Source organism: Cellulosimicrobium sp. ES-005 (genome assembly GCF_040448685.1).
In the GTDB taxonomy this organism is placed as follows: Bacteria; Actinomycetota; Actinomycetes; order Actinomycetales; family Cellulomonadaceae; genus Cellulosimicrobium; species Cellulosimicrobium cellulans_G.
This window is the reverse complement of sequence record NZ_CP159290.1, coordinates 2,457,376-2,570,510: the sequence shown is the minus strand read 5'-3', so window position 1 is coordinate 2,570,510 and position 113,135 is coordinate 2,457,376. Positions and strand designations below refer to the sequence as shown.

At 75.5% G+C, this 113,135-nt stretch carries 100 protein-coding genes and 1 pseudogene (2 of these 101 only partly in view); 60 read left to right on the top strand and 41 right to left on the bottom strand.

What is annotated here, in order from left to right:
* The 8 genes from ABRQ22_RS11280 to ABRQ22_RS11245 all read right to left on the bottom strand — a co-directional run.
* On the bottom strand, nucleotides 1–1,030 hold the 5' portion of the coding sequence (locus tag ABRQ22_RS11280) for an LLM class flavin-dependent oxidoreductase (RefSeq protein WP_253054698.1). It extends 71 nt beyond the left edge of the window; 1,030 of the gene's 1,101 nt are visible here — the first part of the coding sequence; its start codon is at nucleotides 1,028–1,030; its stop codon lies off the left edge, out of view.
* A 224-nt stretch (nucleotides 1,031–1,254) separates the two neighbouring features.
* Nucleotides 1,255–1,557, bottom strand: coding sequence for a hypothetical protein (locus tag ABRQ22_RS11275; RefSeq protein ID WP_204538222.1), 303 nt, complete (start codon nucleotides 1,555–1,557; stop codon nucleotides 1,255–1,257).
* Between the two features lie 165 nt (nucleotides 1,558–1,722).
* Nucleotides 1,723–3,369 carry a phosphatase PAP2 family protein gene (locus tag ABRQ22_RS11270; protein WP_353706791.1) on the bottom strand — a complete coding sequence of 549 codons (1,647 nt, stop codon included), beginning with the start codon at nucleotides 3,367–3,369 and terminating at the stop codon, nucleotides 1,723–1,725.
* A 139-nt stretch (nucleotides 3,370–3,508) separates the two neighbouring features.
* Nucleotides 3,509–4,009, bottom strand: a complete 501-nt coding sequence (locus ABRQ22_RS11265; RefSeq protein ID WP_253054694.1) for a hypothetical protein — start codon at nucleotides 4,007–4,009, stop codon at nucleotides 3,509–3,511.
* A 124-nt stretch (nucleotides 4,010–4,133) separates the two neighbouring features.
* Nucleotides 4,134–5,006, bottom strand: coding sequence for a metal ABC transporter permease (locus ABRQ22_RS11260; protein WP_353706790.1), 873 nt, complete (start codon nucleotides 5,004–5,006; stop codon nucleotides 4,134–4,136).
* Entirely contained in the window at nucleotides 5,003–5,767 is a 765-nt protein-coding gene (locus tag ABRQ22_RS11255) for a metal ABC transporter ATP-binding protein (protein WP_353706789.1), read from the bottom strand. Before ABRQ22_RS11255 ends, ABRQ22_RS11260 begins: the two co-directional genes overlap by 4 nt.
* Nucleotides 5,764–6,732, bottom strand: coding sequence for a metal ABC transporter substrate-binding protein (locus ABRQ22_RS11250; RefSeq protein ID WP_353706788.1), 969 nt, complete (start codon nucleotides 6,730–6,732; stop codon nucleotides 5,764–5,766). Before ABRQ22_RS11250 ends, ABRQ22_RS11255 begins: the two co-directional genes overlap by 4 nt.
* Before the next feature lie 136 nt (nucleotides 6,733–6,868).
* A complete protein-coding gene (locus tag ABRQ22_RS11245) occupies nucleotides 6,869–7,669 on the bottom strand; it encodes an IclR family transcriptional regulator (protein WP_353706787.1) in 801 nt (266 codons plus the stop codon).
* Between ABRQ22_RS11245 and ABRQ22_RS11240 the strand changes: the two are divergent.
* Nucleotides 7,668–8,054 (top strand): annotated as a pseudogene (locus tag ABRQ22_RS11240) (helix-turn-helix transcriptional regulator); the annotation flags it as partial. The gene ABRQ22_RS11245 and the pseudogene ABRQ22_RS11240 sit on opposite strands and share 2 nt — an antisense overlap.
* 229 nt (nucleotides 8,055–8,283) lie before the next feature.
* Nucleotides 8,284–8,694: a VOC family protein gene (locus ABRQ22_RS11235; protein WP_253054684.1), complete on the top strand. Its 411-nt coding sequence runs from the start codon at nucleotides 8,284–8,286 to the stop codon at nucleotides 8,692–8,694.
* A 6-nt stretch (nucleotides 8,695–8,700) separates the two neighbouring features.
* On the opposite strand, the gene ABRQ22_RS11230 is transcribed toward ABRQ22_RS11235, so the two are convergent.
* Complete coding sequence (locus ABRQ22_RS11230) at nucleotides 8,701–9,621, bottom strand: LysR family transcriptional regulator (RefSeq protein ID WP_353706786.1); 921 nt, start codon at nucleotides 9,619–9,621, stop codon at nucleotides 8,701–8,703.
* Nucleotides 9,622–9,753: 132 nt separating this feature from the next.
* Here ABRQ22_RS11230 and ABRQ22_RS11225 point away from each other — a divergent pair, with 132 nt between their 5' ends.
* From ABRQ22_RS11225 to hutI, 6 genes are all read left to right on the top strand, one after another.
* Complete coding sequence (locus ABRQ22_RS11225) at nucleotides 9,754–10,044, top strand: hypothetical protein (protein ID WP_205205596.1); 291 nt, start codon at nucleotides 9,754–9,756, stop codon at nucleotides 10,042–10,044.
* A gap of 120 nt (nucleotides 10,045–10,164) precedes the next feature.
* Nucleotides 10,165–10,638 (top strand): nitroreductase family deazaflavin-dependent oxidoreductase, encoded by a 474-nt coding sequence (locus tag ABRQ22_RS11220; protein ID WP_253054680.1) that lies wholly within the window; start codon nucleotides 10,165–10,167, stop codon nucleotides 10,636–10,638.
* Between the two features lie 206 nt (nucleotides 10,639–10,844).
* Nucleotides 10,845–13,229, top strand: a complete 2,385-nt coding sequence (locus tag ABRQ22_RS11215) for an excinuclease ABC subunit UvrA (RefSeq protein ID WP_353706785.1) — start codon at nucleotides 10,845–10,847, stop codon at nucleotides 13,227–13,229.
* 166 nt (nucleotides 13,230–13,395) lie between these two features.
* A complete protein-coding gene (hutH, locus tag ABRQ22_RS11210) occupies nucleotides 13,396–15,096 on the top strand; it encodes a histidine ammonia-lyase (RefSeq protein WP_353706784.1) in 1,701 nt (566 codons plus the stop codon).
* Nucleotides 15,097–15,132: 36 nt separating this feature from the next.
* Nucleotides 15,133–16,809: a urocanate hydratase gene (hutU, locus tag ABRQ22_RS11205; RefSeq protein ID WP_353706783.1), complete on the top strand. Its 1,677-nt coding sequence runs from the start codon at nucleotides 15,133–15,135 to the stop codon at nucleotides 16,807–16,809.
* Nucleotides 16,809–18,185, top strand: a complete 1,377-nt coding sequence (gene hutI / locus ABRQ22_RS11200) for an imidazolonepropionase (RefSeq protein ID WP_353706782.1) — start codon at nucleotides 16,809–16,811, stop codon at nucleotides 18,183–18,185. The genes hutU and hutI overlap by 1 nt, the downstream gene beginning before the upstream one ends.
* A gap of 33 nt (nucleotides 18,186–18,218) precedes the next feature.
* Here hutI and ABRQ22_RS11195 read toward each other — a convergent pair whose 3' ends face one another.
* The 3 genes from ABRQ22_RS11195 to ABRQ22_RS11185 are packed head-to-tail and all read right to left on the bottom strand — an operon-like array spanning nucleotide 18,219 to nucleotide 20,369.
* Entirely contained in the window at nucleotides 18,219–19,265 is a 1,047-nt protein-coding gene (locus ABRQ22_RS11195; RefSeq protein WP_253054670.1) for an arginase family protein, read from the bottom strand.
* 40 nt (nucleotides 19,266–19,305) lie between these two features.
* Nucleotides 19,306–19,683, bottom strand: a complete 378-nt coding sequence (locus ABRQ22_RS11190) for a DUF1304 family protein (protein ID WP_353706781.1) — start codon at nucleotides 19,681–19,683, stop codon at nucleotides 19,306–19,308.
* Nucleotides 19,680–20,369, bottom strand: coding sequence for a maleylpyruvate isomerase family mycothiol-dependent enzyme (locus tag ABRQ22_RS11185; protein WP_253054668.1), 690 nt, complete (start codon nucleotides 20,367–20,369; stop codon nucleotides 19,680–19,682). Before ABRQ22_RS11185 ends, ABRQ22_RS11190 begins: the two co-directional genes overlap by 4 nt.
* Before the next feature lie 92 nt (nucleotides 20,370–20,461).
* Here ABRQ22_RS11185 and ABRQ22_RS11180 point away from each other — a divergent pair, with 92 nt between their 5' ends.
* Nucleotides 20,462–20,902, top strand: coding sequence for a MarR family transcriptional regulator (locus ABRQ22_RS11180; RefSeq protein ID WP_353706780.1), 441 nt, complete (start codon nucleotides 20,462–20,464; stop codon nucleotides 20,900–20,902).
* 7 nt (nucleotides 20,903–20,909) lie between these two features.
* On the opposite strand, the gene ABRQ22_RS11175 is transcribed toward ABRQ22_RS11180, so the two are convergent.
* Nucleotides 20,910–21,809, bottom strand: coding sequence for a universal stress protein (locus ABRQ22_RS11175; RefSeq protein WP_253054661.1), 900 nt, complete (start codon nucleotides 21,807–21,809; stop codon nucleotides 20,910–20,912).
* A 213-nt stretch (nucleotides 21,810–22,022) separates the two neighbouring features.
* Between ABRQ22_RS11175 and ABRQ22_RS11170 the strand changes: the two genes are divergently transcribed.
* Nucleotides 22,023–22,751 (top strand): response regulator transcription factor, encoded by a 729-nt coding sequence (locus tag ABRQ22_RS11170; RefSeq protein WP_353706779.1) that lies wholly within the window; start codon nucleotides 22,023–22,025, stop codon nucleotides 22,749–22,751.
* Nucleotides 22,752–22,893: 142 nt separating this feature from the next.
* Nucleotides 22,894–23,367, top strand: coding sequence for a pyridoxamine 5'-phosphate oxidase family protein (locus ABRQ22_RS11165; RefSeq protein ID WP_253054657.1), 474 nt, complete (start codon nucleotides 22,894–22,896; stop codon nucleotides 23,365–23,367).
* A gap of 59 nt (nucleotides 23,368–23,426) precedes the next feature.
* Here ABRQ22_RS11165 and ABRQ22_RS11160 read toward each other — a convergent pair whose 3' ends face one another.
* Entirely contained in the window at nucleotides 23,427–24,614 is a 1,188-nt protein-coding gene (locus ABRQ22_RS11160) for a GAF domain-containing protein (protein WP_353706778.1), read from the bottom strand.
* Nucleotides 24,615–24,812: 198 nt separating this feature from the next.
* On the opposite strand from ABRQ22_RS11160, the gene ABRQ22_RS11155 reads away from it, so the two are divergent.
* Nucleotides 24,813–25,595: a hypothetical protein gene (locus ABRQ22_RS11155; protein ID WP_353706777.1), complete on the top strand. Its 783-nt coding sequence runs from the start codon at nucleotides 24,813–24,815 to the stop codon at nucleotides 25,593–25,595.
* A gap of 230 nt (nucleotides 25,596–25,825) precedes the next feature.
* Here ABRQ22_RS11155 and ABRQ22_RS11150 read toward each other — a convergent pair whose 3' ends face one another.
* On the bottom strand, nucleotides 25,826–26,398 hold the full coding sequence (locus tag ABRQ22_RS11150; protein ID WP_253054651.1) for a hypothetical protein: 573 nt from the start codon (nucleotides 26,396–26,398) through the stop codon (nucleotides 25,826–25,828).
* 150 nt (nucleotides 26,399–26,548) lie between these two features.
* The gene (locus ABRQ22_RS11145; protein ID WP_353706776.1) at nucleotides 26,549–27,067 is read right to left on the bottom strand and encodes a hypothetical protein; all 519 of its coding nucleotides are present in this window, start codon (nucleotides 27,065–27,067) and stop codon (nucleotides 26,549–26,551) included.
* 197 nt (nucleotides 27,068–27,264) lie between these two features.
* Between ABRQ22_RS11145 and ABRQ22_RS11140 the strand changes: the two genes are divergently transcribed.
* The 8 genes from ABRQ22_RS11140 (at nucleotide 27,265) to ABRQ22_RS11105 (ending at nucleotide 38,648) form a co-directional block, all read left to right on the top strand.
* Nucleotides 27,265–29,253: a D-alanyl-D-alanine carboxypeptidase family protein gene (locus tag ABRQ22_RS11140; RefSeq protein WP_353706775.1), complete on the top strand. Its 1,989-nt coding sequence runs from the start codon at nucleotides 27,265–27,267 to the stop codon at nucleotides 29,251–29,253.
* A 253-nt stretch (nucleotides 29,254–29,506) separates the two neighbouring features.
* Entirely contained in the window at nucleotides 29,507–31,246 is a 1,740-nt protein-coding gene (locus tag ABRQ22_RS11135; RefSeq protein WP_353706774.1) for an ABC-F family ATP-binding cassette domain-containing protein, read from the top strand.
* Nucleotides 31,247–31,339: 93 nt separating this feature from the next.
* Nucleotides 31,340–31,873 (top strand): DUF2087 domain-containing protein, encoded by a 534-nt coding sequence (locus tag ABRQ22_RS11130; protein ID WP_353706773.1) that lies wholly within the window; start codon nucleotides 31,340–31,342, stop codon nucleotides 31,871–31,873.
* Nucleotides 31,874–31,933: 60 nt separating this feature from the next.
* Nucleotides 31,934–32,464: a YbaK/EbsC family protein gene (locus tag ABRQ22_RS11125; RefSeq protein ID WP_353706772.1), complete on the top strand. Its 531-nt coding sequence runs from the start codon at nucleotides 31,934–31,936 to the stop codon at nucleotides 32,462–32,464.
* Between the two features lie 272 nt (nucleotides 32,465–32,736).
* Entirely contained in the window at nucleotides 32,737–33,111 is a 375-nt protein-coding gene (locus ABRQ22_RS11120) for an STAS domain-containing protein (RefSeq protein WP_353706771.1), read from the top strand.
* 63 nt (nucleotides 33,112–33,174) lie between these two features.
* Complete coding sequence (locus ABRQ22_RS11115) at nucleotides 33,175–34,482, top strand: exonuclease SbcCD subunit D (RefSeq protein WP_353706770.1); 1,308 nt, start codon at nucleotides 33,175–33,177, stop codon at nucleotides 34,480–34,482.
* Nucleotides 34,482–37,757 (top strand): AAA family ATPase, encoded by a 3,276-nt coding sequence (locus ABRQ22_RS11110; RefSeq protein ID WP_353706769.1) that lies wholly within the window; start codon nucleotides 34,482–34,484, stop codon nucleotides 37,755–37,757. The genes ABRQ22_RS11115 and ABRQ22_RS11110 overlap by 1 nt, the downstream gene beginning before the upstream one ends.
* 219 nt (nucleotides 37,758–37,976) lie before the next feature.
* The gene (locus ABRQ22_RS11105) at nucleotides 37,977–38,648 is read left to right on the top strand and encodes a methyltransferase domain-containing protein (RefSeq protein ID WP_353706768.1); all 672 of its coding nucleotides are present in this window, start codon (nucleotides 37,977–37,979) and stop codon (nucleotides 38,646–38,648) included.
* On the opposite strand, the gene ABRQ22_RS11100 is transcribed toward ABRQ22_RS11105, so the two are convergent.
* Entirely contained in the window at nucleotides 38,602–39,495 is an 894-nt protein-coding gene (locus tag ABRQ22_RS11100) for a helix-turn-helix domain-containing protein (protein WP_253054630.1), read from the bottom strand. The two genes, ABRQ22_RS11105 and ABRQ22_RS11100, sit on opposite strands and share 47 nt — an antisense overlap.
* An 87-nt stretch (nucleotides 39,496–39,582) precedes the next feature.
* On the opposite strand from ABRQ22_RS11100, the gene ABRQ22_RS11095 reads away from it, so the two are divergent.
* Both ABRQ22_RS11095 and ABRQ22_RS11090 read left to right on the top strand, forming a co-directional pair.
* Nucleotides 39,583–40,011 (top strand): VOC family protein, encoded by a 429-nt coding sequence (locus ABRQ22_RS11095; RefSeq protein WP_253054628.1) that lies wholly within the window; start codon nucleotides 39,583–39,585, stop codon nucleotides 40,009–40,011.
* A 210-nt stretch (nucleotides 40,012–40,221) separates the two neighbouring features.
* Nucleotides 40,222–40,386, top strand: a complete 165-nt coding sequence (locus ABRQ22_RS11090) for a hypothetical protein (protein ID WP_253054626.1) — start codon at nucleotides 40,222–40,224, stop codon at nucleotides 40,384–40,386.
* Between the two features lie 176 nt (nucleotides 40,387–40,562).
* Here ABRQ22_RS11090 and ABRQ22_RS11085 read toward each other — a convergent pair whose 3' ends face one another.
* The 3 genes from ABRQ22_RS11085 to ABRQ22_RS11075 form a co-directional block, all read right to left on the bottom strand.
* Nucleotides 40,563–41,384, bottom strand: coding sequence for a uracil-DNA glycosylase (locus ABRQ22_RS11085; protein WP_353706767.1), 822 nt, complete (start codon nucleotides 41,382–41,384; stop codon nucleotides 40,563–40,565).
* Between the two features lie 113 nt (nucleotides 41,385–41,497).
* Nucleotides 41,498–42,973 carry a multidrug effflux MFS transporter gene (locus ABRQ22_RS11080; protein WP_253054622.1) on the bottom strand — a complete coding sequence of 492 codons (1,476 nt, stop codon included), beginning with the start codon at nucleotides 42,971–42,973 and terminating at the stop codon, nucleotides 41,498–41,500.
* A 78-nt stretch (nucleotides 42,974–43,051) separates the two neighbouring features.
* Nucleotides 43,052–45,724 (bottom strand): tetratricopeptide repeat protein, encoded by a 2,673-nt coding sequence (locus ABRQ22_RS11075; protein ID WP_253054620.1) that lies wholly within the window; start codon nucleotides 45,722–45,724, stop codon nucleotides 43,052–43,054.
* Nucleotides 45,725–45,939: 215 nt separating this feature from the next.
* Here ABRQ22_RS11075 and ABRQ22_RS11070 point away from each other — a divergent pair, with 215 nt between their 5' ends.
* Nucleotides 45,940–46,713: a DUF1266 domain-containing protein gene (locus ABRQ22_RS11070; RefSeq protein ID WP_353706766.1), complete on the top strand. Its 774-nt coding sequence runs from the start codon at nucleotides 45,940–45,942 to the stop codon at nucleotides 46,711–46,713.
* Between the two features lie 116 nt (nucleotides 46,714–46,829).
* A complete protein-coding gene (locus tag ABRQ22_RS11065; RefSeq protein ID WP_253054616.1) occupies nucleotides 46,830–46,970 on the top strand; it encodes a hypothetical protein in 141 nt (46 codons plus the stop codon).
* A gap of 103 nt (nucleotides 46,971–47,073) precedes the next feature.
* Here ABRQ22_RS11065 and ABRQ22_RS11060 read toward each other — a convergent pair whose 3' ends face one another.
* Nucleotides 47,074–47,859 carry an LLM class F420-dependent oxidoreductase gene (locus ABRQ22_RS11060; protein WP_353706765.1) on the bottom strand — a complete coding sequence of 262 codons (786 nt, stop codon included), beginning with the start codon at nucleotides 47,857–47,859 and terminating at the stop codon, nucleotides 47,074–47,076.
* Nucleotides 47,860–47,977: 118 nt separating this feature from the next.
* Here ABRQ22_RS11060 and ABRQ22_RS11055 point away from each other — a divergent pair, with 118 nt between their 5' ends.
* Genes ABRQ22_RS11055 through ABRQ22_RS11045 form a run of 3 tightly spaced genes read left to right on the top strand, consistent with a single transcriptional unit; the run spans nucleotide 47,978 to nucleotide 50,550 of the window.
* Nucleotides 47,978–48,667, top strand: coding sequence for a DUF2993 domain-containing protein (locus tag ABRQ22_RS11055; protein WP_353706764.1), 690 nt, complete (start codon nucleotides 47,978–47,980; stop codon nucleotides 48,665–48,667).
* A 28-nt stretch (nucleotides 48,668–48,695) separates the two neighbouring features.
* Nucleotides 48,696–49,865 (top strand): crosslink repair DNA glycosylase YcaQ family protein, encoded by a 1,170-nt coding sequence (locus tag ABRQ22_RS11050; protein WP_353706763.1) that lies wholly within the window; start codon nucleotides 48,696–48,698, stop codon nucleotides 49,863–49,865.
* Nucleotides 49,866–49,914: 49 nt separating this feature from the next.
* On the top strand, nucleotides 49,915–50,550 hold the full coding sequence (locus tag ABRQ22_RS11045) for a hypothetical protein (protein ID WP_353706762.1): 636 nt from the start codon (nucleotides 49,915–49,917) through the stop codon (nucleotides 50,548–50,550).
* 10 nt (nucleotides 50,551–50,560) lie between these two features.
* On the opposite strand, the gene ABRQ22_RS11040 is transcribed toward ABRQ22_RS11045, so the two are convergent.
* On the bottom strand, nucleotides 50,561–51,445 hold the full coding sequence (locus ABRQ22_RS11040; RefSeq protein ID WP_353706761.1) for a type II CAAX endopeptidase family protein: 885 nt from the start codon (nucleotides 51,443–51,445) through the stop codon (nucleotides 50,561–50,563).
* 190 nt (nucleotides 51,446–51,635) lie between these two features.
* Here ABRQ22_RS11040 and ABRQ22_RS11035 point away from each other — a divergent pair, with 190 nt between their 5' ends.
* Nucleotides 51,636–52,931, top strand: a complete 1,296-nt coding sequence (locus tag ABRQ22_RS11035; RefSeq protein WP_353706760.1) for an FAD-binding protein — start codon at nucleotides 51,636–51,638, stop codon at nucleotides 52,929–52,931.
* 334 nt (nucleotides 52,932–53,265) lie between these two features.
* Nucleotides 53,266–54,210, top strand: coding sequence for an ABC transporter substrate-binding protein (locus ABRQ22_RS11030; RefSeq protein ID WP_353706759.1), 945 nt, complete (start codon nucleotides 53,266–53,268; stop codon nucleotides 54,208–54,210).
* Between the two features lie 96 nt (nucleotides 54,211–54,306).
* Here ABRQ22_RS11030 and ABRQ22_RS11025 read toward each other — a convergent pair whose 3' ends face one another.
* The 4 genes from ABRQ22_RS11025 to ABRQ22_RS11010 are packed head-to-tail and all read right to left on the bottom strand — an operon-like array spanning nucleotide 54,307 to nucleotide 58,720.
* Nucleotides 54,307–55,572: a sugar ABC transporter substrate-binding protein gene (locus ABRQ22_RS11025; RefSeq protein ID WP_353706758.1), complete on the bottom strand. Its 1,266-nt coding sequence runs from the start codon at nucleotides 55,570–55,572 to the stop codon at nucleotides 54,307–54,309.
* 43 nt (nucleotides 55,573–55,615) lie between these two features.
* Nucleotides 55,616–56,512, bottom strand: a complete 897-nt coding sequence (locus ABRQ22_RS11020) for a carbohydrate ABC transporter permease (RefSeq protein WP_353706757.1) — start codon at nucleotides 56,510–56,512, stop codon at nucleotides 55,616–55,618.
* A complete protein-coding gene (locus tag ABRQ22_RS11015) occupies nucleotides 56,505–57,488 on the bottom strand; it encodes a sugar ABC transporter permease (protein ID WP_353706756.1) in 984 nt (327 codons plus the stop codon). Before ABRQ22_RS11015 ends, ABRQ22_RS11020 begins: the two co-directional genes overlap by 8 nt.
* Nucleotides 57,488–58,720 carry an ROK family protein gene (locus tag ABRQ22_RS11010; protein ID WP_353706755.1) on the bottom strand — a complete coding sequence of 411 codons (1,233 nt, stop codon included), beginning with the start codon at nucleotides 58,718–58,720 and terminating at the stop codon, nucleotides 57,488–57,490. Before ABRQ22_RS11010 ends, ABRQ22_RS11015 begins: the two co-directional genes overlap by 1 nt.
* A 224-nt stretch (nucleotides 58,721–58,944) precedes the next feature.
* Here ABRQ22_RS11010 and ispG point away from each other — a divergent pair, with 224 nt between their 5' ends.
* Together ispG and ABRQ22_RS11000 are read left to right on the top strand one after the other, a co-directional pair.
* On the top strand, nucleotides 58,945–60,084 hold the full coding sequence (gene ispG, locus ABRQ22_RS11005; RefSeq protein WP_237843615.1) for a flavodoxin-dependent (E)-4-hydroxy-3-methylbut-2-enyl-diphosphate synthase: 1,140 nt from the start codon (nucleotides 58,945–58,947) through the stop codon (nucleotides 60,082–60,084).
* Between the two features lie 7 nt (nucleotides 60,085–60,091).
* Nucleotides 60,092–61,054, top strand: a complete 963-nt coding sequence (locus ABRQ22_RS11000) for a GNAT family N-acetyltransferase (protein WP_308202276.1) — start codon at nucleotides 60,092–60,094, stop codon at nucleotides 61,052–61,054.
* An 18-nt stretch (nucleotides 61,055–61,072) separates the two neighbouring features.
* Here ABRQ22_RS11000 and ABRQ22_RS10995 read toward each other — a convergent pair whose 3' ends face one another.
* Nucleotides 61,073–61,996: a DNA-formamidopyrimidine glycosylase family protein gene (locus ABRQ22_RS10995; RefSeq protein ID WP_253051290.1), complete on the bottom strand. Its 924-nt coding sequence runs from the start codon at nucleotides 61,994–61,996 to the stop codon at nucleotides 61,073–61,075.
* A gap of 33 nt (nucleotides 61,997–62,029) precedes the next feature.
* Here ABRQ22_RS10995 and ABRQ22_RS10990 point away from each other — a divergent pair, with 33 nt between their 5' ends.
* Nucleotides 62,030–63,898 carry a proline--tRNA ligase gene (locus ABRQ22_RS10990; RefSeq protein WP_353706754.1) on the top strand — a complete coding sequence of 623 codons (1,869 nt, stop codon included), beginning with the start codon at nucleotides 62,030–62,032 and terminating at the stop codon, nucleotides 63,896–63,898.
* Between the two features lie 161 nt (nucleotides 63,899–64,059).
* Here the strand turns inward: ABRQ22_RS10990 and ABRQ22_RS10985 are convergent, their stop codons facing one another.
* A complete protein-coding gene (locus ABRQ22_RS10985) occupies nucleotides 64,060–65,175 on the bottom strand; it encodes a DUF4439 domain-containing protein (protein ID WP_353706753.1) in 1,116 nt (371 codons plus the stop codon).
* 150 nt (nucleotides 65,176–65,325) lie between these two features.
* Between ABRQ22_RS10985 and rimP the strand changes: the two genes are divergently transcribed.
* The 5 genes from rimP (at nucleotide 65,326) to rbfA (ending at nucleotide 71,022) form a co-directional block, all read left to right on the top strand.
* Nucleotides 65,326–65,955, top strand: coding sequence for a ribosome maturation factor RimP (rimP, locus tag ABRQ22_RS10980; RefSeq protein WP_253051293.1), 630 nt, complete (start codon nucleotides 65,326–65,328; stop codon nucleotides 65,953–65,955).
* 2 nt (nucleotides 65,956–65,957) lie between these two features.
* On the top strand, nucleotides 65,958–67,019 hold the full coding sequence (gene nusA / locus ABRQ22_RS10975) for a transcription termination factor NusA (RefSeq protein WP_253051294.1): 1,062 nt from the start codon (nucleotides 65,958–65,960) through the stop codon (nucleotides 67,017–67,019).
* Nucleotides 67,020–67,043: 24 nt separating this feature from the next.
* Nucleotides 67,044–67,424: a YlxR family protein gene (locus ABRQ22_RS10970; protein WP_353706752.1), complete on the top strand. Its 381-nt coding sequence runs from the start codon at nucleotides 67,044–67,046 to the stop codon at nucleotides 67,422–67,424.
* Between the two features lie 157 nt (nucleotides 67,425–67,581).
* Nucleotides 67,582–70,443 (top strand): translation initiation factor IF-2, encoded by a 2,862-nt coding sequence (infB, locus tag ABRQ22_RS10965; RefSeq protein WP_253051296.1) that lies wholly within the window; start codon nucleotides 67,582–67,584, stop codon nucleotides 70,441–70,443.
* 138 nt (nucleotides 70,444–70,581) lie between these two features.
* Nucleotides 70,582–71,022: a 30S ribosome-binding factor RbfA gene (gene rbfA, locus ABRQ22_RS10960; protein WP_253051297.1), complete on the top strand. Its 441-nt coding sequence runs from the start codon at nucleotides 70,582–70,584 to the stop codon at nucleotides 71,020–71,022.
* 106 nt (nucleotides 71,023–71,128) lie between these two features.
* Here rbfA and ABRQ22_RS10955 read toward each other — a convergent pair whose 3' ends face one another.
* Nucleotides 71,129–72,601 (bottom strand): DHA2 family efflux MFS transporter permease subunit, encoded by a 1,473-nt coding sequence (locus ABRQ22_RS10955; RefSeq protein ID WP_353706751.1) that lies wholly within the window; start codon nucleotides 72,599–72,601, stop codon nucleotides 71,129–71,131.
* 75 nt (nucleotides 72,602–72,676) lie between these two features.
* Here ABRQ22_RS10955 and ABRQ22_RS10950 point away from each other — a divergent pair, with 75 nt between their 5' ends.
* From ABRQ22_RS10950 to ABRQ22_RS10930, 5 genes are all read left to right on the top strand, one after another.
* On the top strand, nucleotides 72,677–73,267 hold the full coding sequence (locus ABRQ22_RS10950; RefSeq protein ID WP_253051299.1) for a TetR/AcrR family transcriptional regulator: 591 nt from the start codon (nucleotides 72,677–72,679) through the stop codon (nucleotides 73,265–73,267).
* A complete protein-coding gene (truB, locus tag ABRQ22_RS10945; protein WP_353706750.1) occupies nucleotides 73,264–74,244 on the top strand; it encodes a tRNA pseudouridine(55) synthase TruB in 981 nt (326 codons plus the stop codon). Before ABRQ22_RS10950 ends, truB begins: the two co-directional genes overlap by 4 nt.
* A 106-nt stretch (nucleotides 74,245–74,350) precedes the next feature.
* A complete protein-coding gene (locus ABRQ22_RS10940; RefSeq protein WP_353706749.1) occupies nucleotides 74,351–75,385 on the top strand; it encodes a bifunctional riboflavin kinase/FAD synthetase in 1,035 nt (344 codons plus the stop codon).
* 5 nt (nucleotides 75,386–75,390) lie between these two features.
* A complete protein-coding gene (locus ABRQ22_RS10935; RefSeq protein WP_253051302.1) occupies nucleotides 75,391–76,092 on the top strand; it encodes an ABC transporter ATP-binding protein in 702 nt (233 codons plus the stop codon).
* A 2-nt stretch (nucleotides 76,093–76,094) separates the two neighbouring features.
* A complete protein-coding gene (locus ABRQ22_RS10930) occupies nucleotides 76,095–77,690 on the top strand; it encodes a DUF6297 family protein (protein ID WP_253051303.1) in 1,596 nt (531 codons plus the stop codon).
* A gap of 25 nt (nucleotides 77,691–77,715) precedes the next feature.
* Here ABRQ22_RS10930 and ABRQ22_RS10925 read toward each other — a convergent pair whose 3' ends face one another.
* Nucleotides 77,716–78,468: an ATP-binding cassette domain-containing protein gene (locus ABRQ22_RS10925; protein ID WP_353706748.1), complete on the bottom strand. Its 753-nt coding sequence runs from the start codon at nucleotides 78,466–78,468 to the stop codon at nucleotides 77,716–77,718.
* Nucleotides 78,469–78,523: 55 nt separating this feature from the next.
* On the bottom strand, nucleotides 78,524–79,633 hold the full coding sequence (locus ABRQ22_RS10920) for an ABC transporter permease (protein ID WP_253051305.1): 1,110 nt from the start codon (nucleotides 79,631–79,633) through the stop codon (nucleotides 78,524–78,526).
* A 210-nt stretch (nucleotides 79,634–79,843) separates the two neighbouring features.
* On the opposite strand from ABRQ22_RS10920, the gene ABRQ22_RS10915 reads away from it, so the two are divergent.
* The 8 genes from ABRQ22_RS10915 to ABRQ22_RS10880 all read left to right on the top strand — a co-directional run bounded on the left by ABRQ22_RS10915 (nucleotide 79,844) and on the right by ABRQ22_RS10880 (nucleotide 89,847).
* Nucleotides 79,844–81,190 carry a sensor histidine kinase gene (locus ABRQ22_RS10915; RefSeq protein ID WP_353706747.1) on the top strand — a complete coding sequence of 449 codons (1,347 nt, stop codon included), beginning with the start codon at nucleotides 79,844–79,846 and terminating at the stop codon, nucleotides 81,188–81,190.
* The gene (locus ABRQ22_RS10910; RefSeq protein WP_353706746.1) at nucleotides 81,187–81,828 is read left to right on the top strand and encodes a response regulator transcription factor; all 642 of its coding nucleotides are present in this window, start codon (nucleotides 81,187–81,189) and stop codon (nucleotides 81,826–81,828) included. Before ABRQ22_RS10915 ends, ABRQ22_RS10910 begins: the two co-directional genes overlap by 4 nt.
* Before the next feature lie 239 nt (nucleotides 81,829–82,067).
* Complete coding sequence (locus ABRQ22_RS10905; protein WP_353706745.1) at nucleotides 82,068–84,011, top strand: heme peroxidase family protein; 1,944 nt, start codon at nucleotides 82,068–82,070, stop codon at nucleotides 84,009–84,011.
* Nucleotides 84,012–84,192: 181 nt separating this feature from the next.
* The gene (gene rpsO, locus ABRQ22_RS10900; RefSeq protein ID WP_021479897.1) at nucleotides 84,193–84,462 is read left to right on the top strand and encodes a 30S ribosomal protein S15; all 270 of its coding nucleotides are present in this window, start codon (nucleotides 84,193–84,195) and stop codon (nucleotides 84,460–84,462) included.
* 314 nt (nucleotides 84,463–84,776) lie between these two features.
* Nucleotides 84,777–87,002, top strand: coding sequence for a polyribonucleotide nucleotidyltransferase (locus ABRQ22_RS10895; RefSeq protein ID WP_253051309.1), 2,226 nt, complete (start codon nucleotides 84,777–84,779; stop codon nucleotides 87,000–87,002).
* Nucleotide 87,003: 1 nt separating this feature from the next.
* A complete protein-coding gene (locus ABRQ22_RS10890; RefSeq protein ID WP_353706744.1) occupies nucleotides 87,004–88,335 on the top strand; it encodes a pitrilysin family protein in 1,332 nt (443 codons plus the stop codon).
* A gap of 217 nt (nucleotides 88,336–88,552) precedes the next feature.
* Nucleotides 88,553–89,308 carry a 4-hydroxy-tetrahydrodipicolinate reductase gene (gene dapB / locus ABRQ22_RS10885; RefSeq protein ID WP_290445096.1) on the top strand — a complete coding sequence of 252 codons (756 nt, stop codon included), beginning with the start codon at nucleotides 88,553–88,555 and terminating at the stop codon, nucleotides 89,306–89,308.
* Between the two features lie 104 nt (nucleotides 89,309–89,412).
* Entirely contained in the window at nucleotides 89,413–89,847 is a 435-nt protein-coding gene (locus ABRQ22_RS10880) for a hypothetical protein (RefSeq protein WP_253051468.1), read from the top strand.
* Between the two features lie 41 nt (nucleotides 89,848–89,888).
* On the opposite strand, the gene ABRQ22_RS10875 is transcribed toward ABRQ22_RS10880, so the two are convergent.
* From ABRQ22_RS10875 to ABRQ22_RS10850, 6 genes are all read right to left on the bottom strand, one after another.
* Complete coding sequence (locus ABRQ22_RS10875) at nucleotides 89,889–90,347, bottom strand: hypothetical protein (RefSeq protein ID WP_253051311.1); 459 nt, start codon at nucleotides 90,345–90,347, stop codon at nucleotides 89,889–89,891.
* An 80-nt stretch (nucleotides 90,348–90,427) separates the two neighbouring features.
* Nucleotides 90,428–90,937, bottom strand: a complete 510-nt coding sequence (locus tag ABRQ22_RS10870; RefSeq protein WP_253051312.1) for a GNAT family N-acetyltransferase — start codon at nucleotides 90,935–90,937, stop codon at nucleotides 90,428–90,430.
* A 42-nt stretch (nucleotides 90,938–90,979) separates the two neighbouring features.
* The gene (locus ABRQ22_RS10865; protein ID WP_253051313.1) at nucleotides 90,980–91,300 is read right to left on the bottom strand and encodes an AzlD domain-containing protein; all 321 of its coding nucleotides are present in this window, start codon (nucleotides 91,298–91,300) and stop codon (nucleotides 90,980–90,982) included.
* A complete protein-coding gene (locus ABRQ22_RS10860) occupies nucleotides 91,297–92,112 on the bottom strand; it encodes an AzlC family ABC transporter permease (RefSeq protein WP_253051314.1) in 816 nt (271 codons plus the stop codon). Before ABRQ22_RS10860 ends, ABRQ22_RS10865 begins: the two co-directional genes overlap by 4 nt.
* Nucleotides 92,109–92,768 carry a TIGR00645 family protein gene (locus tag ABRQ22_RS10855; RefSeq protein WP_253051315.1) on the bottom strand — a complete coding sequence of 220 codons (660 nt, stop codon included), beginning with the start codon at nucleotides 92,766–92,768 and terminating at the stop codon, nucleotides 92,109–92,111. The genes ABRQ22_RS10860 and ABRQ22_RS10855 overlap by 4 nt, the downstream gene beginning before the upstream one ends.
* Nucleotides 92,769–92,898: 130 nt before the next feature.
* Nucleotides 92,899–94,383 carry an NAD-dependent succinate-semialdehyde dehydrogenase gene (locus ABRQ22_RS10850; protein WP_353706743.1) on the bottom strand — a complete coding sequence of 495 codons (1,485 nt, stop codon included), beginning with the start codon at nucleotides 94,381–94,383 and terminating at the stop codon, nucleotides 92,899–92,901.
* Nucleotides 94,384–94,497: 114 nt separating this feature from the next.
* Here ABRQ22_RS10850 and dapA point away from each other — a divergent pair, with 114 nt between their 5' ends.
* Nucleotides 94,498–95,424, top strand: coding sequence for a 4-hydroxy-tetrahydrodipicolinate synthase (gene dapA, locus ABRQ22_RS10845; protein ID WP_253051317.1), 927 nt, complete (start codon nucleotides 94,498–94,500; stop codon nucleotides 95,422–95,424).
* Nucleotides 95,425–95,474: 50 nt separating this feature from the next.
* A complete protein-coding gene (locus ABRQ22_RS10840; RefSeq protein ID WP_047234710.1) occupies nucleotides 95,475–97,160 on the top strand; it encodes a ribonuclease J in 1,686 nt (561 codons plus the stop codon).
* A gap of 92 nt (nucleotides 97,161–97,252) precedes the next feature.
* On the opposite strand, the gene ABRQ22_RS10835 is transcribed toward ABRQ22_RS10840, so the two are convergent.
* The gene (locus ABRQ22_RS10835; protein WP_353706742.1) at nucleotides 97,253–97,840 is read right to left on the bottom strand and encodes a TetR/AcrR family transcriptional regulator; all 588 of its coding nucleotides are present in this window, start codon (nucleotides 97,838–97,840) and stop codon (nucleotides 97,253–97,255) included.
* Between the two features lie 117 nt (nucleotides 97,841–97,957).
* Between ABRQ22_RS10835 and ABRQ22_RS10830 the strand changes: the two genes are divergently transcribed.
* Nucleotides 97,958–98,368 carry a hypothetical protein gene (locus tag ABRQ22_RS10830; RefSeq protein WP_353706741.1) on the top strand — a complete coding sequence of 137 codons (411 nt, stop codon included), beginning with the start codon at nucleotides 97,958–97,960 and terminating at the stop codon, nucleotides 98,366–98,368.
* A gap of 79 nt (nucleotides 98,369–98,447) precedes the next feature.
* Nucleotides 98,448–98,813 (top strand): Imm51 family immunity protein, encoded by a 366-nt coding sequence (locus ABRQ22_RS10825; RefSeq protein ID WP_353706740.1) that lies wholly within the window; start codon nucleotides 98,448–98,450, stop codon nucleotides 98,811–98,813.
* Between the two features lie 43 nt (nucleotides 98,814–98,856).
* On the opposite strand, the gene ABRQ22_RS10820 is transcribed toward ABRQ22_RS10825, so the two are convergent.
* Nucleotides 98,857–99,795 (bottom strand): MBL fold metallo-hydrolase, encoded by a 939-nt coding sequence (locus ABRQ22_RS10820; RefSeq protein ID WP_353706739.1) that lies wholly within the window; start codon nucleotides 99,793–99,795, stop codon nucleotides 98,857–98,859.
* Nucleotides 99,796–99,933: 138 nt separating this feature from the next.
* Here ABRQ22_RS10820 and ABRQ22_RS10815 point away from each other — a divergent pair, with 138 nt between their 5' ends.
* From ABRQ22_RS10815 to ABRQ22_RS10800, 4 genes are all read left to right on the top strand, one after another.
* On the top strand, nucleotides 99,934–102,768 hold the full coding sequence (locus ABRQ22_RS10815) for a DNA translocase FtsK (protein ID WP_253051322.1): 2,835 nt from the start codon (nucleotides 99,934–99,936) through the stop codon (nucleotides 102,766–102,768).
* A gap of 95 nt (nucleotides 102,769–102,863) precedes the next feature.
* Nucleotides 102,864–103,493 carry a CDP-diacylglycerol--glycerol-3-phosphate 3-phosphatidyltransferase gene (gene pgsA, locus ABRQ22_RS10810; RefSeq protein ID WP_253051323.1) on the top strand — a complete coding sequence of 210 codons (630 nt, stop codon included), beginning with the start codon at nucleotides 102,864–102,866 and terminating at the stop codon, nucleotides 103,491–103,493.
* A complete protein-coding gene (locus ABRQ22_RS10805) occupies nucleotides 103,490–104,041 on the top strand; it encodes a CinA family protein (RefSeq protein WP_253051324.1) in 552 nt (183 codons plus the stop codon). Before pgsA ends, ABRQ22_RS10805 begins: the two co-directional genes overlap by 4 nt.
* A 361-nt stretch (nucleotides 104,042–104,402) precedes the next feature.
* On the top strand, nucleotides 104,403–104,744 hold the full coding sequence (locus ABRQ22_RS10800; RefSeq protein ID WP_024840578.1) for a helix-turn-helix transcriptional regulator: 342 nt from the start codon (nucleotides 104,403–104,405) through the stop codon (nucleotides 104,742–104,744).
* Between the two features lie 52 nt (nucleotides 104,745–104,796).
* Here the strand turns inward: ABRQ22_RS10800 and ABRQ22_RS10795 are convergent, their stop codons facing one another.
* Nucleotides 104,797–105,636: a DNA-formamidopyrimidine glycosylase family protein gene (locus ABRQ22_RS10795; RefSeq protein WP_353706738.1), complete on the bottom strand. Its 840-nt coding sequence runs from the start codon at nucleotides 105,634–105,636 to the stop codon at nucleotides 104,797–104,799.
* A 68-nt stretch (nucleotides 105,637–105,704) separates the two neighbouring features.
* Nucleotides 105,705–110,771, bottom strand: a complete 5,067-nt coding sequence (locus tag ABRQ22_RS10790) for a DEAD/DEAH box helicase (protein ID WP_353706737.1) — start codon at nucleotides 110,769–110,771, stop codon at nucleotides 105,705–105,707.
* Between the two features lie 195 nt (nucleotides 110,772–110,966).
* Here ABRQ22_RS10790 and ABRQ22_RS10785 point away from each other — a divergent pair, with 195 nt between their 5' ends.
* Nucleotides 110,967–111,200, top strand: coding sequence for a DUF3046 domain-containing protein (locus tag ABRQ22_RS10785; protein WP_087471778.1), 234 nt, complete (start codon nucleotides 110,967–110,969; stop codon nucleotides 111,198–111,200).
* A 73-nt stretch (nucleotides 111,201–111,273) separates the two neighbouring features.
* On the top strand, nucleotides 111,274–113,135 hold the 5' portion of the coding sequence (locus ABRQ22_RS10780; protein WP_353706736.1) for a phage holin family protein. Its footprint extends 310 nt past the window's final position; the window shows 1,862 of its 2,172 coding nt (coding positions 1–1,862); the start codon lies at nucleotides 111,274–111,276; its stop codon lies off the right edge, out of view.

The following is a 113,135-nucleotide window of genomic DNA, read 5'->3' as shown; positions in this document are numbered from 1 at the left end:
TCGTCGCGTGCGGCAGCGTGCCGGTCGAGTACTTGAGGTCGAACCGGCCCGCGCCCAGGAGGCGGACGGTGCGGGCGATCTTGCGCGCGACCGTCTCGGGCGAGCCGACGTAGAGCGAGCCGTCGCGCACGTCGTGGGCGAAGCGTCCGCGGTGGTAGGCGGGCCAGCCGCGCTCGCGGCCGATCCGGTTGTTCATCGCCGCGAAGTGCTCGTAGACCTCCTCCTGCGCCTGCTCGTCGGTGTCGGCGACGTGGCCGGGCGAGTGCACGCCGACCGGCAGCACCGGGTTGCCGAGCTCCTCGACGGCGCGGTGGTAGAGGTCCACGTACGGGCGGAACCGCTCGGGCTCGCCACCGATGATCGCGAGCATGAGGCCCAGGCCGTGCCGTGCGGTCCGCACGACCGACTCGGGCGACCCGCCCACGCCGACCCAGGTCCGCAGCCGGCCGCTCTCCGTCTTGGGCCAGACCTCCTGGTCGGCGAGCCCGGCGCGCGTCGTGCCCGACCACGTGACGGGGCCCTCGTCGAGCAGGTGGACGAACAGGTCGAGCTTCTCCTCGAACAGCACCTCGTAGTCCGCGAGGTCGTAGCCGAACAGCGGGAACGACTCGATGAACGACCCGCGCCCCAGGATCACCTCCGCGCGTCCGCCGGAGAGCGCGTCGAGCGTCGAGAAGCGCTCGAAGACGCGCACCGGGTCGTCGGAGCTGAGCACGGTCACCGCGGACCCGAGCCGGATCCGCGAGGTCCGGGTCGCGATGCCGGCGAGCACGACCTCCGGTGCGCTGATCGCGAAGTCCGCGCGGTGGTGCTCGCCCACGCCGAAGAAGTCGACCCCGACCTCGTCCGCGAGGACCGCCTCCTCGACGACGTCGCGGATCGTGCGCGCCCCGCTGAGCAGCGCGCCGTCGGGACCGGCGGTCACGTCGCCGAACGTGTCGAGGCCGAGCTCGACCGTCGTGGGGTCCGACGGCGGTCCGGCGGTGGTGCTCTCGGGTCCGGTGGGGGTCGGGGGAGTCGTGTCGGTCATCGTCTGCTCCTGCGGTCGGTCGACCGTCGGCGGACCGGTGCTCTCACCGGCGGCGCGGTCGTGCGCCGTCTCAACGGTGCCCGGCCGTGGGATCTTCCGCGACCGGGCAGCGTGCCGGGTGGACGGGCCCGGAGCAGTCCGTGGGCGCGCGGATCACGACGACGGCCGCCGCCCCGGGTGGGACGACGGCCGTCGGACGGTGCGCCGGCAGCGGCGCGGCGACGTCAGTACGTCGAGGTCACGGCGCCGTTCGCGACGAGCGCGGCGATCGCGACGATGTAGATGATCGTCCCGATGGCGCCGAGCACCGTGAAGATGATGCTGAGGATGAGGCCCCACTTGGCGAGCTGGTTGTCGAAGCCCGCCTCCTTGCTCTTCTTGCGCGCGATCGCGCTGACGACGATGCCCGCGATGGCGAAGACGAACGCGAGCACGAAGCCCACGATGCCGAGGGTCTTGCCCGGGTCCTCGATCGGGGCGGCGTAGCCGGCGGGGGCCTGGGGGGCGGCGGGGTACTGCTGGGCCATGGTTGTTCTGCTTTCTGGGTGGGCCGTCGAGGCCAGGTCCTGAGGATGCGCGGACGGGCCGTCCGCGGGTGCGGGGCTCATTGTGGGCCATGTCGTGTGTGTCTGAACAGGGGGAGTTCTCCCCGATGTCCGTGAAAGGCAGACAAATAGTACGGATCAGGCGCGCTACCCGGCGGTCGGGTCGCTCGGCGCGTAGAGGCGCACCGCGCCGGGCCGCATGGTGAGACGGACGGTCACCGGCTCGGCGTCCGCGACCGCGTCGAGCGCGAGCGTCTCGCCGTCGTGCGCGAGCACGACGGGCGGCGACCCGGCGGCCGTGGGCGAGGTCCCGTCGTCGGGCGCGGACCTGCCCGGGCCGACGACCGCGCCCCGGGCGGGGAACCGGAGCTCGAGCGCCGGGACGGTCGTCGCGTCGACCACGAGGTGCCGACGCACACCGGGCACCCGCCGCGCGAGGCGCGTCCCCGTGTCGCCCGCCGCGACCTCGAGGAACGTGCGCAGCCGGCTCGCGCGTCGCTCGGCGCGGGCGGTGCGGACGTCCAGCACCCCGTCGTCGAGCCGGCGCCGTTCGACCGGGGCGAGGCTCTGCGGGAAGTAGCGGTTGACCCCCGCGAAGAGCGACCAGTACTCGCCCTCGTGCCCGTCCACCTCCATCCGCACACGGTGGGCCCGCCGCAGGACCCGTGCCGCGGCCAGGACTGCCGCCGGCCACTTGCCCAGACGGTGCTCGTGCTTCTCGCGCTCCGTGACGAGCTCCGGGTAGACGCCCGCCGAGAAGGTGTTGAGCACGGTCCGTGGCGGTCCGTCCTGCCCGTCGACCTCGAGGTCCGCGACATCGATCGTCACGCCGGATCCTGTGCGGACGGCGGCCGCCGTCGCGCTCATCGAGGTGAGGTCGGCGGCCCGGGCGAAGTGGTTCAGCGTGCCCCCGGGGAAGACGGCGAGGGGGAGGTCGTGCGCGCGGGCCGCCGCCGCGGCCGTGGAGACGGTGCCGTCGCCGCCGCTGATGCCGAGCGCCCGGACGCCCCTGCCGGCGGCGTCGTCGAAGACGCGCCGGAGGTCGTCGCCCTCGCCGAGCACGTGCACCTCGGCGCGGGGCAGGCCCTCGCGCAGCGCCACGAGCGGGTCCTCCTTGAGCAGACGACCCGACCCCGCCGCCGGGTTCACGACGACGAACAGCCCCACCCCGTCGTCGAGCGCAGGGACGACGGCGGGCGGTCCCGCGGGCACGTCGGGGCCACGCTCGGCTCGGTCGGGGACGAGCGCCCGGCCGACGAGGGCGACCCCGGCTCCGAGCGCGGCGCCCGCGGCGACGTCGGAGAACCAGTGCGAGCCGGTGTGGAGGCGCGAGTACGTCACCGCGCCCGCGAGCGGCGCGAGGGCGAGGCCCAGCGTGGGCCACACGGTGGCGACGCCCGTGACGAACGCCGCCGCCGACGCCGAGTGGCCGGAGGGGAACGACGGCGACGTCGGCGGGTCGGCGAGCCGTCGCCACAGCGGCAGCGGCTCGAGCGAGGGTCGCTCGCCGCCGAACACGGTCTTGCCGACGACGTTGGCCAGGAGGCTCGAGACGAGCAGCGAGCCGTAGCCGCGCAGCGCCGCCTCGCGCCCGCGCCGGCCCGTCGCGGCGATGCCCAGGGCCGCCCCGGCCCACAGGACGCTGTGGTCGGCCGCGGCGGACAGCCGCGAGAGCGCGGCGTCGGCGCGGGGGCCGAGCGCGCGGCGGTTGGTCCAGTCGTTGACCGCGCGGTCGAGCCGGGCGACCCCGGGGAACGCCTCGTGCGGCTTGACGATCCCGGTGACGCGCGGCATCCCGCCATCGTAGGAAGCCGCGCGACGGACCGCGCGGCGGCGGTCGGCACCCCGAGATCGACCCCACCGTCACGTGATCGACCCACCGAGGGTCGATCTCGTCCGTGCGGGTCGATCTCGCGAGGGGACGGGAGGCGGGTCAGACCCCGGCGCGGCTCGTCTCGCCGCGGAGCACGTCGATGTGGGCCTGCAGCCGCTCGAGCGCGACGGCGACGCCCTCGCCCGCGTCGTGCGCGAGGTCCGTCACGTGGCGCAGCTGCGCAGACGCCGCGTCGAGGGCGACCTGCGCGTCGGCCAGCGCGACGGCGGCCCGGCCGTCCGCGGCCTCGTCGCCGTCGGTCGCGCGGTCGAGCGCGGAGCGGGCCTCGTCCGTCGCGGCCTGGACCGACTCGACGGCGTCGAGCACGTCGTTGCGGAGGACGGGGTGCAGGGCGGGGAGCTGGGCGTGGACCCGGTCGAGGTCGTCGCCGATGGTCTCGGTCTGCACCTGCGCGTCCGCGATGAGCTGCTGGACCTCCGCGGCGTTCGCCGAGGCGCACATCGGGAGCATCATGGCCAGCGCGAGCAGGCTCGCCGCGGCGAACCGGGCTGACGTGCGCGTGCGCTGCGGCGTCGTGGGCTCGCTCGTCCTCGCTGACATGGCACCTAGTCTCCCGGTCGAACCTGAGAAGAGCCAGGGAATCGTGGGCGAATTCATGGAGATTTCGCACACAGCGCACGTGGGCGACACGTCCGGAACGGCGCGGGGTGCGCCGAGCGCGAGGTCAGACCCGGACGAGGCGGCGGCGCCGGGCGGCGGCCGCTCGCGTCCCGATCAGTCCGTGGCGCGGGCTGAACAGGTAGGCGAGGGCGAACGCGACGCCCAGCGCGACGACGACCGTGCCACCCGAGGCCGTGTCGAGGTAGTAGCTCACGTAGATGCCGACGACCCCGCACACGGCCGCCACGAGCGGCGAGATCCACAGCATCCGCGAGAACCGGTCGGTGAGGAGGTAGGCCGTCGCGCCGGGCGTGATGAGCAGCGCGACCACGAGCACGACGCCGACCGCCTGGAGCGCGACGACGACGGTCAGCGCGAGCAGGCCGAGCAGCAGCGCGCCGAGCCGTCGCGGGGACAGCCCGATCGCGTGCGCGTGCGTGGGGTCGAACGCGTAGAGCGTGAGGTCGCGCCGCTTGAGCACGACGACCGCGAGCGTCACCGCGCCGAGCGCGAGCACCTGGAGCAGGTCCGCGCGCGACACCCCGAGCAGGTTGCCGAAGAGGATGTGGTTGAGGTCCGTCTGGCTCGGCGTCACGGAGATGAGGACGAGGCCGAGCGCGAACAGCGTCGTGAACACGACCCCGATCGCGGCGTCCTCCTTGACGCGGGACGTGTCGCGCACCGCGCCGATGAGCAGCACCGCGAGCAGCCCGAAGACGAGCGCGCCGAGCGCGAACGGCGCGCCCACCACGTAGGCGAGCACGACGCCGGGCAGCACGGCGTGCGAGACGGCGTCGCCCATGAGGGACCAGCCCACGAGCACGAGCCAGCACGACAGGACGCCGCACACGATCCCGGCGGTCACCGTGACGGCGAGCGCGGTGCGCAGGAACTCGAACGACAGGGGCTCCAGGAGGGTGGCGAGGAGGTCGGTCACGGGGCCACCTCCACGCCGAACGCGAGCGCGAGGTTCTCGGGCCGCAGGACCTCCGCGGGCGTCGAGTGCAGCAGGACCCGCTGCTGGAGCAGCACGGCCTCGTCCGCGAGCTCGGGCAGCGCGTGCAGGTCGTGGGTCGAGACGAGGACGGTCGCCCCGTCGGCCGCGAGCTCGCGCAGCAGCGTGGTGATGGTCGCCTCCGTGCGCTTGTCCACACCGGCGAACGGCTCGTCGAGCAGGAGGATCGTCGCGCCCTGCGCGAGCCCCCGGGCCACGAACGCGCGCTTGCGCTGCCCGCCCGAGAGCGCGCCGATCTGCCGGTCGGCCAGGTCGGTGAGCTCGACGCGCGCGAGCGCGTGCTCGACCGCCTCCCGGTCCGCGGGCCGCGTGCGCCGCGTGAAGCCCTGGTAGCCGTAGCGGCCCGTCATGACGACGTCGCGCACGCTCAGCGGGAACGCCCAGTCGACGTCCTCGCTCTGCGGCACGTACCCCACGGCCTGGGCGCGCCGGGCGCGGGCCGGGGGTGCGCCGTCGACCAGGACCGTGCCGCGGTCCGGGCGGACCATGCCCATGACCGCCTTGAACAACGTCGACTTGCCCGAGCCGTTCATGCCCACGAGCCCGCACACCGTCCCCGGCCCGTGCGCGGACCCCAGGGCGAGGGTCGCGCCGTCGAGCGCGAGGACGTCGTCGTAGTGGACGGTGAGGTCGCGCACGTCGATCGCGGGCGTGCCCGACGGCGTCTGCCCGCCCGCGGTCACGCGTCAACGCCCGCGGTGGTGCCGGTGAGGCCCGCGACGATGGTCTCGGTGTCGTGGCGCAGGAGGTCGAGATAGGTCGGCACGGGGCCGTCGGGCGCGGAGAGGGAGTCGACGTAGAGCGTCCCGCCGAAGGCCGCGCCGGACTCGCGCGCGACCTGCTGCATCGCGTCGTCGGAGACGGTGGACTCGCAGAACACGGCCGGGACGTCGTGCTGCTCGACGAACTCGATGGCGCCGACGACCGACTGCGGCGTCGCCTGCTGCTCGGCGTTGACCGCCCACAGGTACTTCTCCGCCAGCCCGGCGTCGCGCGCGAGGTAGGGGAACGCGCCCTCGCACGTGACGAGCGCGCGGTGGCCCTCGGGCAGCGTGTCGAGCGCGGTCGTGAGCTCGTCGTGCACGGCGGCGAGCTCGGCGGAGTAGGCCGCGGCGTTCGCCGCGTAGTCGTCGGCGTGGGCCGGGTCGAGCTCCGCGAACGCGTCGGCCATGTTCTGCACGTAGACCTGCGCGTTCACGGGCGACATCCAGGCGTGCGGGTTCTCCTTGCCCTGGTACTCCTCGGCGGTGTCGTCGCCCAGCGCGATGGGCTCGACGCCCTCGCTGACGACGACGTGCGGCACGTCCAGCCCGTCGACGAACCGCCCGAACCACGCCTCGAGCCCCATGCCGTTGTCGAGGATCAGGTCGGCGTCCGCGGCCTTGCGGACGTCGCCGGGCGTCGGCTCGTAGCCGTGGATCTCCGCGCCGACCTTCGTGATCGACTCGACGCGCAGGTGGTCGCCCGCCACGTTCTGCGCCATGTCCGCGAGCACGGTGAACGTCGTGAGCACGACGGGCCGGCCGTCGTCGGGCGGGGCCGACCCCGCGTCCGTGGCGCTCGAGCAGCCGCTCAGCGTCGCTGCGGCGAGGACCGCGACGGCTGCGGCAGCACGACCTGCGGACCTCCGCGTGAAAAAGTTCGGCATACCGAAAAATCTAGTCGGGACGTCGGCCGTGCGCAACGTCGTCGGCGTCCCCTCGCGAGGTAGAGCCCTGGTCCCGCGAGGTAGAGCCCTGGTTCAGCGAGAAGAAGACCAGAGCTCTAGCTCGGCAGACCGGGCTCTACCTCGGGGCGGTCGGGCCGGACGGGCGGGTCGAGGTGGCGCGGGCGCCGAGGCGGCGGCTGACCTCGGTGGCGGCGCGTCCGACGGCGGCGGCGAGCTCGGCACGGCGGGCGGGTGGGGCGTCGTCGGCCCAGAACGTGAGGGCGATGCCGGCGACGGGGAGGCCGGTGTGGTCCACCGCCGCGTGGGCGACGGACGCGAGGCCGGGGGTGACCTCGCCGTCCTCCTCGGCCCAGCCGCGCCGGCGGACGCCGCGCAGGACCTCGCGCAGCGCGCCGAGGGTCTGCGGCCCGACGCCGGTCCGGTCGGCGAACGCGGCGGCGCTGGGGAAGAGGGCGCGCACCTGGGCGGCGGGCAGCCCGGCGAGGACGGCGCGCCCGCTCGCGGTGAGGTGGGCGGGGAGACGGACGTCGACGTCGGTCACGAGCGTGGGGCGGCGCGGCGCGCGCTGCTCGACGAGGTAGAGCACCTCGCGCCCGTTGAGGACGGCGAGGTGGGCGCTCTCGCCCGTGGACTCGACGAGGCGCGCGACGACGGGCCGCGCGAGCCGGGCGAGCGGTGCCTGGCGCGCGTACGCGGAGCCGAGCGCGAGCGACGCCGTCCCGAGCCCGTACCGGTGCTCCTCGGGGAGGTGCGTCACGAACCCCTCGTCCACGAGGACGGACAGCAGGTGGTACACGGTCGACCGGGGGAGCCCGAGGCCCTGCGCGACGGCGGCCGCGGGCGACGGGCCGGCCTGCGCGGCGAGGTAGGTGAGCACGCGGACGGCCTGGCGCGCGGCGGGCACGTCGCTCGGCATGAGGACCACGGTAGGGCCGTGGCACGATCGAGGCGTGACGACCGTGCCCGACGACCAGCGCCTGCGCGACCTCGCGCGGCTGCGGCGCGTGCGGGACCGGATCGACCGCGAGTACGCGCAGCCGCTCGACGTCGCGGCGCTCGCGGCCGGTGTGCACGTCTCGGCCGGGCACCTGAGCCGCGAGTTCAAGGCCGCGTACGGGGAGTCGGTGTACGCGTACCTCATGACGCGACGCATCGAGCGGGCGAAGGCGCTGCTGCGCCGCGGCGACCTGAGCGTCACGGACGTGTGCTTCGCCGTCGGGTGCTCGTCGCTGGGGACCTTCAGCACGCGGTTCACGGAGCTCGTGGGCGTGCCGCCGAGCGTCTACCGGCGCCGCGCGGCGGAGGCCGACGCCGCGTCTCCCGCGCCCGTGGAGTCCCGGACGGCCGCGGCGGGCGCGTCGCGCGGGGCCGGCACCGCGACCGACGCCGTCGAGGCGCTGCCGGACGGGAGCGCCGCCGTCCCCGGCGCGGAGCGGCTCGACGGGATGCCGGCGTGCGTCGCGCGCCGCGTCACGCGACCGGTCAGGAATCGAGAAGCGCGGGCCGGGTGACGCGCCTAGCGTCGATCCCATGAACCTCACCATCAACTCCAGCTTCCTGCCCCAGACCGACCCCGACGCGTCGCTGGCCTTCTACCGCGACGTCCTCGGCTTCGAGATCCGCAACGACGTCGGCTACGAGGGGATGCGGTGGATCACCGTGGGCCCGGCCGACCAGCCGGACACCGCCATCGTGCTGCACCCGCCGGCCGCGACGCCGGGCCTCAGCGACGACGACAAGCGCGCGCTCCTGGAGATCGTCGCGAAGGGCGCCTACTTCGGGGTGAACCTCGCGACGACCGACGTCGACGAGACGTTCGCGCGCATCGAGGCCGCGGGGGCGGAGGTCGTGCAGGAGCCGATCGACCAGCCCTACGGCGTGCGCGACTGCGCGTTCCGGGACCCGGCGGGCAACGAGATCCGCATCCAGCAGCGCCGCTGAGGGTCGTCAGACCCGGCCGCTCGACCCCGCAGCCGCGAGGTCGAGCGAGAGCGCGAGCGGACCGAGCTCAGCCGCGACCTGGGAGAACTCCGCGACCAGCGGCGGGATCGGACCGGCGCGCCGGACGAGGCCCCAGCGCAGCACGGGCTGCTCGTCGAGCGGCACGTAGGCGACGTCGGAGCGCTCGAGGTAGCGGATGCCCTGGGCGCACGCGACCGCGACGCCGTCGCCGGACATGACCCGCCACAGCACCTCCTCGCGCGTCGGGGTGGTGCCGCCGCGGTCGGGCTCGCTGCGGGGGACGGGGCTGACGGCGTCCTCCCAGTAGTCGGGGACGGGCAGCCCGGAGGGCAGGACGTTCTCGTCGGCCAGCTCGGCGACGGACACCGACGAGCGCGTGGCGAGCGGGTGCGTCCGCCCGACGGCGAGCACGATCGGCTCGGTGAAGGTCACCGGGCCGACCGCGAGGTCCTTCTCCTCGACGGGGAGCCACAGGAGCGCGACGTCGACCTCGCCGTCGCGCAGGAGGCGGAAGGGCTCGTCGAGGCGGACCTCGCGCATGCGCAGGTCGACGTGCGGGTTGCGGGCGCGGAACAGCGCCGTGACGGGGGCGATCTCCTGCCACAGGGGTCCCATGACGCCGAACGTCAGGGTCTCGCGCGCGGCCCGAGCGGTGCTCGCGGCGGACTCGACGCCCTCGAGGATGCGGCGGTACCCGGCCTCGAGGTCGGCCCGGAGCTGTTCCCCGAGGGGCGTGAGCGCGACGCGCCGGCTGGTCCGCTCGAAGAGCGGGGCGCCGATGCGGCGCTCCTGCTTGGCGATCGCCTGGCTCACCCGGGGCGCGGACACGTGCAGGCGCTCCGCAGTGCGCCCGAAGTGCAGCTCCTCGGCGAGCGTCAGGAAGATCTCGATGTCGCGCAGCTCCACCCGACGATCGTCGCGTTCGTTAACCCCGGGCGCAACCACCGTTGCCGGATCGGCCGTTGTTCGCCCGCGCGTGCGGCCCGAGCCTGGAAGGGCGCGGCGAGAGGCGCCGGGCGGGACGGAGAGGAGACGACCATGGCCGTCGTCAGGACGCACCGGTACACGGTGGAGACGGGCCGGCTGGCCCAGATGCTCGAGCAGCGCAGCGCGCTCATCCAGGGGCTGCGGGCGGCGAACCCCGCGTTCACCGCCGCCACGCTCGTCCGGCTCGAGGACGGGACGTACCTCGACATCTGGCGCTGGGACTCGGCCGCCGCGATGCAGACCGCGGCCCAGGCCGCGCGCGACGTCCCGCTCGTCGGGGCGACGCTCGGCCTCACGACGGACCACGAGGCGCTCGACGGCGAGGTGCTCGACGAGCGGTGAGGACCGCCGTCGGCCCCGGGCCACCCCCCGGGGGCGACGCAGCACCGACGACGCAGCACCACGACGCACCACGGACCGGCCCGACGGGCGGGGCCGACCACGAGGACGAAGGAGACGACGATGAGCACCGAAGGACGCACGACGAACGGCGCGGGGCGCGCCCCGGGCACGCCGGGACGGTTCTCGCGCTGGATGCAGCGCCGCTCGAACGCGCGGCTCGTCCGCAAGGTCCGGGGCGGCAAGGCCACGTTCATGGGCATGGACGTCCTCGTGCTGCACACCGTGGGCCGCCGCAGCGGGGCGCCGCGCGAGACGCCGCTCATGTGGCTGCCGGACGAGGGCGACGCCGTCCTCGTGGTCGCCTCGGGAGGCGGCAGCCGCAACCCGGACTGGCACGCGAACCTCGTGGCCCACCCCGGCGACGTCGCGATCGAGCTGCCCGGCAGGGCGCCCGTCCCCGCGGTGCCGCACGAGCTCGCGGGCGCGGACCGGGAGCGGGCGTGGCGGCGCGTCGCGACGGAGCAGCCGCGCATCGCGCGGTACCAGAGCAAGGCCGAGCGGCAGTACCCGCTCGTGCGGCTCACGCCGCGATGAGCGGCGCCCGCGTGGCCGGTCCTGACAGGGACGGCCGCGCGCCCGGCACCGGACGGTCGCGCGGCGCGGCAGGACGCGCGCCGGACCGACCGGTTCTCGGGCAGACTTTCACGGGGCTGCCGAGGTCGGACGGTCGGCGCCGTCGACCGGCCGGTCGACCGGATCGGCGGTGGCCGCGCGACGAGGCTCGACGACGAGGAGACACGATGAGCACGGCAACGACGACGGGAACGCAGACCGCGGCTCCGCGGGGCGCGGACGGGCACGACGTCATCCGGGTCCAGGGGGCACGGTCGAACAACCTGCAGGACGTGAGCGTCGAGATCCCCAAGCGGCGCCTCACGGTGTTCACGGGAGTCTCGGGGTCCGGCAAGAGCTCGCTCGTGTTCGACACGGTCGCGGCCGAGTCGCAGCGCCTCATCAACGAGACGTACCCGGCGTTCCTGCAGGGCTTCATGCCGACGCTGGACCGTCCCGACGTCGACGTGCTCGAGGGCCTCACGACGGCGATCGTCGTCGACCAGGAGCGCCTCGGCGCGAACCCGCGCTCCACGGTCGGGACGGTGACCGACGCGAACGCGATCCTGCGGGTCCTGTTCAGCCGGTTCGGGGAGCCGCAGATCGGCCCGCCGCCCGCGTTCTCCTTCAACGTCCCCGCGCGCAAGGCGAGCGGCATCATGACGTCGGCCACGGGCGAGAAGACGATCGTGCGCAACGCGATCTACCACGGCGGCATGTGCCCGCGGTGCGAGGGGCGCGGCTCGGTCTCCGACCTCGACCTCACGGAGATCTTCGACGACTCCAAGTCGCTGCGCGACGGCGCGATCAAGGTCCCGGGATACACCGCCGACGGGTGGATGGTGCGCGGGTTCGCCGAGTCGGGGTTCTTCCCGGGAGACCGGCCCATCCGCGAGTTCACCGACCAGCAGATGCAGGACTTCCTCTACAAGGAGCCCACCAAGATCAAGGCGATGGGGATCAACGTCACCTACGAGGGCCTGATCCCCAAGATCCAGAAGTCGATGTTCTCCAAGGACGTCGACTCGCTCCAGCCGCACGTCCGGGCGTTCGTCGAGCGCGCGGCGACGTTCGCGCCGTGCCCCGACTGCGGCGGCACGCGCCTGTCGGAGTCGGCGCGCTCGTCGAAGATCCGCGGCGTGAACATCGCCGAGCTGTGCGCGATGCAGATCACCGACCTCGCGGCCTGGATCAGGGACCTCGACGACCCGAACATGGCCCCCGTCGTCGACGCGCTCGGCGACAACCTCGCGTCGTTCGTCGAGCTCGGGCTGGGCTACCTCAGCCTCGACCGCCCCTCAGGGACGCTGTCCGGGGGCGAGTCGCAGCGCATCAAGATGCTGCGCCACCTCGGGTCGTCGCTCACCGACGTCACCTACGTCTTCGACGAGCCGACCATCGGCCTGCACCCGCACGACATCGACCGCATGAACGGCCTCCTGCTGCAGCTGCGCGACAAGGGCAACACGGTCCTCGTCGTCGAGCACAAGCCCGAGACGATCGTCATCGCCGACCACGTCGTCGACCTCGGCCCGGGCGCGGGCACGGCCGGCGGGCACGTGACGTTCGAGGGCACGGTCGAGGGGCTGCGCGCGAGCGACACCGTGACCGGCCGCCACCTCGACGACCGGGCGACGCTCAAGGACGAGGTGCGCTCGCCGTCGGGCGCGCTGGAGATCCGTGGCGCGGACGCGCACAACCTGCAGGACGTGGACGTCGACATCCCGCTCGGGGTGCTCGTCGTCCTGACCGGGGTGGCCGGGTCGGGCAAGAGCTCGCTCGTCGAGGGGTCGGTGTCGCGGCGCGAGGGCGTCGTGACCATCGACCAGAGCGCGGTCAAGGGCTCGCGCCGCAGCAACCCCGCGACGTACACCGGGCTCCTGGAGCCGATCCGCAAGGCGTTCGCGAAGGCCAACGGCGTCAAGCCCGCCCTGTTCAGCGCGAACTCCGAGGGCGCGTGCCCCGAGTGCAAGGGCGCGGGCGTGATCTACACCGAGCTCGGCTTCATGGAGACCGTCTCGACCCCCTGCGAGGACTGCGGCGGGCGCCGCTTCCAGGCCGCGGTGCTCGACTACACGCTGGGCGGGCTCAACATCGCCGACGTGCTCGACCTCCCGGTCGCGAAGGCCCGCGAGTTCTTCTCGTCCGGCGAGGCCAAGGTCCCGGCGGCGAAGGCGATCCTCGAGCGGCTCGACGACGTCGGCCTCGGGTACGTGAGCCTCGGCCAGCCGCTCACGACGCTGTCCGGCGGCGAGCGTCAGCGCCTCAAGCTCGCGACGCACCTGGGCGACAAGGGCGGCGTCATCGTCCTCGACGAGCCGACGACGGGCCTGCACCTCGCCGACGTGCAGAACCTCCTCGGCCTGCTCGACCGGATCGTCGACTCGGGCAAGTCGGTCATCGTCATCGAGCACCACCAGGCGGTCATGGCGCACGCGGACTGGATCATCGACCTCGGCCCGGGCGCCGGCCACGACGGCGGCCGCGTCGTCTTCGAGGGCACCCCGGCCGCCCTCGTTGCGGCGAGGTCCACCCTCACGGCCGAGCACCTCGCGGCCTACGTCGGAGCCTGACCCGCCGAACACGACATGGGGGTCGTCATCCGCGCGATAACGACCCCCATGTCGTGCTCGACGGCGGGTGGGGGCGTGGTCGGCTCCTGGCGGTGAGTCTGGGATCCCAGACGGAACCTGTCGTGACGGGCCCGCGGGGCGCCGGGGCGCGGTGTGTGCTGGGGGCATGGCAGCGACGACGCACTCCCCGGCCGTCCCCGACCGCTCCGGCGCGGGCGCGCCCGGCTCCGTCGGGCCCGGCCCGACGGCGGCCCTCACGGCAGGCCCGACGGCGGGCCTCGCTCCCGACCCGGCCCGCGCCGCGCGCGTGGTCGTCGTGGGCGACGGCCCGCTGACGATCGACGACGTGGTCGACGTCGCGCGGCACGGCGCGCGCGTCCGGCTCGCGGACGCGGCGGTCGAGGCGATGGCGGCGAGCCGCGCCGTCGTGGAGGGGCTCGCGGACGACGACCGCCCGCACTACGGCGTGTCGACCGGGTTCGGTGCGCTCGCGCGGCGGCACATCCCCGTCGAGCGGCGCGCGCAGCTCCAGCTCAGCCTGGTGCGCTCCCACGCCGCAGGGTCGGGGCCGGAGGTCGAGCGCGAGGTCGTGCGGGCGCTGCAGCTCCTGCGGCTCGCGACCCTGGCGACCGGGCGGACCGGGGCGCGCCCCGTCGTCGCGCAGACGTATGCCGCGATGCTCGACGCCGGGATCACCCCGGTGGTGCGGGAGTTCGGCTCGCTCGGCTGCTCGGGCGACCTCGCACCGCTCGCGCACGTGGCGCTCGCCGCGCTCGGCGAGGGCGAGGTCCGGGACGCGACAGGGGCCCTCGTGCCCGCTGCCGACGCGCTCGCCGCGGCCGGGATCGCGCCGCTCGCGCTGCGCGAGAAGGAGGGCCTCGCGCTCATCAACGGCACGGACGGCATGCTCGGCATGCTCGCGCTCGCGCTGCACGACCTGCGGTCCCTGCTCACGACGGCCGACGTCGCGGCGGCGGCGAGCGTCGAGGCGCTGCTCGGCTCGGATGCCCCGTTCGCGGCCGACCTCGTGGCGATGCGACCGCACCCCGGCCAGGCGGCGTCGGCCGCGAACCTGCGCGCGCTGCTCGACGGTTCGCCCGTCGTGGCGAGCCACCGCACGCTCGACGCCGACGGCAGGCCCGAGTGCACCCGGGTGCAGGACGCGTACTCGCTGCGGTGCGCGCCCCAGGTGCACGGCGCCGCACGCGACACGCTCGACCACGCGGCCGCCGTCGCGCGCCGGGAGCTCGCGGCGGCGATCGACAACCCGGTCGTCACCGTGGACGGGCGCGTCGAGTCGAACGGGAACTTCCACGGCGCGCCGGTCGCGTACGTGCTCGACTTCCTCGCGATCGTCGCGGCCGACGTCGCGAGCATGAGCGAGCGCCGCACCGACCGGTTCCTCGACAAGGCCCGCAACGAGGGTCTGCCGCCGTTCCTCGCCGACGACCCGGGCGTCGACTCCGGCCTGATGATCGCGCAGTACACGGCGGCGGGGATCGTCTCGGAGCTCAAGCGGCTCGCGGTGCCGTCGAGCGTCGACTCGATCCCGTCGTCGGCCATGCAGGAGGACCACGTGTCCATGGGCTGGGCGGGGGCGCGCACGCTCCGCCGCGCCGTCGACGGGCTGGGCCGCGTCCTGGCGATCGAGCTGCTCACCGCGACGCGCGCGCTCGACCTCCGCTGCGGCGGCGGGTCGCTGCACCCCGCGCGGGGGACCGGTGCCGTGCGAGACCTCGTGCGGACCGTCGTCGACGGTCCCGGACCGGACCGTTACCTGTCGCCCGACATCGAGGCCGTGACGCGCCTCGTCACGAGCGGTGCCGTGGTCGTGGCGGCGAGCGCCGCCGTCGGGCACCTGGCCTGACCTCCCGCCCGCCCGACCCCGAAGGAGCGAGACGACATGACCCACGAGCCGACCCACCGACTCGGCACCCCCGTCCCCGTCCGCGCCCCGCGCGGCACGACCCTCACCGCGCGGTCGTGGCAGACCGAGGCGCCGCTGCGGATGCTCATGAACAACCTCGACCCCGAGGTCGGGGAGCGGCCCGACGACCTCGTCGTCTACGGCGGCACCGGCCGCGCGGCGCGCGACTGGCCGAGCTACCACGCGATCGTCCGCACGCTCACGACGCTCGCGGACGACGAGACGCTCCTCGTGCAGTCGGGCAAGCCGGTCGGGGTGCTGCGGACGCACGAGTGGGCGCCGCGCGTGCTGCTCGCGAACAGCAACCTCGTGGGGGACTGGGCGACGTGGCCCGAGTTCCGGCGGCTCGAGGCGATGGGCCTGACGATGTACGGGCAGATGACCGCGGGGTCGTGGATCTACATCGGCGCGCAGGGCATCCTCCAGGGCACGTACGAGACGCTCGCCGCGGTCGCCGCGAAGCGGTTCGGAGGGACCCTCGCCGGGACGCTCACGCTCACCGGCGGGTGCGGCGGCATGGGCGGCGCGCAGCCGCTCGCGGTGACGCTCAACGGCGGCGCGTGCCTCGTGGTCGACGTCGACCGGTCGCGCCTCGACCGGCGCGTGCGCGAGCGGTACCTCGACGTGGTCGCCGACGACCTCGACGCCGCGGTCCGGCTCGTCGAGGACGCGCGGCGCGAGCGTCGGGCGCTGTCGGTCGGGGTCGAGGGGAACAGCGCGACGGTCGTGCCGGAGCTGCTGCGGCGCGGGGTCGAGGTCGACGTCGTCACGGACCAGACGTCGGCGCACGACCCGCTCTCGTACCTCCCGCTCGGGGTGCCGGTCGAGGAGTGGGCGGACTACGCGGCGGCCAAGCCCGACGAGTTCACGGACCGCGCGCGCGAGTCCATGGCGCGGCACGTCGAGGGGATGGTCGGCTTTCTCGACGCGGGCGCCGAGGTGTTCGACTACGGCAACTCGATCCGCGACGAGGCGCGTCGCGGCGGGTACGACCGGGCGTTCGCCTTCCCGGGGTTCGTGCCGGCGTACATCCGGCCGCTGTTCGCGCAGGGCAAGGGCCCGTTCCGGTGGGCCGCGCTCTCGGGCGACCCGCGCGACATCGCCGCGACCGACGCCGCCGTGCTCGACCTGTTCGACGACGACCACCTCCACCGCTGGATCCGCGCCGCCCAGGAGCGGGTCGCGTTCCAGGGCCTGCCCGCGCGCATCTGCTGGCTGGGGCACGGCGAGCGCGACCGCGCGGGGCTGGCGTTCAACGACCTCGTCGCGTCGGGCGCGGTGCGCGCGCCCGTCGTCATCGGCCGCGACCACCTCGACGCCGGGTCCGTCGCGTCGCCGTACCGCGAGACCGAGGCCATGGCCGACGGCTCCGACGCGATCGCCGACTGGCCGCTGCTCAACGCGCTCACGGCCGCGTCGTCGGGCGCGACGTGGGTGTCGATCCACCACGGCGGCGGTGTCGGGATGGGTCGCTCGATCCACGCCGGCCAGGTGTCCGTCGCCGACGGCACGCCGCTCGCCGCGGCCAAGCTCGCACGCGTGCTGTCCAACGACCCGGGCCTCGGCGTGCTGCGCCACGTCGACGCGGGCTACGACGACGCGGTGGCCACGGCCGAGCGGAACGGCCTCCGCATCCCGACGCGGGAGTCCTGATGGGTCACCCCACGGTGCCGAACCCGGGATCGTTCCTCACGGACGGCCGATCCTGGGGAGAGACCCCGGGTTCGGCGTCGTCGGGGTGGACCGTCGGCCCCGCCTCGGCGGGCGGGTCGACGCTCCTCGTCGGGATCGGGGAGCTGACGACCAACGCGCCCGGCGGGTCGGGGACGCGCGCGGGCGACCCGACCGGGGTGGTGGCGGACGCCGTCGTGCTGCTCGACGGCGGCCGGGTCGCCTGGGCAGGTCCCGCCCGCGAGGCGCGGGACGCCGTCGGGCGCGCGCTGGGCGGCCGCGAGCCCGACGTCACCGTCGACGCGGGCGGGCGTGCCGTGCTCCCGGGGTTCGTCGACTCGCACACGCACCTCGTGTTCGCGGGCGACCGCGCCGCCGAGTTCGAGGCGCGCATGGCCGGGCGCCCGTACGAGGCGGGCGGCATCCGCTCCACCGTCGCGGCGACGCGCGCCGCGTCCGACGACGACCTGCGGGCAGGCCTCGCGCGGCACCTCGACGAGGCGGCCCGGCAGGGTACGACCACGGTCGAGGTGAAGAGCGGCTACGGCCTCACGGTCGCCGACGAGGAGCGGTCCGTGCGGCTCGCGCGCGAGGTCACGCCGGAGGTCACGTTCCTCGGGGCGCACGTCGTGCCGCCCGAGTACGCGGGTCGGGCCGACGCGTACGTCGACCTCGTGTGCGGCGACATGCTCGCCGCGTGCGCCCCGCACGCGCGGTGGGTCGACGTGTTCTGCGAGACCGGCGCGTTCACGGCCGAGCAGTCGCGCCGCGTTCTGGAGGCCGGGGCCGCGGCGGGCCTCGGCGTGCGCGTGCACGCGAGCCAGCTCGGGCCGGGGGAGGGGGTCCGCCTCGCCGTCGCGCTCGGCGCCGCCGCGGTGGACCACTGCACCTACCTCACCGACGACGACGTCGCGGCGCTCGCGGGCTCGTGGACCAGCGGCGGGACGCGGGCGGGCGGGCCGTCGGGAGCGGTCGCCGGGACCGTGGCGACCCTGCTCCCCGGCGTGGAGTTCTCGACGCGCCAGCCCTACCCCGACGCGCGACGCCTCCTCGACGCGGGCGCCGTCGTCGCGCTCGCGAGCGACTGCAACCCCGGGTCGAGCTACACGTCGTCCATGCCGCTGTGCGTCGCGCTCGCGGTCCGCGAGATGCGCATGACCGTCGCCGAGGCCGTCTGGTCCGCGACCGCGGGAGGCGCGCTCGCGCTGCGACGGGACGACGTCGGGCACCTCGCCCCCGGCGCCCGGGCCGACGTCGTGCTGCTCGACGCCCCGAGCCGCACCCACCTCGCCTACCGCCCCGGCGTCCCGCTGGTCGCCGCGGTCTGGCAGAACGGCGTCCGCCTCCCGCCGAGATAGAGCCTCCGGTCACGAGATAGAGCTCGCCGCGTTCTACGTCGCGACCGGACGCTCTACCTCGCGTCGGGCGAGGCCTGCGGCGAGCTCGAGGACGCAGAGGGCGGCGAGGCGGACGGTGCGGCCGTCGGCGGAGTCGGCGGTGGCGTCGACCTCGACGACGTCGGCGGAGCGGAGACGCTCGTCGACCGCCGCGGCGCGGACGAGGGCGCGCAGCTCCCACGCCGCGATGCCGCCCGGGACGCTCGCGGGGCAGCCGGGCGCGACGGCGCGGTCGCACACGTCGACGTCGACGTCGAGGTGCACCGGCCCGCCCGCGGCGCCGGCGACCTCCATGGCCGCACGCATGACGTCCTCGGGGCCGCGGCGGCGCAGCTCGTCGACGTGCACGACCGTGATCCCGAGGTCGGCCGCGCGGCGCGCGTACTCGGCCGAGTTGGCGAAGTCGGCGATCCCGACCTGCACGACCCGGCGCGGGTCGAGGCCGGCCTCGACCAGCCGCCGCACGGGCGACCCGTTCGACACGCCGTCGCGCAGGTCGTGGTGGGCGTCGAGCGTCACGAGGCCCGCGGTGGCGAGGTCGTCGCCCCAGGCGCCGAGCGCCGTCGCGACGGTCACGGAGTTGTCGCCGCCGAGCGCGACGAGCAGGCGCGCGCGCTCCAGGGCGGCGCCGACCGTCGCGCGCGTCCGCGCCTCGCCGTCCGCGCCGTCCGGCTCGTCGACGTCGCCGAGGTCCGCGAAGGCGAAGTCCGCGAGGTCGACGGGCACGGCGCGGCCCGACGTCGCTCCCCGCCCGGTCCCGGAGGACCTCGTCGCGTCCGACGCGCTCGCGACGGCGGGCCGCACGCGGGCGGAGGGCCCGCCGTCGGGCAGGGGGCGGTCGGCGACGAGGGCGGGGCTGAAGCGGCGCAGCGCGTCGCGGACGGCGGCGGGCGTCGCGTGCGCGCCGGTGGGGGAGAGCGACGTGCGCCAGGCCGGGACGCCGAGGATCGCGACGTCGACGTCGTCCTGGCCGAGCGGCGGCCAGCCGCCCGCCCGGGGCCAGGACGGGTCGTGGGACAAGGGCTGCGCGGCGCTGCTCACGCCTCGACCGTAGCAACGCGCGTCGCCGGCCGAGGGTCCGTCAGGACGAGAGGGTCGCGAGGAGCGTCGCGAGCCCCAGCCCGGACTGCCCCAGGGTCCCGGTCCACAGGCGGTGGTCGGAGATCCACAGCACGACCCCGCCGAGCGTCATGAAGCCCGCGGTGTACAGGACGAGGGTCCGGCCCTCGTCCACGAGACCGTTCGCCGCGAGCACGACGCCGAGCACCGTGCCGGCGCCGAGGAACATGTTGTAGAACGCGACGTTGAACGCCCACAGGGTGACCTCGCGCGGCGAGGACCGGGTGCGCAGCAGGAACTGCTGGGCCCAGGGGCGGTGGAAGAAGAAGGCCTCGACGACCCCGACGCCGACGTGCAGCACGCCGGCGGCGACGGCGAGGACCTGGGCGAGCGTGCTCATGGGAGCTCCTCCCGGTCGTGCGACCCGAACGAGCGGGCGAGGCGGCGTGCCCCGTCACCGTCCAGGTGGGCGAGGGCCGCGGGTCGCCCGGTGAGCAGCAGGAGCAGGGCCGTCATGGACCCGGTCACCTGCTGGCCCTCGCCGCGCTGCCAGGGCACGTCGGCGGCGACGAGGCGGAACCCGGCGAGCCGTCGTCGGGCGTGGAAGGGGAACGAGACGGCCCACACGCGCTCGGCTGCCTCGCGGGCGGCGACGGGCGGGGCGGGGACCTCGATGCCGAGCGCGACGGCGACGTCCTGGGTGTGGACGAGGGCGTCGACGAGCGCGACGTGCGGGTTCGTCCCCGGCGCGAGGCGGCGCGACCCGACGGCCGCACGCAGGGCGTCGAGGATCTCCTCGCGCGGGCGCGTCCCTGCCTCGCGCGTGAGGAGGTCCATCATCCCGTCGAAGCTCGTGCGGCCCCGGAGGAGCGCCCGGGCGAGACCGCGGGCGAGCGCCGCGCGCGAGGAGGTGGGGGCGAGGGTGAGGTGCGCGGCGACGTCGTGCACGCGCCACCCCGCGCACAGGCTGGGGCGCTCCCAGTCGGCAGGACCGAGCCCGCCGACGAGCTCCACGAAGGTGGTCCGCGCGGCCGTGACGGCCGCCCACACGCCGTCCTCCGTCATCCAGTAGTCAGGTGCACTCATCGGAGCGCCTCCAGAACTGATACGATGATCTGACTACTTTAGTCAGTCGCACTGACGATGGTCAACCCCCCCGACAACCCGACGGAGGCACCGTGAGCGAGCAGGACGAGCTCAACACCGGGCTGCTCCTGTTCATCCCGTACCGCGCGCTCGAGCTCCGGGTGTACACCGCGGTCCGCGAGGCGGGCTTCGACGACGCGACGCCTGCGCAGCTCCGGGTGTTCCAGCGGATCGGGCCGGACGGCACGCGCCTCACCGAGCTCGCGGAGGCGGCCGAGATCACCAAGCAGACGGCGGGGTTCCTCGTCGACCAGCTCGAGGCCGCCGGCTACGTGGAGCGGGTCCCCGACCCCGCCGACGGTCGGGCGCGCCTCGTGCGCGTCGCGCCGCGCGGGGAGGCGGCCTCGCGCGTCGCCGCGGCGGAGCTGGCCCGCGTCGAGGCGGAGTGGACCGCGCACCTCGGGGTGCGCGGCATGGCGTCGCTGCGGCGCCAGCTCGCGCGCCTGCGCGAGATCACCGACCCCTGGGCCTGACGGCGGGTCAGCCCTTGCTCGCGTGCACGACCGCGACCGGGTGCGTCGCGTGGTGCAGCACCTGCTGGCTCACGGAGCCGAGGACCATGCCGCGCAGGTCGCCGCGGCCGCGCGAGCCGACGACGGTCAGCGCGGCCCCCGCCGCGGCCTCCCGGATCGCGACGGACGGCTCGCGGTCCACGACGAACGTCTCGACGAGGACGTCGTCGTGGTCGGCGGTCCGCACGCGCGCGAGCGCGGCCTCGACGGTGCGCGACGCCTCGGCGCGCGCGTCGCGCTCGGCCGACGTGTAGAACGACGGGTTCTCCTCCCACAGCGGCCCCACGGGCAGCCGCCACGCGCACACCGCGACGACGCGCGACCGGGTGCGGGCGGCCTCGTCGAGCGCGAACCGCAGCGCGGCGTCGCCGTGCACGGACCCGTCGACGCCGACCACGACGTCCGTCGTCCGCTCGCTCCGCTCCACGACGGGCGGCACGACGACGACGGGCACGGGCGAGCGTGCGGCGAGCCGCGTCCCGACGGACCCGAAGAACATGGAGCCGACCGAGCCGAGGCCGCGCGACCCCACGACGACGAGGTCGGCGTCCTTGGCCTCGTCCAGGAGCGCCTCCGCGGGCGGGCCGGAGCGCAGCGTGGTGCGGACGGGGACCGTGGGGTCGACGTGCGCGGCGCGCTCCGCGGCGGCCGACAGGATGGGCCCGGCGATCTCGCCGAGCTCCTCGACGCTCGGGTAGTACGCGCCCCCGACGAACGGCGTCGCGACCACCGGCACGTAGGCGACGTGCAGCACGCGCAGCTGCGCGCCGCGGCGGGCCGCCTCGCGCACGGCCCAGTCCAGCGCCTTGCCGCTCGTCGCGCTGCCGTCCACCCCGACCAGCACGACCTGCTGCGTCGATCCGCTCACGGTTCCCACCTCGGTCCCTCGTCCCCTTCGCGGCGGGTCGTGCCCGCCGCCTGCACACCTCCTGGATACCCCCCGAGCCCGGGCGTGCGCACCCTGCGACCGCCCTCGCGCGCGAGGACCCACGGCTCGAGGTGGTGGGACGAAGGTCCCGCACCTGCGGCGTCACCCCCTCGCGCGCGCGAGAATCCGCCCCCGACGGGCTACGTTGAGGGCATGGGCTCTCCCCACCCGATCCGTGTGTTCCTGCTCGACGACCACGAGGTGGTCCGGCGCGGCGTCGCCGCGCTGCTCGAGGCGGCCGGCGACATCACCGTCGTCGGCGAGGCCGGCACCGCCGCCTCCGCGCTCGCGCGCATCAAGGCGACCCGGCCCGACGTCGCGATCCTCGACGTGCGCCTGCCCGACGGCTCCGGCGTCGAGGTGTGCCGCGAGGTGCGCTCCGAGCTGCCCGAGGTCGGCTGCCTCATGCTCACGTCGTTCGCCGACGACGAGGCGCTGTTCCAGGCCGTGCTCGCCGGGGCGTCGGGGTACGTGCTCAAGCAGATCCACGGCTCCGACCTCGTCGGCGCGGTCCGCACCGTCGCGGCGGGCGGGTCGCTGCTCGACCCGGCCAGCACGGCGCGCGTGCTCGAGCGCCTGCGCCACGCCGCGGACGAGACCCCCGACCGCCTCGAAGGGCTGTCCCAGCAGGAGCGCCAGATCGTCGCGCTCATCGGCGAGGGGCTGACGAACCGCGAGATCGGCAAGCGCCTCTACCTCGCGGAGAAGACGGTCAAGAACTACGTCTCGCACGTCCTCGCGACGCTCGGCCTGCAGCGGCGCACCCAGGTCGCGGTGCTCGCGACCGAGATGCGCCAGGAGGAGGCGTCGCGCCAGGGCACCCCGGGCGCGGGCGCGCCGGCAGGGGACCGGCGGCACGGTGGCCAGCCCTTCCGTCCCTGAGGGCGGCGCGGGGGCGCGCCCCGCGGGGCCCGAGGGCTCGCCGCCGGACGGTCCGGGGGCCGGCGGCGAGGGTCCGGGCGACCGCGCGGCGTCGGGACCTTCGGCACTCCCGGATCTGACACCGCGGCGCGACGATGTGGAGATGGACACAGTCGAGCGGACCGGGACAGGGGCACCGGTGGGGAGCGGGGGGCTCGCGACGGCCGAGCGCCCGCGCGCCTCGGCAGGGCTCGCGGAGCTCACGCCGGAGGAGAGCTACGCGCTCCTCGCGACCGTCCCCGTGGGCAGGATCGTCTACACCGACCACGCGCTGCCGGCGATCCAGCCGGTGAACTTCGTCCTCGACGGGCCGGACGTCGTGTTCCGCACCGCCGAGGGCTCCAAGCTCGCGGTCGCCGCGAGCCGCGCGGTCGTCGCGTTCGAGGTGGACCAGTTCGACGCGGAGGCCCGCTCCGGCTGGTCCGTCGTGCTCGTCGGCCGCACGTTCGAGGTCACCGAGCCGGTGGAGCGGGCGCGGCTGCTCGCCCTCCCGCTCGTGACGTTCGTGCCGGGCGTGCGCGACCGCGTCATCAAGGTCGTCCCGCGCATCGTCACCGGGCGGCGGATACTGCGCTGACCCTCTGCCGATCCTCGGCCGATTCTCGGCCGACCCGGACCGAGGCGCCCGGGGCCGCGTCAGGCGAGCGGCACCCACCACTCGAGCCGCGTCCCGCCGTCGGGCAGGGCGGTCGCGGTGCTCGACCCGCCCAGAGCCGCAGCGCGCGCCTGCATGTTGCGCAGACCCGAGCGACGCCCGCCGGGCTGGATGCCCACGCCGTCGTCCGTGACGGCCAGGCGCGCCTCGTGCGCGGTCACGGACAGGTGCACGACGACGTGACGCGCCTGCGCGTGCCGGGCCACGTTGGTCAGGGACTCGCCGAGCACGACGACGAGCTGGTCGGCGACCTCGGCGGGCAGGCTCGGACCGCCGTCGGTCACGCCCGCGCCGGACCCCTCGGCCGCGACCTCCACGCTGACCTCCGGCGCGAAGCCGAGCACCGTCGTCGCGGCCTCCGCCTGCGCGCGGAACCTGTCCTCGATCGACGGCGCGTCCGGGTCGGTCGCGGTGTGCAGGGCGAAGATGGTCGAACGGATCTGCCGGATCGTCTCGTCGAGGTCGGAGACGGTCTCCTCGATCCGCGTCCGCGCGTTCGGGTCGGCCACGAGCGGCTGCACGCTCATGAGGGTCATCGCGGACGCGAACAGGCGCTGGATCACGACGTCGTGCAGGTCGCGCGCGATGCGGTCGCGGTCCTCCAGCACGCCCACCTGCTTGGCCCGCCCGTAGAGACGCGCGTTCTCGATCGCGACGCCCGCCGCGGCGGCGAGCGCGATCACCGCCGCCTCGTCGTCCGCCGTGAACTCCTCCGTGAGCTCCTGGCCGTCCGCTCCTGGCGCCCGCTTGTCCGTGAGGTAGAGGTTGCCGAACACCGTCTCGCGCACCCGGACCGGGACGCCGAGGAACGTGTGCATCGGCGGGTGTCCCTCGGGGAAGCCCGCCGAGCGGACGTCGTCGGCGATCTCCGGGACGCGGATGGGCTCCGGGTGGTCGATGAGCTCGCCGAGCAGCCCCTCGCCGTGCGGCCAGTGGTCGATCGCGGCGACCTCGTCGTCCGAGAGGCCCAGCGGGATGAACTGCGCGAGGCGCTCGCGGCCCGAGGCGTCGAGCACGCCCAGGGCCCCGTACCGGGCGCCGGTCAGCTCCATGGCCGCCTCGACGATGCGCCGCAGCACCTGCGGGAGGTCGAGGTCGCTCGTCACGGCCACGACCGCGTCCAGCACACGTTGCCCGGCGGTGGCCGGCAGGTCCGTCGTTCCGCTCACCCGAGCCAGTCTCCCAGACGGGAGGCCCCGGGCAGCACCCCGCCCGACGTCGAGGTGTGACGTGGGCGACACCCCCGCGCTATCGTGCGTCCACATCTCGGGACGTCCGTCGCCGTCCTGCCGGTCGCCCACCGCGGCCTGCCCGGCGCGAGCCGACCGAGGCCGTCGACGCAGGGGGCCGAAGGGACGCGGTGCCGCATGCCGACCACCGACCAGAGCGCGACCCCCGCCACGGCGACCGCGCTCGCCGACCTGCGGGCCGCCGTCGGGCACCTGCACCCCGACGACCCCGCCGAGCTCGTCGCGATCGCCGACGACCTGCGCGCCCTCGGCAGTCCCGCCGCGGCCGTGCCGTTCTACGAGTCGGCCGTCGAGCACGGCGTCCCCGGGGCGGTCTACCGCCTGGCCGTCGCGCACCACGAGGCCGGCGACGCCGCCGAGGCGTTCCGCTGCTTCGAGCTCGCGGGGCTCGCGGGCGACGTGCTCGGTGCGTTCATGGCCGCGCAGGTCGCGACCGAGCGGGGGGACCTGCACGCCGCCCGGCGGTGGTACGAGCAGGCGCAGGAGGTCGAGGGCGCCTCCGTGCGGCTCGCGGAGGTGCTCGCCGAGCTGGGGGAGCAGGACGCCGCCGCCGACCTCCTCGTCGCGACGTCGGGCGAGAGCTGGGAGGCCGCCGTCGAGCTGACGCGCAGCGGCGCGCTCACGGGCGACGACGCCGTCGCCCTCCTGGAGGGTTGGGCCGCGGCGGGCGAGGCCCGCGTGGCGGCGGCGCTCGCGGACCTCTACGTCCGCGCGGGCCGGGCGCTCGACGCGGAGGTCCTGCTGGAGCAGGCGGCGCTCGCGGGCGAGCCGACCGCGCGCACGAGCCTCGGGGTCCTGCGGCTGCGGGCCGGCAGGGTCGCCGAGGCGATGACCCTGTGGAGCGAGGCCGCCGCCCAGGGCGACCCCCAGGCGGCGGAGCTGCTCGCGCGCTTCGGCTGACGCACGGGGACGGGCCGCGCAGGTACGGACAGAGAGGCGCCCGGCGGGCGACCCGCTCCGTCGAGCGTCGGTCGCCCTGCCGGGCGCGAGGGGCGGGACGTGCGGGTGGTCTCCCCACCGCCCGCACGTCCCTCTTCCCCCGGGAGCGACTCCCTGCAGCGACGGCCTCAGAATCGTCGCGCGGTATCGGTCGCCCCGTGGCCCGCCGCACACGGCGGGCGGTCGAACCGTCAGACCAGCCAGGTGTTGCGCTGGACGAACGGGATCTTCTTCCACGTCCTGCCGAGCCCGAGCACGCTGCCCGCCCCGAGGAGGGTGAGCGCGATGATCGTCAGCGACATCGTGATGTGGTCGTCGATGATCGGGTTGGTCACGAGCGGGAGCTCGGCCAGGTACATGAGCAGGAGCAGGAGCGTGCCGCTCACCGCGGCGATCCGCATCCCGATGCCCAGGATCAGGGCGAGCCCGATGCCGAGCAGGCCGACCATGAAGAGCACGTCGATGAACGCGTTCCCCGCGAGGCCGCTGAAGAAGCCCGAGAACGTGCCCTCGAGGTTCGACAGGAAGCCGGTCGTCGGGCTGTTCCCGTTGATCCACGACCGCTCGGCGGGGGTCGCGAACCCGAGCCCGAACGTCTTGTCCAGGAACGCCCAGAGGAAGTAGAAGCCGATCACGATCCGCAGGACGCCGAGGACGACCTGGGTGTGTCGCGGAGCGCGCTCCGCGAGGCTGAGGGTCTCCGGCTCGCTGCCTTCGACCGTGGGGAGCGGCGCGTTGGCGTTCCGCTCGATCGTCCCCTTCATCACTGTCCCCTCTCATCGACCCGGCCGGTGCGGTCGGGCTCCTGAGACCAAGCAAACCCCTGTGAAGGAAGGGTGGACGTCAGGCAAAGGTCGCCGCCCCCGGGGACCTAGGTCCCCGGGGTGCCGGGATCTCGCCGGCGCGACGTTCCCTCAGGAGCCCGTGGACCCGTCGAGGTCGGCGCGCAGCTCGTCGACGCGCGTGCGCAGGCTCTCGATCGCGTCGCGCACGGCGGCGTCGGCGCCGGAGAGGGAGTCCGCGACGGCGTCGAGCTCGGTGGACGCGTCCTCGAGCGCGGTCTCGGCGTCCGCGAGACGCTGCTCGGCCTCGGCGCGCGTGTCCTCCGTGGCCGTCGACACCTCGTCCGCCGCGGCACGGGCCTCGTCCGCGGCCTCCTGCGCCGCCGCGACCGCGTCCTCGGCGCGCGTGCGGGTCTCGCCGGAGAGCGAGCCGAGGTCGTCGGCGAGCGACCGGACGTCGTGGCCGATCGTCTCCGCCTGCGAGCGGGCGTCGTCGAGGAACTGCTGCACCTGGTCCCCGGTGAGGGTGAACTCCGGGACGCTCACCGAGCCGTCCTCCGCGCACCCGGCGAGCGCGAGGGCCGCCACGACGGCCGCGCCGAGCGCGCACGAGCGTGACGTTGACCTGCGGTGACGCGTCGGTGAACTCATGTCGGCATTCTCCCCCGCGAACATGAGACAGGGGTGAGAGCCTCGTGGAGGCGGTGTACGGTAGGCGGACGAGGGCACTGTGGCGTGCGGCACACCGACCGGTGGGCGCGCGCAGCCGTGACGTCGGGCGCGACGACGCGCTGAACCGGCGTGCGGGACGCAGGTCCGTGGCAGGGCACGAAGCACGGGAGTGAGCGGTGAGCACCACGGCGGAGCACGAGGGCGCGACGGACGACGTCCCCGAGGCCACTGAGCCTGCTGCGCCCGCACCCGCCCCGACGCCCACCTTCGTGCGGCGAGCCCGCACCGTCTCCCACGTCCTCATCTCCTCCGCGCTCGCGATCACGCTCGCCGCCGCGCTCGCCGGGAGCGTCGAGCCCCGACCGGGCGCCTCGTTCTTCACCGCGGAGGCCACGACCGCGACGCAGGTCTCGGCGCTGTCGAGCACCCTCGGGGCCGGCCTCGACGAGGACCAGCAGCTCGACGGCGCGATCGAGGTCCTCGCCACGGCGAACGCGCTCTCGGACGGGGAGGTCACCGCGCCCGTGGAGCAGGCGCGCGCGGAGCTCGGCATGCTCCTCGCCACGTACCTCGCCCAGCAGGACGCCGCGCGCCGCGTGCCGGTCCAGGTGGTCCCGGACGGCGGTCTGGACCTCGACGAGTCGCTCGACGACGCGGAGGTCCCCGACCTCCCGGAGCCGCTCGACCCGGGCGCGGGCCCCGACGACGCCGCGGTCCCCGGCTCGCCCCCTGGGCGCCCCGCGCAGAAGCCGGCGTCGGTCGACGCCGCGGGCGACGCGGACGTGGTGCGCACCTCCGCCACCCGCACCGCCTCGTCCCCGACCCCGACGAGCAGCCCCGACCCGAGCGCGTCGCCGAGCCCGAGCGGGTCGCCGAGCCCGTCGCCGTCGGGCGACGCGCCGACGGGGCCGGGCTCCACCGGCGGCGCGACGTCGCCCGGGGACCGGACGCTCCCCGAGGACGCCGTGCCGGCTCCCGACGGCGTCGCCCCGGGAGAGCTCGACGGCACCTCGGGCGACCCCGCCGACCCGTCGTCTGACAGCGGTGACGGCGAGCACGCCGAGGACGACGACCACGCCCACGGCGACGTGACGCTCGAGGACGTCGTCGTCTCGGCGACGCACCTCGCGGACCTGCTCGGCACCGACTTCTCTCCCGTCGGCGTCGTGCCGGCAGCCGGTGCGACGGCGCTCGCGGGCACGACGCTCGCGGAGCGGCTCGCGGAGGTCGTCGCTCGGTACGCCGGCTCGACGGCGCAGTACCAGAACGGGCGGATCCCGCCCGAGGCGCTGTGCGCCCTCGACTTCGCGCCCGGCAAGACGCTGCGCTGCGACGCCGCGGTGCAGCTCGAGGCCCTCGCGGCGGAGTTCCAGAAGGAGTTCGGGTACGCGCTGAAGATCACCGACGCGTACCGCCCCTACGACGAGCAGGTGCGGCTGAAGGCCATCAAGCCCTACCTCGCCGCGGTCCCCGGGACGTCCCAGCACGGCTGGGGCCTGGCGATCGACATCGGCGGCAACGTCCCGTCGGGCACGTCGCGCGAGTACGTCTGGCTGCGCATGCACGGCCCCGACTACGGCTGGGACAACCCCGCCTGGGCTCGGCCGAACGGGTCCAAGCCCGAGCCGTGGCACTTCGAGTTCTTCGCCGCGGGCAAGATGCCGACGCGCTACTCGCCCTCCGAGGGCACCACGCCGTCGACCCCGCAGAAGCCGTCGACCCCGACCCCGCCGCCCGCGCCGAAGCCGACGCCTCCGACGACGCCGACGCCGACGCCGACGAACCCGACCACACCCACGACGCCGCCCGACCCGACGACGCCGCCCGATCCGGAGCCCGCGAAGGTCACCGTGCCGACCGCGCTCGTCGGACGGACGCAGGCCGACGTCGTGGCAGCGCTCGAGAAGGTGGGGCTCAAGGCCAGCGTGACGACCCGGGAGGACGCCGCCGCGGCGGGCACCGTGATCGCGGTCGACCCGGGCTCCGGTGCCCAGGTCGCGCCGGGGAGCACGGTGACGATCGTCGTCTCGACCGGGCCCGCCGACCCGGAGCCCCCGGTGGATCCCGAGCCGACGCCGGATCCCACGGAGGAGCCGACCGCCGCGCCGACGTCGGCGCCGGCCGACGAGCCCACGGCAGGCGCCACGGAGACGACCGCACCCTGACGCGTGACCCGTCGGGTCCAGGAGGGCGGCGGGTTCGCCCCGCCCGCGCTGCGCACCGTCCGGTAATTCCCGTGCGCCGTGCGCGGCGACCGCGTAGCCTCGGCGACGATGTGATCCTCACCTGCCCCGACCGCTCCGTCCCGTCGAGCCCGTCGTCGTGGCCCCCGCTCCGTCCCGTCGAGCCCGTCGTCGTGGCCCCGCGCCGTCCCGGCGCGTGCGCGTGCCGCCCGGGCACCCTGGTAGGTGATCACCCATGGCCCGTTCCACCCCCGTCCTGCGTGCGTCCGACGTCCGCGTGTCGTTCGCAGGACGTCCCGTCCTGCGCGGCGTCGACCTCGCCGTCGACCCCGGCCACCGCACGGGTCTCGTCGGCGAGAACGGCGTCGGCAAGTCCACCCTGCTGCGCGTGCTCGCGGGCACGCTCGCGCCCGACGACGGGGCGGTGACCCGGCCCGACGACCTCGGGTTCCTGCACCAGGAGTTCCCGTACCCGCCGTCGACGACCGTGCGTGCGGTCGTCGACGACGCGCTGGCGCGCGTCCGCGCGATCGAGCGCGAGCTCGAGGAGGCGGCGCTCGCTCTCACGGGTCCCGACGGAGCGGGGCCCGTCGCGGGTGCCGACGCGGCGTACGCGCGCGCCCTCGACCGGGCCGAGCTCGCGGACGTGTGGGACGCCGACGCCCGGGCCGCCCGCACGCTCGCCGGCCTGGGGCTCGACGTCGACGGCGTCGCCGGCCGCGCCATCGGCTCGCTCTCGGGCGGGCAGCGGACGCGCCTCGGGCTCGCCGCCCTGCTGGTCCGTCAGCCGGGCGCGCTGCTGCTCGACGAGCCGACGAACCACCTCGACGACGACGCCACCGAGTTCCTCGCGGCGGCGCTGCGCGCGCTCCCGGGTGCCGTCGTGCTCGCGAGCCACGACCGGGTCTTCCTCGACGAGGTGTGCACGGAGATCCTCGACCTCGACCCGGTGGCCGAGCCGCTGCGCGGAGCCGCGAACGGGAGCCCGCGCCCCGGCGGCGGCGCGGCCACGCTCTACGGCGGCACGTACAGCGACTACCTGGAGGCCAAGCGCGTCGAGCGCGCGCGCTGGGAGCAGCGGTTCGAGGCCGAGCAGGCGGAGCTCGTCGAGCTGCGCCGGTCCGTCGCGGTCACCGCGCGCGACGTCTCGAAGAACCGCGAGCGCGGCAACCAGGCGAAGATCCTCTACGACTTCAAGGGGGAGCGCGTCCAGAGCCAGGTGTCGCGGCGCGTGCGCAACGCGCAGCAGCGCCTCGACGCCCTGGAGCGCGACCAGGTGCGCAAGCCCCCGGCGCCGTTGCGGTTCGCGCCGCCGGACGGCGGCGGCGCGGCGACCCCCGGCGGCGGCGACGTCGTCGCGTGGGCGCGGGGCGTCGTCGTGCACCGGCCGGCGGGCACGGGGGCGCCCGGCGAGCGCTCCGACCGGCTCGACATGACCGCGTCGGGCGTGCCCTCGATCGAGGTCGCGCGCGGCACGCGGCTGCTCGTCACGGGCGCCAACGGCGCGGGGAAGTCGACGTTGCTGCACGTCCTCGCGGGCGACCTCGTGCCTGACGCGGGCACGGTCGGGCGGGCGCGCGGGGTGCGCGTCGGCCTGCTGGAGCAGGACGTCCACCTGCACGACGACGACCGCACCCCGCGCGAGCTCCTCGCCCTCGCGCAGGGCTGGGACCCGGCCGACCGGGCGGGCGCGCGCGAGGCCGCCGTGGACGCGCACGGGCTGCTCGCGCCACGCGACCTCGGGCGTCCGCTCGCGGAGCTGTCGGTGGGCCAGCGGCGGCGCGTCGTGCTCGCGATGCTCGTCACGCAGGCGCCGGACGTGCTGCTCCTCGACGAGCCGACGAACCACGTGTCGCTCACGCTCGCGGGGGAGCTCGTGGAGGCCGTCGAGGAGTGGCCGGGCGCCGTCGTCGTCGCGTCGCACGACCGGTGGCTGCGGCAGCGCTGGACGGGCGACGTCGTGCACCTGGCGTGAGCCCTGCGCCGGTCAGCGCCGCACGCCTCTCGCGACCGGTGGGGCGCTGACAAGTCGCTGGCCCGGGCGCCGGAGGGTGCTTAGGGTCGGTGGGTGGACGTCGAGCAGACCGGTGCCGTGGCGCCGGACAACGCGTGGAAGCAGGTCGTCGCGTCGCTCGCGGACGCGGGGCGGCTGGAGGTGCTCGCGCGCGTCGTGACGGAGGGCCCCGCCGAGGCGGTGCTGTCGACCGACGAGCGGCGGCGGCTCGCGCCGCTCCTCGCGGCAGGGGTCGTCGTGCGGGACGAGACCGGGTTCCTGCGCGCCGCGCCGGAGCGGTTCGCGGCGCTGCTCGCGACGGTGCCCACGCCCCGGCCGACGGGTCCCGAGCGGTTCCTCGTCGACGGCCGCCTGCTGCGCTCGCCCAAGCGGCAGCGGGACCGCGAGCTCGTGGTGCGGTTCCTGGCGGCACAGGTGCTGCCGCTGGAGGAGCCCGTCACCGAGCTCACGCTGACCAAGCGGCTCGCGGCCCGCGCGGCGGACCCGGTGTCGCTGCGCCGCGCGATGGTCGACGCCGGCCTCGTGCACCGCACGCGCGACGGCGCGGAGTACTGGCGCACGGTCGTGACGGAGTTCGACGACGTATGACGCCCGGCGCCGGGGCGTGCGCCGGGATGGGCGACGGACGAGGCGGCTAGGGTCGGTGCCATGAGCAGCGAGCGCGCCCTGGCGGCGCTGGAGGCGTCGGGCATCGACTACACCGTCACGCGGCACGGCCGGGTGGGGTCGCTCGAGGAGGCCGCCGCGGCCCGTGGCGTGGACCCGTCGCGCGTCCTCAAGACGATCGTCGTACGGCGCGCGGAGGACGACTACCTGTTCGTCCTCGTCCCCGGCGACCGCCAGATCTCGTGGCCCAAGCTGCGCGCGCTCCTCGGCGTCTCGCGCCTGTCGATGCCGGACAAGGAGGTCGCGCGCGACGTCACGGGCTACGAGCGCGGCACGATCACCCCGTTCGGCTCGACGCACGCCTGGCCCGTGGTCGCGGACGTCCGGGTCGTGGCCGGGCCGGGGGAGGGCGACGACGTCGACGTCGCGGGGGGCGAGGGCACGCAGCCCGACGCCGCGGCGCGGCTCGTCTCGATCGGCGGGGGCGCGCACGGCGTCGCGGCGACGGTGGACGGGCGGGCGCTCGTCGGCGCGCTGGGCGCGCAGGTCGCGGACGTCACGGAGCCGCTGTAGCGCGTGCGACCGGCCGCGGCGCGGCGGTTGTGTGGGTTCGGAGAAAGGTCGAGGACCACCCCCGCGAGGGCTGGTGCGCGCAGCGCGTCGGGTGCAGACTCGTTCTGCTCCGGTCACGGTCGCCCGGCGCGGTCCGTCGCCAGACGGCGGCGCACGCGACCGGACGGAGCCTCGCGGGGGCGCGCGGGGAACAGGCCGTCGTCACCGGACGTTGTCCGGAGGGGCGGCCGACAGCACGCAGGACGACTCGAGAGAGACGGTGAGCGGGAACCGTGGACACAGGCAGCGCGATCGACCGGACGAGCGGGATCGTCTACGCCCCGGCTGACGGCGGCGTGGTCGTGACGATGTGGGGAGAGATCGACGCGGCGCTGCGCGACCGCGCGAGCGAGGCGATGTCGTACGTGCTGGACACGCGCGGGCGCGTCGTGGTCGACGTCGCCGACGTGACCTTCATCGACTCGTCGGGCATCGCGTTCATCATCCAGCTCTACATGCTCGGCGAGGAGGACGGCCGCGACGTGGTGCTCCGCGACCCGTCGACCAGCATCGTCGAGCTGCTCGACATGATCGGCATGGGCGGCCGTATCTCCGTGGAGCGCAGCGGCGCGTCGACGGGCCCGATCGAGGTCGTCGGGGCGGTCTGACCCGGTCCGCGCCCGACCGCCCGGGTCCCGGGGGCTGTGGGCCCCCGCCGGTACGGTGCGGTCATGCGCATCCTGCACACGTCCGACTGGCACCTCGGGCGCACGCTGCACGGGGTCGACCTGCTGGAGCACCAGGCCGCGCACCTCGACCACCTCGTCGAGCTGACCCGCACGGAGGACGTGGACGCCGTCGTCGTCGCGGGGGACGTGTACGACCGCGCCGTCCCGCCGGTCGACGCGGTCTCGCTCCTGTCCGACGCGCTGACGCGGCTCGCGGAGCACGCGCACGTCGTGGTCACGCCCGGGAACCACGACTCCGCGGTCCGGCTCGGGTTCGGGGACCGCGTGATGCGCCCGGGCGTGCACCTGCGCGCGCGGCTGTCCGACGTCGGGACGCCCGTCGTCCTCGCGCCGCGCCCCGGGCCCCGGGGTCGGGCGGCCGAGGGTGACGCCTCGCTGCTGGTCTACGCGCTGCCGTACCTCGACCCGGACACGGCGCGCCACGCGCTGGCCGAGGGCCACGACGCCGGGGCCGACCGCCCGGACCCGAGCGCCGGCGGTGCGCGGAGGCCGCTCGCCCGGTCGCACGAGGCCGTCATGGCCGCGGCGATGCGGCGCGTGGGGGCCGACCTCGCACGTCGCCGCGCGCAGCACCCGAGCGCCCGTGCCGTCGTCGTCGGGCACGCGTTCGTGGTCGGCGGGCTCGCGTCGGAGTCGGAGCGGGACATCCGCGTGGGCGGCGTCGACGCCGTGCCCGCGGCCACGTTCGGGGGCTGGGGTGTCGACTACGTCGCGCTCGGGCACCTGCACGGGCCGCAGCGCGTCGCCGTGCCCGACGTTTCACGTGAAACCGCAGGTCATGGCAGCAGCTCGGCGACGGTCGCGCGCTACTCGGGATCTCCGCTCGCGTTCTCCTTCTCGGAGCGGCACCAGCGCAAGTCCACGGCGCTCGTCGACCTGGACCGGCTGGGAGGGGGTGCCGGTGGAGACCCGGACGCGGCCGTCGAGCTCGTCCCCGCGCCGGTGCCGCGGCGGCTCGCCGAGGTCACGGGGACGCTCGACGACCTGCTCGGGGCAGCCGGCGAACCCCACGTCGACGACTGGCTGCGGGTCGTCGTGACGGACGCGGTGCGACCCGCGGAGCTCTACGCGCGCGTCCGGGGGCGGTTCCCGCACGCGCTCCAGGTGACCCACCGCCCTCCGCGCCCCGAGGAGCGGGAGGTCGTGACCGCCGTCGGGCCGGGGCGGGACCCGCTCGACGTCGCGCGGGACTTCGTCGAGCACGTCGCGGGCCACGCGCCGAGCGACGCGGAGATCGCCGTGCTGCGCGAGGCGTTCGAGCTCGCGCTGGCGGAGGAGCGGAGCGCCTGATGCACCTGCACTCGCTGACCTTCCAGGCGATCGGGCCGTTCGCGGGCCTCCAGCACGTCGACCTCGCGGCCCTGGGCGCGTCCGGGATCTACCTCCTCGACGGGCCCACGGGCGCGGGCAAGTCGACGGTCATCGACGCGATCGTCTTCGCGCTGTACGGCAAGGTCGCGTCCGACGCGGCGAGCGACGACCGGCTCCGGTCGGCGTTCGCGGCGCCCGAGGTCGAGTCGTTCGTCGACCTGGTGCTGGAGGTCCCGTCGGGCGTGTACCGCGTGCGGCGGACGCCCGAGTACCGCCGGCCCAAGAAGCGCGGCACCGGCACGACGACCCAGCAGGCGTCGGTCCGGCTCTGGCGGCTCGCGGGCGTGCCGTCCGCGCAGGCCTGCGCGGGCGTCGACGGCCCGCCGGGCGAGCTGCTCTCGACGCGGCTCGACGAGGCCGGGGAGGAGATCCGCCGGATCGTCGGGCTCGACCGGCGCCAGCTCGTGCAGACCGTCGTGCTCCCGCAGGGCGAGTTCGCGACGTTCCTGCGCGCGAAGCCCGAGGACCGGGCGGTGCTGCTGCAGAAGGTCTTCGGCACCGAGCTCTACCACCGCGCGACGGTGCGGCTCGCCGAGCTCGCGCGCACGGCGCGGGCACGGTCGGACGGCGCACGCCAGGGCGTCCGCGGCGCGGTCGAGCGGTTCACCGGGGCGGCGGGGCTCGTGCCCGACGACGCCCGGCGACTGCGCGAGGCCGCGCACGACGACGCGCGGCTGCACCGCGCCGACGAGGCCGACCTCGCCCGGGCCGCGGCGGACCTGGCGCGAACCGCGGCGGACGGGTCCGCGAGCGTCCACGCCGCGGACGGCGTGCCGTCGTCCCGGTCCGCGCTCGCCGACGGACGGGTCGCGGACGTGGGCCCGCTCCTGCCCACGGCGGCGGGCGCGGGGACGGTGGCCCCGGCCCCGGGCGTGCACGCGCTCGCCCTCGCGCACGTCGCAGGGCTCGAGGCCGAGGCGGAGGCGCTCGCCGCGCGCGAGATCGCGACCAACGCGACGCTCGTCGCGGCGCGCGACCGGCTCGACGCCGAGCGGGCGCTCGCCGACGCCGTGGAGCGCGTGGCGCGGTTGCGCGCCGAGGAGGCGCGCCTCGCGGAGGAGGAGCCCCGGGTCGCCGACGACCGCCGCCGCGTCGACGCCGCGACCCGCGCCGCCGTCGTCGCCCCCGCGGCGCAGGGCCTCGTCCGCGCGGAGCAGCTCCTCGCCGCCGCGCACGACCGGCTCGCGCTCGCCCGGACGGGCGCGCCCGCGTCCCTCGCCGACGCCGACCCGACGACGCTCGAGGCGCTGCGCGCCGACGTCGCGACGGCCGGGGTGCGCGTGGCCCGGCTGCTCCCCGTGGGCGCCTCGCTCCCGGCCCGGGACCGGGAGGTCGAGGACGGACGCAAGGCCGTCGTGCAGGCCGTCGAGGAGCGAGCGCGCACGCTCGACGAGCTCGCCGCGCGGCCGGCGCTCCGCGAGGAGCTGCGCCTGCGGCTGACGTCGCTCGCGGAGACCGCCGGGACGCTCGGTGCCCTCCAGGAGCAGGCGCTGCGTGCGCGTGCGGTCGAGGAAGCGGCGCGGCAGGCCGCGGCGCTCGCGGGGGAGGAGGAGGCGGCCCGGGCCGCGCGGACCCGGGCCGCGACGGTCGCGCGCGCCGCCGTCGAGCAGGAGGCGCGGGTCCGGGCGGCCCGGATCGCCGGCCTCGCGGGCGAGCTCGCCGCGGGCCTCGTCGAGGAGTCCCCGTGCCCGGTGTGCGGCGGGACGGACCACCCGGCCCCGGCGCCGCTCGCGGACGGCCACCCCACCGCGCAGGACGTCGAGGACGCGGAGCGCGGCCGGGCCGAGGCGGAGCTGGCGCTGCACGACGCCTCCGCGCGCGCGGGGGTGCTCGCCGAACGGCTGACGGCGCGCCGTCGGGACGCCGAGGGCCTGACGCCCCACGAGGCGGCGGGGCGCGTCGCGGAGGTCGACGCGCTCGTCTCGGGCGCGCGGGCGGCGGCCCGCGACCGCGCGGACGCCGAGCGCGAGCTCGACGCCCTCGACGCCGGCACGACCGCGCTCCAGGAACGTGCCGCCGCGCTCGCGGAGGGGATCGCCGGCACGACGGCCCGCCTCGACGAGCTCGAGGCGGCGCTCGACGCCGACCGGGCCGAGATCCGCGCGGAGATCGCCGCGGCCGGGCCCCTGGTGGAGCTGGCCGACCTGCCCGACGCCCTCGCCGACGAGGGCGGGACCCGCAACCCCGTCGCCGTGCTCGCCGCGGCGCTCGACGAGCGGCTCCGCACGATCGACGCCCTCGCCGACGCGAGCACCGCGGTCGCCGTCGCGGCCCGGGCCGTCGCGGACCGCACGGCCGAGCTCGGCGCGATCGTCGACCGGTCGGGGTTCGCGGACGCCGCCGACGCGCTCGCCGCCGTCCTCGACGAGCCGGACCGGCTGGCGCTCGCGCGCCGTGTCGCCGAGCACGAGGCGGCGTGCGCCGCCACGGCCGCCGGGCTCGCCGACCCCGCCCTCGCGGACCTCCCCGCAGACGCCGCGCCCGACGTCGCCGCGGCGCGGGCCGCCGTCGCCGAGGCCGAGGCGACGGCCCGGGCCGCGGGTCGTCGCCACGAGCTCGTCGCCCGTCAGGCGCAGGCCGCGCGCGTCGCCGCGGAGGGGATCGGGACGGCGGTGGACGACTGGGCCCGGGCCCGGGACGCCGCCGAGCCGGTCGCGCGCATGGCGGCGCTGGCGTCCGGCTCCGGGGACAACGCCCACGCGCTCACGCTCGCGACGTTCGTCCTCGTCCAGCGGTTCGAGGACGTCGTCGCCGCCGCGAACGAGCGCCTCGCGGAGATGTCGTCGGGCCGGTACGAGCTCGTGCGCAGCGCGACGCGCGAGGACGTGCGCGCGCACAAGCGCGGGCTCGCGATGAAGGTCCTCGACCACGTCACCGAGCGGGAGCGCGACCCGCGCACGCTGTCGGGCGGCGAGACGTTCTACGTGTCCCTGTGCCTGGCGCTCGGGCTCGCCGACGTCGTCACGGCCGAGGCGGGCGGCGTCGAGCTGGGGACGCTCTTCGTCGACGAGGGATTCGGCAGCCTGGACCCCGAGACGCTGGAAGCCGTGCTCGCCGCCCTCGGGAGGCTCCGGGCGGGTGGGCGCGTCGTCGGCGTCGTGTCGCACGTCGACGCGCTCAAGCAGTCCATCGCGGAGCGCATCGAGGTACGGCGCGTGCCCGGAGGCGGGAGCACGCTCACCGTGCGAGCGTGAGGACGACGGCGCTCGCCCGAGACGCCGGCCCGGCGACAACGTCCGGCGTCGCCGGGCGGAGAACGCCGACGAGCGCGCCGGGCGGTGAACGTCGGCCGAGCGCGCCCGGCGGAGAACGTCGGCCGAGCGCGCCCGGCGGAGAACGTCGGCCGAGCGCGCCGCCGACCGGTCGAGGTGGCCGGTGCAGCGGCCGTCCACCGGCGGCGAGAGGTGGTGCGCATGGCCGGACCGACCGAGCCGGGCGGCACGGCGAGCCCGCGCGACGCGCGGCTGCGGCGGCGCTGGGACCGGGAGGCGAGCGCCTACGACCGCGGCATGGCCGTCGCCGAGCGCCGTCTCTTCCCGGACGTCCGCCCCCGCGCGTGCGGGCTCGCGACGGGCGAGACGCTCGAGGTCGCGATCGGCACGGGCCTCAACCTCGCGCACTACCCCGCGCACGTGCTCCACGGCCGGCTGACGGGCGTCGAGTGGAGCCCGGGGATGCTCGCGCTCGCGCGGCGACGGGCGGTGGAGCGGGGGATCGACGTCGACCTCCGGCTCGGCGACGCGCAGCGGCTCGACCTGCCCGACGGCGCCTACGACACCGTGGTCTGCACCTTCTCGCTCTGCGCGATCCCCGACCACCGTGCCGCGCTCGCGGAGATGGTCCGCGTGCTGCGGCCCGGCGGCCTGCTCGTCCTCGCGGACCACGTCGGGTCGACGTCGTGGCCGCTCCGCGCGCTCCAGGCGGCGGCCGACGTCGTGAGCGTCCCGCTCGCCGGCGAGCACTTCCGCCGCCGCCCGCTGCGCTGGGTGCTCGACGCGGGGCTCACCGTCGAGCGGCACGAGCGCACGCGGGCGGGCGTCATCGAGTGGTTCGCGGCGCGCACACCCGGTCCACGAGCTCGGTGACCGCCGCGCGGACGGGGCGGGGCGGCGCACCGCCGTCGAGCGCCAGCGCCGCACGGTCGAAGGCCGCGGAGAGCAGGAGGGTCAGCGCGTCGAGACGGTCGTCGTGCGCGATGTCGCGCGCGACGTCGTCTGCGACGTCGTCTGCGGCGTCGTCCGTGATGCGCGGTGCGGTCGGCCCGTGCTCGCGCGCGGGGACGGGGCTCGGGCGCTCGGGCGCGGGGTGCTCCCCGTGGTGCGGTCCCGCCGTCGGCTCCTCGGTGCCGTGGTCGTCGTGCGCGCTGCCCTCGCGGGTGCGCTCCTGGTCCGGCGCGGTGTCCAGCGCGGCGGCGAGGCCCGCGCGCAGCGTGCGACGGGCGTGGCGCGCGTCGAGGGCGTCGGCCTCGACGGCACCGAGCACGGCCGGGGCGTCGACGAGCAGCAGGCGCGTCCGGCCGGGGACCGCCATCGCGTCCAGGTAGGCCCGCGCGCCCTCGACGAGCATCCCGCGGGCGTCGGGTGCGTCGGGCTCGTGCCGAGAGCGGGGGGCGGGGGGTGCGTCGCTCGTAGGAGGTGCCGTCCGGGTCGCGCTCGCGGCTGTGGCCTCGTGGACGCCGCCGAGCGGGCCGGTCCGCGCCTCGATCTCGCGCGCGACGGCTTCCGCCTCGGCCTCGACGACCGCCCGGAACAGGTCTCGCTTGTCCGCGTAGTGGTGGTACAGCGCGCCGCGCGTGACGTGCGCGGCCGCGGCGATCTGCGGCGTCGACGCCTCCGCGTACCCGGGGTCGACGAACAGCTCGCGCGCGGCGGCGACGAGGGCGGACCGGGTGGCGAGGGTGCGCTCGGCGTTGGTGCGACGGCTCTCTTGCATACCGACAGACTGTAGGTCATCCTTAGATACATACAGCCTGTTTGTTTTCTCACGCGGCTGCCCGCCCCGACCAGGAGGAGAAGATCCGTGCGCATCACGAGCTGGTACCCGGTGATCATGACCGGGGACGTCGCGGCGACCGCGGCGTTCTACGTCGAGCACCTCGACCTCCGGCCGCTCTTCACGAGCGACTGGTACGTGCACCTGCAGTCCGTGCACGACGACGCGGTGAACCTCGCCGTGCTGGACGGCGACCACGAGACGATCCCCGAGAGCGGGCGGGGGAGGGCGAGCGGCCTCCTGCTCAACCTGGAGGTCGAGGACGTCGACGCCGTCCACGACCGGTTCGTCGCGGCGGGCCTGCCGATCCTCCGTTCGCTGCGCGACGAGGCGTTCGGCCAGCGGCACTTCATCACGGCCGACCCGAACGGCGTCCTCCTCGACGTCATCACGCCGATCCCGCCGACGGGGGAGTTCGTGGAGCAGTACGAGGAGTCCGCGCTCCCGACGGCGTAGCGGACCGGGTGGGCGGCGCCCGGTGTCACGCCCCCCGCCCCGCGTAGCGCACCGGACGGGCGGGGCGCCGGGTGTCACGAACCCGGGCCGCGTCCGTCCCTCCTACGGGGGCAGGGCGACGGCCGACCGCGGTCGTCGCGCGTCATCGCCGGGACCGTCGCGACCGCGACGGGGTGGACCGCCGCCCGGTGCCGTCGAAGGAGAGCAGCAATGTCAGCAGCATCGTCCCCGCTCGAGCGCGAGCTGCGGCGCATGGAGGTCATCGCGCGCCGCGAGCAGCTCCGGCTCGTGGGCCGCGTCCTGCCGCGCGTGGCCGAGCGCCGTCGCTGGGCGGACGCCCCGCGCCGTCAGTCCCCGACGACCGCGGCCCGGTAGACGGCCCGGCGCCGACCCCACGGGCCGCCGCGACTCCGCCGACGCGCTCCGTCGGGCGCACGTGGGGCGCACGCCGGTCGAGCGTCGCACCGCGGCCGAGCGCTGCGTCTGCGGCCGCGCGCTGCACGTCCGGGTGGTTCCCTCGTCCCGGAGCGCATCTCTCGGAACGCGGGCGCTCAGCCCGGTGCGCCCAGGCCGGCGAGGTCGCGCGCCCGCAGGAGCACGTCGTCGAGCATCTGCGGCGTGAGGCGTCCGGTGAACGTGTTCTGCTGGCTCACGTGGAAGCACCCCAGGAGGGTGAGGGTCGGCGCGAGAGCCGCCTGCCCGGCGTCGGGCACGGCGCTCGCGGGGCGTCCCGCCGCGTCGCCGACCGCCGCGGGGGCCCGACGGCGCAGCGTCACCTCCGCGCCGTGCGCGAACCGCGGTCGGGGCCGGGGGACGTCCCAGCCCTGCTCCGCGAGCGTCGACAGCAGCGCCTGCCAGCCGAAGCCGCCGAGCACGACCGCGACGCGCACGGTCGCACCGAGCAGCTCGACCTCGCGCGCGAGGTACGGCCCGCACCGTCGGCGTTCCTCGGGCGTCGGCTTGTTGTCGGGCGGGGCGCACCGCACCGGGGCGGTGACGCGGATCCCCGTGAGGCGCAGCCCGTCGTCGGCGGACACGGACGTCGCCTGGTTGGCCAGACCCGTGCGGTGCATGGACGCGAACAGGAAGTCGCCGCTGCGGTCGCCCGTGAACATGCGGCCCGTGCGGTTGGCCCCGTGCGCGGCGGGCGCGAGCCCGACGACGAGGATCCCCGCGCGCTCGTCGCCGAACCCGGGCACGGGGCGGGCCCAGTAGTCCTCGTCCCGGAACGACGCCCGCTTGACGTCGGCGACGTGCTCGCGCCACGCGACGAGCCGCGGGCACGCGCGGCACTCGACGAGGTGGTCGTCGAGCGCCGCGAGCGACGGCGCGGCCCGTGCGGCGAGCGGGTACTCGGGGTCGTCGGGCGTCACCCGCCCATTCTCCGCGCCGAGCACGGGGTTGCTGTCGTCATCCGGTGGATCACGACAGCAACCTCGTGGTCGACGGCGCGTGGGGTCGTTCTCGGCGGGGAGAGCCCGCCGGGTCAGGCGCCGCGGTCGGCGAGCACCGTGGCCTCGGCGAGCGCCGCGGCGTCGTCGGGGACGCCGACGGCGGCCTCGCGCTCGGTCTGGTCGACGACGCCCGCGGCACGGGGTCCGCCGGCCTCCTCGTCGGCCGTGGTCGTGCTGCCGACCTCCGCCGCGTCCCGGGTGCCGAGGGCGTCCGCCGCCTCGTCCGGGACGGGCGCGCCGAACGTGTGCCGCAGGCCGAGCAGGACCGCGCCGGCGATGACGACGACGCCGAACATCACCGCGGCCATCGTCACGGGCGGCGACCCGCCGAGCAGCCCGGTCACCGGCGCGATGATCGCCCCGACGCCGAACTGGAAGGCCCCGATGAGCGCGGCGGCGCTCCCGGCGCGGTGCGCGTTGCGCTCGAGCGCGATGGCGGGGACGGACGGCATGACGAAGCCCGCGGTGCCGAGCGTGAGGACGATGAGCGGGACGAGCCACGCGAGCCCGCCGCCGGCGAGCGCCGCGACGAGCAGCCCGCCCGAGAGGACGAAGCCCGCGGCGACCGCGCCCTGGAGGATGCGCTCGGGCGCCACGCGGCCCACGAGCGCGCCGTTGATCTGGCTGCCGGCGGTCACGGACACCGCGCCGACGCCGAACACGATCGCGTACTGCTGGGCGGACATGCCGAAGAAGTCCTGGAACACGAACGTCGACGCGGAGATGTAGGTGAACATCGCGGCCATGTAGAAGCCCGCGATGAGCGCGAGCCCGATGAACGACCAGTCGGTGAGGAGCGAGCCGTAGGAGCGCAGGGCGGCGACGGTCCCGCCCGAGCGGCGGCGGTCCGCGGGCAGGGTCTCGCGCAGGCGGAGCAGCACGAGCACGAACAGCACCGCGCCGACCACGGCCAGCGCGACGAACATGCCGCGCCATGAGCCGAGCCGCAGGAACTGCGCGCCGATCGTCGGCGCGAGGATGGGTGCCACGCCCACGACCAGCATGAGGCGCGCGATGACCTTGCCGATCTGGTAGCCCTCGAACGAGTCGCGCACGATCGCCATGGAGAGCACCATCCCGGCGGCCGCGGCGAGGCCCTGGACGAACCGCAGGCCGGTGAGCGCGGCGACGGACCCGGCGAACACGATGCCCGCGGACGCGGCGACGTACACCGCGAGGGACACGAGCAGGGGTGCGCGACGGCCGATCGCGTCGGAGACCGACCCGATGAGGAGCTGGCCGAGCGCGAGCCCCGCGAGGGTCGCGGTGAGCGTGAGCTGGACACGGGACTCGGTGGTGCCGAGCTCGTCGACGATGCGCGGGAAGGCGGAGAGGTAGAGGTCGATCGTCAGCGGACCGATCGCGGTGAGCGCGGAGAGCAGCAGGACGAGCCCCGCGCTGATGCGCCCGGGTCGGGCGGGAGCGGGGGGGCTCGTGGAAGGTCCGGTGCCCGGCTGGGCGGCGACGGGCGCGGTCGGCGCCGGGGTCGCGGGTGGGGTGGAGGCCATGACAGGGGCAACCGCGGGCGGGGCGCCACATGTTCCCGGACGCCGTACGCGATCGCATGCTGAGACGGCGGACGAGCGTCAGGCGCGGCCGGGCGCCTCGCGGGCGCGGTCGGCGGCGTCGGACCCGCCTGCGCGCCCGGCGGCCGCGAGCCCGCGCCGCGCACGGGCGTCCTCGGCGGCGTCGTCGAGCTCGACGGCGAGCGCGCGGGCCGCGTCGTGCAGGTCCGCCGCGCGGCGGGCGTCGCCCGCGGCGAGCACGGCCTCCCCGAGCGCGTTGAGCGCCTCCGTCTCGACGAGTCGTGCGCGGACGCGTCGCGCCAGCTCGACCGCAGCCTCGCCCGCCGCGACCGCCTCCGCGACGGAGCCCGCGGCGAGCAGCGCGGTCGCGAGGGCGCTGCGGGCCTCGGCCTCGGCGTCGGGGTCCCCGAGCGCGACGGCGGCCCGCACCGCGGCGCGCAGCTCCGTGACGCCGCCTCCGGTCTCGCCGGAGCCCGCGAGGAGCCGCCCCACGTGCACCCGGGCGCGCGTCGCGAGGCCCGCGTCGCCGAGCGACGTCGCGCTCGCGAGCGCGTCGCGGTGCTGCGCGAGCGCGCGGTCGACGCTGCCCTCGGCCTCGGAGAGGATCGCGGCGTTGCTCGACACGATGGCGACGTTGAGGACGTCGCCCACGCGACGCGACAGCGCGAGCGCCCGCTCGTAGCCGGCACGCGCGTCGTCGTGCCGCCCGAGGATCCGGTGCACGTCCGCGAGGTTCCCGACGGCGCGGCCTTCGCTGACCGGGTCGCCCGCGGTCCGCGCCCCGGCGGCGGCGTCGTGGTACGCGGTCTCCGCCTCGTCGAAGCGACCGAGCCGCTTGTACACGTTGCCGATGCGGTTGAGCGTCTGGCCGGGGCGTGGGTCGTCGCCGCGCTCGAGCGAGCGGACGAGCTGGGCGAGCGCCTCGTCGTACCGGCCGAGCCGTTCGAGCGCGCGCCCGAGGTCGCGCCCGGCCTGGGACCGCCCGGACGCCCGCCCGTGCTCGACCGCCGCCGTGTGCACCGCGACCGCGTCGTCCCAGTGCCCCGCCGAGTCGAGGTACGGCGCGAGCAGGGCGGAGAGGTCGGTCACCGGGTCGGCGAGCTCGTGCTCCGCGGCGAGCGTCGACGTCGCGACGAGCAGGTCCCGGTGGGCGTCGAGCCACGCGAGCGCGACGTCGGTCGTGCGCGCCGCCGCCGCGCCCCCCGACCCGGCCGAGTCCGATCCGGCCGCCCCTGGCCCGGTCGCGCCCGGCCCGGCCGTGCGCCCGGGGGCGTCGTGGTGGGGCGCCGCCGCATGCACGGCGGGCCGGGCGTCGTCGAGCAGCCGGGCGGCGAGCCGCCCGACGGCGGTGGCCCGCGCGGAGAACGGGTCGTCGGACCGGGCGAGGTCGGCGGCGAGCGTGCGGACGGCGTCGGGCACGACGACCTCGCCGCGCGGCCTGTGCGTGACGAGGTGCGCACGCCCCAGCGCGGCGAGCGCGTCGCGGCTCTCGCTCGTCGAGACGCCGAGGAGCACGGCGACCCAGGCGGCGTCGAGCGGCACCGGGACGAGGGCGAGGAGGCGCAGGGCGCGGGCGTGGTCGGCGGGAAGGTCGCGGTGCGCCGCGGCGAGCGCCGGGTGGAGGACCGGCCCGGGCAGGTCCTCCACGCGCCGGGCGTGGTCGGCGAGCGACCAGCCGGGCCGCGCACGGACGTCGTCGGCGGTGCGCACGAGCGCGGCGGGGAGGCCCCCGCACGCACGGACCAGCCGGGTCGAGGCCTCCGGCTCGGCGGCCACGCGGTCCGCGCCGACGACCGACCCGAGGAGCGCGATCGCGTCGTCCTCGCGGAGCGGGTCCAGGGTCGTGCCGACCGCGGCGGGCAGGTCGAGCACGCGGTGCGCCGTGGCCACGACGCGCGCCGTGGCCGGCAGGTGCGCGACGACGTCCGCGGCCTGGGCGGCGTCGGTCGCGTCGTCGAGGACGACGGTCGTGCGGCGCCCAGCGAGCGCGGCCGCGAGGGCCGCGGCGAGCGCGGGGAGATCGCGCGCCTGCGCGTCGGGCGGCGGCGCGCCGAGCGCCTGGAGCAGCGCGTCGAGCACGACGGCGGCCGACGGCGTCGCACCGCCCGGTTCCCCGTGGAGGTCGACCCGCACGACCACGTCCGCCGGGACCTCGCGCGCGACGGCGAGCGCGACGCTCGTCGTCCCCGTCCCGGCGAGACCCGTGACGGTCACGACGCGCGGCGCGGCGTTGCCGGGCGCGTCCTCGTCCGGTGGCTCCGCGAGCACCGCGACCAGCCGGGCGACCTCGCCGTCCCGGCCGACGAGCGGACGGTCGGGCGCGACCGGCCCTCGTCGCACGGTCGGCGCCGCGCCGTGCGGTCGGTCGGCGGCGCGCGGCCCGGTGCGCGCCGCCGCGTCCACGGCGGTGCCCTGCGCGGAGGCCGCCCGCGCGGCCGTCCGGTACGCCGCACGCCACCCCGCGGGCCGTGCGTCGCCGAGGGCCTGCGCGACGTCGGCGAGGAGGTCGACGTCGAGCCGGGAGCGACCCTCCCGGAAGACGTCGTAGACGGTCACGCGGCCGGGTCGCGCCTCCGCGGCGGGGACGCCCCGCGCGGTGCGGAGCGCGCCGACGCGCCGCGCGATCTCCGTGTACGAGGGGTCGCCGGCCCAGGAGCGCAGCGCCCGTAGGCGGGTCGCGAGCTCGTCCACCGACCCGGCGCCCACGGGGGACGGCGGCGGGTCGAGGGGCACCGCGCCAGGCTAGCGACGGCCACCGACCGGCGCCCGACGTGACCGCGCCGCGGAGGTGCCGGGCGCGGACGGCCGGGTGAAGAACGCGCCCGCGCCGTTCGGGATCGTTCGGGGCGCGTGCCCCGGGGGCCGCCCGGCAGCCACGCTGCCCGGAGGCCGCGACGACCGCGGCGCGACGGACCGCGTCGGTGGCGCGGGGAGACGAAGGAGCGACGGTGGGCCTGTTCGACAAGCTCAAGGACATGTTCTCGGGGACCGCGGACCTGTACGCGAAGGAGGACGCTCGCGCGCTCACGCCGGCGCAGCAGCGCGGGCTCGCGCTCGGCGCGGTCTACGCCGTCGAGGGCGTGCTGCCCATCAACGCGCTGACCGTGGAGGCGGACGCCCGCACGGCCGCGAAGCCGCTCGCGGCGGGGTGGGACGTGCGGGGCGCGGACGACGTCGAGCGCACGTACGAGTTCCTGCTCACCCAGGGGCACCGCGGCTACTACGCGATCGCGATGCCCAAGGTCGAGGAGCTGTACTCGGGCCGGCTGAGCCGCCGTGACGCGAAGGGTGCGGCCGAGCAGCACGCCGCCCAGGCGCGGCAGGAGGCGACGGCGCGCGGGCTCGACCCCGAGCGCGCGGTCGCGTTCTACCAGGGCTGGAGCGCGTCGGCGCAGGTGGGCGGGCACGGCGAGCTCGCGGACCCGCTGCCGCCGTCGATCGCGGCGTGGGACGCGGCGCGGGTGGTGCACGTCAGCCGCCTCGCGGTCGACGCCGGGTTCGTCTCGCCCGAGCGGGCGTGGGCGGCGATCGAGGAGGCCGTCGTGATGTCGCGCCCCGCGTACGCGTCGTGGGAGCAGTTCGGCGACGGGTTCCTCGCCGGGCGCGCGTTCTGGTCGGCGGGCAACCGCACCCCGATCGACCAGGACCTGCCCGACTTCAAGCGCGCGGTGCGACGACTCCTGGACACCGAGTCGTCTCCGTGGCGGACACTGTCGTACTGACGGTGCCGGCCCGCTGCCCGGCGACCGGGCAGCGGGCGGCGCGCTCGACGGCCCGGGACGCACGGGCCGGTCGGGCGGTCCGTGGAGCCGAAGGATCGAACGAGGGAGGGCGGACGGTGCACCGGTCGCCGTGGTGGTGGCGCGCAGGACTCCTGCTCGTCGTGGTCGGCGTCGGCGTGGCGGTCGTGGTCGCCGACGACGGTCTGCGCTCCGAGGTCCACGCCGCGTTGTCGAACCTCGCGCGGGCGCTGTTCTGACGGACGCCCCGCCCCGTCGAGCACGACGACACGCGCCGTCGAGCACGACCTTGTTGTCGCCAGGGGCGTCAGAACGACAGCGAGGTCGTGCTCGGCGCGGGGGTCACCCCTGGGCGTCGCGCCAGGCGACCCACTCCCGCACGAGCGACAGGTCGTAGTCCGGCCCGCTCGTGCCGACCGTGAACAGCGTCGCGCCCGCGGCGACGAGCGCGTCCGCGGACTCCGACGGCGGCCGGGAGATGCCGACCGAGCGCTCGACGAGCGCGGCGGTGTCGCGGCCGACGGCCTCGCCGTGCTCGTCGAGGATCGCGCTCTTGCGCGCGAGCGTGTCCGCGTCGCCGAACGAGTGCCACACGTCCGCGTGCTCCGCGACGACGCGCAGGGTCTTGCGCTCGCCGCCGCCACCGACGAGGACGGGGATGTCGCGCGTGGGCGCCGGGTTCGACGCCGCCCAACGGGCCTTGATGCGCGGCAGCGCCGCGGCGAGGTCGGCGATGCGCCCGCCCGCGGTGCCGAACTCGTACCCGAACCGGTCGTAGTCCTTCTCGAACCAGCCCGCCCCGATCCCGAGGATCAGTCGACCGCCGCTGATGTGGTCGACCGTCCGCGCCATGTCGGCCAGGAGGTCGGGGTTGCGGTAGCTGTTGCACGTGACGAGGGCGCCGATCTCGACGCGCGAGGTCTGCTCGGCCCATGCGCCGAGCATCGTCCAGCACTCGAAGTGCTTGCCGTCGGGGTCGCCGGTCAGGGGGAAGAAGTGGTCCCAGTTGAAGATGACGTCGACGCCGAGGTCCTCCGCGCGCAGCACGGCGTCGCGGACCTGGGCGTAGTCGGCGTGCTGCGGCTGGAGCTGGACGCCGATGCGGTACGGGTGCCGGGATGAGGTCATGCCGGGCAATCTACGTCCGGGTCGAGGACGACGACAGCCCGCGTCGAGCACGGGGTTGCTGTCGCCACGAGCGTCAGAACGACGGCAAGGTCGTGGTCGGCGGACCTAGGGTGGGCGCATGAAGCGACTGGTGGGCCTGATCGTGACGCTCGTGGTGATCGTGGCGGTCGCCGTCGTGGCGGACCGGGTCGCGGTCCGCGCCGCGGAGCGCGGCGCGGTGACGGCGTTCGAGGACCAGGCCGACGACGTGACCGGGGCGCAGCTCGACATCACGGGCTTCCCGTTCCTCACGCAGCTCGCGCGCGGCGAGCTGACGCACGTCACGGGCTCGGCGGACACCGCGTCGTTCGGGGGCTACGCGATCTCCGACCTGCAGGTCGAGGCCGAGGGCGTGAGCACGTCGGAACCGCACCGGATCGCGTCCGGGACGGCGTCGGGCGTCATCGCCGTGGAGTCGCTGCAGCAGATCGTCGCGGAGCAGACCGGCCTGGACGTGGGACTCACCGCGGCCGACGACGTCCTGTCGCTCGGGTTCGACCTGCTGGGCGCGACGATCACGGTCGACGTGACGCCGCGCGTCTCCGGGCCGGCCGAGCTCGCGGTCGACGTCGTCGCGGTCCGCACGGGCCTCGGGACGGTGTCGGTCGACGACCTGCCGTCGGGGATCTCCCGCGCCCTGTCCGACCTGCGGGTCCCGCTCGACCTGCCCGACGGCGTCGCGCTCGACTCCGTGTCCGCCGTCGAGGGCGGGGTGCGCGTCGGCGTGACGGGGACCGACGTCGTCGCCGAGGACCTGGTGGCGTCGTGACCCGGCCGGGCAGGACGGGGGCGGCACGGTGAGCGGGGCGCCGGTCGACGAGCGCCACGTGCGCGCGGCGCGCCTCGCCGCGCACCGCCTGCGGTCGCCCGACCTGCCCGACGTGCCGACCGCCGTCGGGCACCTGGTCGCGGTCCAGGGCCAGGAGTTCCACCCCGCGCTGTGGGGCCTCACGCGCCGGCTGCGGCCCGAGGCCCGGCCCGGGGCGGCCGGTGCCGCGGCGGTCTGCGACCGCGGGGAGGTGGTGCGCACGCACGTGCTGCGCCCCACCTGGCACCTCGTCCGCTCCGACGACGCCCGCTGGCTCGTCAAGCTCAGCGCACCTCGGGTGCACCAGGCCAACGGGACGATGTACCGGCAGGTCGGGACGGCGGGCCACGCCGCCGAGACCGACCTCGTCGTCGCGGCCGTGCAGGAGCGGCCCCGGACGCGCCGCGAGCTCGCGGGACTGCTCGCCGCCCACGGTCGCCCCCTCGAAGGCATCGCGCTCGGCTACGTGCTCATGCAGGCCGAGCTCGACCGGCAGCTCGTCAGCGGGCCGCTCGACGGCAAGCAGCAGACCTACGCCGCGTTCGACGACCGCGTCCCCGCGGGCTACGGGCCGCTCGGCGAGCGGTTCGACCGCGACGCCGCGCTCGTCGAGCTGCTGCGGCGCTCCCTCGCGAGCCGCGCCTACGCGACGGTCAAGGACGTCGCGCAGTGGTCGGGCTTCACGCTCACCGAGGTGCGGCACGGGCTCGACCTGCTCGGGGCGGAGGTCGTGGCCGTGCCCGGCGCGGGCGCGCTGGAGGGCACGACCCTGTGGCGGCTCGCCGACGCCGACCCTCGCGTGGTCGATCCCGGCCCGTTCGTGGGCGCCCTCGCGCCCGACGGCGACCCGGACCGCCCGGTCGTCGACCTGCTGCAGAGCTACGACGAGCTCTTCACGTCCTACGGCGAGACGCGCAGGCTCGTCGTGGCGGAGGGCGTCGACCTGGGCGACCGGCTCGGGTCGTTCATCCACGGGCTCGCGGTCGACGGGGTGGTGGTCGGGCGGTGGCGCTGGGTCGTCGGGACGCGCGACGTCGTCGTCGAGCCGCAGTGGCGCCGCACGCCCACACGCGCGGAGACGGCGGCGTTCGACGAGCAGGTCGCCGCCGTCTCGGCCCACTGGGGGCGAACCGCTGACACGGCCCGCCGCGGCCGGTAGGGTGCGGGCACCCGCAGAGCGGCGGGTCACGCAGGGGACAGGGGGAACGATGCGCGACACGGCGCGGGACGACAGGGCACGCCCGGACGGCACCGGGGACGACGACGGACCGGGGCGGTCGACCCGCTGGCGGGCGCCGCTCGTCGGCGGGGCGCTCGTCGTCGCCGTGCTCGGGGTCGGGATCGCCGCGGCCCTGACCGGCCGCGCGGCGGGCACCGAGCCGAGCGACGCCGTCGGCGGTGCCCCGGCCGCGGAGGCCCCCGGGGACGACCCGGCGCTCGCCGCGGAGACCCCCGCGCCGGCACCGGTCGAGACGAACGGGGTGCAGCAGTGCGGCGCCGTCACCGGTACCGCGGGCACGCCGGTCCAGGTCCGGGGCGACGACGGCGAGCCGACCGAGCTCGGCGGTCTCGAGGGCTGGTGGAACAGCACGCCGGCGAGCGACGCCGGTGGGTGGCTCGACGTCGAGAAGTGGCCCCGTCAGGTGCTCGACCACCCCGCCACGGTCACGGTCGAGACGACGACCGGCACCGTCCTGGAGTCGTTCGACCGCCGGACCTGCACGGGCGTCGAGGACTGGACGGCGCCGGACCTGTCCGCGCTCCCGCCGTCGACCGTCGTCGTGCTCGACGCCGAGACGGGCGAGGTCCTGGCCGAGCACCCCGTCGAGCTCGCCACGCCCTGACCCGCACCGCTCAGGGGCGGGGCGGGCCGGGGCGCGTGACGAGGTGGATCAGCACCGACGTCAGGACGATCACCCCGACGTACACCGCCATCGCGACGGGCGACGTCACGGCGAGGACCGTCAGCGCGACGTTCCCCACGAGGTGCAGCACGACCGCCGCCGGCACCCCGCCCCGCAGGCGCTCGCTGACCAGCCAGTACGCGCTCGAGAGCGGGATCATGGCGAGCAGGAACAGCGCCGCCTCGACGCTCACGAGACCGAGGGACGACTGCCACGTCCCGGTGAGGGCGAACAGCGGCAGGTGCCAGACCGCCCACACCGCGCCGAGCACGACCGAGGTCGCGAGCGGCGACAGCCGACGCCGCAGGCGCGGCTGCGCGTAGCCGCGCCACCCGAACTCCTCCGACAGCGGCCCCGCGCACAGCGAGACGAGGGCGAACAGGAGCGGTCCGCCCGACCCGGCGACCGCCGCCGCCCCGGCCGACAGGTCCGCCGTCGGGCCGCCGAGGAACGGCACGACGAGCGCGGTCAGGACCGCGGGCGCGGCGCCGATCCCGACCGCGGCCGGGAGCCATCGGCCGGCCGCGCCCCAGCGCGCCGCGCGCGGGCTGCGGCGCCCCGCCGCGCGCAGCACGAGCGCCGCCAGCGTCGGGCCGAAGCCGCCGAGCGCGAAGAGCGCGAGCACGACGGGGTCGACGAGGTCGCCGCCGAGCAGCCAGGCGGCGCCCCACGACGCCCAGGACAGCCCGAACGCGAGCGCCCAGAACGCGGCGAGCCCGCCGCGGAGGGGCCGCTCGGGGCCGTCCGGGGACAGGGCGGAGCCGTCCGGGGACGAGGCGGGCGAGACGCGCCGGGACCGTGAGGCAGCGGGGAGAGGACGTGCGCTGGTCGTCATGTCTCGATCTCACCGCTTCGTCCCGTTCCGCGGACCCCGGGCCGCCCCCGACCGAAGGTGGGGACAACCCCCCGGTCCGGCTCGCCGAGCACGGGCTTACCCGTCGTCGAGCACGACCTGGAGGTCGTTCCGGGCCCCAGAACGACGCTCATGTCGTGTTCGGCGGGGAGAGGGGTGGCAGGGTGGGGGCGTGACCGCGACGCCCGAACCCGCCCGGCCCGCGAACTGGGCGGGGAACCTCACCTATTCCTCGGCGGAGGTCGTGCACCCCGCGACGCCGGACGAGCTCGCCGACGTCGTGCGGCGCTCGCCGCGCGTCAAGGCGCTCGGCTCGCGGCACTCGTTCGGGGACGTCGCGGACACGACCGGCACCCACGTCGTGCTCGACCGGTACGACGACGGCCGCCCGCCCGTCGTGGTCGACCCCGCCACGGGCGTGGCGTCGGTCGCCGCGGGGCTGCGGTACGGCGACGTGACCCGGCAGGTGCAGGCCGCGGGCCGGGCGCTCGCGAACCTCGCGTCGCTCCCGCACATCTCCGTCGCGGGGTCGGTCGCGACGGCGACCCACGGCTCGGGCGACCGCGTCGGCTCGCTCGCGAGCGCCGTCGTCGGGCTGGAGCTGGTGACGGGCGACGGCGTGCGCCGGACGCTGCGACGCGGGGACCCGGACTTCGCCGGCGCGGTCGTCGCGCTCGGGGCGCTGGGCGTGGTGACCCGGGTGGAGCTCGAGACCGTCCCGACGTTCGACGTGCGCCAGGACGTGCACGTCGGGCTGCCGTGGGACGCGGTGACCGCGCACTACGACGAGCTCACGGCGTCGGCGTACTCGGTGAGCCTCTTCACGGACTGGGGGCCCGACGGCGTGCAGCAGGTCTGGCGCAAGTCGCGCCTCGCGCCGGGGGAGACCGGGACCGCGCGTGCGGAGCTCTTCGGGGCGACGCCCGCCGCGACGACGCTGCACCCCCTCCCCGGCGTCGATCCCGTGCACTGCACGCGCCAGCTCGGTGAGCCCGGCCCGTGGAACGAGCGGCTGCCGCACTTCCGGCTCGACTTCACGCCGAGCAACGGCGCCGAGCTGCAGTCGGAGTACCTCGTGCCGCGCGCCCGCGCGCAGGAGGCGTTCGCCGCGATGCGCGACCTCGGCCCGCGCGTGACCCCGCTGCTCCAGGTGGGGGAGATCCGCACGGTCGCGGCCGACGCGGAGCCGCTCTGGCTGAGCCCGTTCGACGCCCCGGCGGTCGGCGTCCACCTCACGTGGAAGCCCCTGCCCGACGACGTCGCGCGCGTCCTGCCCGACGTCGAGGCCGCGCTCCTCCCGCTGGGCGCGCGCCCGCACTGGGGCAAGCTCTCGCACGCGCTCGTCCACGACCCCGGCTCCGTCGCGGCGCTCTACCCCCGCTTCGACGACTTCGGCAGCCTCGTCCAGCGCCACGACCCGGAGGGCCGCTTCCTCGGCGGCTACGTCGAGCGCCTCCTGACATCCTGACCCCCGCCCCCCTCCCGCCCCCCTTCCCGCCCCCGCCCCCTCCCGCCCCCGCCCCCACCCGCCGTCGAGCACGACATGAGGGTCGCCATCGGGAGATTGACGACCCTCATGTCGTGCTCGGCGGGGTGGTTCGTCACGGTTCGGCGTCGATGTCCCCGCCGGTTTGGTGAGTGGAGCGGTGCGGCCTCACACTCGTGCGCAGGTGCTGCGCACCGCCGGGTCCTCTGTTCCCCGTACGTTCCTCGGTCCTCCGGGCCGGGTGCCGACGTAACACGACGGAGACGATCGGTGTCTACGCTGCCCCTGCCCGGCCCCCACCCGATCGGAGAACACCATGCGTACGACCCTGCGCAAGCTCCCCCTCGGCCTCGTCGCGCTCACCGCGACGAGCGCCCTCCTGCTCACCGCGTGCACCGACGCGTCCCAGACCGGGACGGACGGCAGCACCGCAGGATCCGACGAGACGTCGTCCGCGCCGTCGTTCGACCCCTCGACGATCGAGGTCGACGAGGCGGCCGCCGCGCTGCTGCCCGAGGACGTCGCGTCCGCGGGGACGCTCGTCGTCGCCTCAAACACGGAGTACGCGCCCGCCGAGTTCATCGACGCGGACGGCACGACCCCGATCGGGTTCGACATCGACGTCATCAAGGCCGTCGGCGCGACGCTCGGCCTCGACGTCGACGTCCAGTCGGCCGACTTCCCGGCGATCATCCCGGCGCTGGGCACCAAGTACGACGCCGGCATCTCCTCCTTCACGATCACGGAGGAGCGCATGCAGGAGGCCAACATGATCTCCTTCCTCAACGCGGGCTCCGCGTACGCGGTCGCGGCGGGCAACCCGGACGACGTCGACCCGGCGAGCCTGTGCGGCCTGACCGTCGCCGTCCAGACCGGCACCATCCAGGACGAGGACATCGCCGTGCAGAGCCAGGCGTGCACCGACGCGGGCGAGGAGAAGATCGACATCCTCCAGTACGAGTCGCAGTCCGACGCCACGACGAACGTCGCGGGCGGCAAGGCGCAGGTCCTCTACGCCGACTCGCCGGTCATCGGCTACGCGGTCGAGCAGACCGGGGGCCAGCTCGAGCAGCTCGGCGACGTGTTCGACAGCGCGCCGCAGGGCGTCGTCGTCGCGAAGGACGACACCGAGCTCGCCGCCGCGATCCAGGCGGCGCTGCAGTCGCTCATGGACAGCGGCCAGCTCGTCGAGATCCTCGGTGCGTGGGGCAGCGGCGACGCCGCGCTCGAGACCGCGGAGATCAACCCGTCCGTCGGCTGACGCCCCCGTCCAGCCACCCCGACCCAGCCTCCGTCGTGGGGGGGGGGGGGGGGGGGGGGGGGCGCCCCCCCCCCCCCCCGCCCCGGCTGGGTGAGGTCAGCCGAGCAGTGCGTCGACGCGCGAGGCGGCGTCGGCTACGGCCTGCTCGACCGTCTTGCGGCCCGCGGCCGCGTTCGACAGCTCCTCGTTGATCGCGTCCTGCATCTCCTGCTGCGAGGCGGTCACGGGCGGGAGCGCGACGGAGTCGAGCGAGTCGATCACGGCCTGACGGTTCGCGGGCGGCGTCTGCTCCAGGTACGGGGCGAGGTCCTCCTCGTCGGCGACGGGCGGCAGCTCCCACGAGCTCGCGAGACGGGTGTCGATCGCGGTCGGCGACGACGTGAGGAACTCGGCGAAGTCCTGCGCGGCCTCCTTCTGCTTCGAGGCGGCAGTCACGGCGACACCGTTGGTGAACAGGGCCGAAGCCTTGTCGACGTCACCGGGCTCGACGACGATGTCCCACTCGAGTCCCTCGACCTGGGACAGGGCGTCGAACATCCAGATGCCCGAGTGCCACATGCCGAGCTTGCCCGCAGAGAACAGGTCCTTGTCGTAGTCGGGGGTGCTGGACCCGTCGGCCTCGGTCGGCATGACCGTACCGGGCTTGGTCACGAGCCAGGTCGCGGCCTTGATGCCCTCGGGGCTGTCGAACGCCGTGGCCGTGCCGTCCTCGGTGAAGAACTGGCCGCCTGCCTGGTCCAGCACCTTGTAGAACTCGTGGAACGTGACGGGTTGGAAGTCGCCGTACACGCCTGCCGCGACGTCGGTGAGCGCGGTGGCCGCGGCCTGCTCGTCCTCCCAGGTCCAGTCGGCGGTGGGGTAGTCGAGGCCCGCGGCGTCGAAGAGCGACGTGTTGTAGTACATGACGACGTTCGAGTACGACGACGGAAGGCCGTACTGCGTGCCGTCGAGCGCGAAGGACTCCAGGAGGGTGTCCTTGTACGCCGAGGCGTCGACGTCCTCGAGCGGTGCGAGGGCGCCCGACTCGGCGTAGGACACGAAGTTCTCGTAGTTGAGGTCCACGACGTCCGCGACGGTCTGGCCCGCGAACGCGGTCTGCAGCTTGGTGAAGTAGTCCGCGAAGGGGATCGTCTCGACCTGGACGTCGACCTCGGGGTTGTCCTTCTCGTATGCCGCGACGATGGTGTCGAGGTCCTGCTCGTGCCCGTCGTTGGACGTGAAGTTCATGTAGCGCACGACGGTCTTTCCGTCCTCGCCCGCGGTCGTCGTGGCGGAACCCTGGGCGCAGGCCGTGAGGGCCGTGACGCAGATGAGGGCGAGGGGGACGAGCGCAGCGGTGCGCTGGGTGAAGCGTGAGGCCATGAGACCTCTCCTTTCGGTGCGGGTGCGTGCTGTGGGTCGGGGTCTACTTGAGCCCGGTGTGGGACATCCCGGCGATGATGTGGCGCTGGGCGAACATGTAGACGACCGCGATGGGCAGGATCGAGACGACCGAGCCGGCCATGACGACGTCCCACTGGGTCGTGAACTGGCCCTGGAGCGTGGACAGGCCCAGGGGGAGGGTCATCAGCTCGGGCGAGCGGATGACGACCAGCGGCCACAGGAAGCTGTTCCAGGAGCCCATGAACGCGAACACCGCGAGGGTCGCGAGCGCGGGCTTCACGAGCGGCAGGACGATCTGCCCGAAGATCCGCAGGTGCCCGGCGCCGTCGAGCGTCGCGGCCTCGTCGAGCTCGCGCGGCACGCCGTCGACGGCCTGGCGGAGCAGGAAGATGCCGAACGCGGACGCGATCGTGGGCGCGAGGAGCGCGAAGTAGGTGTCGTTGAGGTTGAGCCGGGTCATCTGGATGAACAGCGGCACCACGAGGACCTGGAGCGGGATCATGAGCGTCGCGAGGTACGCCGCGAACAGGATGGGCTTGCCCTTGAAGTGCAGGCGGCTGAACCCGTAGGCCGCCATGGAGCCGGTGATCATCTGGAGCAGGGTCGCGACGACCGCGACCCCGAACGAGTTCGCGATGATCCGCCAGATCGGCATGGACGCCATGAGGGTTCGGTACGCGTCGAGCGTCGGGTCCTCGACGATCAGCGACGGGCCACCCGACAGGGAGCCGCTGGGCGTGATCGACGTGATGACGGTCCACAGGAACGGAAACAGCATGAGGACCGCGCCGACGACGACGGACAGGTAGAGGCCGACCCGGCCGAGGACCTGGCGCGCGTTGCGCCGGGGCTGACGTGGCCTCGCGCGAGCCGGTGAGGCGGGACTCGTGACGGCGGTCGGGACGAGGGTCTCAGGCATGGTTCACCCACCTGCGCTGACCGCGCATCTGGAGCGCGGTGACGATGAGGATCAGGACGAAGAGGATCCAGGACAGGGCGGACGCGTCACCCGCCCGGCCGTATCGGAACGTCAGGTCGTAGATCTGGCCGACGACGACCTGGCTGGCACCGGACGGCCCGCCGCCGGTCATCACGTACACCTGGTCGAAGACCTGGAAGCCGTTGATGAGCGAGATGACGACCACGAAGAAGGTCGACGGGGACAACAGCGGGAGGGTGATGTGCCAGAAGCGCTTCCAACCGCCCGCGCCGTCGACCCGGGCGGCCTCCAGGACCTCCCCGGGGATCGACTGCAGCCCTGCGAGCAGGATGACCATGACGAAACCGAGGTCCTTCCACGCCGAGGCGAGGATGACCGACGGCATGGCCCACTGCGGGTCCGTCCACCAGCCGGGGGGCGTCAGCTCGGTGCCGAGGATCCCGTTGATCCCGGTGAGGACGGGCTCGATGAGCTGGTTCACGAGCCCGTTCGAGGGGTTCAGCAGCCACTGCCACACGAGGGCGACGACGACCCAGCTCGTGATGACGGGAAGGAAGTACGCCGCGCGGAAGATCGTGCGGCCCTTGAACGCCCGGTTGAGGAGCATGGCCAGACCGAGACCGCCGACGTACACGAGCGGCAGGTAGCCCACGATGTAGAACAGCGTGTTCCCGAGGACCCGCCAGGTGTCGCCCGACGTGAGCAGGTCGGCGTAGTTGTCGAGCCCGACCCACTCCATGGGGGAGACGAGGTTCCAGTCGTGCAGGCTGACCCACAGCGAGCTGACCATGGGTGCGAGGGTGAAGAGCGCGAGCGGGACGGCGCTCGGGAGCAGGAAGAACGCGACCCACCCGCGGTTGCGCCACCGCGATCCCGCGGAGGTGCGACGGCGGCGACGGGGTGCGGTGCCGCCCTCGGCTGCGGGTCGTGGCGGTGCGGTGGCCGGGACGGTCATCACGCCCTCCTCGCGGCGGTCGGGGTCGGCTCGGCACCGACGTCGGAGTGCAGGCGGGCCACGACGAGACGGCCCTGCTCGCCCGAGGCGCCCGCGGCGTCGAAGGGCGTCGCGAGGACGAGGGCTGCGGCACCGAGCGCCCACTTGTCGTCTGCCCACGGCTCGACGACGAACGGCATGGCGCGACGCGAGGGCAGCAGGTGCGCGCGGAAGGCCGCGTCGAACCCGCTCCGCCAGTGCGCCCAGGCGCCGATGCCTTCGCCGAGGAGGATCACGAGCTCGGGGTCGAGGAGGTGCACGACACCGGCGAGGGTGCGCCCGAGCATGCGACCGGCGTCGCGGTAGAGGTCGCGGGCCGCTGGGTCGCCCGCCTCGGCCCGGACCGCCAGGTCCGCGACGGTCTCGCCGGGGCGCAGGATCCCGGCGGTGACGGCCCGAGCGCGCAACGCGTCGTCTCCGATGAAGGACTCGAGGCAGCCGACGTTGCCGCACGTGCAGGGCGGCCCGTCGTCGTGGACCGGGAAGTGGCCGATCTCGCCCGCCCCACCGGCCGCGCCGCGCCGGATCGTGCCGTCGACGACGAGACCCGAGCCGATGCCGCGCCCGATCGTCAGGACGAGGAAGGAGCTGTGGTCGCGACCGACGCCGTAGAGCTGCTCGGCCACCGCGAGGGTGTTGACGTCGTTCTCGACGAGGACGGGCAGGTCGAGCGCGCGGCGCAGGGACGCGCCCACCGGCACGCCGTTCCAGCCGAGCGTGGGCGCGACCACGACGCCCGAGGCCTGGGAGTCGACCGAGCCGGGAAGACCGACGCCCGCGCCGAGGACGGGACCTTCCTGCGCGTCGACGGTCTCGCGCAGGAGGCGGCCGAGCGTGTCGAGGGCGTCGGGACTCGCCGGGTCGAAGGGGTGGGAGGACTGGTCGAAGGTGCTGCCGTCGAAGCCGACCGAGACGATCGCGACGTGGTCCGCGGTGACCTTCGCGCCGATCGCCCGTGGCGCCGGCCCGTCGGCGAGGCCGAGAAGGCGCCCGGGCCGTCCGCCCGTGCTGGGCACGGTCTCCAGCTCGACGAGGAGGCCCCGGTCGACGAGGTCCTTGGTCACCTGTGTGACGGTCGCGGGGCTGACGCCCAGCTCCCGAGCGATCGCCGCCCGGCTGCGGGGGCCGCGTGAGCCGACCAGCGCCAGCGTGGCGGCTCCGCTCAGGTCTCCCCGGTTCGGGGTCTGGCGCATCCGGAACTCCTTTGTTTCGCAATAACTTTAGAGGCAAACTAAGTCGCTGCGGCAGATGTGTCAAGGCATGCGCAGGGGTCGGGCGCCGAGCGTCCGTCGCCGTGGAGGATCCGCGACGAAGTCCGGGACGCGGAGGAGAGGTGCGTGGTCGCTCGTGGGCGGGCGCGCCCTCGGGTCGGCCGACGGGGGATACTAGGGGCGTGAGCGTACCCATCAGTCTCGGAATGCCTGCTGCCCCGCCGCCGGTCCTCGCCCCGCGACGCAAGAGCCGCAAGATCAAGGTCGGCAAGGTGGACGTCGGCGGCGACGCGCCGATCAGCGTCCAGTCGATGACGACGACGCCGACGACGGACATCAACGCGACGCTCCAGCAGATCGCGGAGCTCACGGCGTCGGGCTGCGACATCGTGCGCGTGGCGGTCCCGAGCGCGGACGACGCGCTCGCGCTGCCGGCGATCGCGAAGAAGTCGCAGATCCCCGTGATCGCGGACATCCACTTCCAGCCCAAGTACGTGTTCGCCGCGATCGACGCGGGCTGCGCCGCGGTGCGCGTGAACCCGGGCAACATCCGCAAGTTCGACGACCAGGTCAAGGAGATCGCGAAGGCGGCCTCGGACGCGGGCGTGTCGCTGCGCATCGGCGTGAACGCCGGGTCTCTCGACCCGCGACTGCTCGCAAAGTACGGCAAGGCGACGCCCGAGGCGCTGGTCGAGTCGGCGGTGTGGGAGGCGTCGCTCTTCGAGGAGCACGGGTTCCACGACTTCAAGATCTCGGTGAAGCACAACGACCCGGTCGTCATGGTGCGGGCGTACGAGCTGCTCGCGGAGGCGGGGGACTGGCCGCTGCACCTCGGCGTGACCGAGGCCGGACCGGCGTTCCAGGGCACGATCAAGTCGGCCACGGCGTTCGGCGCGCTGCTGAGCAAGGGCATCGGCGACACGATCCGCGTCTCGCTGTCCGCGCCCCCGGTCGAGGAGGTCAAGGTCGGGAACCAGATCCTCCAGGCGCTCAACCTGCGCCCCCGCAAGCTCGAGATCGTCTCCTGCCCGTCGTGCGGGCGCGCCCAGGTGGACGTCTACACGCTCGCGGAGAAGGTCACGGCCGGGCTCGAGGGCATGGAGGTGCCGCTGCGCGTCGCCGTCATGGGCTGCGTCGTCAACGGCCCGGGCGAGGCGCGCGAGGCGGACCTCGGCGTCGCGTCGGGCAACGGCAAGGGCCAGATCTTCGTCAAGGGCGAGGTCGTCAAGACGGTGCCGGAGGCGCTGATCGTGGAGACGCTCATCGAGGAGGCGCTGCGCATCGCGGAGACCATGACGCCGGAGAACGACGCGCAGGCCGGTCCGCCGGTCGTCACGGTCGGCTGACGGTCCGGTGGCCCGCTGGCGTCCGACCGTCCCGGCCCTGAGGCCGCGGTCGCGCGGGGAGGCTGGTGCCGGCGAGCACGCCCGGGCGCGCGTCCTCGTCGACGCGGACGTCCCGGAGGCGCTGGCGGTCTGTGCGGGCGACCCGGTCGCGTCGACGCTCGCGGCGGCGCGGCTCGCGGTCGCCCAGCACGCGGGTCTGCACGCGGCGGGCGGGCAGGCCTGGGGGTTCCCGGCCGTCGGGCCGCTCGAGGCGGTGTGCTGGGCTGGTGCCAACCTCGTGCCGGTCGTCCCGGCGTCGCTCGACCCCGACCGGGCCCGCGCGGCGGTCGCGGCGTTCGCCGTGCTCGCGCGGCACGCCGGACGACGGTCGTCGTCGGTGGTGGGGGAGCGTGACGCCGTCCTCGCGCTGTGGGAGCAGCTCGCGCCCCACTGGCCGTCGCCGCGCGAGATCCGGGCGAACCAGCCGTCGCTCGCGATCGACCGCGACCCCGACGTCGAGCCCGACCCGGGCGTGCGTCGCTCCGTCGCGGCCGAGGTGCCCGTGGTCCTGCCCGCGTGCGTGCGCATGTTCACCGAGGAGGTCGGCTACTCGCCCGTCGAGGGCGGCGGGCGCGCCTACGAGGAGCGGGTGCGGTCGCTCGTGCTCGCGGGCCGGTCGTTCGTCCGGATCGCGGGGGGCGACGGCGCGCCGCACGTCGTCTTCAAGGCGGAGCTCGGCGCGGTGACGCCGCTCGTCGCGCAGGTCCAGGGCGTGTGGGTCGACCCGCGGTACCGCGGCCAGGGCCTGGCCGCGCCGGGGATGGCCGCCGTCGTGCACCTCGCCCGCCGGGGGACCCCGGCCGAGGCCGCCCGCCGCGTCGCGCCGCCGGTGGTGTCGCTGTACGTCAACGACTACAACGCGCGCGCGCTCGCGACGTACCGGCGCGTCGGGTTCGAGCAGGTCGGCACGTACGCCACGGTCCTCTTCTGACGGTCCGCGACCCGCGCGCTACTTGAGCAGCCGCGACATCCGGCGGTCGGCGAGGACCTGGCCCCCCGTCTGGCACGTCGCGCAGTACTGCAGGCTGCGGTCGGCGAAGCTCACCTCGCGCACGACGTCCCCGCACACGGGGCACGGCAGCCCGGTGCGTCCGTGCACGCGCATGCCCGCGCGCTTGGCGTCCTTGAGCTCCGCGGCGGGCTTGCCCGACGACGCCGCCACGGCCTCCGCGAGCACCTCGCCGACGGCGGCGTGCACCCGGGCGACCTCGTCCGGCGTGAACGAGCGCGTGAGCTTGAACGGGCTCGTGCGGGCCGCGTGGAGGATGTCGTCGGAGTAGGCGTTGCCGATCCCCGCGATCGACGACTGGTCGCGCAGGAGCCCCTTGACCTGCTGGTTGCGCGCGGCCATGAGCGCCCCGAGCGCCTCGGGGGTGAAGCCCGGGTCGAGCGGCTCGATCCCGAGCGTCTCGATCGCCCGGACCTCCTCGGGGTGCCGGACGACGTGCACCGCGAGCCGCTTGCGCGTCCCCGCCTCGGTGAGGTCGAACCCTGAGCCGTCGTCGAACCGCACGCGCAGCGCGAGCACCGCGGCCTTCCCGCCCCCGCTGCCGCCGAGCCGGGGCCGCACGGGCGTCGTCGGTGCCTTCTCCGACCACCGCAGCCACCCGGCGCGGGCGAGGTGGAAGACGAGGTGGACCTCGTCGTCGGGCCCCGGCGCGGGCGGGCCGTCCACGGGCTGCGCGAGGACGAGGTCGAGCCACTTGCCGTGGCGGCGGGCACCGGTCACGACGCGCCCGACGAGCGCCCCGACGGGCGGGTCGAACGTCTTGAGCGCGGCGATCTGGGCGACGTCGGCGGCGACGACGGTGCGTCCGGTCGCGCGGTCGTCGAGGAACCGGACGAGGGCCTCGACCTCGGGCAGCTCGGGCATGGGGACATCCTCCCCGCCGGTAGGGTGGGGCGCATGTCTTCCGTCACGTCCGGCGCGCCCGCCGCGGCCTCCACCCGCGTCCGGGGCGCCGACCTCCTGCGCCTGTCCACCCTGTTCGTCCGGACGCTGCGCGAGGACCCGGCCGACGCCGAGGTCGCGAGCCACAAGCTCCTCGTGCGAGCGGGCTACATCCGCCGCGCCGCGCCTGGCATCTACACCTGGCTCCCGCTCGGCCTGCGCGTGCTGCGCAAGGTCGAGGACGTGGTCCGCGAGGAGATGGCCGCGGCGGGCGCGCAGGAGGTGCACTTCCCGGCGCTGCTGCCCAAGGAGCCGTACGAGGCGACGGGCCGCTGGACGGAGTACGGGCCCAACATCTTCCGGCTCAAGGACCGCAAGGAGGGCGACTACCTCCTCGCGCCGACGCACGAGGAGATGTTCACGCTCCTCGTCAAGGACCTGTACTCGTCGTACAAGGACCTGCCGCTGACGATCTACCAGATCCAGACCAAGTACCGCGACGAGGCGCGTCCTCGCGCCGGCCTCATCCGCGGCCGCGAGTTCGTCATGAAGGACGCCTACTCGTTCGACACCACGGACGAGGGTCTGGAGCGCTCCTACGAGGCGCAGCGCGCGGCGTACCGGCGCATCTTCGACCGGCTCGGGCTCGAGTACGTGATCGTGGCCGCGACGTCGGGCGCCATGGGCGGCTCGCGCTCCGAGGAGTTCCTCACCCCGACGCCGATCGGCGAGGACACGTTCGTGCGCTCGCCCGGCGGGTACGCGGCCAACGTCGAGGCGGTCGTGACGCCCGTACCGGAGGACGTCGACTACGCCGACGCGCCCGCGGCGCACGTCGAGGACACGCCCGACACCCCGACGATCGACTCGCTCGTCGCCCTCGCCAACGCCCGCTTCCCGCGCCCCGACCGCGCGTGGACGGCGGCGGACACGCTGAAGAACGTCGTGCTCGCCCTCACGCACCCCGACGGCCGCCGCGAGGTCGTCGTCGTCGGGCTGCCCGGCGACCGCGAGGTCGACCTCAAGCGCGTCGGCGCGGCGTTCGAGCCGGCCGAGGTCGAGCCGGCGACGGACGCGGACTTCGTCGCGCACCCCGAGCTCGTCAAGGGCTACATCGGCCCGCAGGTGCTCGGCCCGAACGTCCGGCGCGACGTGCCCGCGGAGGTCGTCGAGGGCGAGGTGCCCGAGCGGCACTCCGTGCGCTACCTGCTCGACCCGCGCGTCGTCGCCGGCACGCGCTGGATCACCGGCGCGAACGAGCCGGGGCGGCACGTGTTCGACCTCGTCGCCGAGCGCGACTTCGCCGCCGACGGCACGGTCGAGGCAGCCGAGGTCCGCGCGGGCGACCTCGCGCCCGACGGCTCGGGCCCGCTCGAGCTGGCCCGCGGCATCGAGATCGGCCACATCTTCGCGCTCGGGCGCAAGTACGCCCAGGCGCTCGGCCTCACCGTGCTCGACGAGAACGGCAAGCAGGTCGTCGTGACCATGGGGTCGTACGGCATCGGCGTGACGCGCGTGCTCGCGGCGCTCGCGGAGGCGAACCACGACGACGCCGGGCTCGCGTGGCCCGCGCACGTCGCGCCCGCGCACGTGCACGTCGTCGCGACGGGCAAGGACGCGAGCGTCTTCGACGAGGCCGAGCGCCTCGCGACCGAGCTCACGGCCCGGGGCGTCGAGGTGGTCTACGACGACCGTCCGAAGGTCTCGCCGGGCGTGAAGTTCAAGGACGCCGAGCTCCTCGGCGTGCCGCTCCTCCTCGTCGTGGGCCGCGGCCTGGCCGACGGCGTCGTCGAGGTCCGCCCCCGCGCGGGCGAGGCCGTGCAGGTCGCCGTCGCGGACGCCGTCGAGCACGTGGCGGCGCAGGTGGCCGAGCTCCTGGGCTGACACGTCGCAGCGTCGGAGGCGCCCCCGGTCCGGTCTCACGGGCCGGGGGCGCCTCCGTCGTCCCCGGAGGAGAGCGGGAGGAGCGGCGGTCCCGCGCGGGTCGCGGGCCGCTCCCGCACCGAGCCGGGTGGCGCCCGTCCGGCGCCGGGGCGCGGCCGGGCTCAGCCGGCGGCCTGCTCCGGGAGCCCGGGGAAGGCGACGGGCGGCTCGCCCCACGCGACCGCGCCCGCCCACGAGTCGACGAGGAGGGCCACCGCCTCGGCCCGGGAGGCGGCCGGGGCGGTCGCGACGAGGCTCGCGTACGACTGCGCGAGGCCCGACTCGACCTGGCGCGCCAGGGAGGCGAGGTCCGCGTCGTCCGGCAGCGCGTAGGCGACGCGCCGGGGGTCCTGCGCGGTGCCGTCCGTCCCGGCTGCGAGGGCCCACGCCTGGCCGCGCGCACGGTGCTCGGCGGCGCGCGCGACCGCTGCCGTGCGGGCGTCGCCCTCGGACTGCGCGGCGCGCACCTCGTACGCGTACCCCGCGGCGTCCTCCGACTCGACGAGCGTCGCGAGGTCCGGCGCGCCGATGCCGGCGGGCGACTCCTCGACGGGTGGGGCCGTCGTCGCGAGCCCGTCGGCCGCGGCGGACCCGGTGAGCGCGGCGAGGCGTCGCGCCGAGACGTGGTCCGACGCCGCGACCGACGCGAGGAGCCGGGCGAGCCCGGCGTCCGTCGACGCGTCGGCCGAGGCGCCCGTGCGCTGCGCGGCCTCCACGAGCGCGACGACGACGTCGTCGGTCGTGGCGACGTCGCCGCCGGTGCCGGGGGCGTCGGGCGAGCCGTCGTCGGTGCCCTCGCCGCCGGCCGGCGTCTCGTCGCCGGCGGCCTCGTCGTCGTCCCCCGGCGGGGGACCCTGTGGGGGGTCGTCGTCACCGGGGAGGTCGAGGTCGCCCAGCCCGGAGTCGTAGACCCCGCCGAGGGCGTCGACGTGCTGCCCGGCGAACGTCGCGACGTCCGCGAGGGCTGCGAGGGTGGCCGGGTCGGTCACGCCCGGCGTGACGTCCGCCACGAGGTCGGCGATCGCGAGGGCGTCGTCCACCGCGCCGGCGCGGAGCACCTCGACGGCGTCGGGCGACGGCTCGGTGGGGGGCGGCGTCTCCAGCCGGAGGCCGCACCCGGCCGTCAGGACGCCGGTCGCGAGCACCGTCACGGCGGCGAGCAGGCGGCCCCCGGGCCGGGGCGTCCGGCCCGGGCGGGAACGGGTCGCCGCGGGTGCCGCGGTCGCGTGGGGAGTCATCGGGGGCGATGATGTCACGTCCGGGGCCCGCGAGTCGTTAGGCTGGTCCCCGGTCGAACGTCCCGACGAGCGGATCGTCGGGAGATCCCGAGACAACAACACACCGGTCGTCTTCCGTACCCGGCGTGGGACACGGACAGGAGCTGAGTCATGGCAGGGCAGGCGGGCGGTCAGTCCGGCAAGGCACCCGGGGGCGACGCGACGTCGCACGCGCTCCGCGAGAGCGTGCGCGCGGCGATCGAGCCCGCGGTCCGGGACGCGGGACTCTTCCTCGAGGACGTCACGGTGTCGCGCGCCGGAGCCCGCTCCGTGGTGCGCGTCGTGCTCGACCTCCCGGACGACGTCGAGGGGAACCTCGACCTCGACACCGTGGCGGAGGCGACCCGCCCCATCTCCACGGCGCTGGACGCGGTGGACCCGCTCCGCGGCGCGTACACGCTCGAGGTCTCGACGCCCGGCACCGACCGTCCGCTCACCGAGCCGCGCCACTTCCGGCGCGCCCGCGGTCGCCTCGTACGCCTCGTGCTCGCCGACGGCGGCACGGTCGAGGGGCGCCTGCGGGCCGGGTCCGAGGTCGGCCCGGACCTGCTGCTCGACGTCCCCGGCGCGCGCGGGGTCGTGACGGAGCGCGTCGTGCCGTTGGCCGACGTGGTCCGTGGGCAGGTGCAGGTGGAGCTCAGGCGCGCCCTGGAGGCCGACCTGCCCGAGCTCGACGACGCTGCCGACGATCCGGCGCCCGGCTCGACCGACGACACGACCGCCCACGACGAGGAGGCCTGACGATGGACGTGGACATGAGCGCGCTGCGCCTGCTGGAGCGCGAGAGGGACATCAGCCTCGACGTCCTGGTGGCCGCGATCGAGCAGGCCCTGCTCTCGGCGTACCACCGCACCCCGGACGCGTACTCCCGCGCGCGCGTCGAGCTCGACCGCAAGACGGGGCACGTCACCGTGTGGGCGCGCGAGGAGCTGCCGGCTCCCCAGACCGACGACGAGGACGCCCCGCGCGGCCCGGTCGAGTACGGGCCGGAGTTCGACCACACGCCCGCCGACTTCGGCCGGATCGCGACGTCGACCGCGCGCCAGGTCATCGTCCAGCGCCTGCGCGACGCCGAGGACGACCAGATCCTCGGCACGTTCCGCGGCAAGGAGGGCGAGGTCCTCGCGGGCGTCATCCAGCAGGGCCGCGACCCGCGCGTGGTGCTGGTCGACGTCGGCGGCACCGAGGCGGTCCTCCCGCCGCACGAGCAGGTGCCCACGGAGGAGTACGTGCACGGCGAGCGCCTGCGCGCGTACGTGCTCGAGGTGGCCCGGGGAATGAAGGGCGCGCAGATCACGTTGAGCCGCACGCACCCGAACCTCGTGCGCAAGCTGTTCGAGCTCGAGGTGCCCGAGGTCGCGGACGGGTCGGTGGAGATCACCGCCATCGCCCGCGAGGCCGGGCACCGGACGAAGGTCGCCGTGCGCTCCCGGGTCCCCGGTCTCGGGGCCAAGGGCGCCTGCATCGGCCCCATGGGCTCCCGGGTGCGCGCCGTCATGGCGGAGCTGCACGGCGAGAAGATCGACATCGTCGACCACAGCGACGACCCGGCGCAGTTCGTGGCCAACGCGCTGTCACCGGCTCGTGTGTCGTCCGTCACGGTCGTCGACGAGGTGGCCCGCGCCGCGCGCGTCGTCGTCCCGGACTTCCAGCTCTCCCTGGCGATCGGCAAGGAGGGGCAGAACGCCCGCCTGGCCGCGAAGCTCACGGGGTGGCGCATCGACATCCGCTCGGACGAGGGCGGCGCCCCGGCGGAGCGGTCCGGCGACGACGCTCCCGCAGGTCCTCGCACCGGAGACCGGTAGTCGACGGGGGTGGGACGGTCACGGATGACGGGACGGCGCGGTAGACTGTCCTCGACCGGGCCGCGCGCCCGCACCTCGACCATGCCCCAGGACACCACGACCCGCCCCGTACCCACGGGCTCGGGTCCTGTCCGTACGTGCGTCGGATGCCGGGAGCGCGACCTGCGGTCAGCTCTCCTCCGTCTGGTCCTCGACCGGTCCGGTGCGAGCGCCGACGAGCCCCGGCTCGTGGTGGACGCCGGACGGTCGCTGCCGGGTCGCGGTGCGTGGCTCCACGCGTCGGCCCGGTGCCTCGAGACGGCGGAACGCCGGCGGGCCGTCCCGCGGGCCCTGCGCGTCGCCGGGCCCCTCGACCTCGCCGCGGTCCGCACCGTGATCGAGGCGCGGCCGGGAGAGCACGTCTGAGCCATGCGTCACGGCCCCGTCCCCGGGGGCCGCACTGCACGACACGTCGACAAGGAAGCGGGTTAGAAGCCGATGGGCACCCGATGAGTACCCAGCGATGAGCACCCAGCACTAACGACGGTCCTCCCTGTCCGGGACGGGCCGAGACAGGAGAGTTGTGGCAAAGGTCCGCGTCTACGAGCTCGCGAAGGAGCTCGGGGTGGAGAGCAAGACCATCATGACCAAGCTGACGGAGCTCGGTGAGTTCGTCCGCTCGGCATCCTCGACCATCGAGCCACCGGTGGTCCGCAAGCTGCGCGACGCCTTCCCCGCCGGGGGCGGCGCCGCGAGCAAGCCCGCGGCGGCACCCGCCGCGCGCCCGGCCGCGCCGAAGCCGGCCCCGAAGCCCGAGGCGAAGGCCGAGCCGGCCGCGCCGAAGGCGGAGGCTCCCGCGCCCCGGTCGGCGGCCCCGGCCCCGGCCGAGCCCGCGAAGGCACCTCAGGCCCCGGCGCCCGCCGCGCCGGCACCGAAGGCTCCGGCGCCCCAGGCCCCCGCGGCCGAGCGCCCGGCGCCCCAGAAGCCCACCGCCACGCCCAAGCCGGGCGGCGGCACGAACGCGCCCGCCCCCCGTCCGGGTGGCTCGGGCGCGCGCCCCGGTGCCCCGCGCCCGGGCAACAACCCGTTCGCCTCCAGCCAGGGCATGCCCCGGCAGGGTGGCGGCCCGCGTCCGGGCGCCCCGCGCCCGGGCAACAACCCCTTCGCGTCCAGCCAGGGCATGCCCCGGCCCGGCGCGCGTCCCGAGCGCGCCGAGGGTGCCGCGGCGGCGTCGGGCGAGCGTCCGGGCGGCCCCCGCCCGGGTGGCCCCCGTCCCGCTCCGCGTCCCGGTGGCCCGCGCCCGAACCCGGGCATGATGCCCGGCCGCACCTCGATCGGTCGCCCCGGCGAGCGTCCCGCTCCCGGCGGTCGTCCCGGCGGTGGCGGCGGCGGTCGTGGCGGCGGTGGCGGCTTCGGCGGTCGTCCCGGTGGTGGCGGCGCGCCCGGTGGCGGCGGCGGCTTCGCCGGTCGTCCCGGTGGCGGCGGTCGCGGCGGCGCGGGTCGCGGCTCCACGCAGGGCGCCTTCGGGCGCGCCGGCGGCCGTCCCGTGCGCGGGCGCAAGTCGAAGCGCGCGAAGCGCCAGGAGTTCGAGCAGATGCAGGCGCCGTCGCTCGGCGGCGTGCAGGTTCCCCGCGGGAACGGCTCGACCGTCGTGCGACTGCGGCACGGCTCGTCCCTGAACGACTTCGCGGACAAGATCGACGCGAACCCCGCGAGCCTCGTCACGGTCCTCTTCCACCTCGGTGAGATGGCGACCGCGACGCAGTCGCTCGACGAGGACACGTTCGGCACGCTCGCGGCCGAGCTCGGCTACGTCATCGAGATGGTCTCGGCGGAGGAGGAGGACCGCGAGCTGCTCGGGTCCTTCGACATCGACCTGGACGCGGAGCTCGAGGCCGAGGGCGACGACGAGCTCATGGCTCGTCCGCCGGTCGTCACCGTCATGGGTCACGTCGACCACGGAAAGACCAAGCTCCTCGACGCGATCCGCCAGACGGACGTCGTCGCGGGCGAGGCCGGCGGCATCACCCAGCACATCGGTGCCTACCAGGTGCGCCACGAGCACGAGGGCACCGACCGCGCCATCACCTTCATCGACACCCCGGGTCACGAGGCGTTCACCGCCATGCGTGCCCGTGGTGCCCAGGTGACGGACATCGCGATCCTGGTCGTGGCCGCGGACGACGGCGTGATGCCGCAGACCATCGAGGCGCTCAACCACGCCCAGGCGGCGAACGTGCCGATCGTCGTCGCGGTGAACAAGGTGGACAAGGAGTCGGCCAACCCGGCCAAGATCCGCCAGCAGCTCACCGAGTACAACCTGGTGGCCGAGGAGTACGGCGGCGACACCATGTTCGTCGACGTGTCGGCCAAGCAGAACATGGGCATCGACGACCTCCTCGAGGCCGTCCTGCTCACGGCCGACGCCTCGCTCGACCTGCGCGCGAACCCCGACAAGGACGCTCGCGGCGTCGCCATCGAGGCGAACCTGGACAAGGGCCGCGGCGCCGTCGCGACCGTCCTCGTCCAGTCCGGCACGCTGCGCGTCGGTGACGCGATCGTCGCCGGCACGGCCCACGGCCGCGTCCGCGCGATGTTCGACGAGCACGGCAACGCCGTGACCGAGGCAGGCCCCGCCCGTCCGGTCCTCGTGCTGGGTCTCGCGTCCGTGCCGAGCGCGGGCGACACGTTCCTCGTGGCGCCGGACGAGCGCACGGCGCGCCAGATCGCCGAGAAGCGCGAGGCCGCCGAGCGCGCCGCCCTCCTGGCCAAGCGCCGCAAGCGCATCAGCCTCGAGGACTTCACGCAGGCGCTCCAGCAGGGCAAGGTCGAGACTCTCAACCTCGTCCTCAAGGGTGACGTGTCCGGTGCCGTCGAGGCTCTCGAGGACGCGCTGCTCAAGATCGACGTGGGCGACGAGGTCGAGCTGCGCGTCATCCACCGCGGTGTCGGTGCGATCACGCAGAACGACGTCAACCTCGCGACGGTCGACAACGCGATCATCATCGGCTTCAACGTGAAGTACGGCGAGCGCGTCGAGGACCTGGCCGAGCGCGAGGGCGTCGACGTCCGCTTCTACTCGATCATCTACCAGGCGATCGAGGACGTGGAGGCCGCGCTCAAGGGCATGCTCAAGCCGGAGTACGAGGAGGCCCAGCTGGGCACGGCGGAGATCCGCGAGATCTTCCGCTCCTCCAAGTTCGGCAACATCGCGGGTTCGATCGTCCGGTCGGGCGAGATCCGCCGCAACGCCAAGGCGCGCGTCCTGCGCGACGGCAAGGTCGTGGGGGACAACCTCACGGTCGAGTCGCTCAAGCGGTTCAAGGACGACGCCACCGAGGTCCGCGAGGGCTTCGAGTGCGGTATCGGACTGGGCTCGTTCAACGACCTCCAGGTCGGCGACACGATCGAGACGTTCGAGATGCGGGAGAAGCCGCGTTCCTGACGCTCGTCACGCCCGGGGGCGGTCACGGATCGTGGCCGCCCCCGGGCGTTCGTCTCCCGTCCCGCCCGGCCGACGGGGACCGTCGGCGTACGGTCGTCGGGACCGTCGCCGGAACGCTCGGCACGAAAGGAAGAAGCCATGGTCGACCACCCCCGGGCGAGGAAGCTCGCCGACCGCATCAAGGAGATCGTCGCGCAGCTGCTCGACACGCGGATCAAGGACCCGCGGCTCGGGTTCGTCACGGTGACGGACGTGCGCGTCACCGGTGACCTGCAGAACGCGTCCGTGTTCTACACCGTGTACGGCACGGACGAGGAGCGGGCCGGGACGGCCGCCGCGCTGGAGAGCGCCAAGGGGCTCATCCGGTCCGAGGTCGGCAAGCAGACGGGGATCCGTCTCACGCCGACGATCGAGTTCCACCTCGACTCGGTCCCCGAGACGGCCGCGCACCTCGACGCCGCGCTCGTCGAGGCGCGCCGTCGCGACGCGGAGCTCGCGGCCCTGCGCGAGGGCAAGGCCTTCGCCGGGGACGCGGACCCGTACCGGACGAGCGAGGAGGACGGCGCCACCGAGGCGTAGCGTCCTGCGCCACAGGACATCGATGCCCGGTCGGGGAGCGGCGGACACGCGCTCCCCGGCCGGGCACCGTCGTCTCGCGGGGCGTCCCGTCGTCGTGCGCCGCCGGTCAGCGACCTGTGCCGCGCGGGATGGCGAGGCCCGCCACGACGGCGACGACGAGGACCGCCGTGCCCAGGGCCAGCGCCGGAGCGAGGCCCGTGGCGAAGGCGGCAGGGGTGAGCGCACCTCCCGCGCCGAGGAAGGCGGCGGTGAGGACGGCGACGCCGAGCGCGACGCCGACCTCCCGCACGGTGGCGTTGACGCCGCTCGCCGTCGCGTGGTCGGCGTCCCCCACCCCGGCGAGCGCCGCCGTCGAGACCGGGGCGAACGTCAGGCCCATGCCCACCCCGGCGAGGACGAACGCCGGGACGAGCGCGGCGTAGGACGTCCCGGACCCGACGAGCGCGGCCATCCAGCCGAGCGCCGCCGCCTGGAGCACGAGGCCGCCGACGACGAGCGGACGGGTGCCGAGGCGGCCCGCGAGAGCGCCCGCGAGCGGTGCCACGACCATCGGTGCGGCCGTCCAGGGGAGGGTGCGGACGCCGGCCTCGAGGGGGGAGAAGCCCAGCCCGACCTGCAGAAACTGCGTGAGCAGGAAGACGGCGCCGAACATCCCGACCGCGAACGCGAGGCTCGCGACGTTCGCCGCGCTGAAGCTCCGCGAGCGGAACAGCCGCAGCGGCACGAGGGGGTGCGCCGTGCGCGACTCGTGGACGACGAAGAGCACGAGAAGGGCCGTCGCGAGGGAGAGCGTGGCGATCGTGGCCCCCGAGCCCCAGCCGCGCCGCTCGGCGTCGACGATGCCCCACACCGCGAGGAGGATCCCGCTGCCCGCGAGCAGCAGCCCGGGCACGTCGAACGGCTGGCGCCGCCCGAAGGTCTCGCGCAGCCCGGCGAGGACGAGCGGGACGGCGACGAGCGCGACCGGGACGTTGAGCCAGAAGATCGCCTCCCAGCTCAGTCCCTCGACGACGGCGCCGCCGACGAGCGGGCCGAGCGCCACGCCGAGGCCGGAGACGCCGCTCCAGACGCCGATCGCGAGGGCGCGTCGCGCCGGCGGCACCGCGCCCACCAGCAGGGCCAGGGAGAGCGGGAGGATCGCGGCGGCTCCTGCGCCCTGCACCGCACGGGCCGCGACGAGCGCGCCCGGGGTGGACGCCAGGGCTGCCCCCGCCGACGCGAGCGTGAAGAGCGCGATCCCGGCCACGAACACCCGGCGGCGACCGAACCGGTCTCCGAGCGCGGCCGCGGGCAGCATGAGCGCGGCGAAGGTGAGCGTGTACGCGTTGACGAACCACTGCAGCTCCTCGACCGTCGGGCGCAGCGCCGCGGAGATCACGGGGAGCGCGCCGGTGACGACGAGGTTGTCGAGCGTCGCCATGAACATCGGGAGCGAGGCGGCGACGAGTGCGAGCGCGACCGGCCGCGCGCGCCGCGGGCCCGCCTCGGGCGGGGCGTGCGCGGCGGACGGCGACGGCTCCGCGACGGTGGCGAGGTGCTCGTCGTCGCGGGCGACGGCGTCGGGCGGGGAGACGGACATGGCATCCTCCGGCTAGTAAGCATTGATTGATTACTACCCGACGAACGCTAGTTATCGACTGATAACCTGTCAACCATGAGTCCCGACGTCCCGACCCGGCGCATGACGCGCGACGAGCGTCGCGAGCAGATCCTCGACGCCGCGACGGCGGTGTTCGCCGAGGGCGGCTACGCGGGCACGAGCACCGACCAGGTGGCGCGCGCCGCGAACGTCTCCCAGCCGTACGTGGTCCGGCTCTTCGGGACCAAGGAGGAGCTGTTCCGCGAGGTGTTCGACCGCATCGCGACGGAGGTCCTCGCGCGGTTCGAGGCCGTTCGGCCCGGTCCTGACGCGAAGGCCGCGATGGTCGAGGCCTACACGCGCCTCGTCGCCGACCCCGACCAGCTCCGGGTCCTCATGCACGGCTTCGTCCTCGGCTCGGACCCCGTGCTCGGATCGCGGGGGCGCGAGGTGCTGGCGCGGTCGTTCGACCTCTACCGCGCGCGCACCGGTGCGAGCGACGTCGAGGCACGCGACTTCGTGGCGCAGGGCATGCTCCTCAACACGCTCTTCGCGCTCCAGGCCGACGCGCACGCCGACGACGACCCGTCGCTGGCGATGCTCGTGCGGTGCACGATCGACCCCTCGGCCGCCCTGCGGCGGGTCGCGACGGAGCAGGCACGATGACCGAGTCGCGCTCGGGACGACCCCGCACGACGGCCCCGCGCCGGCCCACCGCACCCGACGGTCTCGTCGTCGTCGACAAGCCGGGCGGCTGGACGAGCCACGACGTCGTCGGTCGAGGCCGCCGGCTCGCCGGTACGCGCAAGGTCGGGCACGCGGGCACGCTCGACCCGATGGCGACGGGCGTCCTCGTGCTCGGGGTCGGCCGGGCGACGAAGCTCCTCACGTACGTCGTCGGCGCGGACAAGGACTACGACGCGACGATCCGGCTCGGCGCGAGCACGACGACCGACGACGCCGAGGGCGAACTCGTCGCGCGCGCCGACGCGTCGGGCGTCGGGCGCGCGGACCTCGACCGCGCGATCGCGGACCTCACGGGCGAGATCCTCCAGGTGCCGAGCACGGTGAGCGCGATCAAGGTCGACGGGAAGCGGGCGTACGCGCGCGCCCGGGCGGGCGAGGACGTCGCCCTCGCGGCGCGGCCCGTCGTCGTCTCGCGCTTCGAGGTCCTCGACGTGCGCCCGGCGGGCCCGGGGGAGGCGTCCGACGGCGCGCCCCCCGCCCTGGACGTGGACGTCGCCGTGACCGTCTCGTCCGGCACCTACGTCCGGGCGCTCGCCCGCGACCTCGGTGCCGCGCTCGGCGTGGGCGGGCACCTCACGGCCCTGCGGCGCACGCGCGTCGGCGGGTACGGGCTCGACGTCGCCTCGACGCTCGAGGAGCTCGAGGCACAGGCCGACCGCGACGGCGTCCTCGCGACCCTGCCGCTCGCCGAGGCGGCGCGCGCGACGTTCCCCGTGCGCGACCTCACGGCGCAGGAGGCCACGGCCCTGTCGTACGGGCAGTGGATCCCGGCGACGGGGACGCGGGGCACGGCGGCGGCGATCTCCCCGGCGGGCGAGCTCGTCGCGCTCGTCGAGGACACACGCCGCGGCGGCGCCGACCTCGCGAAGCCCGTGCTGGTCCTGGCGCCCGCCTGACGTCCTCGGTTCGGCGTCGGGGCCGGGGCGTGGCAGTCTTGTCCAGCGGCGCCGACGACTCCCTGCCGGCGCGCCCGACCCGCCCCCTCACCGGAGGAGTTCTCGCGTGCACCTGTGGACGGACCTGAGCCAGGTTCCCCCGGGTTTCGGCCCGTCCGTCGTGACGATCGGCAACTTCGACGGCGTCCACCGCGGCCACGCCCAGGTGCTCGGGCGGATCGTCGACCTCGCCCGCTCGCGCGACGCGCGGGCGGTCGCCGTGACCTTCCACCCGCACCCCGCGGTCGTGCACCGCCCCGAGAGCGCGCCGGAGCTCATCACGGGCATCGCCGACCGGGTCGAGCTGCTCGCGGCGACGGGCCTGGACGCCGTCCTCCTCGTCGAGTACACGCTCGAGTTCGCGCGCCAGACCCCGGAGGAGTTCGTGCGCACGTACCTCGTCGACGGGCTCCGGGTGGGGACGGTCGTCGTGGGGCATGACGTGCGCTTCGGCCGCGACAACGCGGGGACGATCGAGACGATGATCGAGCTCGGGTCGCGGTTCGGGTTCGAGGTCGTGGCGATCGACGACGTCGGGCAGCACCAGGGCGTGCCCGTCACGGACGAGGCGACGCCGGGCGACTCGCAGGTGCGCTGGTCCTCCACGGGCGTGCGGGCGCTGCTCGCGGCGGGCGACGTGCGCGAGGCGGCCCGCATCCTCGGCCGAGCGCACCGCGTGCGGGGCACGGTCGTGCACGGCGACGCCCGGGGCCGCGAGCTCGGCTTCCCGACGGCGAACCTCGGCGCGATCAGCGGCATGGTCCCGGCCGACGGCGTGTACGCGGGCTGGCTGGAGCGCCCGCAGCTCGCGGGTGCCGACCCCCGGCACGCCGACGTCCGGCTCCCGGCCGCGATCTCCATCGGCACCAACCCGACGTTCGACGGCGTCGAACGTCGCGTGGAGGCCTACGTCCTCGACCGGGCCGACCTCGACCTGTACGACGAGGACGTCGTCCTCGAGCTGGTCGAGCGCCTGCGCCCGACGCTGCGCTTCGACGGGATCGAGCCGCTCGTCGCCCAGATGCACGACGACGTCGCCCGCGCCCGCGAGATCCTCGCCGGCACGGGCGGGGAGCCGGCCGCGCCGACGTCGGGGGCCTGACCGTGGTGGCTCCCGCACCGGCGCCCGCCCCCGTGCTGGAGGCGCGCGCCCTGCGCGTCGGCTACGCCGACGTGGCCGTGTGCGCGCCGGTCGACCTCACGGTGCACCCCGGCGAGCTGGTCGTCGTCATCGGCGCGAACGGCAGCGGGAAGTCGACGCTCCTGCGCACGGTGATCGGCCTGCAGCCACCGCTCGGCGGCACGGTGCGCGCCTTCGGTCGGGACGTGGACGAGCGCGAGCGGGGCTTCCGCGCCCGCGTCGCGGGCGTGCTCGACGACGACGCGTTCTTCCCCGCGCTCACGGTGCGCGAGCACCTCGTCCTCGTCGCGCGCGGCCACGGCGTGGTGGGCGCGGGGGCGGCCGTGGACGGGCTCCTGGAGCGGTTCGGGATCGCGGAGCAGGCGGCGTCGCTGCCGTCGGCGCTCTCGTCGGGCCAGCGGCGCCGCTTCCTCCTCGCGTCCGGGCTGGTGCGGCCCCGCGAGCTGCTCGTGCTCGACGAGCCCGAGCAGCGCCTCGACCCCGGGATGCGCGAGCGTCTCGCGGGCCTGCTCGTGGACGACGCGCGCAGCGGCGTCGCGGTCGTCCTCGCCACGCACGACCCGGACCTCGTCGCGCGGACCGGCGCCCGCGGCCTCCTCGTCGGCGACGACGCGTGCGTCGCGCTCGACCCGTCGGACACCCACGACGCGCTCCTGGCGGTGCGCTGACGGTGACCGACGCGCGCCCCGGCGGACTCCCCGGAGAGGCCCGCCGCACGAACCGCGACGATGCCGACGCGGCGAACGCGCTGCGCACGGACCCCGACGAGCTGCTCACCGGACGCGAGCTGCGCCGTCTGACCGCGCGCGCCGCGGCGGCGCGCGCCGACGCGGGCCCGGGGGAGATCGTCGTCGACGCCGCCTACGCCGTCGTGTCCGTCGCGCTCGCGACCGGCTGGGTGATCGGACTCGCCTCGATGCTGCGCTCGACCCTCGACCCCGGCTCGGCGGCCGGAGCGCCGGTGCTCGGGCCGGGCGCGGTCCAGGCGCTCGGGACCGCCGCGCTGCTCGCGCTCCTCACGGGCACGGCCGTGCGGCTCGGACCCGTGGGGGCGGGCAGCGCGGGTGTGCGCTGGTGGGTGCCGACACCGGCGGACCGGCACGGGCTCGTGTCGCCGTCGTTCGTCCGGGCGGTGCTCCTGGGCGGGGTTCTGGGCGCGGTCGGGACGGCGGTCGTGTCGGTCGCCGCCGGCCTCGACGCCGTCACCGCGCTCCGGGCGACGCTGACGGGCGGCGCGCTCGGCCTCCTGCTCGTGGCCGTCGCCGGCCTCGTCCAGCCCTACCCCCGGGCGGCGGGCGCTCTCGCCCGCGCGAGCGACGTCGCGGTCGCCGCCGTCCCGGTCGCCGGGCTCGTGCTCGTCGCCGCCGGCCGACCCGGGTTGCCCGCGCTCGTCGCCCCGCCCCTCGTCGCGCTCGGCCTCCTCGCGGTCGGGGCCGTGCTCGTGCTGCGCTGGTGGCGCGGGCTGGAGTCGCTCGGGGCGACCGTCCTGCGCGCGCAGAGCTCGGTGGCGGACCAGGTCGGTGGAGCCGTGCTCTCGTTCGACACTCGCGACCTCGGCCGCGCCCTGCGCCGGGCGGGCGCGACGCGCGTGCGCGTCCGGCGCTCGCGCCGGTTCGCCGCGGTCCGCGGCGCGTTCGGCGCGGTGGTGGCGGCCGACCTCGTCCTCCTCGGGCGCAGCCCGTCCGCGCTCGCGCAGCTCGTCGGCCTGGGCGCGCTGACGGTCGTCGCCCAGCAGGTCCCGGGCCTCGGCTCGGGGTTCGGCCTCTTCGCGGTGCTGGTCGTGGCGGGCCTCGGCGCCGCGGTGCTCGGCGCCGAGGGAGCGCGCACCGCCGAGATGGCGCCCGTCGTCGACGCGCTCGTGCCGCTCGCCGCGCGCTGGACCCGGCTCGCGCGCGGCGTCGTCCCCACGCTCACGGCCGCCGCCTGCCTCGTCGCCGGGTCGGTGCCGCTCGTCGTCGCGACGGGCGACGCGCGCTGGCTGGCCCTCGGTGCGCTCGCGGCCGTCGTCCAGGGCGCCGCCGCCGTGCGCAGCGCCTACCGCGAGCCGCCGAACTGGGGCGGCCCGCTGCTCGCGACGCCCGCGGGCGGGGTGCCCACGGGCGCCGCCGCGGTGCTGCGCAAGGGGCCGGACGTCGCGGTCCTCGGCGCCGTCCCCCTCGGGGTGGCGCTCCTCGTCGGCGTCCCCGGCTGGGGAGCGGTCGTCGCCCAGGCGGTCGCGGCGGGGCTGGCGCTCGCGGTCGCGACGCACGTGCGCGCCGCGCGCTGACCGCGGTCGGCGGCCGGGGGAGCCGTCAGGCGACGACCGGCGCCTCGACGACCCGGCCGTCCGCCAGGTGCACGCGGGCGTCGACCGGGCCGAGGGTCGCCTCGTCGTGCGTGACGAGCAGCGTCGCGGCGTCGAGCTCGCGCGCGAGCCGCACGACGAGCTCCACGACCTGCACGCCGCGCTCGTGGTCGAGCGCCGACGTGGGCTCGTCGACGAGGAGCACCTGGGGGTCGTTCATGAGCGCCCGCGCGATCGCCACCCGCTGGCGCTGCCCGCCCGAGAGGTGCTCCGGGCGACGGTCCGCCCGGTTGGCGACGCCCACCGCGTCGAGGAGGGCGAGCGCGTGCGCGCGGCGCGACGCGGCGGGCCGGCCCCGGAGGTGGCTCATGAGCTCGAGCTGCTCCAGCACGGTGAGGGACGCGACGAGCTGCGGCTGCTGGAACACGATCCCGATGCGCTCGCGGCGCAGGGCGGCCGCGCGGTCGGCGGCGCGCCGCGCCCGACGGCGGGCGCCGCGGCCCGTCCTCGGCCCGCCCGCGGAGACGTCGGGCGCGGAGAGCGGGGCGCTGACGACGTCGTCGCCGACGCGCACGACGCCGGACGTCGGCGGCGTGAGGGTGGCGGCGACGGCGAGCAGGCTGGACTTGCCGGCACCCGACGGGCCGAGGAGCGCCGTCGTGGTGCCCGAGGGCACGGTGAGCGAGACGCCGTCCACGGCGACGAGGACGTCGTCGCCGTCGGGGTAGGCGAGGCGGATGCGGTCGAGGACGAGGTCCACGGGGACTCCTTCGGTGCGGGGATCGGGTGCGTGGTGGGCCGAGGGCGGGCGGCGGTCAGCGGGCGGCGAGCGCGGCGTGGGGGTCCACGCGCGCGACGCGCGTCACGGCGAGCACCGCGCCCAGCCCGCCGAGGAGGACGAGCACGACGGCCGGGACGAGCGTCGTGGAGAGGTCGACGACGACGGGCATGACCTGCGCCGCGAGCAGCCCCGCCCCGGCCGCGAGCGCCGTGCCGAGACCGACGCCGACGCCGAGCACGACGCCCGCCTGGCCGATCGCGTCGCGCAGGAGGTAGCGCGTCGAGGCGCCGAGCGCGCGCAGCACGGCGACGTCGCCGGCGCGCTGGATGGTCCAGACGGTGAAGAACGCGCCGACGACGAGCGCGGAGATGGCGAGGAGGAACACCTGCATGAGCGTCAGCGAGAGGTTCTCGGCGGTGAACGAGGAGATGGCCGAGCGAGCCTCGCGGGGGGTGGCGGTGACGGTCCCGAGGTCCGCGTCGGCCGCGGCGAGCGCGTCCGCCGACGGCGCGTCGTCGCCGAACCGGAGCGCGACGACGGTCGCGGTCGGGCCGTCCTGCGCGTCGCCCCCGCGCGCGCCGACCGCCTGCCAGTCGTCGAGGGCGACCCACGCGACGGGCGTGTGGGCGAAGTCGGCCTCGACGTCCTCGACCGCGGCGACGCGCAGGTCGAGCGGTCCGGCCCCGACCTGGTCGCCGACGTCCGCGCCCAGCGCGTCGGCGGCGCCGCGCGAGAGCACGACCGTCCCGGCGGAGACGTCCGCGCCCCCGTCGCCCGTCCCGGGGACCAGGCCGGAGCCCGGCCGGACGCCGAACGCGGTGACGGCGGCCGTGCTCTCGCCGGACGCGCGCACGGTCGCGACGCCGAGCGGCTCCGCGGACCGGACACCGGGGACGTCTGCCCATGCCTCCTGCTGCGCGGCCGTGACCTCGGACTCGGTGAAGGTCGGCGAGGCGTCCTCGGCCGGCGGCGCGAAGGCGAGGCGGTCGATGGGCAGCTCGGTCACGGCCGACGTGCTCGCGCGACCGAGCCCGGCGGTGAGCGCCGCGAGGAACGCGACGAGGAACGTGATGAGCGCGACGACCGTGATCATGAGCGCGAAGCGCCCGCGGGCGTGGCGCAGGTCGCGCAGGGCGAGGAACACGGGGAGACCTCCAGGGGTGCCGTGGGCGGGTGGACGACGACGGACCCGGCACCCCGTGGGTGCCGTGCGTGCCCGACGTCCTCTCCACGGTCCCGCGGCGGGAGCCGGTCCGGATCGCCGTGCCGGTCGGTCCTGCGGCGCCGAGGGGTGGAGCCGGGCATCGACCGTTCGGACGATGCCGGGCGCGGGCGGCGTGGCTAGGGTGACGGCGTGATCCCGACCGCGTCCTCGAGCCCCGCTGCCGCGCCCCGTGGGCGTGCCGGGCTCGTCGGGGACGGTGCGCGGGTCGTCCCGGCGGCCACGCGGTGGTTGCGCCGGGGCCTCGACGTCCTGCTCGTGGGACTGCTCGTGCTCGCGCTCGTCGGCGCTCTCGCGACGGGCACGGTGCGCGGCGTCGTCGCGGTCGGGGTGGGCGCCGCGCTGCTCGCCCTCTACGTGCTGGGACGGCGCCGACTGCCGCTCCCGGCCGACGTGCGGGTGCCCCGGGGCGCGTGGTGGCCCGCGGGCGCGTGGGTGACCGGGCTCGTGGTGCTGTGGGTCGCGCTGTGCCTGGTCTCGGTCACGGCCGTGTGGGTCGCGTTCCCGCTCATGTTCGTCGCGATGCACGTGCTCGGCCCGCGTCGCGGCCCGGTCGCGGTGGGGGTGCTCGTGCTCCTCGTGGTCGGTGTCATGGGGGCCTACACGGCGGACGTCGCGCTGCCGTTCGTGCTCGGACCGGCGATCGGCGGGGCCGTCGCGGTCGTCGTCGTGCTCGCGCTCGAGGCGGTCGTGCGCGAGTCGCAGGAGCGGCAGCGCACCCTCGACGAGCTCGTCCGGACGCGCGACGAGCTCGCCACGGCCGAGCGCGAGCGCGCCGTCGCGGCGGAGCGCGAACGCCTCGCGCGCGAGATCCACGACACGCTCGCCCAGGGCTTCTCCTCGGCCGAGCTCCTCCTGCGCGCCGCGCAGACCGCGCTCGATGCCGGCGACGTCGGCACCGCGCGCGGGTACGTCGAGCAGACGCGGGAGGTCGCGCGGCACAACCTCGCCGAGGCGCGCCGCGTCGTGCGCGCGCTGGCGCCGGCCGACCTCGCGTCGTCGAACCTCGTGGACGCGCTGCGCCGCACCTCGGCGCGCACGGCGTCCCGGATCGCGGCGCACGGGGACGGGCGCGGGCCCGACGTCGTCGTGCAGGTGAGCGGCGACCCCGGGGCGCTGCCGACGGACGTCGAGGCGGCGCTGCTGCGCGTGGCCCAGTCCGCGCTCGCCAACGTCGAGCAGCACGCGGATGCGTCGCGCGTCGCGGTCACGCTGAGCTTCCTGGCAGGGGTCGCGCCGGGGGAGGAGGCCGTCGCCCTCGACGTGGTCGACGACGGGCGTGGCTTCGACGCCGGCGGCGTCCCCGGCCGGTCCGAGGACGGGCCGGGGCCGTCGGGCGGGTTCGGCCTCGTGGCGATGCGTGCGCGGCTCGCCGAGCTGGGTGGCACGCTGTCCGTGGAGTCCGCGCCCGGCGCGGGCACCGCGGTCGCGGCCTGGGTGCCGCTCGGGGCCGCCGAGGACGTCGAGGAGGGGCGATGACCGGACCGGCCGTCGTCGACGTCGTGCTCGCGGACGACCACCCGGTCGTGCGCACCGGGCTGCGTGCCGTGCTCGAGGCCGAGCCGGACGTGCGGGTCGTCGCCGAGGTCGGCTCGGCCGAGGAGCTCCTCGCACGGCTGCGCGGCGGGCTGCGGGCCGACGTCGTGCTGCTCGACCTGCAGTTCGGGCCCGGCCGGCTCGGAGGGGTCGACGCGGTCCGGGAGATCGTCGCGACCGACGGGCCCGCCGTGCTCGTCGTGACCACCTACGACGCGGACGCCGACATCCTCGCGGCGGTCGAGGCGGGCGCCCGCGGCTACCTGCTCAAGGACGCGCCGACGCACGAGCTCGTCGCCGCCGTGCGCGCCGCCGCGGCGGGCGAGGTCGCGCTCGGACCGGCCGTGCAGCGGCGCCTGCTCGGCCGCCTGCGCAGCCCCGGCACGGCGCTCACCGCGCGCGAGCTCGAGGTGCTCTCGCTCGTCGCCGAGGGGCGCACCAACGACGAGATCGCGCACGAGCTGTTCCTCTCGCGCGCGACCGTCAAGACGCACCTCGTCCACGTCTACGACAAGCTCGGCGCGCCCTCGCGCACCGCGGCGGTCGCCGAGGCCCGACGGCGCGGCCTCCTGCGCGGGTAGCGGACGCCTGCGGGCGGGGCGTCCGTCGTCGCCCGCGGGGTGTCACAGGCCGGGGTGCGGCCCCTCCCTCCCGGTGAGCGGCGCCGTCGTGCACGGCGTCCGTCGCGGCCGCGCGATCCCCGGGCCGCAGTCCAGGGGGCGGTCGCACACGCCCCTGCGCGAGCGCGAGCCGCCCGCGGGGGCGTCCGGTGGCCCGTCGAGCGGGCCGCACGACGACCTCCCCACAGAGAGGCAGAGCCATGGAGGCTCAGCAGCACGCGGCGACACCCGTCGCCGAGACGGTGGTCGACGACGTCGCCCCCGACGCCGTCGACCAGGCGTCCACCCCGATCGGCCGGACCGTCCGGAGCGTCGGTCACGGCTCGGCCGTCGCGCCCGACGGCCCGACGCCGGACGCGGACGTGGACCCCGCGGAGTCGAACGCCCCGCTCCTGCCCGCGGCCGAGGCCGCGGTCGCGCGGGACCACGAGCTCCACCGCTACGACTCCACGACCGCGTTCGACTACCTGTTCCCGGAGCTCGCGGAGAGCTTCCCCGCGTTCCACCTGCCGGTCGGCGACGGCGCGACGGCGGGCACCGTCGAGGCGCTCAAGACGCTCGGGGCGTCCATGGTCGCCCGGCCGATCGCCCCGCCCGGGCAGCCGCCACGCGACCTGAACTCCCACGTGCCGGCGGTGTACACGTACTGGGGCCAGTTCATCGACCACGACATCACGCTCAACACGAACGGCCCGGACACGACGTCCGGCCGCGACGGCGACCAGGCGCTCGGCGACGTCGACACCGTCCCGTTCCAGGTCTTCGCGCCGCGCGTCGTCGTGCGCTCGCTCCACAACGGGCGGCACCCCGCCCTCAACCTCGACTCGCTCTACGGGAGCGGCCCCGTGTTCGCGGGGGAGCGCGGCTACCGGACCACCCGCAGCGAGGCGTCCTACGTCCCCGGGTCCGCCAAGCTCCGGCTCGGACGCATCTCGACCGAGCCGCTCGTGATCCCGGGCGGCCCGTCGTTCGCCGTCGTCGAGCCCGGCGGCGACGCCCAGCGCGACCTGCCGCGCGACGAGCAGGGCGCACCGCTCGTGCCCGACGGGCGCAACGACGAGAACCTCGTCGTGGCCCAGCTCCACCTCGCCATGATCCGGTTCCACAACGCCGTCGTGGACTGGGTGGACGACGTCGAGCCGTGGACGCGGCTCACGGGCGGCGAGCGCGGCGTCTTCGAGCGCGCGAGCCAGCTCGTGCGCTGGCACTACCAGTGGCTCGTGGTCAACGACTACCTGCGCACCCTCACCAAGCCGGGCGTGCTCGACGCGACGCTCCTGCGTGACACGTCGTTCTTCCGGCCGCGCTACCCGGTCTCGATGCCGCTCGAGTTCGCGGTCGCGGCGTTCCGGTTCGGGCACTCGATGATCCGCGACTCGTACGACTACAACGTCAACTTCACGGGGCCGCCGCCCCGGAACGCGAGCCTCGTCCAGCTCTTCCAGTTCACCGGCAACGGCGGGAGCCTGCGCCCCGGCCCCGCGGGCGTCCCCGCGCTGCCGTCCAACTGGCCGATCGAGTGGGCCCGGTTCGTCGACAAGGGCGACCCCTCGTCGTTCCGGGCCGCCGAGAAGATCGACACGTTCCTGGCACCGAGCCTCGGCGATCTCGTCAAGGAGGGCGCGCTGCCGCCCGAGCCGCCCGCGCACACGCAGGCCCAGCTCGTGGCCAGCGCGCTGCAGAAGCAGCTCGCGCAGCGCAACCTGCTGCGCGGCTACATGCTCGCGCTGCCCACGGGCGAGGCCGTCGCCTCGGCGCTCGGCGTCACCCCGCTCACCCCGGCCCAGCTCGAGGACCGGGCCGGCGACGACGTGAAGCAGGCGCTCGCGGCCCTGCGGGACGGCGACCACGGCGGCACCCCGCTGTGGTACTACGTCCTCAAGGAGGCCGAGCTCCAGGGCGACGGGAGCTTCCTCGGCGAGGTCGGCAGCCGCGTGCTCGCGGAGACGTTCGTGTACCTGCTGCGGCAGGACGACACGTCGTACGTCCGGGCGAGCAACCACTGGACCCCGGCGCAGGGCGTGCACTTCGAGGACGGGTCCCTCGTCCTCACGCTGCCGGACCTGCTCCGGTTCGCGGGCGTGCTGCCCGACGCGGCGGGCCGGTTCCGCGGCGACGGGACGGCCGGGCACGACGGGGCCTGAAGGCCGAGGGCGGTGCGGTCGCGCCGTCGGCGGAGGTGCGTCCGGACGGCGGCCGCACCGGCCGTCGCCGGCGGCGCGGCCGCGCGCTGGTACGATGGATGCGCCGTCTGACCGGCCGCGGATCGAGAGAGCCCGGGAGAACCGTCCCCGGCGCACCGCGCAACGAACCCGAAGGAGAACCGTGCCGCTCGACACTGCCACGAAGCAGCGCATCATGACCGAGTACGCGACGAGCGAGGGCGACACCGGTTCGCCCGAGGTCCAGGTCGCGCTCCTCACGCAGCGCATCAAGGACCTCACCGAGCACCTCAAGGAGCACAAGCACGACCACCACAGCCGTCGTGGTCTGCTCCTCCTCGTCGGCCAGCGCCGTCGCCTCCTCGGCTACCTGCAGAAGGTCGACATCAACCGCTACCGCAGCCTCATCGAGCGCCTCGGTCTGCGTCGCTGACACGACACCGCCAGCCCGGTCCCTGCGGGGACCGGGCTGGTCTGGTGTGATGTACCCGTCACACCCCGGCTGAGCACCACCCAGCCGCACACCACCCACCGCGCCGCCGGCCTCTCGTTCGGTCCTCGGTAGTGGCTCACGGACCCCCGCGGTCTCGTCCCCGGACGCGATCGTGCGGGAACCGCCGTGGACCTCGATCGAAGACCGCCGAGCGTCGAGTGCGACCGGAGCCCCCGCGCCACGCGCGCCGGGGCGCGGACCGGAACCCTCGACAGGGGCTACCCGGGCGGCGCTTCGAGAAAGGGAGGGCACCCGTGGAGGGTCCCGAGATCCAGTTCGCCGAGGCCACGATCGACAACGGTCGCTTCGGCACCCGCACCGTCCGGTTCGAGACCGGGCGCCTCGCCCGTCAGGCCGCCGGCTCCGTCGCCGCGTACCTCGACGACGAGACCATGCTCCTGTCGGCCACGACGGCCGGCAAGCACCCCAAGGACCAGTTCGACTTCTTCCCGCTGACGGTGGACGTCGAGGAGCGCATGTACGCCGCGGGCCGCATCCCCGGCTCGTTCTTCCGCCGCGAGGGCCGCCCCTCGACGGACGCCATCCTCGCGTGCCGCCTCATCGACCGCCCGCTGCGCCCGCTGTTCGTCAAGGGCCTGCGCAACGAGGTCCAGGTCGTCATCACGGTCCTCGCGATCCACCCGGACGACGCGTACGACACGCTCGCGATCAACGCCGCCTCGGCGTCGACGCAGATCTCCGGCCTGCCGTTCTCCGGCCCGGTCGGCGCGGTCCGCATCGCGCTCGTCGACGGCCAGTGGGTCGCGTTCCCCAAGTACTCCGACAAGGAGCGCGCGGTCTTCGACATGGTCGTGGCCGGCCGTGTCGTGGGTGACGACGTCGCGATCGCGATGATCGAGGCCGAGGCCACCGACGGTGCCTGGGGCCTCGTCAAGGACCAGGGCGTCGCCGCGCCGACCGAGGAGGTCGTCGCCGAGGGCATCGAGGCGGCCAAGCCGTTCATCAAGGCCCTGTGCGACGCGCAGTCGGCGCTCGCCGCCCAGGCCGCGAAGCCCGTCAAGGAGTACCCGGTCTTCCTGGACTACCAGGACGACGCGTTCGCCGCGGTCGAGGCCGAGGTCTCCACCGACCTGCGCGCCGCGCTCGCCATCGCGGACAAGCAGGACCGCGAGAACCGTCTCGACGAGATCAAGAACGAGATGGTCGGCAAGCTCCAGGCCGGGTTCGACGGCCGCGAGAAGGAGCTCTCCGCCGCGTACCGCGCGCTGCAGAAGAAGCTCGTGCGCCAGCGCGTCCTCACCGAGGGCGTGCGCATCGACGGCCGTGGGCTCGCGGACATCCGCACCCTGTCGGCCGAGGTCGAGGTGCTCCCGCGCGTGCACGGCTCCGCGCTCTTCGAGCGTGGCGAGACCCAGATCATGGGCGTCACCACGCTGAACATGCTCCGCATGGAGCAGCAGATCGACTCGCTCGGTCCGGAGACGCGCAAGCGCTACATGCACAACTACAACTTCCCGCCCTACTCGACCGGCGAGACCGGCCGTGTGGGCAGCCCCAAGCGCCGCGAGATCGGCCACGGCGCGCTCGCCGAGCGTGCGCTCGTGCCGGTGCTCCCGAGCCGCGAGGAGTTCCCGTACGCGATCCGTCAGGTGTCCGAGGCCCTCGGCTCCAACGGCTCGACGTCCATGGGCTCCGTGTGCGCCTCGACGCTCTCGCTCCTCAACGCGGGCGTGCCGCTGCGCGCCCCCGTCGCGGGCATCGCGATGGGCCTCATCTCCGACACGGTGGACGGTGAGACCCGCTACGCGGCGCTCACCGACATCCTCGGTGCCGAGGACGCGTTCGGCGACATGGACTTCAAGGTCGCCGGCACGCGCGAGTTCGTCACGGCGATCCAGCTCGACACCAAGCTCGACGGCATCCCCGCCTCGGTGCTCGCCGGTGCGCTGACCCAGGCGCGCGACGCGCGCCTGACGATCCTCGACGTGCTCGCCGAGGCCATCGACGTGCCCGACGAGATGTCCCCGAACGCCCCGCGCGTCATCTCCGTGAAGGTGCCGGTCGACAAGATCGGCGAGGTCATCGGGCCCAAGGGCAAGATGATCAACCAGATCCAGGAGGAGACGGGCGCGGACATCTCCATCGAGGACGACGGCACCGTGTACATCGGCGCCACCGACGGCCCGTCGGCCGAGGCCGCCCGCGCGGCGATCAACGCGATCGCCAACCCGCACGTCCCGGAGATCGGCGAGCGCTTCGTCGGCACGGTCGTCAAGACGACGTCGTTCGGCGCGTTCATCTCGCTCTCCCCGGGCAAGGACGGTCTGCTGCACATCAGCCAGATCCGCAAGCTCGTGGGCGGCAAGCGCGTCGAGAACGTCGAGGACGTGCTGTCCATCGGCCAGAAGGTCCAGGTCGAGATCGGCGAGATCGACCCGCGCGGCAAGCTCTCGCTGCACGCCGTGGTCGAGGAGGAGGCTCCGGCCGACGCTCCCGCGACCGAGGGCGCGGACGCCTGACGTGCCCTGGGACCTCCCGCTCGTCCCGGCGGGTGACGCCGGGGCCGAGCTGACCGCCGGGCAGGACGGCGCGACGATCCGTCGCTCCGTCCTGCCCGGCGGGGTCCGCGTGCTCACCGAGTCGATGCCGGGCCTGCGCTCGGCGACGATGGGCGCGTGGGTGGGCGTCGGATCGCGCGACGAGACCGACGGCCACTTCGGCTCGACGCACTTCCTGGAGCACCTGCTGTTCAAGGGCACCGCGCGCCGCTCGGCGATGGACATCGCCGAGGCGTTCGACGCCGTCGGCGGCGAGGCCAACGCCGCGACCGGCAAGGAGCACACGTGCTACTACGCGCGCGTGCTCGACGCCGACCTGCCCATGGCGGTCGACGTCGTCGCCGACATGGTGACGTCCGCACGCCTGGACCCCGACGAGCTCGAGACCGAGCGCGGCGTGATCCTCGAAGAGCTCGCGATGAACGACGACGACCCCTCGGACGTCGTGCACGAGGAGTTCGCGGCCGCCGTCCTCGGCGGGCACGCGCTCGGCCGCCCCATCGGCGGCACCCCGGACACGATCAACGCGGTCCCGCGCGACGCGGTCTGGGAGCACTACCGGTGGCACTACCGCCCGGAGACGCTCGTCGTCGCGGCGGCCGGCGGCGTCGACCACGACACGCTCGTCGTGCAGCTGGGCCAGGCGCTGCACGACGGCGGCTGGTCGCTCGACGCGGCCACCGCGCCACGACCCCGGCGCGACCCCGAGGACCCCGCCCTCGCCGGTGTCGGGACCACGGGCGTCGAGCTCTCGGTCCACCGGGCCGTCGAGCAGGCGAACGTCGTCATCGGCGGCACGGGCCTGTCGGCGACCGACGACCGTCGCTTCACGCTCTCCGTGCTCAGCGCGGTGCTGGGCGGCGGCATGAGCTCGCGCCTCTTCCAGGAGATCCGCGAGAAGCGCGGCCTCGCGTACTCGACGTACTCCTTCGCCTCGGGTCACGGCGGCATCGGCACGTTCGGCCTCTACGCCGGGTGCGCGCCGTCGAAGGTCGACGAGGTGACCGAGCTCCTGCACGCCGAGCTCGACCGCCTCGCCGGCGACGGCATCACCGGTGCCGAGCTCGACCGCAGCATCGGCCAGCTCTCCGGCGGCATGGTCCTCGGCCTCGAGGACTCCGGCTCGCGCATGAGCCGGCTCGGCAAGGCCGAGCTCGTCTACGGCGAGCTCCTGAGCGTCGAGGAGTCGCTCGACGCGATCCGCTCGGTCACGGCCGACGACGTGCAGAAGCTGGCGAGCGAGCTCGCCTCGCGGCCCCGGTCCGTCGTGCGCGTCGGGCCGTTCGGCGGCTGAACCGTCGCCGACCACGGCGACTCGCGGCGGCCGTCCTCCTCTCGGAGGGCGGCCGCCGTCGTGCCGGGCCGGTGCGGTGGGCGGGCTCGGCGCCGGTGCCGCGGACGGCGCACCGGCCGGTCCGCGCACCGGCGATAGGGTGACGGGCGTGAGCGAGCAGAACATCCCCGCGCCCGATCCCGCCGCGACCGCCCCCGGCCAGGGGCCGGGCCGCCCGTTGCGGGTCGCCGTCCTCGGCGCGGCCGGACGCATGGGCGCGACCGTGTGCGCGGCCGTCGAGGGCGCGGCGGACCTCGAGCTCGTCGCGCGCCTGGACGCCGGCGACGAGGTCACGTCCGCCACGCTCGGCGGCGCCGACGTCGCCGTCGACTTCACCGTCCCGTCCGCGACCGAGGCGAACGTGCACGCGCTGATCGACGCGGGCGTGCACGCCGTCGTCGGGACCACGGGCTGGACGGACGAGAGCCGAGGCCGCGTCACCGAGCACCTCGAGCGTGTCGCCGCGGGCGGCGGCCCCGCCCTCGGCGTCCTGATCGCCCCGAACTTCGGCCTCTCGGCCGTCCTCGCGATGACGTTCGCCGCGAAGGCCGCCCGCTACTTCGAGTCGGCCGAGGTGATCGAGCTCCACCACCCGGACAAGGTCGACGCGCCGTCCGGCACCGCCCGGCACACCGCGGCGGCGATCGCCGCAGCGCGCGCCGACGCGGGCCTCGCGGCGAGCCCCGACGCGACGGAGACGGGGTGGGAGGCGCGCGGCGCCGACGTCGACGGGGTGCGCGTGCACGCGGTGCGTCTGCGCGGCCTCGTCGCGCACGAGGAGATCCTGTTCGGCAACGCGGGCGAGCAGCTCGTCATCCGCCAGGACTCGTTCGACCGCGTCTCCTTCATGCCTGGCGTGCTGCTCGCCGTGCGCGAGGTCGTCGGGCGCCCGGGCCTGACGGTCGGTCTCGAGAACGTGCTGGACCTGGCGTGAGCGCGCCCGGCGGTCCGGTCGGTCCCGACGCCGGCGGCGGCAGCGACGACGGCCGTCCGGAGGGGACGACCGGGCGGTCGCGCGCCGTCCGGCCCTGGAAGGCGATCGTCGGCGCGGTGCTCGTGACGATCCTGCTCGCGATCTACGTGTCGCAGGTGGCGTGGCGTGCCGCCGCGCTCATCGGTACGGGCGAACCCGTCGCGATGGTGATCGGGGCGGGCGTGCTCGTCCTGCCCCTGCTCGTGGTCGGCCTGGTCGGCCGCGAGTTCCTGCTCGCGGGGACCGTGCAGCGCATGGCCGACGACCTCGCCGCCCAGGGTCGGCTCCCGGTCGACGACCTGCCGCGCTCACCTGGCGGGCGCATCGACCGGGACGCCGCCGACGCGGCGTTCGGGCCGTACCGCGACGCGGTCGACGCCGACCCGCAGAGCTGGGAGGCGTGGTACCACCTGGCGTTCGCGTACGACGCCGCGCGCGACCGCCGTCGGGCGCGCGAGGCGCTGCGCAAGGCCGCGGCTCTCTACCGCGCCCGTCGCTGACCGAGGCGGTCCACCCGGCGTGGGCGGACCACGTCGGCAGGTCAGAGGCTCGTCCAGCAGTAGAGGCGGTGGCCCGCGTCGTCCGCCTGGACGCACAGGGTCGCGAGCCGGTGCAGGGCACCGGCCAGGTCGGCGGGGTCGGAGCCTTCCAGCTCCTCGGTGGCGGCCCAGCGCACGGCGACGGCGTCGAGGTCGGTCGGTGTCGCCGCGGCGAGCGCCGTGACGAGCTCCGCGGTGACCGCGACGACCCACGGACCCTCGTCGCCCGCGCTCGCGACGAGCTCCCCGTGCCGGGGGTCGCTCTTCGCCTCGGCGTACGGGCGGTCCGTGAGGAGGCCCGCGAGCGTGCCCAGCACGACGAACGGGTCGATCCCCTTGAGCTCGACCGTGGGGAACACCGGCTGGTTCGTCAGCGGGTCGGGGCTGCTCGGGCCCGTCCGTGCCGCGCGACCGGCCTGCACGTCGTCGGGTGCGGAGAAGTAGTCGGTGAGGATGCCCATGGCGGTCGATCCTCGCAGGTCACCCGCGCGAACGGGTCACGACGGTGTCACGGCTGCGTGACGAACGGTCGCACGAGCCCTCAGATCTCGGCGGCCCACCGGCGTTCCACGACGTCGCGCACCCCGGTGGCGAGCGTCCGGGTCCGCCCGTCGGGCCCGAGCCCGGCGCCGGCGAGGAACGTCTCGCGCGCGGTGTCGCCGTCGAGCACCCACGTGACGACCTCCTCCGCGCCGTCGCGGCGCAGCCGGTCGACCGCGGCGGCGAGCAGGCGCGACCCGTGCCCGCCGCGCTGGTGCCGCGGCTCGACCTCGAGCGCGAGGACCTGCCCGGGCGCCACGGCGGCGAACCCGACGACGTCGGCGCCGACGCACGCGACGAGCACGCCGAACCCCGGCCCGGGAGGGGAGGAGATGGCGGCAGCCCACTGCTCGCGCATCCGCACGGTGTCGAGGGCGTCGAGCACGTCTTCGCCGAGGACCTCCTCGTGCGACGAGCGCCACGCGCCCACCTGGATCGCGGTCATCGCGACGTCGTCTCCGGGCACGGCGGGGCGGACGGAGACGTCGGCGGTCTCGCGGAAGAGGCTCACGGGTTCACCCTACGAGACGTGGGCCACGCCTCGGGCCGGCGGTCAGCCCCAGCCCAGGGCGCGCAGGCCGGCGGCCGTGGCCGCCGCCAGGACCACGACGACGATGAACGGCGCGCGCAGCGCGAGCGCGACGGCCGCGACGCCGAGCGCGGGCAGGCGCGCGTCGACGACCAGGGCCTGGCCGTCGCCGACCGTCTGGACCGCGACGAGCGCGGCGAGGAGCGCGGCGGTCACGAGCGCGGCCGTGCGCGCGACGCGCTCGTCGGCGAGCCAGTGCTCGGGCACGAGGTGCCCGGCGAGCTTGAGCGCGAAGCACAGCGCCGACGCGGCCAGCACGACGACCCACACGGTCGCTGACGTCATGAGGTCTCCTTCTCGTCCGTGGACGACGAGGGTGGCGCGCCCGCGGCGCGGCGTCGCCGTCGCGCGTCCACCTGCCCGATGACGATCGCGACGACGGCCGCGGCGAGCACCGGCACGCCGCCCGGCGCGACCGGGACGAGCAGGACCGCGACGAGGACGGCCGCCGCCGCGGTGAGCTGCATCGCCCGCGCTGCGAGCCGGGGCCACAGGAGGGCCAGGAACGCGGCCGCCGCGGCGGCGTCGAGCCCCCACGCGCGCGGGTCGCCGAGCGCGTCGCCCGCGAGCGCGCCGACGAGCGTCATGGCGTTCCACAGCACGAAGATCCCGACGCCGGTCCACCAGAACCCCGCCCGGACGGCGCGGCGGGACCGCTGCGCCGTCGCGACCGCCGTCGACTCGTCGATGGTGAACTGCGCCGCGACGACCTTGTGCCACGACCGCAGCGCGAGCAGCGGGCCGAGCTGCGCCCCGTACAGCGCGTTGCGGACCCCGAGGAAGCCCGCGGTGGCGATCGCAGCCGTCGGCGCGCCGCCCGCGCCGACCACGCCGATGAGCGCGAACTGCGAGCCGCCCGAGAACATGAGCAGGCTCAGCGCCATGGTCTGCGCCACGTCGAGGCCCGCGACCACGGACAGCGCCCCGAACGAGATCCCGTACAGCCCCGTCGCGACGGAGACCGAGACGGCCTGGCGGACCGCGGCGCGGACCTCGTCCTCGACGGCGTGCTCGACGGCGCCCGTCACCTCGGCGTCGAGCGACGCGGGGGCGTCCGGCTCGGCGCCTGGGCGCGGGGCGTCGTCGGGCCGGCTCATGCGTGCGGGTCGGCCGGGCCCTCGCCCGCCGCGGCGGCGTTGGCCGCGCGCTGGTGCGCGGTGAGGGACATGCGGTCGATCGCCGCGAGCGCGAGTGCCGAGACGACGAACGCGAGGTGGATGATCGTCTGCCACAGCATGGTCTCGGACGTGATGCGGTTGCTCGACGACTCGATGAACGTGCGCAGCAGGTGGATCGACGAGATGCCGATGATCGACATCGCGAGCTTGGTCTTGAGCACGTTCGCGTTGACGTGGCTCAGCCACTCCGGCTGGTCGGGGTGGTTGTCGAGGCGGATGCGCGACACGAACGTCTCGTAGCCGCCGACGATGACCATGATGAGCAGGTTGGAGATCATGACGACGTCGACGAGGCCGAGGACGGCCAGCATGATCTCCTCGGCGCCGTAGGTGTGCGTCTCGAGCTGGTGCGTGTCCGCGTTCATGACCGACACCTCGCCGGTGAAGCCGCCGACGATGAGGTGCCACAGCTCCTTGAGGAACTGCCAGACGTAGACCACCTGGGCCACGATGAGGCCGAAGTAGAGCGGTGCCTGGAGCCAGCGGGACGCGAAGATCATGTACCCGACGGTCGTGACGCGGGCGCTGGGCGAGGGGACGTTCGGGCTGACGGTCGACGCGGGCGACGAGGGCACGGGCGTGGGCTCTCCGGGAGTCGGTGGCAGGGGAGCGTCAGGCTACCAACGTGCGGCGTCGGCACGTCGTCGGTCACCACGGTGCCGGACGCGCCCGCCGGCCCCGCGGGCGTCGTGTCGACGTCCCGCGTCAGAGCGCGACGTACACGGTCTCGAGGTACTCCTCGAGACCCGCCTCCCCGCCCTCGCGGCCGAGGCCCGACTGCTTCAGCCCGCCGAACGGCGCGCTCGCGTCCGACACCATCCCGCGGTTGATGCCGATCATCCCGGCCTCGACCTCCTCGGACACCCGCACGGCGCGGTCGAGCGAGGTGGTGTACGCGTAGGCGGCGAGGCCGTACTCGGTCGCGTTCGCGAGCGCGAGGCCCTCGTCGTCGTCGCCGAACGCGACGACCGGCGCCACCGGCCCGAAGATCTCCTCGGTGACGACGCGCGCGTCCGGGTCGACGCCGGACAGCACGGTCGGCGCGTAGAAGTATCCCGTGGACCGCGGCCGGTCGGCACCCGTGAGGACCTGCGCGCCGCCGTCGGACGCGGCGTCGACGAGCTCGGCGACCTTGTCCACCGCCTTCGCCTCGATGAGCGGGCCGACCTGCGTCCCGTCCTGCGCGCCCGGGCCGACCCGCAGGTCCTCGAACGCGGTGGCGAGCCGCTGCGCGAACTCGCGCGCGACGGCGTCTTGCACGAGGAAGCGGTTGGCCGCGACGCACGACTGGCCCGCGTTGCGCAGCTTCGCGACGAGCGCGCCCTCGACCGCGGCGTCGAGGTCCGCGTCGGCGAACACGAGGAACGGCGCGTTGCCGCCGAGCTCCATCGAGGTGCGCAGCACCTGGGGCGCGGCCTTCTCCAGGAGCGTGCGCCCCACGGCCGTCGAGCCCGTGAACGACAGCTTGCGCAGGCGCTCGTCGGCGAGGAGGGGCTCGGTGACGTCCGCGGCGCGCGACGACGGGACGACGTTGACGACGCCGGTCGGCAGACCGCGGTCCGCGAGCTCGGAGCGGATGACCTCGGCCACGAGCGCCGTCGTCAGCGGCGTGAGCCGCGCGGGCTTGATCACGACGGTGCAGCCCGCGGCGAGCGCCGGCCCGATCTTGCGCGTCGCCATCGCGATGGGGAAGTTCCACGGCGTGACGAGCAGCGCCGGGCCCACGGGGCGACGGAAGACGAGCTGCCGGTTGCCGCCCGCGGGTGCGGTGCGGGCGAGCCCGTCGGCGCGCACCGCCTGCTCCGCGTACCAGCGCAGGAAGTCGGCGCCGTAGAGCACCTCGGCGCGCGCCTCGGCGAGCGGCTTGCCGCACTCGGCCGTGATGAGCGCGGCGACGTCGTCGGCGCGCGCGACGACCCGGTCGTAGACCCCGCGCAGGACCTCGCCGCGCTCCCGCGGGGGCGTCGCGCGCCACGCGGGCGCCGCCCGGTGCGCGGCGTCGAGCGCGCGGAGCGCGTCGGCGGGGCTCGCGTCGGCGACGTCGAAGAGGGACTCCTCCGTGGCCGGGTCCTCGACCTCGAACGTCCGGCCCCCCTCCGCCGGGCCCCAGTGCCCGTCGACGAGCAGCCCCGTGGGCACGTGCGCGACGAGCGCGGGGGAGAGGTTCGACGTCGAGGCGGGGCGGGACATGCTCCGAGTATCGCCCTCGGGGTCGCGGGGCCGCACCCGGGCGGCGGTCGCGCGGGGCGGTCCCGCGCCTGGACGGGCGCGGTGCGGGGACCCGCCGCACGGTAGTTTGTGCACATGGTCCTTCCCGCCACCCCTGCGCGCCCGTTCGGTGCCGTCCTCACGGCCATGGTCACCCCGATGACGCCCGACGGCGCCGTCGACCTCGCGGCGGCGACCCGGCTCGCGAAGCGCCTGGTGGACGACGGGAACGACGGTCTCGTGCTGAGCGGCACGACGGGCGAGTCGCCCACGACCCACGCGCCGGAGAAGCAGGACCTCGTGCGCGTCGTCGTCGAGGCGGTGGGCGACCGCGCGGCGGTCGTCGCCGGGGCAGGATCCAACGACACCGACCACGCCCTGCGCATGGCGGAGCAGGCGGCCGAGGCCGGGGCCGACGGGCTCCTCGTCGTCTCGCCCTACTACTCGCGCCCCAGCCAGGAGGGCGTGTACCGGCACGTGACGGCGATCGCCGACGCGACCGACCTCCCCGTCATGCTCTACGACGTCCCCGGCCGCACGGGCGTGCGGATCGCGCCCGCGACGTACGCGCGGCTCGCGGCGCACGACCGGGTCGTCGCGAGCAAGGACGCGACGGGCGACGTGTACGCCGCCGCCAAGCTCTCCGCCGCGACCGGGCTCGCGTTCTACAGCGGCGACGACGGCCTGCTGCTGCCGTTCCTCGCGCACGGCGCGGCCGGCATCGTCTCCGTCTCCGGGCACGTGGTGGCCGGACCGTTCGCCGAGGTCGTGCGCCGCTTCGACGCGGGCGACCACGCGGGCGCGCTCGACGTCTTCCTCACCACGACGCCCGTCATTGACGCGCTCAACGGCGCGGGCTTCCAGGCCGTCATGGCCAAGGCCGCCGTCGAGCTGCTCGGCATCACCGACAACCGGTTCCTGCGCCTGCCGAACGTCGCGGCGACCGAGGACGACGTCGCGCTGGTCCGCGACGCCCTCGCGGCCGCGGGCGTGCTCGCCGGCGCTGCCGCACCCACGAACTAGCGAGGGCAGGAGCCCTCGAAACCCCCGGCTCAGCCACGACAGGAGGCCCCGTGAGCCATCCCCACCCCGAACTCTCCCTGCCTCCCGAGCTCCCCACCGGAGGGCTGCGCATCGTCGCCCTCGGCGGGCTCGGGGAGGTCGGCCGCAACATGGCCGTCCTCGAGTACGACGGGCGCCTGCTCGTCATCGACTGCGGCGTCCTCTTCCCCGAGGACAACCAGCCCGGCGTCGACCTCATCCTCCCGGACTTCGACTACATCGCGGACCGGCTGGACGACATCGAGGCGATCGTCCTCACGCACGGCCACGAGGACCACATCGGCGCCGTCCCGTACCTGCTGCGCCTGCGCCGCGACATCCCCCTCGTCGGGTCGCAGCTCACGCTCGCGTTCGTCGAGGCGAAGCTCAAGGAGCACCGCATCTCGCCCGTGACCCTCGCGGTCAAGGAGGGCCAGGTCGAGCAGCTCGGCGTGTTCCGCTGCGAGTTCGTCGCCGTCAACCACTCGATCCCCGACGCGCTCGCGGTCGCGGTGACGACCGGCGCCGGGACCGTGCTGCACACGGGCGACTTCAAGATGGACCAGCTCCCGCTCGACGGGCGCATCACCGACCTGCGCGCGTTCGCGCGCCTCGGTGAGCAGGGCGTCGACCTGTTCATGGTCGACTCGACCAACGCCGAGGTCCCCGGGTTCGTCACGCCCGAGGTCGAGATCGGCCCGGTGCTCGACAACGTCTTCGCGGCGTCGGAGAAGCGCATCATCGTCGCGTCGTTCTCCTCGCACGTGCACCGCGTGCAGCAGGTCCTCAACGCGGCGCACCACCACGGGCGCCGTGTCGCGCTCGTCGGGCGCTCGATGGTCCGCAACATGACCATCGCCGCCGAGCTCGGGTACCTCCACGTGCCCGAGGGCGTGCTCATCGACCTCAAGAAGGTCGACTCGCTGCGCGACGACGAGATCGTGCTCATGTGCACCGGATCCCAGGGCGAGCCCATGGCGGCGCTGTCGCGCATGGCCAACGGCGACCACAAGGTCCAGGTCGGCCACGGCGACACCGTGATCCTCGCGTCGTCGCTCATCCCGGGCAACGAGAACGCCGTGTTCCGCATCATCAACGGGCTCACCCGGCTCGGGGCGCGCGTCGTGCACGGCGGCAACGCCAAGGTGCACGTGTCCGGGCACGCGAGCGCGGGCGAGCTCCTCTACTGCTACAACGTGCTCAAGCCCAAGAACGTCATGCCGGTGCACGGCGAGGTCCGTCACCTCGTCGCGAACGGGGCGCTCGCGGTCCGCACGGGAGTGCCCGCGGACCGCGTCGTGCTCGCCGAGGACGGCGTCGTCGTCGACCTCGTCGACGGCAAGGCGTCGGTCGTCGGCGCGGTGCCGTGCGGGTACGTGTACGTCGACGGGTCGAGCGTCGGCGAGATCACCGACGCCGAGCTCAAGGACCGGCGCATCCTCGGCGAGGAGGGCTTCGTGTCCGTCTTCGCCGTCGTGGACTCCGCGACCGGCAAGGTGCTCGCCGGCCCCCAGATCCTCGCGCGCGGCTTCGCCGAGGACGACAAGGTGTTCCAGGACATCCAGCCGGAGGTCGTCAAGGCGCTCGAGGACGCGATCGCCGGCGGCGCGACCGACACGCACCAGCTCCAGCAGGTCATGCGCCGCGTCATCGGGCGGTGGGTCTCCAACCGCCTGCGGCGCCGCCCGATGATCGTCCCGGTGGTCGTCGAGGCCTGACCGGCGACGTCGTTCGCCGGCGCGAGAAGCGAGAAGTGGCCCCTGCCGTCGGTCTGGCGGGGGCCACTTCTCACGTCTCGGGGCTGGGGTCGTCACGTCCCGGCGCTGCGGACCAGCCCGGGGCCGACGGCGGCGAGCGTCGCGCCGTAGCGCGCGGTGCGCTCCGCGTCGTCGCCGGGGACGAGGCCGGCGAGCTCGAGCGAGACGAGGCCGTGCACGAGGCCCCACAGCCCGAGCGCGACGTCGTCGACGGCCCCCGTGTCGGGCACGAGGCGCGCGACGGCGTCGCGCAGCACGAGGAAGGTCGCCTCCTCGACGGCGCGGGGTCGGTCCGCGCCGGGCCGCACGCCGCGCGCGAACATCACGGCGTAGAAGTGCGGGTCCGCGAGCGCGAAGGCGCGGTACGCGCGGCCGAGGGCGGCGAGGTCCGCTCCCGGGTCGTCGGTCCGCTCGACCGCTGCGAGGTGGGCGGCGAAGCGCCGGAAGCCCTCGGCGGACACGGCGGCGACGAGGTCGTCGCGGCTGCCGAAGAGCGCGTACACCGCTGACGGGCTCGTGCCGGCGGCCACCGCGACCGACCGCACCGTCACCGCGCCCTCGCCGTGCTCGGAGAGGGCGCGCGACGTGACGTCGAGGAGGCGGTCGCGCAGCGCGTCGTCGTGCAGTCGGGGGCGTGCCACGCGACGAGTCTAGGGGGCTTGACCCGCGTATGCGAACGGTGTTCTATAACAGTGTTCGTAAACCCGGGCGGCGCGCGGTGCCCGGGTCGTCCTGCCCGTCCCACCCCGGAGGTTCCCGTGCTCGAGCTCACCGACGCCGCCCGCATCACCGCCGGCATCGTCCTGCTCACGGTCGTCGGCATCGAGTCCGGCGGCGCGTTCCTCGTCAAGGTCGTCACGCGGCGCGTGCCGGCGACGGGCTTCCAGACGTCCTTCTTCCGCGCCGGGCACGCGCACGCGGGCGTGCTCGTGGTCCTGGGTCTCGTGTGCCTGCTGCTCGCGGAGGCCACCGACCTCACGGGCTTCTGGCGGTGGCTCGCGGCCACCGGGGTGCTCGTCGCCGCGATCCTCCTGCCCGCCGGGTTCTTCCTCTCCGCCGTGGGCTCGGGACGCGAGGCGCCGAACCGGGCCGTCGTGCTGCTCCCGGCCGGCGGGCTGGTCCTCGCCTCGGGCGTCGTGACGCTCGCGATCGGGCTCTTCCTCGGGTGACGACGGCGGATCCCGGGCTCGGCCGGCGTCCCCGGAGGTCCGCTGCGGCGTCGTGGGTGGTCACCGCTACGGTTCCCGCATGACCACCGCCGAGGACTTCGCCCCGCTCGAACCCGTCCGCCTCGTGACCCAGGCCCAGGGATGGAGCGTCATCTACTCGCCCGGCGGGCCGGAGTGGCACCAGCACCGGGACGCTCTCGAGCGTCGCGGCGTCGAGGGTTCCGGGTACGACTTCTCCGGCGCGCTCCAGGCAACGCTGACCGACCACGAGCCGAGCGTCCTCGACGCCGTCGGGTTCGACCCCGAGGGCGGCATGGTGAGCGTCTACGGGTCGGACCTCGACGCGCTGCATGCCGCGGCCCGGCACCTGCACCGCCTGGTCACGGACGAGCAGGCGCTCGACGCGGCGCTCGCCCGGTCCACGGAGCTCGGGCTCGACGACTGAGGCGGCCCCGACGACCACGGGCCGGTCGGCGGCCGTGAGAGCGTCAGCGGGAGCGCAGCGCGTCGAGCTGGTCGGCGTGCCACCCGGCGACGTACCCGGCGATCCGCAGGTCGTCCACGGCCGTGCCCTGCCGGACCCCCGCGTCGAGCGCGTCGAGGTAGGCGCGGTCGGCCGCGAAGCGCGTGGCGACCGCAGCGCGACCGACGGCAGGGCTCCCGTGGCCGGGGACGAGCACGTCCACGTCGCGCGCGGCGAGCTCGAGCGCGTCGAGCGCGCCCCGGTAGACCCGGACGGGGTCCCGGGCGTCGGTGTCGACGAGCGGTACCTCCACATCTGAGAGCATGTCGCCCGCCACGAGCACGCTCGCGTGCGGCGTGCGCACCACGAGAGCGGCGTGGCCGGGTGCGTGGGCGTCGTGCTCGACGACGGTCACCGTGCCCAGGCCGGAGGGCCCCGGGCCCTCCGGCGCGGTGACGGGCCAAGGGACCCGTCGTGCGCCGCGGGGGAGCGGGGTGAGCGTCCCCACGAGCGCGGGGTCGTGGCCGGGTGCGGCGGCGTCGGCCGACGCGAGGACCGCGGCCCGCCGCCGCCGCGTCGCGTCGGCGGTGCGCGCCGTCGCCCAGCGGGGCGCGTCGCCGAGCGCGGGCGACCACAGCACGTGGTCCCAGTGCGGGTGCGTCGCGAACCCGGCGGTCACGCGCCAGCCGCGCGCTCGGACCGCGGCGGCGAGCCCCTCGACCTCGGCGACCGTCACCGCCGGGTCGACGACCAGCGCGTCGCCGTCCGGCGCGATGACCACGGTCGACGTCGTCGTCCAGATCTCCGCCGTGGCGACCCAGACGCCGGGGGCCACCTCGACGAGGTCGCGCGCTCGCGGCGCGGTGGTCGCCCCGAGCGGCGCGATGCCGTCCGGGCCGGCCGGTGGGCCGCTCGGTCGGTCGCTCGGTACGTCGCGTCGCCCGGCGTGCGTGGGCTCGTGCACGGTGCCTCCGGTCCTCGTCCGCCACCGGTCCTCGTCACGGGTGGTCGCTCACGGGTCGTGGCCCGGTCGCGTCCCGGCCGGGACACGCGCCGCCGGGTCCGCGTCCGTGTCGTCCCCCGCAGGTAGGTTAGGACCACTATGGCGACCCGCACGTCCCCGCAGGCACGTCGGACCGCGAGCAACCGCACGCCAGCGCCCCGCACCTCGGCGCGCGGCGGTTCGTCCTCGGCCCGCGGCACGTCGCGCGCCGGTACCGGTCGCGGGCGGTCCTCCTCCTCCGGCACGCGCCGGCCCGCGCGGCGCCCCGCGTCGGGTCCGCCGTGGCCCGTCCGCGCGGTGCGGGCGGTCTGGCTCGGCGCCGCGCACGGCCTCGGAGCGCTCGTGCGCACCATCGGAAAGGGAGCAAGAGAGCTGGACCCGGCACACCGGCGCGACGGCGTCGCGTTCTTCCTCATCGCCCTCGCGGTCGTCGTCGCGGCCCGCGAGTGGTGGGGCATCCAGGGCACGTTCGGCCTGGTCGTCCACGGCGTCGTCGCCGGCACGTTCGGCCTCGCGGGCGTCGCGGTGCCCGTGCTCCTGCTCTGGCTCGCCGTGCGCATCATGCGCCACCCCGAGCGCGCCCAGGCGAACTCGCGGGTCGCGATCGGCCTCACCCTCATCGTCGTGTCGGTGTGCTCGCTCGTGCACATCTCCGAGGACCTCCCGGCGCCGCGCGACGGGTTCGAGGCCGTGCAGGACGCGGGCGGCATCGTCGGTTACCTCGCCGCGACGCCCGTGACCACCGGCCTGACGCCCTGGTTCGCGGTGCCCATCTTCCTGCTGCTCGGGTTCTTCGGGCTGCTGGTCGTCACCGCGACCCCGGTGCACCGGATCCCGAGCCGGCTGCGCGGCCTCTACGACGTGCTCACGGGCAACCACCGCGCGGACGACGAGGAGCTGGACGCCGACGGCCTCGCGCTCGCGGAGGGCGTCTCGCGTCACGACGGCACGGACGTGCCGGCGGGTCGTCGCCCGCGCAAGCCCCGGAAGACCAAGGCGCAGCGCGCGGCGGAGGCCGCCGAGATCGAGAAGCCCGAGGGCGGGTTCTCGGGCGACGAGGCGTTCGAGACGGCGGCGTTCCTCGACTACGAGGACGACTCCCCTCGCGGCCGGGGCAAGAAGCGCCGCGGCGACGACCCGGCACCCGGCACCGCGCCGACCGAGGCGGTGCCCGCCGTCGGGCAGGGCCTCGCGCAGGACACCGCGGCAGCCGCGATGGGCGCCGTCGCCCCCGCCCCGGGCGACGGCGCGGGCAGCGTCCCGCCGCCCCCGCCGAGCAGCCCGCTGCCGCGCGGCGTCCAGCCGATGCTCGAGGGCGACACCGTCTACCTCCTGCCGAACGAGGACTCCCTGGTGAAGGGCGCGCCGCACAAGGTCCGCTCGGCCGCGAACGACCGGGTCGTCGAGGCGCTCACCCAGACCTTCGAGCAGTTCGAGGTCGACGCGAAGGTCACCGGCTTCACGCGCGGCCCCACGGTCACGCGGTACGAGGTCGAGGTCGGCCCCAAGGTCAAGGTCGAGCGCATCACGTCGCTCTCGAACAACATCGCCTACGCCGTCGCGAGCGCGGACGTGCGCATCCTCGCGCCGATCCCCGGCAAGTCGGCGATCGGCATCGAGATCCCCAACACCGACCGCGAGACGGTCGTGCTCGGCGACGTGCTCCGCTCGTCGGCGGCGCGCCGGACCGAGCACCCCATGGTCATGGGCGTGGGCAAGGACGTCGAGGGCGGCTACGTCGTCGCGAACCTCGCCAAGATGCCGCACATCCTCGTCGCGGGCGCGACGGGCGCCGGCAAGTCGAGCTTCATCAACTCCATGATCACGTCGATCCTCATGCGCTCGACGCCCGAGCAGGTGCGCCTCGTGCTCGTGGACCCGAAGCGCGTCGAGCTGACGATCTACGAGGGCATCCCGCACCTCATCACGCCCATCATCACCAACCCGAAGAAGGCCGCCGAGGCGCTCGACTGGGTCGTGCGCGAGATGGACGCCCGGTACGACGACCTCGCCGCGTTCGGGTACAAGCACATCGACGACTTCAACGCCGCCGTGCGCTCGGGCAAGGTCAAGCCGCTGCCGGGCTCCGAGCGCAAGATCGCCACGTACCCGTACCTGCTCGTCGTCGTCGACGAGCTCGCCGACCTCATGATGGTCGCGCCGCGCGACGTCGAGGCGTCGATCCAGCGCATCACGCAGCTCGCGCGCGCCGCGGGCATCCACCTCGTCCTCGCGACGCAGCGGCCGTCGGTCGACGTCGTCACCGGCCTCATCAAGGCCAACGTGCCGTCGCGCCTCGCGTTCGCGACCTCCTCGCTCGCGGACTCGCGCGTCGTGCTGGACCAGCCGGGCGCCGAGAAGCTCATCGGCCAGGGCGACGCCCTCTTCCTCCCGATGGGCGCGGCGAAGCCGATGCGCGTCCAGGGCGCGTGGGTCTCCGAGTCCGAGGTGCACGCCGTCGTCGAGCACGTCAAGGGCCAGCTCAAGCCGGTGTACCGCGAGGACGTCACGCAGGCCGCGGCGAAGAAGCAGATCGACGAGGACATCGGCGACGACCTCGACCTGCTGCTGCAGGCCGCGGAGCTCGTCGTGACGTCGCAGTTCGGCTCGACGTCGATGCTCCAGCGCAAGCTGCGCGTCGGGTTCGCCAAGGCCGGCCGCCTCATGGACCTGCTCGAGTCGCGCGAGATCGTCGGCCCCTCCGAGGGGTCGAAGGCGCGCGAGGTCCTCGTCTCGCCCGAGGAGCTGCCGTCCGCGCTCGCGCTGATCCGCGGCGAGCCGGCACAGGACGTCTTCGACGGCCAGGCCCCCGCGTCCGCAGCGGCGCCTGGTGGCGGGACGGGGCACGACTACGGCGAGGGCACCGACGGGCACATGCCGCCGGTGGCGACGGACTACCACGACGGGGCGGACGTGGAGTCAGGCTGGCGCTGAGGGCGCACGGGGTGGGACCGGAGCGGCCCCGGGATCGGCGCCGCGACGAGCGGTCGCCGGTCGGGGCACCCCTGAGCACCCCCTAGGCTGGTGGCGTGGTCACCGCCGTCCCTTCGCCGTGGAACTCCGCGAACCTCGTCACCATGGCGAGGATCCTGCTCGTCCCGTTCTTCGCGTGGGCGCTGCTCGTCGACGGCGGGGAGTCCGTCACGTGGCGGCTGGTCGCGACGGGCATCTTCGTCCTCGCCGCGACGTCGGACCGCCTGGACGGCTACCTGGCGCGCAGGTACGACCTCGTCACGGACCTCGGCAAGCTGCTCGACCCGATCGCGGACAAGCTGCTCGTCGGCACCGCGCTCGTCCTGCTCGCGTGGCCCCTCGGCGTGCTGCCCTGGTGGGTGCCCGTGGTCGTGCTCGCGCGCGAGCTCGGCGTCACGCTCCTGCGGTTCGCGGTCCTCAAGTACGCGGTCATGCCCGCGTCCCGCGGCGGCAAGCTCAAGACCGTGCTCCAGACGGTCGCGATCACGCTCTTCCTCCTCCCGCTGGCGCACCTGCCCGCGTGGATCGGCGTCGTCGCGTGGGTGGTGCTCGCCGCGGCGATCCTCGTCACCGTCGTGACGGGCGTGGAGTACGCCTACCAGGGCTGGCGGCTGCGGCGCGACGCGATCCGCGCGGCCCGCCTCGCCGAGCGCGGAGCGACGCCGGGCGCCGCGTCGGCGTCATGACGGGGGCCGCCCGCGACGTCGAGGCCGCGGGGCCCCTGGTCGCACGACCGGACGTCGTCGGCCTCCTCGCCGCGCTCGAGGCGCGCGGGTGGACCCTCGCGACCGCCGAGTCGCTCACGGGCGGGCTGCTCTCCGCGACGATCGTCGACGTCCCGGGCGCGTCGCGCGTGCTCCGCGGCGCGGTCGTCGCCTACGCGACGGACGTCAAGCAGTCGGTGCTCGGGGTCGACGGCGACCTCCTCGCCGCGCACGGGGCGGTCCACCCGGACGTCGCGCGCCAGATGGCGGAGCGGGTACGGGAGGTGCTCGGCGCGGACGTGGGGGTCGCGACCACGGGCGTCGCGGGACCGGACCCGCAGGACGGCCGACCACCGGGCACGGTGTTCGTGGCGGCGAGCGGGCCCCGCGGGACGCACGTACGGCGGCTGCACCTCGACGGCGAGCGCGCGGCGGTCCGCGCCGGGACCGTCGCGGCGGCGGTCGACCTCGCGCGCGCGGTGACGGAGGACCGGCCCTCCGCGGACCGGCAGGGTGAAATCCGCGGGTGAACCGTGGTCGCCCGAGCGGCCCGCAGAGCCCGGTCCGGGAGGTGCAGGTGGAGAGGTCGTGAACGTGCCGCGGGGGGTTCGCCGGGCGGCGGGGTGCGGGAACAAGGCCCCACGTCGGGACGTTGCACAGCACGTGATCGCCAACAGGACCGTCAACCGACCGGTGGGCCGCACGGACAACGCGCCGACGGCCGGTCCGGCACGCCGCACCGGAGACGTGAGCGGACCGCGGGCGGGGTACGGTAGGACGACCCCGTCACGCGGGGCAGTGAACAGGAAGACCGGCACGAGCAGTACGCGCACCCCGGTGGGGGCCTCACCGGCTCCCGGGGGCGCACGGGACACGGAAGGGGGTCGCCAGATGATTGTTCTTCGACGAGAGATCGGGGACGTGCTGCGAGACGCTCGCCAGCGACAGGGGCGCACCCTGCGAGAGGTGTCCTCCGCCGCACGGGTCTCGCTGGGCTACCTCAGCGAGGTGGAGCGCGGTCAGAAGGAAGCGTCGTCGGAGCTCCTCGGCTCGATCTGCGAGGCGCTCGACATCCCGATGTCGTTGGTGCTGCGCGAGGTCAGCGACCGGGTCGCCGTCGCCGAGGGTCTGCTCATCCCGGACACGATCCCGGCAGACTTCGCGACCGCGGTCCTCGGGCGGCAGAACCCCGACGGCACCGCACGACGAGAGGACCTGCAGCCCGTCGGCTGACGGTCCACGCCGGGGCCGCCCCGGAGCAGGTGCCGGGCAGAGACGCCCGCGATCACCCGCTCGCGGGCGGCGCCTGGCACGAGGGACACCAGAAGACCGGACGTTCGTACGGCGGCTCGTTCGCCGTACCTTCTGCGACAGGCGTGCCACAGACGTGGCACGCCTTTCGTGTGCGCGCGTGCACGTGACGCACGACGCCGGCCCGGGGGTCGAACCCGTGCCGGACGGTGCGCTGCATGAGCGCTCGTGCCGTCGTGAGCACGCCCGCGAGGTCCTCGACGTCCCGGACCGGCGTCCACGGGTAGATCCGCTCCGCGAAGAGCGACTCGGCCGTGTAGATCGTGCCGATGCCGGCGACGAGGTGCTGGTCGAGCAGCGCCTCCGCGACCGGGACGCCGGTCCTCTCCCGGCCCGGCCGGTGCCGTGGTCCGGTGCCGCCCGCGGCGTCATCCGCTCGCAGGCGCGCGACGGCCTCCGCGACCCCCTCCGTGGGGAAGTCGTCGGCCAGCACGTCGGGGCCGAGCGGGCCGGTGATGGTCCGCTCGTCGGCGGTGCGCAGCACGTGGAGCATCCCGATGCGGTTCCCGACTGCCGTCCACCACGCGTTGGCGAGCACCACGCGCACCGACGGCTCCGCGGCGCGCGCGTCCCGGGCGCCCGTGCGCGCGATCCGCCACGACCCCTCCATGCGCAGGTGCGTGTGCAGCGACCGACCGTCGTCGAGCCGCGTGAACAGGTGCTTGCCGTACGGGACGTTCGCCACGACCGTGCGGCCCGTGAGGTCGACCTCCGCGGCGGTCGGCCACCGCAGCTCCGCGCGCACCAGCACACGCCCGGCGAGCGCCTCGTCCAGACGCGCGGACACGAGCCGCAGGATGTCACCCTCGGGCACGGCCGTCCCTCCCGATGCTCGGCGGGCGTCCCCGGCTCCCACCGGGTCGTGATCGCAGGGGTGCCACGTCAGGCCGCCCGCAGACCGCGCGGCGTCGCGCGGAACCCGGCGTCGAGGAGGGCACGGACCGCCTCGTCGGCGGACGTGGCCGTCGTGCCCGCCCCGGCCAGCGCCTCGACGCCGTCGACCCGCTGCACCACGACCTTGCCGAGCCGGCCCGCGCGCACCGCGCGGACGAGCTCGGCGCTCGCCTCCGCGAGCCGCGGGCCGTCGACGAACGAGAGGACCGACCGTCCTCCGCGCTCGACGTACAGGGCGAGGTCGCCGTCGCTCAGCACGACGACGGCCCCGGCCTTGCGCCCGGGGCGGTGCCCGCGAGACGCCTCGGCACCGGTCGCCGCACGATCCGACGGCGCTCCGCCGCCGGCCGGCGCGGCCGCCGCGGTGCCCGGCCCCGGGCTCGCCGCGGCCGGTCGCGCGGGCCACGGCAGCGCGGCCCCGTAGGGGTTGGCGGGGTCGGTCGCCGCGAGGAGCACCGCGCCCGGGCGAGGGCCCCCGCGCGACGTGCCGTCGTCGGGACGCGGCCGAGGCAGGCCGTCCGGCCCGGTGCCGGACCCACGGGCCGCGGCGGACTCGATCGCCCGCTCACGGTCCTGGGCGTCGGTGCGGAGCTGGTCGACCGCGCCGGGCAGCGCGAACTGGGAACCGCCGAGGTGCTCGACGAAGTACCCGCGCCGCGCCGCCCCGGTCGCCTCCAGCTCGCTCAGCACGCGGTACACCGCGCGGAACGACCCCGCGACGCCCTCGGCGGGGGCGACGGCGCGCGTGAGCACCCCGTGCCGGTCGAGCAGCACGCGCGCGAGCGCGTGCGCGCGCCGGGTCGGGTCGGTCTCGCGCCGCGGCAGCGCCGACCAGCGGCCCGCTCCGCCGCGCAGCGTGGTGTCCGGGGACGTCGGCGGCCGCAGGCCCGCGAACCGGCCGCGCCCCACCGGACGGGCGCGCGCGGGAGCCCGGGGGGCGCGGTGCGCACCACCGCCCGTGCCGAGCCGGGCGCGCAACGAGCCCAGCCCGTCGTTGGTCACGTGCCCCGACCAGACGAGGTCCCACAGCGCCTCGAGCGTCGGCCCGACCTCGGCGCCCGCCCGCTCGGCGAGCCGCGGGAGGAAGTAGCCGCCCGAGCCGTCGAGCAGGTCGAGGAGGGTCGCGTGGAGCCCGGTCTCCGGCGCGGGACCGGGGTCCGGCAGCGTGAGCGGCGCCCACTCGGCCAGGTGGAGGCTCACGAGCCCGTCGCCCCCGCCCGAGCCGGGCAGCGGGGCGTGGCCGCACCACACGACCTCTCCGGTCGTCGTGAGCTCGTCGAGCATCGTCGGCGTGTAGTCCGTGACCCGCGACGGCAGGACGAGCGTCTCGAGCGCCGACGCGGGCACGGCGGCCCCCGAGAGCTGCTCGACGACGCGCAGGAGGCCGTCTGCCCCGCGCAGCGCACCCAGCCCCTGCCACCGCGGGAGGAAGACGCCGAGGGTCTCGGACGCCACCGGTTCGACCTCCGCGCGCAGCGCGGCGAGCGAGCGGCGCCGCAGCACGCGCAGCACCTCGGCGTCGCACCAGTCGTCGCCGGTGCCCCCGATCGACTCCGGCCGCAGGCGACCGCGGACGACCATCCGGGCGGCCTCGAGCCGCTCCAGCGTCTGCGCCACGACGGCGACGCCGAGGCCGAGCCGCGCCGCGACGTCCGCCGCGGTGAACGGTCCGTGGGTGCGCGCGTGGCGCCGCACGAGGTCGCCGAGCGGGTCGGGCACGGGCTCGGTGAACACCTCGGGGATGCCGACGGGCAGCGCGACGCCGAGCGCGTCGCGCAGTCGCCCGGCGTCCTCGACGACGGCCCACTGCACCGCCCGCTCGGGGACGACGCCCGCCAGCCGGACGCGGATCACGCGCCGGGCCGCCTCGAGCTCGCGGAGCCATTCCTGTGCGCCGGCGCGCACGTCCTCGCGCGTGCGGGCCGCGACCTCGGCGTCCGTGAGGGGGCCGACGCGGCGCAGCACGTCCCACACGTCCTCGGCGTGGCGGGCCTGGCGTTCCGGCGCGAGCGCGCCGAGCTCCGCCTCGGTCCGCTCGATCTGCGCCGGGTCGAGCAGGTCGGCGAGCTGGGCCGCGACGCCGTCCCCGCCGAGCAACTCGGCGAGCAGCGTCGGGTCGAGAGACAGCGCCGCCGCCCGCCGCTCCGCGAGCGGGGCGTCGCCGTCGTAGAGGAACTGCGCCGTGTACCCGAACAGGAGGGACTGCGCGAACGGCGACGGCGTCGGCGTCGTCACCTCGACGAGGCGCACGCGCCCGGCGGCGAGGTCACGCATGAGGTCGGTGAGCGCCGCGACGTCGAAGTCGTCCTGCAGGCACTCGCGCGCGGCCTCGAGGACGATCGGGAACTCGGGGTACTGCGACGCGACCGACAGGAGCTGGGCGGAGCGCTGGCGCTGCTGCCACAGCGGCTGGCGGCGGTCCGGGCGACGCCGGGGGAGCAGGAGCGCACGCGCCGCGGCCTCGCGGAACCGGGACGCGAACATGACGGACCCGCCGAGCTCGTCGCGCACCGCGTCGAGGACCTCGTCGGGGTCGAGGAGCAGGTCCTCCACGGGGACGACCGGCGCGTCGCCGCCGAGCCCGCCGGTCCCGTCGCTCGACCCCTCGAGCCACGAGTCCCCGGTGTCGGGCAGGCGCAGGACGATGCCGTCGTCCGCGTGCATCGCGGCGGCGTCGACGCCGTACCGCTCCCGCAGCCGCGCGGCGAGCACGAGCGCCCACGGGGCGTGGACCTTCGCCCCGTAGGGCGAGTGCACGACGACGCGCCAGTCCCCGAGCTCGTCGCGGAACCGCTCGACGACGACCGTCCGGTCGTCCGGGACGCGGCCGGTCGCGTCGCGCTGCTCGCGGAGGTAGGCGAGCAGGTTGTCGCTCGCCCACGCGTCGAGCCCCGCGGAGCGCAGCCGATCGGCCGCGGCGTCGTGGTCGTCCGCCGCGAGGGTGTCGGTCTCGCGGACCCAGGCACCGAGGGCGCGGCCGAGCTCGGCGGGCCGGCCGGGCGAGTCGCCCTTCCAGAACGGCAGGCGCCCCGGGATGCCCGGCGCCGGGGTCACGAGCACGCGGTCGGGCGTGATGTCCTCGATGCGCCACGTGCTCGACCCGAGCGTGAACGTGTCGCCGACGCGCGACTCGTACACCATCTCCTCGTCGAGCTCGCCGACGCGCTTCCCGCCGCGCGGCGCCCGGCCGCCCGCGGTGTCCGGGTCGCCCGCGACGGTCCCGGAGTCCGTCGCGAGGAAGACGCCGTACATCCCGCGGTCGGGGATCGTCCCGCCGCTCGTCGCGGCGAGGCGCAGCGCCCCCGGACGACCCGTGATCCGCCCGGACGCGCGGTCCCACACGATCCGTGCGCGCAGCTCGCCGAAGTCCTCGCTCGGGTAGCGTCCCGCGAGCATGTCGAGCACCGCGTGCAGCGACGCGTCGCCCAGGTGGGCGTAGGGCGCGCTGCGGCGCACGACGGTCGCGAGCTCCGCCACCGTCCACTCGTCGACGGCGACCATGGCCACCACCTGCTGCGCGAGCACGTCGAGCGGGTTCGCGAGCACGTGCAGCTCCTCGATGCCCCCGGTGCGCATGCGCTCGGCCACGACGGCCGACGGCACGAGGTCGCCCCGGTGCGTGGGGAACACGACGCCGTGCGAGACGGCGCCCACCTGGTGCCCCGCGCGCCCGATGCGCTGGAGCCCGGACGCGACCGACGGCGGGGCGCCGACCTGCACCACGAGGTCGACCGCGCCCATGTCGATGCCGAGCTCGAGGCTCGACGTCGCGACGACCGCGGGCAGCCGTCCGTCCTTGAGCTCGGTCTCCGTGCGCGTGCGCTCGGCGCGGCTCATCGACCCGTGGTGCGCGCGGGCGATGACGGGCTCGACGCCCGAGCTCGCGCCCGACTGGGCCTGCACCTGGGCCGCGGTGACCGTCCCCGGGTCGAGGACGTCCTCGCCCTGACGCTCCGCCCACACCTCGTTCATGCGCGCCGTGAGCCGCTCGGCGCCTCGGCGCGAGTTGGTGAAGACGAGCGTGGAGCGGTGGTCGGCGACGAGGTCGACGACGCGCTCCTCGACGTGCGGCCACACCGACGGCCGCGGCGGGCGCACGTCTGGCGCCCCGGTGGGTCGCGAGGTCGCCGGACCCGACAGGTCGGGCTCGCCGGGGGGCAGGGGCGGGAGGCCGTCGGTCGTCGTCCCCGGCGCCGTGTCACGACCACCGGGATCGTCTGCCCCCGCCGCCGTCCGCCTCGAGGTGTCGGGCACGAGCGCGGCCGTGCCGAGGTCCGCGAGGTCGGGGACGGGCACCACGACGTCGACCTCGATGCGCTTGCTCGCGGGCGGCTGCACGACGACCACCTCGCGCCCGGCCTCCGCCTCCGGGCGGTGGCCGCCGAGGAACGTCGCGACGGCCTCGACGGGTCGGACCGTCGCCGAGAGCCCGACGCGCTGCGCGGGCGGTCGGCCCTGCGCCTCCAGGAAGGCGTCGAGCCGTTCGAGGGACACGGCGAGGTGTGCGCCGCGCTTGGTCCCCGCCACGGCGTGGATCTCGTCGACGATCACCGTCTCGACGCCCGCGAGACCCGCACGGGCCTGCGAGGTCAGCACGAGGAACAGCGACTCGGGCGTCGTGATGAGGATGTCCGGCGGGTGCGTCGCGAGGCGCCGCCGCTCGCTCGTGGGCGTGTCGCCCGTCCGGGTGCCGACGACGACGTCCGGCACCTCGAGCCCGAGGCGCACCGCCGCCTGCCGGATGCCCGCGAGCGGCGACCGGAGGTTGCGCTCGACGTCGGCGGCGAGCGCCTTGAGGGGCGACACGTACACGACGCGGCAGCGGTGCTCCCGGGCGACCTCCTCGCCGGCCCTCGGCGCGCCCATGATCCGGTCGAGCGACCAGAGGAACGCCGCGAGCGTCTTGCCCGACCCGGTCGGGGCGACGACGAGCGCGTGCCGGTCGCTCGACACCGCGTCCCACGCCCCCGCCTGCGCGGCGGTCGGGGCGTCGAACGCGCCCGAGAACCAGGAGCGCGTGGGCGCGGCGAAGCGCGCGAGCGGGTCCGTGGTCACCCGCTCATTGTCGTCGCGCCCACCCACACGCGCCGCGCGACGGGAGACCGGTGTGCCGCCCGCGCGAGGGACGGCGGCCGAGCGCCGCGTCGCCGCGCCGACGCCGCGTGCCGGGACGCGTCGCCCGTCGCGGGGCCGGGCCCGTCCGGGCGGGGAGGGGGTGGACCCGCCCCTCGTCCGTGGGAGGCTGGTGCCGTGCGCTACCGCGAGTTCTCCGAGCTGGTCGACGAGGTGTTCGGCGCGTCCCTGGGACGCGCCTACGTCCGTGAGCAGGTGCTGTCCGCGCTCGACGACCGGACGGCCGCCCAGGCCCTCGAGGACGGCGTCGAGCCGCGCGTCGTCTGGCACGCCCTGTGCGACGCGCTCGACGTGCCCGACGCGCGGCGCTGGGGCCACGACGATCACCGCCAGGCGCCGCCCCGCCGGTGAGCGCGGCGCGCCGGGTCCCGGCCTCCGACCCGGTCGAGGGGCACACCGCGCCGCGCGCGACCATGATGGCGCCATGAGCGTCCCCGCCCGTCGTCGCCCCGCGCCGGGACCGCGCGTCACCGCCGCGGACGTCCGCGGCGCGGTCTGGTCGCTCGTCTCGACGACCGTCGGCCTGGGGCTCGCGATCTGGTTCGTGCCCGGGGTCGAGGTCACCAACCCGTGGTCGCTCCTCCTCGCGGCGCTCGCGGTCGGTCTGGGCGACGTGCTCCTGCGCCCCGTGCTGCGGAGCCTCGCGCACCGGTTCGGCGTGGTCGGCGCGCTCGTGTCCGGCGTGGTGGCGCAGCTCGCGGTCGCGTGGGCGGCCCTCACGTACCTGCCGGGGTTCCGGAGCGGGTCCTGGGTGGACGTCCTCGCGGTCCTCGTGCTCGCCGCCGTCCTCATGGCGATCGGGCGCTGGGTCGTGGGGGCGAGCGACAACGAGTACGTCCTGGGCGACCTCCTCCGGCGCGCGCGCCGGCAGGCCGGTCTGCCGCGACGGGACCGCGGCGCGGTGAGCGCGGCCGAGCGCCCGGCCGGCCTGCTCGTCGTCCTGCTCGACGGCGTCGCGCGCCCCACGCTCGACTACGCGCTCCAGGCCGGGCTCACCCCGACCCTCGCGCGCTGGCTCGGGAGCGGCAGCCACCACCTCACGACGTGGTGGGCCCGCGTGCCCGCGACCACGCCCGCCTCGACGATCGGACTCCTGCACGGCTCGACCGAGCACGTGCCCGCGTTCCGCTGGTGGTCGCGTGCCCTCGGGCGGCTCGTGGTGACGAACCGGCCCGCCGACGCGGCGGCGGTCGAGGCCCGCACGAGCGACGGTTCCGGGCTGCTCGCGGGCGGGGGAGTCGCCGTCTCCACGATGTTCTCCGGCGACGCGGCGACGAGCCTGCTCGTCATGAGCCGGGCGCGCGAGGGGCTCGGGCCCGGCCAGATGTTCGTGCACTTCTTCGCGAGCCCGTTCGTGCTCGTGCGTGCGGTCGTCGTCGCGCTGGGAGAGTTCTTCAAGGAGCTCTACCAGGGCTGGCAGCAGGCCGTGCGCGGCGTCGAGCCCCGCGTCTCGCGCCTCGGCTGGTACCCGGTGCTGCGCGCGGTCACGAACGTCGTGCTGCGCGACCTCAACACGACGCTCGTCGCGGAGCAGCTCGTGCGCGGCGCGCCGGTCGTGTGCGTCGACCTCGTCGACTACGACGAGATCGCCCACCACGCCGGGCCGCTGCGCCCCGAGTCGCTCCGCGCCCTGGAAGGCCTCGACCGCGTCGTCGGGCTCTGGGAGCAGGTCGCCGCCGTGTCCCCGCGCCGGTACGACGTCGTCGTGCTGTCCGACCACGGGCAGTCGCTCGGGTCCACGTTCGAGCAGGTCGAGGGCCGGTCCTTCCTCGACGAGGTCCGTCGTCTGATGGCGCTCCGACCCGGCCCGCACGAGGGCCCCCGCGCGGGCGAGGGCAGGTCGCGGGGTGAGGGACGCCGTCGGGCCACGGCCCCGGACAGCGAGGCGTGGGGCCCGACGAACACGGCCCTCAACGCCCTGCGGCCCGCGGCGCCCGAGGCCGTCCCGGAGGGCGCGGGGCGCATGCTGGTCGGCCCGGACCGCTCCGAGCGACGCGGCGGTCCCGGGGCCGCCGCGCTGCCCGAGCTGCCCGAGGTCGCGGTGGTGGGGTCGGGCAACCTGGGCATGGTGTGGTTCCCGCGCGAGCCGCGGCGGCTCACCGGGGACGAGGTGCGCGCGCGGTGGCCCGCGCTGCTCCCGGGCCTCGTGGCCAGCCCCGCCGTCGGCGTCGTCGTCGAGCGCGGGACCGGCGGCGCGCTGCGGGCGCACGGACGGGGCGGCTCGCGCGACCTGCGGACCGGGGAGGTCGTCGGGCAGGACCCGCTCACGGGCTACGGGTCGCGAGC

Excerpts from the sequence above, each read along its gene's own strand:
- ABRQ22_RS10950 (WP_253051299.1), top strand. The coding sequence starts at position 72,677 with ATGAGTCCCGACGTCCCGACCCGGCGCATGACGCGCGACGAGCGTCGC.
- ABRQ22_RS10815 (WP_253051322.1), top strand. The coding sequence starts at position 99,934 with ATGGCGACCCGCACGTCCCCGCAGGCACGTCGGACCGCGAGCAACCGC.
- hutI (WP_353706782.1), top strand. The coding sequence starts at position 16,809 with ATGGGTCACCCCACGGTGCCGAACCCGGGATCGTTCCTCACGGACGGC.
- ABRQ22_RS11225 (WP_205205596.1), top strand. The coding sequence starts at position 9,754 with ATGGCCGTCGTCAGGACGCACCGGTACACGGTGGAGACGGGCCGGCTG.
- ABRQ22_RS11235 (WP_253054684.1), top strand. The coding sequence starts at position 8,284 with ATGAACCTCACCATCAACTCCAGCTTCCTGCCCCAGACCGACCCCGAC.
- ABRQ22_RS11125 (WP_353706772.1), top strand. The coding sequence starts at position 31,934 with ATGAGCAGCGAGCGCGCCCTGGCGGCGCTGGAGGCGTCGGGCATCGAC.
- ABRQ22_RS10990 (WP_353706754.1), top strand. The coding sequence starts at position 62,030 with ATGTCTTCCGTCACGTCCGGCGCGCCCGCCGCGGCCTCCACCCGCGTC.
- ABRQ22_RS11105 (WP_353706768.1), top strand. The coding sequence starts at position 37,977 with ATGGCCGGACCGACCGAGCCGGGCGGCACGGCGAGCCCGCGCGACGCG.
- ABRQ22_RS11250 (WP_353706788.1), bottom strand. The coding sequence starts at position 6,732 with ATGCCGAACTTTTTCACGCGGAGGTCCGCAGGTCGTGCTGCCGCAGCC.
- ABRQ22_RS10905 (WP_353706745.1), top strand. The coding sequence starts at position 82,068 with ATGGAGGCTCAGCAGCACGCGGCGACACCCGTCGCCGAGACGGTGGTC.
- ABRQ22_RS10995 (WP_253051290.1), bottom strand. The coding sequence starts at position 61,996 with ATGCCCGAGCTGCCCGAGGTCGAGGCCCTCGTCCGGTTCCTCGACGAC.
- ABRQ22_RS11135 (WP_353706774.1), top strand. The coding sequence starts at position 29,507 with ATGGCCCGTTCCACCCCCGTCCTGCGTGCGTCCGACGTCCGCGTGTCG.
- ABRQ22_RS11155 (WP_353706777.1), top strand. The coding sequence starts at position 24,813 with ATGCCGACCACCGACCAGAGCGCGACCCCCGCCACGGCGACCGCGCTC.
- ABRQ22_RS10805 (WP_253051324.1), top strand. The coding sequence starts at position 103,490 with ATGACGGGGGCCGCCCGCGACGTCGAGGCCGCGGGGCCCCTGGTCGCA.
- ABRQ22_RS11170 (WP_353706779.1), top strand. The coding sequence starts at position 22,023 with ATGGGCTCTCCCCACCCGATCCGTGTGTTCCTGCTCGACGACCACGAG.
- hutU (WP_353706783.1), top strand. The coding sequence starts at position 15,133 with ATGACCCACGAGCCGACCCACCGACTCGGCACCCCCGTCCCCGTCCGC.
- rbfA (WP_253051297.1), top strand. The coding sequence starts at position 70,582 with ATGGTCGACCACCCCCGGGCGAGGAAGCTCGCCGACCGCATCAAGGAG.
- truB (WP_353706750.1), top strand. The coding sequence starts at position 73,264 with ATGACCGAGTCGCGCTCGGGACGACCCCGCACGACGGCCCCGCGCCGG.
- ABRQ22_RS11115 (WP_353706770.1), top strand. The coding sequence starts at position 33,175 with ATGCGCATCCTGCACACGTCCGACTGGCACCTCGGGCGCACGCTGCAC.
- ABRQ22_RS11090 (WP_253054626.1), top strand. The coding sequence starts at position 40,222 with ATGTCAGCAGCATCGTCCCCGCTCGAGCGCGAGCTGCGGCGCATGGAG.
- ABRQ22_RS11015 (WP_353706756.1), bottom strand. The coding sequence starts at position 57,488 with ATGACCGTCCCGGCCACCGCACCGCCACGACCCGCAGCCGAGGGCGGC.
- ABRQ22_RS10910 (WP_353706746.1), top strand. The coding sequence starts at position 81,187 with ATGACCGGACCGGCCGTCGTCGACGTCGTGCTCGCGGACGACCACCCG.
- ABRQ22_RS11055 (WP_353706764.1), top strand. The coding sequence starts at position 47,978 with ATGAAGCGACTGGTGGGCCTGATCGTGACGCTCGTGGTGATCGTGGCG.
- ABRQ22_RS11030 (WP_353706759.1), top strand. The coding sequence starts at position 53,266 with ATGCGTACGACCCTGCGCAAGCTCCCCCTCGGCCTCGTCGCGCTCACC.
- ABRQ22_RS10860 (WP_253051314.1), bottom strand. The coding sequence starts at position 92,112 with ATGAGCCGGCCCGACGACGCCCCGCGCCCAGGCGCCGAGCCGGACGCC.
- ABRQ22_RS10865 (WP_253051313.1), bottom strand. The coding sequence starts at position 91,300 with ATGACGTCAGCGACCGTGTGGGTCGTCGTGCTGGCCGCGTCGGCGCTG.
- ABRQ22_RS10985 (WP_353706753.1), bottom strand. The coding sequence starts at position 65,175 with ATGACTCCCCACGCGACCGCGGCACCCGCGGCGACCCGTTCCCGCCCG.
- ABRQ22_RS11060 (WP_353706765.1), bottom strand. The coding sequence starts at position 47,859 with ATGACCTCATCCCGGCACCCGTACCGCATCGGCGTCCAGCTCCAGCCG.
- rimP (WP_253051293.1), top strand. The coding sequence starts at position 65,326 with ATGGCAGGGCAGGCGGGCGGTCAGTCCGGCAAGGCACCCGGGGGCGAC.
- ABRQ22_RS11270 (WP_353706791.1), bottom strand. The coding sequence starts at position 3,369 with ATGCCGCGCGTCACCGGGATCGTCAAGCCGCACGAGGCGTTCCCCGGG.
- ABRQ22_RS11245 (WP_353706787.1), bottom strand. The coding sequence starts at position 7,669 with ATGCCGAGCGACGTGCCCGCCGCGCGCCAGGCCGTCCGCGTGCTCACC.
- dapA (WP_253051317.1), top strand. The coding sequence starts at position 94,498 with ATGGTCCTTCCCGCCACCCCTGCGCGCCCGTTCGGTGCCGTCCTCACG.
- ABRQ22_RS11190 (WP_353706781.1), bottom strand. The coding sequence starts at position 19,683 with ATGAGCACGCTCGCCCAGGTCCTCGCCGTCGCCGCCGGCGTGCTGCAC.
- ABRQ22_RS11275 (WP_204538222.1), bottom strand. The coding sequence starts at position 1,557 with ATGGCCCAGCAGTACCCCGCCGCCCCCCAGGCCCCCGCCGGCTACGCC.
- ABRQ22_RS11265 (WP_253054694.1), bottom strand. The coding sequence starts at position 4,009 with ATGTCAGCGAGGACGAGCGAGCCCACGACGCCGCAGCGCACGCGCACG.
- ABRQ22_RS11150 (WP_253054651.1), bottom strand. The coding sequence starts at position 26,398 with ATGAAGGGGACGATCGAGCGGAACGCCAACGCGCCGCTCCCCACGGTC.
- ispG (WP_237843615.1), top strand. The coding sequence starts at position 58,945 with ATGCCTGCTGCCCCGCCGCCGGTCCTCGCCCCGCGACGCAAGAGCCGC.
- nusA (WP_253051294.1), top strand. The coding sequence starts at position 65,958 with ATGGACGTGGACATGAGCGCGCTGCGCCTGCTGGAGCGCGAGAGGGAC.
- ABRQ22_RS10825 (WP_353706740.1), top strand. The coding sequence starts at position 98,448 with ATGACCACCGCCGAGGACTTCGCCCCGCTCGAACCCGTCCGCCTCGTG.
- ABRQ22_RS10970 (WP_353706752.1), top strand. The coding sequence starts at position 67,044 with ATGACGGGACGGCGCGGTAGACTGTCCTCGACCGGGCCGCGCGCCCGC.
- ABRQ22_RS11020 (WP_353706757.1), bottom strand. The coding sequence starts at position 56,512 with ATGCCTGAGACCCTCGTCCCGACCGCCGTCACGAGTCCCGCCTCACCG.
- ABRQ22_RS11145 (WP_353706776.1), bottom strand. The coding sequence starts at position 27,067 with ATGAGTTCACCGACGCGTCACCGCAGGTCAACGTCACGCTCGTGCGCG.
- ABRQ22_RS11165 (WP_253054657.1), top strand. The coding sequence starts at position 22,894 with ATGGACACAGTCGAGCGGACCGGGACAGGGGCACCGGTGGGGAGCGGG.
- ABRQ22_RS10800 (WP_024840578.1), top strand. The coding sequence starts at position 104,403 with ATGATTGTTCTTCGACGAGAGATCGGGGACGTGCTGCGAGACGCTCGC.
- ABRQ22_RS11215 (WP_353706785.1), top strand. The coding sequence starts at position 10,845 with ATGAGCACGGCAACGACGACGGGAACGCAGACCGCGGCTCCGCGGGGC.
- ABRQ22_RS11100 (WP_253054630.1), bottom strand. The coding sequence starts at position 39,495 with ATGCAAGAGAGCCGTCGCACCAACGCCGAGCGCACCCTCGCCACCCGG.
- ABRQ22_RS11080 (WP_253054622.1), bottom strand. The coding sequence starts at position 42,973 with ATGGCCTCCACCCCACCCGCGACCCCGGCGCCGACCGCGCCCGTCGCC.
- ABRQ22_RS11185 (WP_253054668.1), bottom strand. The coding sequence starts at position 20,369 with ATGAGTGCACCTGACTACTGGATGACGGAGGACGGCGTGTGGGCGGCC.
- hutH (WP_353706784.1), top strand. The coding sequence starts at position 13,396 with ATGGCAGCGACGACGCACTCCCCGGCCGTCCCCGACCGCTCCGGCGCG.
- ABRQ22_RS11110 (WP_353706769.1), top strand. The coding sequence starts at position 34,482 with ATGCACCTGCACTCGCTGACCTTCCAGGCGATCGGGCCGTTCGCGGGC.
- ABRQ22_RS10955 (WP_353706751.1), bottom strand. The coding sequence starts at position 72,601 with ATGTCCGTCTCCCCGCCCGACGCCGTCGCCCGCGACGACGAGCACCTC.
- ABRQ22_RS11045 (WP_353706762.1), top strand. The coding sequence starts at position 49,915 with ATGCGCGACACGGCGCGGGACGACAGGGCACGCCCGGACGGCACCGGG.
- ABRQ22_RS11010 (WP_353706755.1), bottom strand. The coding sequence starts at position 58,720 with ATGCGCCAGACCCCGAACCGGGGAGACCTGAGCGGAGCCGCCACGCTG.
- ABRQ22_RS11220 (WP_253054680.1), top strand. The coding sequence starts at position 10,165 with ATGAGCACCGAAGGACGCACGACGAACGGCGCGGGGCGCGCCCCGGGC.
- ABRQ22_RS10875 (WP_253051311.1), bottom strand. The coding sequence starts at position 90,347 with ATGGGCATCCTCACCGACTACTTCTCCGCACCCGACGACGTGCAGGCC.
- ABRQ22_RS11040 (WP_353706761.1), bottom strand. The coding sequence starts at position 51,445 with ATGACGACCAGCGCACGTCCTCTCCCCGCTGCCTCACGGTCCCGGCGC.
- ABRQ22_RS11025 (WP_353706758.1), bottom strand. The coding sequence starts at position 55,572 with ATGGCCTCACGCTTCACCCAGCGCACCGCTGCGCTCGTCCCCCTCGCC.
- ABRQ22_RS10850 (WP_353706743.1), bottom strand. The coding sequence starts at position 94,383 with ATGTCCCGCCCCGCCTCGACGTCGAACCTCTCCCCCGCGCTCGTCGCG.